The sequence below is a fragment of the Streptomyces prunicolor NBRC 13075 genome (assembly GCF_000367365.1).
Classification (GTDB): Bacteria; Actinomycetota; Actinomycetes; order Streptomycetales; family Streptomycetaceae; genus Streptomyces; species Streptomyces prunicolor.
In genome coordinates this window covers 1-94,294 of record NZ_BARF01000107.1, presented here as the reverse complement: position 1 = coordinate 94,294, position 94,294 = coordinate 1, and the positions used below count along the sequence as shown (strand labels likewise).

At 69.8% G+C, this 94,294-nt stretch carries 91 protein-coding genes, 8 pseudogenes and 1 riboswitch; of the genes and pseudogenes, 45 read left to right on the top strand and 54 right to left on the bottom strand.

Features of this window, described 5'->3' with window-relative positions; all coding sequences use genetic code 11:
* Positions 1 to 125 precede the first annotated feature (125 nt).
* Positions 126 to 503 (top strand): hypothetical protein, encoded by a 378-nt coding sequence (locus tag SPR02S_RS59320; RefSeq protein WP_019063701.1) that lies wholly within the window; start codon positions 126 to 128, stop codon positions 501 to 503.
* 4 nt (positions 504 to 507) lie between these two features.
* Here SPR02S_RS59320 and SPR02S_RS45415 read toward each other — a convergent pair whose 3' ends face one another.
* Together SPR02S_RS45415 and SPR02S_RS61130 are read right to left on the bottom strand one after the other, a co-directional pair.
* A complete protein-coding gene (locus tag SPR02S_RS45415) occupies positions 508 to 828 on the bottom strand; it encodes an ArsR/SmtB family transcription factor (protein ID WP_019063700.1) in 321 nt (106 codons plus the stop codon).
* Positions 829 to 901: 73 nt separating this feature from the next.
* Positions 902 to 1,057: pseudogene (locus tag SPR02S_RS61130) on the bottom strand (IS5/IS1182 family transposase); the annotation flags it as partial.
* Positions 1,058 to 1,395: 338 nt separating this feature from the next.
* On the opposite strand from SPR02S_RS61130, the gene SPR02S_RS45405 reads away from it, so the two are divergent.
* Complete coding sequence (locus SPR02S_RS45405; protein ID WP_174447600.1) at positions 1,396 to 2,421, top strand: SMP-30/gluconolactonase/LRE family protein; 1,026 nt, start codon at positions 1,396 to 1,398, stop codon at positions 2,419 to 2,421.
* 46 nt (positions 2,422 to 2,467) lie between these two features.
* Here SPR02S_RS45405 and SPR02S_RS57835 read toward each other — a convergent pair.
* The 10 genes and pseudogenes from SPR02S_RS57835 to SPR02S_RS57820 all read right to left on the bottom strand — a co-directional run.
* Positions 2,468 to 2,864: pseudogene (locus SPR02S_RS57835) on the bottom strand (transposase family protein); the annotation flags it as partial.
* Positions 2,865 to 2,880: 16 nt separating this feature from the next.
* The gene (locus SPR02S_RS57830; RefSeq protein ID WP_043258940.1) at positions 2,881 to 4,005 is read right to left on the bottom strand and encodes an IS110 family RNA-guided transposase; all 1,125 of its coding nucleotides are present in this window, start codon (positions 4,003 to 4,005) and stop codon (positions 2,881 to 2,883) included.
* 238 nt (positions 4,006 to 4,243) lie between these two features.
* Positions 4,244 to 4,594, bottom strand: a pseudogene (locus SPR02S_RS57825) (helix-turn-helix domain-containing protein); the annotation flags it as partial.
* Between the two features lie 113 nt (positions 4,595 to 4,707).
* Entirely contained in the window at positions 4,708 to 5,010 is a 303-nt protein-coding gene (locus SPR02S_RS45385) for a hypothetical protein (RefSeq protein ID WP_019063694.1), read from the bottom strand.
* Between the two features lie 133 nt (positions 5,011 to 5,143).
* On the bottom strand, positions 5,144 to 5,473 hold the full coding sequence (locus tag SPR02S_RS45380; RefSeq protein WP_026151474.1) for an ArsR/SmtB family transcription factor: 330 nt from the start codon (positions 5,471 to 5,473) through the stop codon (positions 5,144 to 5,146).
* 82 nt (positions 5,474 to 5,555) lie between these two features.
* Entirely contained in the window at positions 5,556 to 5,948 is a 393-nt protein-coding gene (locus SPR02S_RS45375; protein ID WP_019063692.1) for a hypothetical protein, read from the bottom strand.
* An 11-nt stretch (positions 5,949 to 5,959) separates the two neighbouring features.
* Complete coding sequence (locus SPR02S_RS45370; RefSeq protein ID WP_019063691.1) at positions 5,960 to 6,985, bottom strand: WD40 repeat domain-containing protein; 1,026 nt, start codon at positions 6,983 to 6,985, stop codon at positions 5,960 to 5,962.
* Positions 6,982 to 7,998, bottom strand: a complete 1,017-nt coding sequence (locus SPR02S_RS45365) for a CobW family GTP-binding protein (RefSeq protein ID WP_026151471.1) — start codon at positions 7,996 to 7,998, stop codon at positions 6,982 to 6,984. Before SPR02S_RS45365 ends, SPR02S_RS45370 begins: the two co-directional genes overlap by 4 nt.
* 9 nt (positions 7,999 to 8,007) lie before the next feature.
* Complete coding sequence (locus tag SPR02S_RS45360) at positions 8,008 to 8,226, bottom strand: hypothetical protein (protein WP_019063689.1); 219 nt, start codon at positions 8,224 to 8,226, stop codon at positions 8,008 to 8,010.
* A gap of 8 nt (positions 8,227 to 8,234) precedes the next feature.
* A complete protein-coding gene (locus SPR02S_RS57820) occupies positions 8,235 to 8,708 on the bottom strand; it encodes a Fur family transcriptional regulator (RefSeq protein WP_043258925.1) in 474 nt (157 codons plus the stop codon).
* Positions 8,709 to 8,959: 251 nt separating this feature from the next.
* Between SPR02S_RS57820 and SPR02S_RS45350 the strand changes: the two genes are divergently transcribed.
* Positions 8,960 to 9,295 carry an ArsR/SmtB family transcription factor gene (locus SPR02S_RS45350; protein ID WP_020684276.1) on the top strand — a complete coding sequence of 112 codons (336 nt, stop codon included), beginning with the start codon at positions 8,960 to 8,962 and terminating at the stop codon, positions 9,293 to 9,295.
* Entirely contained in the window at positions 9,295 to 10,023 is a 729-nt protein-coding gene (locus SPR02S_RS45345; RefSeq protein ID WP_043258938.1) for a cation efflux transmembrane domain-containing protein, read from the top strand. The genes SPR02S_RS45350 and SPR02S_RS45345 overlap by 1 nt, the downstream gene beginning before the upstream one ends.
* Before the next feature lie 92 nt (positions 10,024 to 10,115).
* Here SPR02S_RS45345 and SPR02S_RS45340 read toward each other — a convergent pair whose 3' ends face one another.
* On the bottom strand, positions 10,116 to 12,092 hold the full coding sequence (locus SPR02S_RS45340; RefSeq protein WP_026151469.1) for a heavy metal translocating P-type ATPase: 1,977 nt from the start codon (positions 12,090 to 12,092) through the stop codon (positions 10,116 to 10,118).
* A gap of 94 nt (positions 12,093 to 12,186) precedes the next feature.
* On the opposite strand from SPR02S_RS45340, the gene SPR02S_RS45335 reads away from it, so the two are divergent.
* The 3 genes from SPR02S_RS45335 (at position 12,187) to SPR02S_RS45320 (ending at position 14,251) form a co-directional block, all read left to right on the top strand.
* Positions 12,187 to 12,573: an ArsR/SmtB family transcription factor gene (locus SPR02S_RS45335; RefSeq protein ID WP_019063684.1), complete on the top strand. Its 387-nt coding sequence runs from the start codon at positions 12,187 to 12,189 to the stop codon at positions 12,571 to 12,573.
* Between the two features lie 212 nt (positions 12,574 to 12,785).
* Positions 12,786 to 13,603, top strand: a protein-coding gene (locus tag SPR02S_RS61980; protein WP_086021711.1) for an IS5 family transposase whose coding sequence is annotated in 2 segments (ribosomal slippage) — positions 12,786 to 13,134 and positions 13,134 to 13,603 — 819 coding nt in all. Because the reading frame shifts where the segments join, the coding sequence is not laid out codon by codon here.
* A 141-nt stretch (positions 13,604 to 13,744) separates the two neighbouring features.
* Positions 13,745 to 14,251 (top strand): MarR family winged helix-turn-helix transcriptional regulator, encoded by a 507-nt coding sequence (locus SPR02S_RS45320; RefSeq protein ID WP_019063681.1) that lies wholly within the window; start codon positions 13,745 to 13,747, stop codon positions 14,249 to 14,251.
* Between the two features lie 40 nt (positions 14,252 to 14,291).
* On the opposite strand, the gene metX is transcribed toward SPR02S_RS45320, so the two are convergent.
* Both metX and SPR02S_RS57815 read right to left on the bottom strand, forming a co-directional pair.
* On the bottom strand, positions 14,292 to 15,437 hold the full coding sequence (gene metX, locus SPR02S_RS45315) for a homoserine O-acetyltransferase MetX (RefSeq protein WP_086021712.1): 1,146 nt from the start codon (positions 15,435 to 15,437) through the stop codon (positions 14,292 to 14,294).
* Entirely contained in the window at positions 15,434 to 16,795 is a 1,362-nt protein-coding gene (locus SPR02S_RS57815; protein ID WP_019063679.1) for a bifunctional o-acetylhomoserine/o-acetylserine sulfhydrylase, read from the bottom strand. The genes metX and SPR02S_RS57815 overlap by 4 nt, the downstream gene beginning before the upstream one ends.
* A gap of 204 nt (positions 16,796 to 16,999) precedes the next feature.
* Here SPR02S_RS57815 and SPR02S_RS45305 point away from each other — a divergent pair, with 204 nt between their 5' ends.
* Together SPR02S_RS45305 and SPR02S_RS45300 are read left to right on the top strand one after the other, a co-directional pair.
* Complete coding sequence (locus SPR02S_RS45305) at positions 17,000 to 18,202, top strand: IS110 family RNA-guided transposase (protein WP_019063678.1); 1,203 nt, start codon at positions 17,000 to 17,002, stop codon at positions 18,200 to 18,202.
* Between the two features lie 249 nt (positions 18,203 to 18,451).
* The gene (locus tag SPR02S_RS45300) at positions 18,452 to 19,690 is read left to right on the top strand and encodes an IS110 family RNA-guided transposase (protein ID WP_019063677.1); all 1,239 of its coding nucleotides are present in this window, start codon (positions 18,452 to 18,454) and stop codon (positions 19,688 to 19,690) included.
* A 332-nt stretch (positions 19,691 to 20,022) separates the two neighbouring features.
* Here the strand turns inward: SPR02S_RS45300 and ssuE are convergent, their stop codons facing one another.
* Together ssuE and SPR02S_RS45290 are read right to left on the bottom strand one after the other, a co-directional pair.
* Entirely contained in the window at positions 20,023 to 20,580 is a 558-nt protein-coding gene (gene ssuE / locus SPR02S_RS45295; RefSeq protein WP_019063676.1) for an NADPH-dependent FMN reductase, read from the bottom strand.
* A 55-nt stretch (positions 20,581 to 20,635) separates the two neighbouring features.
* A complete protein-coding gene (locus tag SPR02S_RS45290; protein WP_019063675.1) occupies positions 20,636 to 21,391 on the bottom strand; it encodes an alpha/beta hydrolase in 756 nt (251 codons plus the stop codon).
* 161 nt (positions 21,392 to 21,552) lie between these two features.
* Here SPR02S_RS45290 and SPR02S_RS57810 point away from each other — a divergent pair.
* Positions 21,553 to 22,744 (top strand): annotated as a pseudogene (locus SPR02S_RS57810) (RNA-guided endonuclease InsQ/TnpB family protein).
* Between the two features lie 35 nt (positions 22,745 to 22,779).
* Here SPR02S_RS57810 and SPR02S_RS45270 read toward each other — a convergent pair.
* The 10 genes and pseudogenes from SPR02S_RS45270 to SPR02S_RS57800 form a co-directional block, all read right to left on the bottom strand.
* Positions 22,780 to 23,814: an LLM class flavin-dependent oxidoreductase gene (locus SPR02S_RS45270; protein WP_019063674.1), complete on the bottom strand. Its 1,035-nt coding sequence runs from the start codon at positions 23,812 to 23,814 to the stop codon at positions 22,780 to 22,782.
* A 15-nt stretch (positions 23,815 to 23,829) separates the two neighbouring features.
* Positions 23,830 to 25,170, bottom strand: coding sequence for an LLM class flavin-dependent oxidoreductase (locus tag SPR02S_RS45265; protein WP_019063673.1), 1,341 nt, complete (start codon positions 25,168 to 25,170; stop codon positions 23,830 to 23,832).
* 52 nt (positions 25,171 to 25,222) lie between these two features.
* Positions 25,223 to 25,387, bottom strand: coding sequence for an ABC transporter ATP-binding protein (locus tag SPR02S_RS66495; RefSeq protein WP_444545440.1), 165 nt, complete (start codon positions 25,385 to 25,387; stop codon positions 25,223 to 25,225).
* A 189-nt stretch (positions 25,388 to 25,576) separates the two neighbouring features.
* A pseudogene (locus SPR02S_RS66490) lies at positions 25,577 to 26,032 on the bottom strand (ATP-binding cassette domain-containing protein); the annotation flags it as partial.
* 47 nt (positions 26,033 to 26,079) lie between these two features.
* Positions 26,080 to 27,096, bottom strand: a complete 1,017-nt coding sequence (locus SPR02S_RS57805; protein WP_019063671.1) for an ABC transporter ATP-binding protein — start codon at positions 27,094 to 27,096, stop codon at positions 26,080 to 26,082.
* Positions 27,096 to 28,007, bottom strand: a complete 912-nt coding sequence (locus SPR02S_RS45250) for an ABC transporter permease (protein WP_026151466.1) — start codon at positions 28,005 to 28,007, stop codon at positions 27,096 to 27,098. Before SPR02S_RS45250 ends, SPR02S_RS57805 begins: the two co-directional genes overlap by 1 nt.
* Before the next feature lie 2 nt (positions 28,008 to 28,009).
* Positions 28,010 to 29,038 (bottom strand): ABC transporter permease, encoded by a 1,029-nt coding sequence (locus tag SPR02S_RS45245; RefSeq protein WP_019063669.1) that lies wholly within the window; start codon positions 29,036 to 29,038, stop codon positions 28,010 to 28,012.
* A gap of 60 nt (positions 29,039 to 29,098) precedes the next feature.
* Complete coding sequence (locus SPR02S_RS45240) at positions 29,099 to 30,658, bottom strand: ABC transporter substrate-binding protein (RefSeq protein ID WP_019063668.1); 1,560 nt, start codon at positions 30,656 to 30,658, stop codon at positions 29,099 to 29,101.
* Positions 30,659 to 31,142: 484 nt separating this feature from the next.
* Positions 31,143 to 32,075, bottom strand: coding sequence for a DsbA family oxidoreductase (locus SPR02S_RS45235; RefSeq protein ID WP_019063667.1), 933 nt, complete (start codon positions 32,073 to 32,075; stop codon positions 31,143 to 31,145).
* Complete coding sequence (locus SPR02S_RS57800) at positions 32,072 to 32,557, bottom strand: RrF2 family transcriptional regulator (RefSeq protein ID WP_019063666.1); 486 nt, start codon at positions 32,555 to 32,557, stop codon at positions 32,072 to 32,074. The genes SPR02S_RS45235 and SPR02S_RS57800 overlap by 4 nt, the downstream gene beginning before the upstream one ends.
* Positions 32,558 to 32,722: 165 nt before the next feature.
* Here SPR02S_RS57800 and SPR02S_RS45225 point away from each other — a divergent pair, with 165 nt between their 5' ends.
* The 3 genes from SPR02S_RS45225 to SPR02S_RS45215 all read left to right on the top strand — a co-directional run bounded on the left by SPR02S_RS45225 (position 32,723) and on the right by SPR02S_RS45215 (position 35,424).
* Positions 32,723 to 33,229, top strand: coding sequence for a cupin domain-containing protein (locus SPR02S_RS45225; protein WP_019063665.1), 507 nt, complete (start codon positions 32,723 to 32,725; stop codon positions 33,227 to 33,229).
* Positions 33,230 to 33,315: 86 nt separating this feature from the next.
* Positions 33,316 to 34,677, top strand: a complete 1,362-nt coding sequence (locus SPR02S_RS64580; protein ID WP_019063664.1) for a hypothetical protein — start codon at positions 33,316 to 33,318, stop codon at positions 34,675 to 34,677.
* Positions 34,678 to 34,755: 78 nt separating this feature from the next.
* Entirely contained in the window at positions 34,756 to 35,424 is a 669-nt protein-coding gene (locus SPR02S_RS45215) for a class I SAM-dependent methyltransferase (protein WP_019063663.1), read from the top strand.
* A 35-nt stretch (positions 35,425 to 35,459) separates the two neighbouring features.
* On the opposite strand, the gene SPR02S_RS45210 is transcribed toward SPR02S_RS45215, so the two are convergent.
* A complete protein-coding gene (locus SPR02S_RS45210) occupies positions 35,460 to 36,242 on the bottom strand; it encodes a class I SAM-dependent methyltransferase (protein ID WP_245607735.1) in 783 nt (260 codons plus the stop codon).
* Between the two features lie 200 nt (positions 36,243 to 36,442).
* On the opposite strand from SPR02S_RS45210, the gene SPR02S_RS45205 reads away from it, so the two are divergent.
* On the top strand, positions 36,443 to 36,859 hold the full coding sequence (locus tag SPR02S_RS45205) for an ankyrin repeat domain-containing protein (protein ID WP_026151463.1): 417 nt from the start codon (positions 36,443 to 36,445) through the stop codon (positions 36,857 to 36,859).
* A 187-nt stretch (positions 36,860 to 37,046) separates the two neighbouring features.
* Positions 37,047 to 39,353, top strand: a complete 2,307-nt coding sequence (locus tag SPR02S_RS45200; RefSeq protein WP_019063660.1) for an FUSC family protein — start codon at positions 37,047 to 37,049, stop codon at positions 39,351 to 39,353.
* Here the strand turns inward: SPR02S_RS45200 and SPR02S_RS57795 are convergent.
* Positions 39,341 to 39,930: pseudogene (locus SPR02S_RS57795) on the bottom strand (NADPH-dependent FMN reductase). The gene SPR02S_RS45200 and the pseudogene SPR02S_RS57795 sit on opposite strands and share 13 nt — an antisense overlap.
* 112 nt (positions 39,931 to 40,042) lie before the next feature.
* On the opposite strand from SPR02S_RS57795, the gene SPR02S_RS45190 reads away from it, so the two are divergent.
* From SPR02S_RS45190 to SPR02S_RS45185, 3 genes are all read left to right on the top strand, one after another.
* Positions 40,043 to 40,879, top strand: a complete 837-nt coding sequence (locus SPR02S_RS45190; protein ID WP_019063659.1) for a helix-turn-helix domain-containing protein — start codon at positions 40,043 to 40,045, stop codon at positions 40,877 to 40,879.
* 115 nt (positions 40,880 to 40,994) lie between these two features.
* On the top strand, positions 40,995 to 41,141 hold the full coding sequence (locus SPR02S_RS64205) for a hypothetical protein (protein WP_169389453.1): 147 nt from the start codon (positions 40,995 to 40,997) through the stop codon (positions 41,139 to 41,141).
* A gap of 37 nt (positions 41,142 to 41,178) precedes the next feature.
* Positions 41,179 to 41,634, top strand: a complete 456-nt coding sequence (locus SPR02S_RS45185) for an ATP-binding protein (protein ID WP_019063658.1) — start codon at positions 41,179 to 41,181, stop codon at positions 41,632 to 41,634.
* Here SPR02S_RS45185 and SPR02S_RS65345 read toward each other — a convergent pair.
* The 6 genes from SPR02S_RS65345 to SPR02S_RS66340 form a co-directional block, all read right to left on the bottom strand.
* The gene (locus SPR02S_RS65345; protein ID WP_026151461.1) at positions 41,564 to 42,058 is read right to left on the bottom strand and encodes a hypothetical protein; all 495 of its coding nucleotides are present in this window, start codon (positions 42,056 to 42,058) and stop codon (positions 41,564 to 41,566) included. The genes SPR02S_RS45185 and SPR02S_RS65345 overlap by 71 nt on opposite strands.
* Positions 42,055 to 43,794, bottom strand: a complete 1,740-nt coding sequence (locus SPR02S_RS45175) for a dipeptide ABC transporter ATP-binding protein (protein ID WP_019063657.1) — start codon at positions 43,792 to 43,794, stop codon at positions 42,055 to 42,057. The genes SPR02S_RS65345 and SPR02S_RS45175 overlap by 4 nt, the downstream gene beginning before the upstream one ends.
* Positions 43,776 to 44,702, bottom strand: coding sequence for an ABC transporter permease (locus SPR02S_RS45170; RefSeq protein ID WP_019063656.1), 927 nt, complete (start codon positions 44,700 to 44,702; stop codon positions 43,776 to 43,778). Before SPR02S_RS45170 ends, SPR02S_RS45175 begins: the two co-directional genes overlap by 19 nt.
* Positions 44,699 to 45,658: an ABC transporter permease gene (locus SPR02S_RS45165; protein ID WP_019063655.1), complete on the bottom strand. Its 960-nt coding sequence runs from the start codon at positions 45,656 to 45,658 to the stop codon at positions 44,699 to 44,701. Before SPR02S_RS45165 ends, SPR02S_RS45170 begins: the two co-directional genes overlap by 4 nt.
* A gap of 3 nt (positions 45,659 to 45,661) precedes the next feature.
* The gene (locus tag SPR02S_RS45160; RefSeq protein ID WP_019063654.1) at positions 45,662 to 47,284 is read right to left on the bottom strand and encodes an ABC transporter substrate-binding protein; all 1,623 of its coding nucleotides are present in this window, start codon (positions 47,282 to 47,284) and stop codon (positions 45,662 to 45,664) included.
* Positions 47,285 to 47,520: 236 nt separating this feature from the next.
* Positions 47,521 to 47,661, bottom strand: a complete 141-nt coding sequence (locus SPR02S_RS66340; protein WP_373283427.1) for a putative leader peptide — start codon at positions 47,659 to 47,661, stop codon at positions 47,521 to 47,523.
* Between the two features lie 19 nt (positions 47,662 to 47,680).
* Positions 47,681 to 47,794, bottom strand: a riboswitch (SAM riboswitch).
* 171 nt (positions 47,795 to 47,965) lie between these two features.
* Here SPR02S_RS66340 and SPR02S_RS45155 point away from each other — a divergent pair.
* The 6 genes from SPR02S_RS45155 (at position 47,966) to SPR02S_RS45130 (ending at position 54,134) form a co-directional block, all read left to right on the top strand.
* Entirely contained in the window at positions 47,966 to 48,985 is a 1,020-nt protein-coding gene (locus SPR02S_RS45155; protein WP_019063653.1) for an MDR family NADP-dependent oxidoreductase, read from the top strand.
* A gap of 30 nt (positions 48,986 to 49,015) precedes the next feature.
* A complete protein-coding gene (locus tag SPR02S_RS45150) occupies positions 49,016 to 49,456 on the top strand; it encodes a MerR family transcriptional regulator (RefSeq protein ID WP_019063652.1) in 441 nt (146 codons plus the stop codon).
* Between the two features lie 434 nt (positions 49,457 to 49,890).
* Positions 49,891 to 51,204, top strand: a complete 1,314-nt coding sequence (locus tag SPR02S_RS45145; RefSeq protein ID WP_019063651.1) for an NtaA/DmoA family FMN-dependent monooxygenase — start codon at positions 49,891 to 49,893, stop codon at positions 51,202 to 51,204.
* A gap of 72 nt (positions 51,205 to 51,276) precedes the next feature.
* Positions 51,277 to 51,855 carry a TetR/AcrR family transcriptional regulator gene (locus SPR02S_RS45140; protein WP_019063650.1) on the top strand — a complete coding sequence of 193 codons (579 nt, stop codon included), beginning with the start codon at positions 51,277 to 51,279 and terminating at the stop codon, positions 51,853 to 51,855.
* 111 nt (positions 51,856 to 51,966) lie between these two features.
* A complete protein-coding gene (locus tag SPR02S_RS45135) occupies positions 51,967 to 53,256 on the top strand; it encodes a hypothetical protein (protein WP_019063649.1) in 1,290 nt (429 codons plus the stop codon).
* Complete coding sequence (locus SPR02S_RS45130; RefSeq protein ID WP_026151460.1) at positions 53,253 to 54,134, top strand: alpha/beta fold hydrolase; 882 nt, start codon at positions 53,253 to 53,255, stop codon at positions 54,132 to 54,134. The genes SPR02S_RS45135 and SPR02S_RS45130 overlap by 4 nt, the downstream gene beginning before the upstream one ends.
* Before the next feature lie 13 nt (positions 54,135 to 54,147).
* Here the strand turns inward: SPR02S_RS45130 and SPR02S_RS45125 are convergent, their stop codons facing one another.
* A complete protein-coding gene (locus SPR02S_RS45125; RefSeq protein WP_019063647.1) occupies positions 54,148 to 55,143 on the bottom strand; it encodes a quinone oxidoreductase family protein in 996 nt (331 codons plus the stop codon).
* A gap of 299 nt (positions 55,144 to 55,442) precedes the next feature.
* On the opposite strand from SPR02S_RS45125, the pseudogene SPR02S_RS45120 reads away from it, so the two are divergent.
* Positions 55,443 to 55,901, top strand: a pseudogene (locus tag SPR02S_RS45120) (transposase); the annotation flags it as partial.
* Positions 55,902 to 56,316: 415 nt separating this feature from the next.
* On the opposite strand, the gene SPR02S_RS45115 reads toward SPR02S_RS45120, so the two are convergent.
* A complete protein-coding gene (locus tag SPR02S_RS45115; RefSeq protein ID WP_019063645.1) occupies positions 56,317 to 57,219 on the bottom strand; it encodes a LysR family transcriptional regulator in 903 nt (300 codons plus the stop codon).
* A gap of 185 nt (positions 57,220 to 57,404) precedes the next feature.
* Between SPR02S_RS45115 and SPR02S_RS45110 the strand changes: the two genes are divergently transcribed.
* Together SPR02S_RS45110 and SPR02S_RS57790 are read left to right on the top strand one after the other, a co-directional pair.
* Positions 57,405 to 58,343 (top strand): family 2A encapsulin nanocompartment shell protein, encoded by a 939-nt coding sequence (locus SPR02S_RS45110; RefSeq protein WP_019063644.1) that lies wholly within the window; start codon positions 57,405 to 57,407, stop codon positions 58,341 to 58,343.
* 2 nt (positions 58,344 to 58,345) lie between these two features.
* Complete coding sequence (locus SPR02S_RS57790) at positions 58,346 to 60,349, top strand: family 2A encapsulin nanocompartment cargo protein cysteine desulfurase (protein ID WP_052347157.1); 2,004 nt, start codon at positions 58,346 to 58,348, stop codon at positions 60,347 to 60,349.
* Between the two features lie 90 nt (positions 60,350 to 60,439).
* Here SPR02S_RS57790 and SPR02S_RS45100 read toward each other — a convergent pair whose 3' ends face one another.
* Positions 60,440 to 60,655, bottom strand: coding sequence for a hypothetical protein (locus SPR02S_RS45100; protein ID WP_019063642.1), 216 nt, complete (start codon positions 60,653 to 60,655; stop codon positions 60,440 to 60,442).
* Between SPR02S_RS45100 and SPR02S_RS61115 the strand changes: the two genes are divergently transcribed.
* Positions 60,557 to 60,931: a carboxypeptidase-like regulatory domain-containing protein gene (locus SPR02S_RS61115; RefSeq protein ID WP_158697985.1), complete on the top strand. Its 375-nt coding sequence runs from the start codon at positions 60,557 to 60,559 to the stop codon at positions 60,929 to 60,931. The two genes, SPR02S_RS45100 and SPR02S_RS61115, sit on opposite strands and share 99 nt — an antisense overlap.
* A gap of 323 nt (positions 60,932 to 61,254) precedes the next feature.
* Positions 61,255 to 65,421 carry a beta-galactosidase gene (locus SPR02S_RS45090; RefSeq protein WP_019063640.1) on the top strand — a complete coding sequence of 1,389 codons (4,167 nt, stop codon included), beginning with the start codon at positions 61,255 to 61,257 and terminating at the stop codon, positions 65,419 to 65,421.
* A 116-nt stretch (positions 65,422 to 65,537) separates the two neighbouring features.
* Here SPR02S_RS45090 and SPR02S_RS45085 read toward each other — a convergent pair whose 3' ends face one another.
* Positions 65,538 to 65,858 carry a hypothetical protein gene (locus SPR02S_RS45085; protein WP_019063639.1) on the bottom strand — a complete coding sequence of 107 codons (321 nt, stop codon included), beginning with the start codon at positions 65,856 to 65,858 and terminating at the stop codon, positions 65,538 to 65,540.
* A 277-nt stretch (positions 65,859 to 66,135) separates the two neighbouring features.
* Between SPR02S_RS45085 and SPR02S_RS45080 the strand changes: the two genes are divergently transcribed.
* A complete protein-coding gene (locus SPR02S_RS45080; protein WP_019063638.1) occupies positions 66,136 to 66,927 on the top strand; it encodes a hypothetical protein in 792 nt (263 codons plus the stop codon).
* Here SPR02S_RS45080 and SPR02S_RS45075 read toward each other — a convergent pair.
* Positions 66,920 to 67,204 (bottom strand): hypothetical protein, encoded by a 285-nt coding sequence (locus SPR02S_RS45075; protein ID WP_158697984.1) that lies wholly within the window; start codon positions 67,202 to 67,204, stop codon positions 66,920 to 66,922. The genes SPR02S_RS45080 and SPR02S_RS45075 overlap by 8 nt on opposite strands.
* A gap of 511 nt (positions 67,205 to 67,715) precedes the next feature.
* Between SPR02S_RS45075 and SPR02S_RS45070 the strand changes: the two genes are divergently transcribed.
* Positions 67,716 to 69,278, top strand: a complete 1,563-nt coding sequence (locus SPR02S_RS45070; protein ID WP_019063636.1) for an MFS transporter — start codon at positions 67,716 to 67,718, stop codon at positions 69,276 to 69,278.
* 155 nt (positions 69,279 to 69,433) lie between these two features.
* Here the strand turns inward: SPR02S_RS45070 and SPR02S_RS45065 are convergent, their stop codons facing one another.
* From SPR02S_RS45065 to SPR02S_RS45040, 6 genes are all read right to left on the bottom strand, one after another.
* Complete coding sequence (locus SPR02S_RS45065) at positions 69,434 to 70,663, bottom strand: PP2C family protein-serine/threonine phosphatase (RefSeq protein WP_019063635.1); 1,230 nt, start codon at positions 70,661 to 70,663, stop codon at positions 69,434 to 69,436.
* Positions 70,664 to 70,860: 197 nt separating this feature from the next.
* Entirely contained in the window at positions 70,861 to 71,286 is a 426-nt protein-coding gene (locus SPR02S_RS45060; protein WP_019063634.1) for a hypothetical protein, read from the bottom strand.
* Between the two features lie 204 nt (positions 71,287 to 71,490).
* The gene (locus SPR02S_RS65340) at positions 71,491 to 71,811 is read right to left on the bottom strand and encodes a low temperature requirement protein A (protein WP_245607737.1); all 321 of its coding nucleotides are present in this window, start codon (positions 71,809 to 71,811) and stop codon (positions 71,491 to 71,493) included.
* Position 71,812: 1 nt separating this feature from the next.
* Positions 71,813 to 72,115, bottom strand: a complete 303-nt coding sequence (locus tag SPR02S_RS65335) for a low temperature requirement protein A (protein WP_019063632.1) — start codon at positions 72,113 to 72,115, stop codon at positions 71,813 to 71,815.
* 866 nt (positions 72,116 to 72,981) lie between these two features.
* Positions 72,982 to 74,163: an outer membrane protein assembly factor BamB family protein gene (locus SPR02S_RS57785; protein WP_019063631.1), complete on the bottom strand. Its 1,182-nt coding sequence runs from the start codon at positions 74,161 to 74,163 to the stop codon at positions 72,982 to 72,984.
* 348 nt (positions 74,164 to 74,511) lie between these two features.
* Positions 74,512 to 75,216 carry a ScbR family autoregulator-binding transcription factor gene (locus SPR02S_RS45040; protein WP_019063630.1) on the bottom strand — a complete coding sequence of 235 codons (705 nt, stop codon included), beginning with the start codon at positions 75,214 to 75,216 and terminating at the stop codon, positions 74,512 to 74,514.
* 1,003 nt (positions 75,217 to 76,219) lie between these two features.
* On the opposite strand from SPR02S_RS45040, the gene SPR02S_RS45030 reads away from it, so the two are divergent.
* The 5 genes and pseudogenes from SPR02S_RS45030 (at position 76,220) to SPR02S_RS66325 (ending at position 79,627) form a co-directional block, all read left to right on the top strand.
* Positions 76,220 to 76,498 carry a hypothetical protein gene (locus SPR02S_RS45030; RefSeq protein ID WP_019063628.1) on the top strand — a complete coding sequence of 93 codons (279 nt, stop codon included), beginning with the start codon at positions 76,220 to 76,222 and terminating at the stop codon, positions 76,496 to 76,498.
* Between the two features lie 508 nt (positions 76,499 to 77,006).
* Entirely contained in the window at positions 77,007 to 77,888 is an 882-nt protein-coding gene (locus SPR02S_RS45025; protein ID WP_026151459.1) for an NAD(P)H-binding protein, read from the top strand.
* Positions 77,889 to 78,480: 592 nt separating this feature from the next.
* Positions 78,481 to 78,984, top strand: a pseudogene (locus SPR02S_RS66335) (cation:proton antiporter domain-containing protein); the annotation flags it as partial.
* Positions 78,985 to 79,069: 85 nt separating this feature from the next.
* A complete protein-coding gene (locus tag SPR02S_RS66330) occupies positions 79,070 to 79,417 on the top strand; it encodes a cation:proton antiporter domain-containing protein (RefSeq protein ID WP_019063626.1) in 348 nt (115 codons plus the stop codon).
* A 42-nt stretch (positions 79,418 to 79,459) separates the two neighbouring features.
* A complete protein-coding gene (locus tag SPR02S_RS66325; protein ID WP_373283426.1) occupies positions 79,460 to 79,627 on the top strand; it encodes a hypothetical protein in 168 nt (55 codons plus the stop codon).
* Positions 79,628 to 80,628: 1,001 nt separating this feature from the next.
* Here SPR02S_RS66325 and SPR02S_RS45015 read toward each other — a convergent pair.
* Entirely contained in the window at positions 80,629 to 82,236 is a 1,608-nt protein-coding gene (locus tag SPR02S_RS45015) for a sodium/solute symporter (RefSeq protein ID WP_019063624.1), read from the bottom strand.
* Complete coding sequence (locus tag SPR02S_RS45010; RefSeq protein ID WP_019063623.1) at positions 82,233 to 82,631, bottom strand: DUF485 domain-containing protein; 399 nt, start codon at positions 82,629 to 82,631, stop codon at positions 82,233 to 82,235. Before SPR02S_RS45010 ends, SPR02S_RS45015 begins: the two co-directional genes overlap by 4 nt.
* 466 nt (positions 82,632 to 83,097) lie before the next feature.
* Here SPR02S_RS45010 and SPR02S_RS57775 point away from each other — a divergent pair, with 466 nt between their 5' ends.
* Positions 83,098 to 83,994 carry an aminotransferase class I/II-fold pyridoxal phosphate-dependent enzyme gene (locus tag SPR02S_RS57775; RefSeq protein ID WP_019063621.1) on the top strand — a complete coding sequence of 299 codons (897 nt, stop codon included), beginning with the start codon at positions 83,098 to 83,100 and terminating at the stop codon, positions 83,992 to 83,994.
* Positions 83,995 to 84,048: 54 nt separating this feature from the next.
* On the opposite strand, the gene SPR02S_RS44995 is transcribed toward SPR02S_RS57775, so the two are convergent.
* Complete coding sequence (locus SPR02S_RS44995) at positions 84,049 to 84,501, bottom strand: Lrp/AsnC family transcriptional regulator (RefSeq protein WP_026151457.1); 453 nt, start codon at positions 84,499 to 84,501, stop codon at positions 84,049 to 84,051.
* Between the two features lie 160 nt (positions 84,502 to 84,661).
* Between SPR02S_RS44995 and SPR02S_RS44990 the strand changes: the two genes are divergently transcribed.
* Positions 84,662 to 85,699: a DMT family transporter gene (locus SPR02S_RS44990; RefSeq protein ID WP_052347156.1), complete on the top strand. Its 1,038-nt coding sequence runs from the start codon at positions 84,662 to 84,664 to the stop codon at positions 85,697 to 85,699.
* 32 nt (positions 85,700 to 85,731) lie between these two features.
* On the opposite strand, the gene SPR02S_RS44985 is transcribed toward SPR02S_RS44990, so the two are convergent.
* Complete coding sequence (locus tag SPR02S_RS44985; protein ID WP_043258926.1) at positions 85,732 to 86,814, bottom strand: IS110 family RNA-guided transposase; 1,083 nt, start codon at positions 86,812 to 86,814, stop codon at positions 85,732 to 85,734.
* A 484-nt stretch (positions 86,815 to 87,298) separates the two neighbouring features.
* Between SPR02S_RS44985 and SPR02S_RS57770 the strand changes: the two genes are divergently transcribed.
* From SPR02S_RS57770 to SPR02S_RS44965, 4 genes are all read left to right on the top strand, one after another.
* Positions 87,299 to 87,955, top strand: a complete 657-nt coding sequence (locus SPR02S_RS57770) for an IS110 family transposase (protein WP_019063617.1) — start codon at positions 87,299 to 87,301, stop codon at positions 87,953 to 87,955.
* Between the two features lie 135 nt (positions 87,956 to 88,090).
* Complete coding sequence (locus SPR02S_RS59310; protein WP_019063616.1) at positions 88,091 to 88,750, top strand: major capsid protein; 660 nt, start codon at positions 88,091 to 88,093, stop codon at positions 88,748 to 88,750.
* Between the two features lie 400 nt (positions 88,751 to 89,150).
* Positions 89,151 to 89,477 carry a hypothetical protein gene (locus SPR02S_RS44970; RefSeq protein WP_019063615.1) on the top strand — a complete coding sequence of 109 codons (327 nt, stop codon included), beginning with the start codon at positions 89,151 to 89,153 and terminating at the stop codon, positions 89,475 to 89,477.
* A gap of 6 nt (positions 89,478 to 89,483) precedes the next feature.
* Entirely contained in the window at positions 89,484 to 90,299 is an 816-nt protein-coding gene (locus tag SPR02S_RS44965; protein ID WP_019063614.1) for a hypothetical protein, read from the top strand.
* 12 nt (positions 90,300 to 90,311) lie between these two features.
* Here the strand turns inward: SPR02S_RS44965 and SPR02S_RS44960 are convergent, their stop codons facing one another.
* Both SPR02S_RS44960 and SPR02S_RS44955 read right to left on the bottom strand, forming a co-directional pair.
* Positions 90,312 to 91,262, bottom strand: a complete 951-nt coding sequence (locus SPR02S_RS44960) for a hypothetical protein (protein ID WP_158697983.1) — start codon at positions 91,260 to 91,262, stop codon at positions 90,312 to 90,314.
* Between the two features lie 648 nt (positions 91,263 to 91,910).
* Positions 91,911 to 92,195 carry a DUF6233 domain-containing protein gene (locus SPR02S_RS44955; RefSeq protein ID WP_026151456.1) on the bottom strand — a complete coding sequence of 95 codons (285 nt, stop codon included), beginning with the start codon at positions 92,193 to 92,195 and terminating at the stop codon, positions 91,911 to 91,913.
* Positions 92,196 to 92,286: 91 nt separating this feature from the next.
* Here SPR02S_RS44955 and SPR02S_RS44950 point away from each other — a divergent pair, with 91 nt between their 5' ends.
* Positions 92,287 to 92,718 carry an Rrf2 family transcriptional regulator gene (locus tag SPR02S_RS44950; protein WP_026151455.1) on the top strand — a complete coding sequence of 144 codons (432 nt, stop codon included), beginning with the start codon at positions 92,287 to 92,289 and terminating at the stop codon, positions 92,716 to 92,718.
* 83 nt (positions 92,719 to 92,801) lie between these two features.
* On the top strand, positions 92,802 to 93,218 hold the full coding sequence (locus SPR02S_RS44945) for a nuclear transport factor 2 family protein (protein WP_019063610.1): 417 nt from the start codon (positions 92,802 to 92,804) through the stop codon (positions 93,216 to 93,218).
* 23 nt (positions 93,219 to 93,241) lie between these two features.
* Here SPR02S_RS44945 and SPR02S_RS44940 read toward each other — a convergent pair whose 3' ends face one another.
* Complete coding sequence (locus SPR02S_RS44940; RefSeq protein ID WP_019063609.1) at positions 93,242 to 93,679, bottom strand: hypothetical protein; 438 nt, start codon at positions 93,677 to 93,679, stop codon at positions 93,242 to 93,244.
* A gap of 47 nt (positions 93,680 to 93,726) precedes the next feature.
* Between SPR02S_RS44940 and SPR02S_RS63630 the strand changes: the two genes are divergently transcribed.
* Positions 93,727 to 94,080 (top strand): hypothetical protein, encoded by a 354-nt coding sequence (locus SPR02S_RS63630; protein WP_158697982.1) that lies wholly within the window; start codon positions 93,727 to 93,729, stop codon positions 94,078 to 94,080.
* Here the strand turns inward: SPR02S_RS63630 and SPR02S_RS44925 are convergent.
* Positions 94,064 to 94,261: a hypothetical protein gene (locus SPR02S_RS44925; RefSeq protein ID WP_019063606.1), complete on the bottom strand. Its 198-nt coding sequence runs from the start codon at positions 94,259 to 94,261 to the stop codon at positions 94,064 to 94,066. The genes SPR02S_RS63630 and SPR02S_RS44925 overlap by 17 nt on opposite strands.
* Between the last annotated feature and the right edge of the window lie 33 nt (positions 94,262 to 94,294).

Here is a 94,294-nt window from a genome sequence, read left to right as displayed (position 1 = left end):
ACCGCTGTTGGAAATGGATTTCATGACCATAGAGTGGGGAGGTGGTTGTGCGGTGTCAAATCACCCGCCGCCAAATGGCTTGCTGTCGGAGCGAGTTGAGTCCGAATCCAAAGGAGGGCACGGACATGAGCGACGCGGGTCGCGGCCACCGGAGCCACCCGTTCACCCTTGTCGTCTGCTCGTCCTGCCGGGTCGCGACGGACCAAGTGGTGGACGTGCTGCGGCGGGCCGTTCGAGGCTGCCCGCACGGGGCCATGGTCTCCACCGGGTGCCTGGAGAGAGTTCTGCACTGCTGTCGTGACCGCGGACTGCATGCCGTGGTGCAGCCGTGCACGGTGGACCGCAGGCCCACCGGGGGCGTCGTACGTATCGGCCCGATCGTCACCGTCGCCGACGCCGAAGCGGTCGGGGTGTGGCTGCGAGGCGGGATGCCCGACGACGGCACGCTGCCCGAGCGGCTCCGCGCGGCCCCCGCTCCATGGCAGGTCGCCCGCCTCAACTGAGGGGCTACTCCTGTGCGTGCCGGATGGCGTCCAGCACGATGTGGGCGACGTGGTCGTCGGTGAGGCCGTACTGGATCTCGCGGGCCTGCCGCCGGGCGGTCACGATGCGGGAGTTGCGCAGAACGCGAAGGTGCTGGGAGACCAGCGGCTGGCTCACGCCGAGGGCAGCGACCAATTCGTGGACGTACTTTCCGCCCCCGGACAGCTCCCGCACGATGCCGAGGCGGACGGGCGAGGCCAGTGCCTTGAGGAGGTCACTCGCTGCCTCCAGGGCGCGTATCGGCTCGTCCGCGGGAGCTGTCGGGGAGGGGGGAGTCGTCGTCATATGCATACATTAGCAAGTGACAATGATTTTCGATCTGGGTGAGGGCCGCCGGGGGATTGACCAGTGAGCCTTTTCAGCGGTGCCGCTCCAGGGTGAGGATGGCGGTGGTGATTGACGACATGCAGTTCGGGCTGCACCAGGCCTTGCGGAAGATGCGCCAGGACTTCAGTCGTGCGATGCCGGGCTCGACCGGTGCCCGCGCCGCCGACAGCGCACGGTTGACGGTCTGATTCACGGCCGCCACGTAGGCTTCCAGCACCTGACGTCGGGTGTCGGCGAACACCCGGCCGCACACAAGACTTGTGAGTCTGTTGAGGAGCACGTCCTCGCGCACCCAGATACTGGCCGGATGCCCATTGGTCCGGTACTCGGCCTTCGGCGCGAACCCGACGTCGGTGGTGGCCAAGGGTGCGACGCGTACGTGGCGAGCGGTACGTACTTCACGCCCACGGACCCAGATCTGCTGCTCGCGCACATCAGTTGAATCCGCCGGCCCGAGCGGGCGGCGCGGTTGGCAGGGCGATAAGAGGGTTTCTCATGCGAATCCTGGGCTGTTCTCAGACAAGGTTGCGAGCATCAGGCCCGTCAACTGCTCGCATCGGTCCGCCAACGACCCGGGGAGCCCTCATTTCCATTCGCCTTCGCCGCTATCACCGCTCCCTCCTGCTGAGCGCGGTCACGCTCGCCGGACTGGCCGTCGGCACACAAACCACAGGCACCGCTTTCGGTGCCACCGCGCCGCTGAGCGGTGCGCGCGAGGTCGTCCATTTCGACATCGCCACCCTGCAGCAGCCGGAGAACATCACGCTGGAGCCGGGCGGGGCCGCCGATGTGACGTTCCAGAAGTCCCGGCAGGTGGCCCAGGTGGCCTTGAGCGGGACGATCACCGTACTGGCGACCCTTCCCGCGCCGCCCACCGGCAGCGCGACGGCGACGGCGTCCGGCATCGTACGTACCGCCGACGGCACGCTCTACGTCAACTACAACGCGGGCGCCAATTCCGGCATCTATCGGATCCCGGCGGGCGGTGGCACTCCCGTGCTGGTGGTGGCGATGCCCGAAGTGAAGGTGCTGAACGGCCTGGCGATCGACGCGAGCCGTGACACCTTGTACGCGACCGACTCCTCGTCCGGCACCGTGTGGAAGGTGTCGCTGAGGACGAGGGTCGCCTCCCTGTGGACACAGGGAGGCGACTTCCAGCCCGGTTCGACCTCGACGTCCTCGTTGGGGGCCAACGGTGTCAAGGTGCACAACGGCGCCGTGTGGGTGACCAACACCGGCAACGGTACGTTGCTTCGGGTACCGATCAACAAGGACGGCACGGCAGGTACGGACACCGTCAAGGCGACCGGCCTGTCCGGGATCGACGACTTCACCTTCACCGGCCGCGGCGACCAGGTGCTGGCCGCCCAGAACGGCACCAACCAGGCCAGCATCGTCAGCTCGGACGGCATGGTTCAGACGGTACTGACGGCGGCGGACGGGATCGAGAACCCGACCTCGGTGGCGGTCAAGGGCTCGACCGTGTACGTGGCGAGCGGGGCGTACCTCACGCGCACGGATCCGAATCTGCTGCTCGCGCGGCTGCGCTGAATGCGGGCGCGCCGCGGACGGGGAGCTCTTTCACCACTGAGGTTCTTCAGCGTTGCCGCTCCAGAGTGAGGACAGCCTTGGCGATTCGCGTCATGCGGTTCGGGCTGCATCGGGATCTGCGGAAGATCTGCCAGGACTTCAGGCGTGCGACGCCGCGTTCAACGGGTGCCCGTGCCGCGGCCAGGGCCCGGTTGAGGGTCTTCTCGGTGAGGGTGAGTTCCTGCAGGGGCCTGCGTTTGATGCCGGTGCTCACCCACGGGCCGCCGCCCTGGTAGGCGAGGTCGGCCAGGATGGGGACGCCCTGGCGCTCGCAGATGCGGATGATCCGGTGGGTGCGGGCAGCGGTCAGGTCGTGAGTGCGGCCCGGCAGTGCGGGTGAGCGACAGCAGCCGGCCGTCCGGGTCGGTGACCACCTGCACGTTCACTCCGTGCCGGCGGTGTTTGATGCCCCTATGTTCGTCAAGCTGCGATCATTAGGGTTGCTGAAGTATGAGGCTGCTGGTGACGCGTGATCATGTCGGCGTGGATCAGGTGGTATACCTCGCGGGCTGCGTAGCGTTTCAGGCAGCGCATGACCTCGCGTTTTCCCTTTCCTTCGGCGGTGCGTCGCTCCAGGTAGAGGCGAGTGCGCTCGTCTTGTCGCATGCGGGTGACCACGATGCGGTGCAGAGCGGCGTTGGCCTGCCTGTCTCCGCCGCGGTTGAGCCGACGGCGTTGGCTCTTCCCCGAGGACTTCTCAACAGGGCTGACACCGCACAGGGCGGCGAATGATGCCTCGCTGGCCAGCCGTTCCGGGTTGTCGCCTGCGGTGATCAGCAGGGCCGCCGCACTGTCGGGTCCGATCCCGAGCTGCTCCGGCAGGCTGGGCGCAGTAGCCCGGACCGCTATGGTCATCCGTCTTCCGAGCTCGTTGGCTTCCTGCCGCAGCTGCATAACGCGCTGCGCTAGCAGCCGCAGCGTGAAGACCGCCGTGTCGGCTGCCGGGTTGTCCTCGCGGGTGTCGGCCAGTCCTGCGCATCGGCGGAGCAGTAGCGAAGTCGAGAGCGGCTCCAGCTCCTCGCGTAGGGCGGACGGAGCGTTGACCAGCACGGACTTGAGCTGGTTGAGCGCTTGAGTACGGGCTTTGACCGCGGAGTTCTTCGCCAACCGGAGCATACGCAGTGCTTCCACGTGCCCGTCGCCGCTCTTCGGTAGCGCCCGTGCCATGCCCGACAGCGCGCCCCGGGCGGCGGCCTCGGCGTCGACGGCGTCGGTCTTGCCGCGGCGGCGCCGGGTGGATCGGTCGGGCTGGTTGACCTCCACCACCGAAACCTGCTGGGTCGCGAGGAAGCGGGCCAGGCCCGCGCCGTAGGAGCCGGTGCATTCCACCCCGGCGCGCAGCACCGTCCCGCACTGGCGTGCCCAGTCGAGAAGGTGGCGGTAGCCGGCCGCGGTGGCCGGGAACTCCCCGCTGCTCAGCAGCCTGCCAAGGTGGTCAAGGACGGCGGCGACGTGCACGTCCTTGTGAGTGTCGACGCCGAGCACCACCATGCGCGGCTCGGCCGCAGCCTCGACATCGTGGATGGCAGGAAGGGCAGCAGGCATGCCGAGGGTGGTCACTGTGCTCCTGTTCGACGACGTACCGATAGTCAGCGCCGGTCGGTGGAGCGGTCAGAACTGTGACGGTGCCTTCGAGGCCAAGGCCCCTATCGGGACACGCTCCGCCGGCCCGGTGCCGGTGCGTGTCGTTCCGGCCCGGCTGACAGATCAAACACAAGGCACAAGTGGCCAGTGAGAGTACGAGTCAAGCCGTGGCCAGAACGACACGACCACCATCCTCACAGTGGGAGTAGTCGGCCCGGCCGTCGCCGACCCGGTCGCACTCGGCGGGCGTGCCGTCCAGCAGGACGAAGTCCTCCTCGGCCTCGCGCAGGACCTTCAGCAGCCCCGGCGCGCGTTCGGCGAGCAGGCCGATGACCGTGCTGGTGTAGGCGTGGGCGGTGGACTCGCTGATCCCGAACCCGGCAGCGATCTTCGCGAGGGTGGTGTGTTCGCGCAGGTACACCAGTGCCACCATCGCGCGCTGGGACGGGCGGAGCTTGCAGCGCCGGTCACCCTCACGGGTGACGATGAGCATCGTGACCCACTCCACGAGCGCATGCGGCAGGTCGAGTGCGGCAGGATAGATGACCAACGAGGCCCCCGAGCAACGTGGTTGAGACGTCAGACATCTCGATCAACAGCCCGGGGGCCTCGCTCGTTGCGGTTCGTAGGCCGTCACCTGATCGGTGGCCAACTCGAAGAAGCTCAGTGATCGTCCCAGTGGCCCTCGTGGGCGGCGTGGCGGTGGCCGTCGTGCACGTAGTCGACGTGGTCCTCGTGCGGTACGGCGACGTGGCCGCAGCCCTGGCCGTGCTGGTGGTCGTGCCCCTCATGGGTGCCGTGGCCGGTGCTCGCACATTCGTCGACGTGGGCCTCGTGGGCCTTGTGGAGGTGGCCGTCGTGCGCGTAGTCGACGTGGTCCTCGTGCGGGATGGCGACGTGGCCGCAGCCCTCGCCGTGGGTGTGCGTGTGGCTGTCGTGCGTGCGGTGCCCGGTGGCGGTGGTCATGTCGTACTCCTGCTTCCGCTTCTGCTTTCAGGGTGCCTGCGGCTGTGCCCCGCAGGCGATGCATGGCGACATTAACATATAGCAATCTACGCATGTATTGGTCGACGCGCGGCGCCCGGTGCCCGCTTCGATGTCAGTCGAGTGTGCGTGCGCCGAGCCGCAGGTGCTCGATGTGGTGGACGGCCTGGTCGAGGAGCTGGGCGACGTGGTCGTCGTAGAGGCGGTAGACGATACGACGGCCGTCGCGTTGCCCGGTGACGAGGCCAAGGGCGCGCAGGAGGCGGAGTTGGTGGGAGACGGCGGACTGTTCCATGCCGACGGCGGCGGCGAGTTCGGTGACCGAGTGCGCGGAGTGGCGCAGGGTGGTGAGGATCAGCAGTCGGGAGGGGGTGGCCAGTGCCTGGAGGGTGGCGGCTACCGACGTGGCGGTGGCTTCGTCGAGCGGAGCGTAGTCGGAGCGAATGGGGGCACCTCCCGTGCCCGAAGGGCTACGGGGGAGGGCGGCCACGATGATGTCGCGGCCGCCCTCTGCCTCGTCGGGATGCTCACCGGCGTGCACGGAGCCGGGCCTCGCGTGGCGGGCGGACGAACTGGAGCTCCAGCGTGGCCGGGGGCTGCGCGACGCCCGGTCCGCCGGCCGCCGCCCAGTTCACGACCTCCTCCGTGCAGTCGTCGTCCATCGCGAAACCGATCCAGACGGCCCGGCCGCCGGCCCGGCGTCCGTCGGCGGAGGGCTGGACGACGATGACGTTGGCCTGGTCGCAGGGGCCGAGGCACTCCGTCGTACGGACGTGGAAGCCGTGCTCGGCTGCGCCGGAGCGCAGCCGGTCCAGCTGCCAGGCGTGGTCGGTACCGGGGTGTTTGCGCGGGTCGCCGCAACAGCAGCCCCGGCAGACGACGATCGTGCAGGGCTGCGAGCGGGTGGCGTCGATCGTCACCGTACGAGGGTTCACAGGGCGGCCCTGGAGGGGACGCCGTAGGCCCGGACGCGGCCGTTCCGGTACGCGGCGATCAGCAGGTGCGGTCCGGCCCAGGCGAGCGCCGCGACGGCCGTGCCGTCACCGGTCAACTCCCGTGCCGGGCGCAGGCGTTGCTGTGCCCGTCCGGCCGTGGCGTACCACAGCGCCACCGTGCCGTCGTCCCCGCCGCTGGCCAGCTGGCCGCCGGCGCCCGGCCGCCACGCCAGTGCCGTGATCGTCTCGTGGCAGCGCAGAGAGCGCGGCGCTGTGCCTTCCGGCCCCTTGCCGGAGAAGTCCCAGACGGTGATGTCCGGTGCTCCGTCGGCGGCGAGCCAGAATCCGCTGTCGTCGAAGGCGAGGCGGGAGATCTTCTCCGGGTAGCCGGACATGGTCAGGTCGCCGGCGTCCCGGATGCGCCAGATGTGGATGGACGCGTCCTGGTTGCCGCTGCAGATCCACCGGCCTGTGGGCGCGACGGCGAGGGCGAGGTGCGAGCCGACGTACGGGTAGGTCACCACCGGCTTCGGCGTGTGCCGCTCGTGCCCGTGCACCGCCCCGTACGCGGCCACCGCGAGCCGCCGCCCCTGCCGCATCCAGGCGAGGTCGGTGACGGTGGACGCGGCGGGGTCCGTACGCCACAACTCCTCGCCGTCCGTGTCGAGTACGAGGGCACGGCGTCCGGAGGCGATGGCGACCCGCTCGGGGTCGGCCCAGGCGGCGGCCGCGGACCAGGCACCGGACTCCCGGACGGTCGTCCTTCCATCCGTGCGCCGCCAGAGCGCGTAGCCCATCGGCCCGGTGGCAGCCAAGTGGCCGGCATCCGGCGCGAGTTGGACGGACAGCGACCCACCCGGCAGCTCAAGGGAACCCGTCTCGGCTCCCATGGCCGCATCCAGCACCCGGACTGTGCCCTCGGCCCCGGCGACGGCGACCAGGTCGCCGCGTGCGCTGAGGGAGACGGGTGCGTCGTCGACGGCGATGTCCCACACCGTCGGAGCTTCGACGGCGGTGCTCACGCGACCGCTCCCGCCGTGGCCAGGCACGCCGCGAAGCCGCGCTCCAGTTCCTTGCGGTCGAGGTTGCGGCCGATGAAGACGAGCCGGTTGCGCCGTTCCTCGCCGTCCCGCCAGTCCCGGCCGAACTCCCCGTCCAGGAGCATGTGTACGCCCTGGAAGACGTACTGCTTCGGTGCCCCGGCGATGGCGAGGATGCCCTTGGAGCGGAAGATGTCGACGCCCTTGGTGCGGAGCAGTGTGCCGAGCCAGGGGTTGAGCTTGTCCTCGTCGAGTTCGCCGGGCAGGTCGATGCCGACCGAGGTGACGGTGGCGTCGTGCTGGTGCTCGGTGTCGGTGAGGAAGGACGGGTCGTCGGCGAGCACCCGCTCCAGGTCGAACGCACCTACGTCCAGTACCTGTTGGAGGTCGATGCGGGCGTGCTGGGCGGGGATGACGCGCACGCCGGAGTTGATCGCGCGGACGCGGCGGATCACGTGCCCGATGGTCTCCTCGTCGGCGAGGTCGGTCTTGTTGAGGACGACCCGGTCGGCGAAGGCGATCTGCTCGACAGCCTCGTTCTCCACACCCTCGGGCTTGACCTCGTCGAGGTGCTGGAGCACGTGGGCGGTGTCGACGAGGGTGACGATGGCGTCCAGGCGCAGCTGGGCGGCGATCTCGTCGTCCATGAAGAAGGTCTGGGCGACGGGCGCCGGATCGGCGAGTCCGGTGGTCTCGATGAGGATGTGGTCGAACTTCTCGCGGCGGCGCATCAGCGCGCCCAGGATGCGGATGAGGTCTCCGCGCACGGTGCAGCAGATGCAGCCGTTGTTCATCTCGAAGATCTCTTCCTCGGCGTCGAGGACGAGCGCGTCGTCGATGCCGACCTCGCCGAACTCGTTCTCGATCACGGCGATCCGCATGCCGTGGTGCTCGGTGAGAATGCGGTTGAGCAGGGTGGTCTTGCCCGAGCCGAGGAAGCCGGTCAGGACGGTGACGGGCACTCGCGTGTCACGAGATTCCGCTGTGGTGGTCAATTCGGGCTCCTAGTGGTTCTGTTGGTCCTGGTCGGTGGCGAGCAGGACGCGGCGCAGGTCGGCCTCGGTGATCCGGTCGGCGAGCACGTGCAGGGTCCAGCGGCGGGCCGCTCCGTCCATGGGGAGTACGGCGACGACCGTCTCCACGGGCGGACAGCCCGGCTCGGTGCAGGCGAGCTGGCGGACCATGACGGCGGTGTCCTCGTCGAGGCCGAGCAGCCGGCGCACGGTCTCCTTCAACTCGCGCAGCTGCGGGCTCGGCCCCGGCTGCCTCGGTGATCGGGCTCCCAGCGGCACGACGGCCCCTCTCCTCGTTCGTCTGCGGTGGTGTCGCAGTCGGCGCACAGGCCGGTGAGTTCGACGGTGTGCTGTACCGCGGCAAACCCGGTGTCGACGGCAATCCGGTCGACCCACTCCTCGACGACCTCGGCCTCCACCGGACGGCTGCGGCCGCAACAGCGGCAGACCAGGTAGTGACGATGACCGTCGGCGGACCGCCGGCGGTAGAGCCGCTCGCCCGCCTCGTCGCGTACGACGTCGACCCCACCGTGAGCCTCCAGCTCACGCAGTGCGCGATAGACGGTGGTCAGGCCGATCGGCAGGGTCTCGGCGACCAGCAGGGCGTGCAACTCCTGGGCCGACACGAAGTCCTGACGCCCCGCGAGCAAACGCCGAACCGCCCTCCGTTGCCGGGTTGTCCGCCCACCCACAGCGGATCACCTCCATCAGCGTTCGCCGCTTCGGTACAGTCAAACACCGTAGATGAAAATGAAATCCATGTCCATGTAAGTGTCAACTCGGGTGTGAGGCGACGGTGAACGGTCGATGGCGGCGAAGGGGCCGTCGGCGGCGCGGGGCCGTCGGCGGCGCGGGGCCGTGCGGGGGTCCGCGGCGGGCGCGGTGGCCGACCGGCCGACAATTCATGATTGTCTGAATTCAGGAATCTGTGTACTGTCGGGTCGTGCTGACTGTTGCCTCTGACATCGACGTACTGGCCCGGTTCGGCCGCGCGCTCGCCGACCCGATCCGCTGCCGCATCCTGCTCGCCCTGCGCGAGGCCCCGGCCTACCCCGCCGATCTCGCCGACGCCCTCGGCGTCTCCCGCACCCGGCTGTCCAACCACCTCGCGTGTCTGCGCGACTGCGGCCTGGTCGTCACCGTGCCCGACGGCCGCCGTACCCGCTATGAGCTGGCCGACGAACGCCTCGGGCACGCACTGGACGACCTGCGTACCGCCGTGGTGGCTGTCGAGTCCGGCCGCACGTGCGTCGACGCCGACGGCAAGGGGTGCTGCTGATGGCCGCGATATCCCTGGGCCCGTCCCCGGTCCGCCGCGATCTGCTGGCCCGCCGGATACGCCTGCTGGTCGCCGCGACGATCACCTACAACGTCGTCGAGGCGGTCGTCGCCCTGACCGCCGGCACCCTCGCCTCGTCCACCGCCCTGATCGGCTTCGGGCTGGACTCCGTCATCGAGGTCTCCTCGGCCGCCGCGGTCGCCTGGCAGTTCTCCGCCCGTGAGCACGCTGTACGCGATGCCCGCGAGAAGACCACCCTGCGCATCATCGCCGTCTCGTTCTTCGCGCTCGCCGCCTATGTCACCGCAGACGCCGTGCGCGCCCTCACTGGCTCCGGCGAGGCCGAACGCTCGGTCCCCGGCATCGTGTTGGCCGCCCTCTCCCTTGCCGTGATGCCGTTCCTGTCCGCCGCCCAGCGCCGCGCGGGCCGTGAACTCGGCTCCGCCAGCGCGGTCGCCGACTCCAAACAGACCCTGCTGTGCACCTACCTCTCCGGTGTGCTCCTGACCGGTCTGATCCTCAACGTCACCCTCGGCTGGTCCTGGGCCGACCCCGTCTCCGCGCTCGTCATCGCCGCTGTCGCCGTCAAGGAGGGCCGCGATGCCTGGCAGGGCAAAGGCTGTTGCGCGACTTCCGGCGCTGCGGCGGTTCCGGCCGCCGAAGCCGATGTCTATGTCGAGGTGGGCGATGCGTGCGGCTGCGGTCCCGGGTGCGAATGCTGCAACTGACCCTCCACTGACACGGGAGTGGGGAGCAAGAACAACAACACGCACCTGCCGTGCCACCCCCCGCAGGGGGTCGGCACGGCAGGTGCGTCTGCTCACGCAGTGTCCTTGGCGAGGTTCGTCCAGGCGGTCTCGCGCAGCAGACGGAGGCCGTTGAGGCCGACGATGACGGTGGAGCCCTCATGCCCGGCGACGCCCAGGGGCAGCGGGAGACTGCCGATCAGATCCCAGGCGACCAACGCGGTAATGAACACACAGGCGATGGCCAGGTTCTGGATGACCAGGCGGCGCGCGGCGCGTGAGAGCTTCACGACGGTGGGGATGGTGGCCAGCTCGTCGCGGACGACGACGGCGTCGGCGGTCTCCAGGGCGAGGTCGGAGCCGGCCTTGCCCATGGCGATGCCGGTGTGGGCGGTGGCCAGCGCGGGTGCGTCATTGACGCCGTCACCAACGACGAGCACCCTGCGACCTTGCTCCTCCCACTCCCGCACGGCTGCCACCTTGTCCTGCGGCAGCAGGCCGGCGCGTACCTCGGTGATGCCGACCTCGGCGGCCAGGTGCCGCGCGGCGCGCTCGTTGTCGCCGGTCAGCAGGACCGGGGTGTGGCCGGTCAGGCGGGTGAGCGCGGCGACGGTGGCGATGGCGTCCGGCCGCAGCCGGTCGGCGATCCCCAGTACCCCCACCGGCGCACCGTCGAGCAGCACGACAACCGCTGTACGCCCGGCCTCCTCCAACTTCCCCACCACTTTCTCGTAGGTCTGGTCGGCGCCGGCGGTCGGCAACCGGGTGGGAGAGCCGACCTGGACGGTGTGTCCGTCGATCGTGGCGGTGACGCCCTGGCCGGGGACGGAGGCGAAGTCGGAGGCGGCGGCCAGGGGCAGGCCGCGTTCGAGGGCGGCCGCCACGACGGCGCGGGCCAGGGGATGTTCGCTGGGGTGCTCGGCCGAGGCGGCGAGCCGGTGCAGGGCGTCCTCGTCCAGGCCGCTGCCGGGCAGGGGGCGGATGTCGGTGACGCGGGGGGTGCCCTCGGTCAGGGTGCCTGTCTTGTCGAGAGCTACGGCGTCGATCTGCCCGAGGCGTTCCATCACGACGGCGGACTTCGCGAGCACGCCATGCCGTCCCGCGTTGGCGATCGCGGACAGCAGCGGCGGCATGGTGGAGAGCACCACCGCGCACGGCGAGGCGACGATCATGAAGGTCATCGCCCGCAGCAGGGCCGACCGCAGTTCCTCGCCGAAGGCGAGCGGCACGGCGAAGACGGCGAGGGTCGCGAGGACCATGCCCACCGAGTAGCGCTGCTCGATCTTCTCGATGAACAGCTGCGTGGGGGCCTTGGTCTCGGAGGCTTCCTCGACCATCCTCACGATCCGGGCGATCACCGAGTCCGCCGGGTCGCGTTCGACGCGTACGCGCAGGGCGCCGGTGCCGTTGACGGTCCCGGCGAACACCTCGTCCCCGACCTGCTTGGCCACCGGCAGCGGCTCGCCGGTGATGGTGGCCTGGTCGACGTCACTGGCCCCGTTGAGGACCTGGCCGTCGGCGCCGACGCGCTCGCCGGGCCGGACCAGGAGGATGTCTCCCACCGTGAGGCGTTCGGCCTCGACGCTCTCCTCGGTGCCGTCGGGCAGGAGCCGGGTCGCCGTGGTGGGGGCGAGGTCGAGCAGGCCGCGCACGGAGTCCGCGGTCCGCGCGGTGGCGATGGCCTCCAGGGCGCCGGAGGTGGCGAAGATGACGATCAGCAGCGCGCCGTCGAGGACCTGGCCGATCGCGGCAGCGCCGAGAGCCGCGACGACCATCAGCAGGTCCACGTCCAACGTCTTGTCCTTGAGGGCCTTCAGCCCCTCCCAGCCCGGCTCCCAGCCGCCGGTGACGTAGGTGGCGGCGAACAGCGGACCCCACGACCAGGCCGGGGCACCCGGCAGGTACAGCGGAAGGGCGAGCAGGAACAGCAGCAGCGCCGCGAGTGCCCAACGGGCCTCCGGCAGCACCAGAATGCGGGTGCGGCGCCGCGGAAGGGTCGGTCGCGGACCTGCGACGGCCGGCGCGGGCCGCCGATCCAGGACAGAAGACATGACAAAACAACCCTTCACGGGCGGACGGGGCAACAGCTCCCACCATACAGGAACATCTGAACAGGTCTTCATGTGTCATGGCTATGATGGGCACATGGGCCACGGAACCGACGCCACCAGCAGTGCCACCACGCGCGAGCGCCTCGACGCCGTCGGCACCGCTGACGTCGCCGCCACCCTCCAGGCCCTCGCCACCCCCTCCCGGCTGCACATCCTGGCCCGGCTCCAGGAGGGCCCCTGTTCGGTCGGCGACCTCGCCGACGCCGTCGGCATGGAAGCCTCGGCCTGCTCCCACCAACTGCGCCTGCTGCGCAACCTCGGCCTGGTCACCGGCGAGCGGCACGGGCGCTCGATCATCTACGCCCTCTACGACAACCACGTCGCGGAACTCCTCGACCAGGCCCTTTATCACGTCGAGCACCTGCGCCTGGGCGTTCGCGACCTGCCGGCCGAACTGCCCGAGCCCGTCGCCGCGGACTGAGCGGCGCGCTGGCTGCCGGGGGCACTTGGCGGCGCGTTCGGGGCGGTGGGCGGTGGCGCAGTGGATGGCGGTCTTCCCGGGCGATGCCGAACAGCCGCAGCCGCATCAGTTTGAGGGGATCGGCGCTCGGGACGCCTCATCGAGGTAGGACTCGAACCTGCGGCCAAGCGCTTGGACCGTGTCCTATGTGGTGATCATTCGTTGGGCTGGTCATGGGGCGGGGTACGTGGAGTTGGATTGTTCCGGATGGTCTGTGGGAGATCGCGAAGCCGCTGATCCCGCCGCCGAGAGTGCGGCCGCAGGGCGGCGGAACGCAGGACACGCCTGATGAAACGCTGTTCGCGGCCATCGTCTACGTCCTGGTCAGCGGCTGCGCCTGGCGAGCCTTGCCGCCCTGCTTCGGGATATCGAAGTCGACCGCCCACCGCCGGTTCCTGATCTGGTCGAGAGCCGGCGTCTGGGGCCGCCTGCACGAAGCCGTGCTGCACCGCCTCGACGACGCCGGGCTCATCGACGTCACCCGCGTCGTCCTCGACACCGCCCACGTCCGGGCTAAAAATGGGGCGAACACACAGGCCCGAGCCCCGTGGACCGGGGTAGGCCGGGTTCCAAGATGCACGTCCTGTCGGACGCGAACGGACTGCCCCTCCTCGTCGGTATCTCAGCTGGTAACACCCACGACAGCGAAGGGCTGAAGCCCATGATCGAGGGTCACCAAACGAGACACGACCCTCACCGCGGCCGGTACTTCAAACCCCAGCGCCTCCACGCAGACAAAGCCTACGACCACGCCAGCCTGCGGAAATGGCTGCGCGGCAAGCGCATCGGAGTCCGGATCGCGCGCAAAGGCATCGAGTCCAGCGAACGGTTGGGGCGCCGCAGGTGGGTGATCGAGCGCACGATGTCGTGGCTGTCCGGCTACCGCAGACTCAGCCCCCGCTACGAGCGCCATCCCCGCAACTACCTGGCCTTCCTCGGTCTCGCCGCCGCCCTCTGCTGCTACAAACGGTTCGTCCGCCTCACCACGTAGGACACGGTCTAATTGTCTGGTCCGTAGTTGTCTAGTCCATTTTTCAGGCCGTCGGATCGGTCCGGCCCGGATGGCACGAGAGGCGGAAAAGGGGAGTTTCATTGGTTTGAATGTTCAAACGGGTCCGGTTAAAGTGCCGCCATGACCACGACGCCACGCTGGCTGGATGCCGAGGAGCGGCGAGCCTGGCTCGCCTACGTCGAGTTCTCCACTCTCCTCTCCGACCACCTCAACCGCCAGCTGCGGCGCGACGCGGGGATGACACACTCCGACTACATCCTGCTCGCCCACCTCTCCTCGATCCCGCAGGGCACCCTGACCATGTCGGAGCTGGCCGAGCGCCTCAAGATCACCCGCAGTCGGCTGACCCACGCCGTGACCCGGCTCCAGGAAGCCGGTTACCTCGACCGCTACGAGGACCCCGAGAACCGGCGCAGCCAACTCGCCGTGCTCACCGCGCAAGGCCGCGAGTTCCTGGAGCGCGCGGCCCCTGGCCACGTCGAGGCCGTACGCCGCGGGGTCTTCGACGCGCTGACGCCCGAGCAGGTACGCCAGTTCGCGGAGATCGGCGAGGCGATCAATGCGGCGCTCCATCGCGAGGAGGACGTGCAGGGCGATCAGGAGGCGTTGCCCTGGCGCCGCCGGTAGCCGCCGACGGCAGGACTGGGGCAGCCGTGAACTCGGGCCGCTAGCCGAGGAGTTCGCGGACGAGCGCGGCCACCTGCTCCGTCTCGATCAGGAACCCGTCATGGCCGTATGGCGACTCGATCAGCCGGACACGGTCCGCGGCGGGGATCCCGGCCGCCAACTCGGCCTGCTGGTACGGCGGATAGAGCCGGTCGGAGTCGACTCCGGCGACCAGGGTCCTCGCGGTCACCCGGCGCAGCGCGGCACGCGTGCCACCGCGATCGCGGCCGACGTCATGGCTGTTCATGGCCTCGGAGAGGGTGACGTAACTGCCCGCGTCGAAACGGCGCACCAACTTGGCGGCGTGATGGTCGAGATACGACTCGACCTGGTACCGGCCGCCGTTCCACGGATCCTCCGCACCCTGCGCCGCGCGGCCGAAGCGGGCCGCCAACTCCGGTTCGCTGCGGTAGGTGACGTGGGCCAGGCGCCGGGCCAGGCCGAGTCCCGCATGGGGACCCCCGCCGGTGTCGTGGTAGTCGCCGCCGTGCCAGTGCGGGTCCGAACGGATGGCGTGGAGCTGGATGTTGGCCCACGCGATCTGCTCGGCGCTGGCCGCAGCGGTGGTGGCGAGCAGCAGGAGCGCGTCCGTCCGCTCCGGATACGTCACGGCCCACTCCAGCGCCCGCATCCCACCCATGGACCCGCCGACCACCAACGCCCAACGCTCGACGCCCAGTTCATCCGCGAGACCGGCCTCTACGGCGACCTGGTCGCGCTGTGTCACGAATGGGAAGCCGCCTCCCCATGCCCGCCCGTCGGACCGGAGCGAGGACGGCCCGGTGCTGCCCTGACAACCGCCGAGCACATTCGGCGCGACGACGAACCACCGCTCCGTGTCGAGGACTTGACCGGGTCCGACGAGCGCGTCCCACCAGCCGGAGGTGGGATGCCCCGGCCCGGCGGGACCGGCGACATGACTGTCACCGGTGAGCGCGTGCAACACCAGCACGGCGTTCGAGCGGTCCGGTGCGAGCCGCCCCCAGGTCTCGAACGCCAGCCGCACACCCGGGAGTTCACCGCCCGCCTCCAGAGCGAGGGGCTTCTCCCGGGCGTGCCACTGACGGCGCCCGGGCGGGTCCCCCTCTCGCCAGGCCCCGGAGGCCGGCGGAAGGGGGACCGCCGACGGAGTCGGTACGGTGCTCAGGACGCGCCCTTGGCCGCCCGGAACCCGGCCTCCAGGTCGGCCTTCAGATCCGCGAGGTTCTCGATCCCGACCGACAGCCGCACCAGCCCCGGCGAGGTGCCGGTCGCCGCCAACTGCGCCTCGTCCAGCTGACTGTGGGTGGTAGAGGCGGGGTGGATGATGAGACTGCGTACGTCTCCGATGTTGGCGAGATGACTGAAGAGCTCGACCGCGTCCACGAACCGCTTCCCGGCCTCGACCCCGTCCCGCAGCTCGAAGGCCAGCACCGCCCCGGCACCGCGCGGTAGATATCGTTGCCCCGCTTCGTACCACCGGTTGGACTCAAGTCCCGGGTAGTGGACGGCGGCCACCTCGTCGCGCTGCTCCAGCCACTCCGCCAGAGCCTGGGCGTTGGCGGAGTGCCGCTCGATGCGCAGGCTGAGTGTCTCCAAGCCCTGGAGGAGCAGGAACGCCGAGTGCGGTGCGATCGCCGGGCCGAGGTCGCGCAGCAACTGCACGCGCAGCTTGATGGCGAAGGCGCCCGGGCCGAGCGCCGGCCAGTAGCGCAGGCCGTGGTAACTGGGGTCCGGCTCGCTGAAGTCGGGGAAGCGCTCCACGTGCGCGCCGAAGTCGAAAGTGCCGCCGTCGACCACGACACCGCCGATCGTGGTGCCGTGCCCGCCGAGGAACTTCGTTGCCGAGTGGACGACGATGTCGGCGCCGTGCTCGATCGGCCGGAGGAGATACGGGGTCGGCACTGTGTTGTCGACAATCAGTGGCACCCCCGCCGCGTGCGCGACCTCGGCCACCCCTCGCACGTCGAGGACGTTGCCGCGCGGATTGCCGAGCGTTTCGGCGAACAGGGCCTTCGTGTTCGGCCGGATCGCGGCTCGCCACGCCTCCAGGTCGTCGGGGTCGTCGACGAACGACACCTCGATGCCGAACTTCGGCAGCGTGTGCCGGAACAGGTTGTACGTGCCGCCGTACAGGGACGTACTGGAGACGAGGTGGTCGCCCGCGGACGCCAGCGTCAGGATGGCGAGGGTCTCCGCGGCCTGCCCGGAGGCGAGGGCGACGGCGGCGACCCCGCCTTCGAGGGCGGCGACGCGCTGCTCGAAGACGTCCTGGGTGGGGTTGTGGATCCGGGTGTAGATGTTGCCGGGCTCGGCCAGCGAGAACAGGTCCGCGGCGTGCTGGGTGTCACGGAACACGAACGAGCTGGTCTGGTAGATCGGTGTCGCCCGCGCCCCGGTCGTCGGGTCCGGTACGGCACCGGCGTGGACCTGCTTGGTCTCGAACGACCAGGCCGAGGTGTCGGGACCTGCGGGCTCGTCCTCGGGGGTGTGACCCGCGGCGACGGCGTCGATGGGCTGGCTCATGGTTCTCCGTAAGTTGTTAGGCGGCCCGGGGGGCCGGGTGTGGCTTATGGTTCTCTGCCTTCAGTGGCTTCGAAGGAGTGGCCGCCCGGCTCTCCGGGACGCCCTGGCTGCTGATTGAGACGTGCGCTTCGGTCGCTGATTACGGAGATGACAGCGGGGTGTTCCTCGGGCCGACGGCATGCCGAACGGTGCGAGGAGGGGCGAGTGAGCGAGCGACGGGCCCGGGTATGGGCCGGAATCGATGCGGGCAAGGGGCATCACTGGGCGGCGGCGGTCGACGAGACCGGTGCGACGCTGTGGTCGAAGAAGGTCGATAACGACGAGTCGGCGATCCTGACCGCCATGGGCGAGATCCTGGACCTCGCCGACAAGGTCCACTGGGCGGTGGACATCTCCGGCACGTCCTCCGCTCTGTTGCTGGCCCTGCTCGCGGCCCACGGCCAGCAGGCCGTCTACGTGCCCGGCGGCACGGTCAACCGCATGTCGGGGGCCCACCGAGGTGAGGCGAAGACCGACGCCCGCGACGCCTACGTCATCGCTGAAACCGCGCGCACCCGCCGGGACTTTGCGGCAATCGACGTGCCCGCCCAGCTGGCTGCCGACCTCGCACTGCTGACCGCTCACCGCTCCGACCTGGTGGCCGATCGAGTCCGGATGATCAACCGTCTCCGCGACACGCTGACCGGCGTCTTCCCCGCACTGGAACGGGCCTTCGACTACAGCTCGCAGAAGGGCGCACTGGTGCTGCTGACGGGCTACCAGACGCCCGCCGCGATCCGCCGCCGCGGCCGGGCAAGGTTGACAGCCTGGTTGGCCAACCGCAGCGTGCGCGGCGCCGACGCGGTCGCCGCGACCGCCTTGGAGGCGGCCCAGGCCCAGCAGACCGCATTGCCCGGTGAGGACGTTGCCGCCCAGATCGTGGCCGACCTGGCCGAGCAGATTCTGGCCCTGGACGACCGCCTGAAGCGGATCGACCAGCAGATCCGCGAGACGTTCCGAAGCCATCCGCAGGCGGAGATCATCGAGTCCCTGCCCGGCATGGGCCCGATCCTCGGCGCCGAGTTCGTCGTCGCCGCCGGCGACCTCACGGCCTACGCCGACGCCGGTCACCTGGCCTCGGCGGCCGGGCTGGTGCCCGTCCCGCGCGACTCCGGCCGCCGGACCGGCAACATGCACCGGCCCAAGCGCTACAGCCGCCGCCTGCGCCGGGTGTTCTACATGTCGGCCCAGACCGGCATGATGCGCGAGGGGCCGAACCGGGACTTCTACCTCAAGAAGCGTGGTGAGGGCTGCAAGCACGTCCAGGCCGTCATCGCCCTGGCCCGGCGGCGGGCCAGCGTCCTGTGGGCTCTCCTGCGCGACAACCGGGTCGTCACCCCCGAGCCGCCGGTCGCGCAAGCGGCTTGACTTCATCATTGAGTAATCCGATCTCCGGACGGCGATACCCCAAAGGGGAGAAAATCGGGTTACGGCCGTCCGGCTGACGTCGCGGAGTCTTGGCGCCACCGGAGCCCGGCATTGAGTAGGACGCTGGGGACCCTTCGTCAGGCACCCGGAAGTGTTGCTTCGAGCATGTGAATCAGATTCTTTTGCCTGCTTGGTCCCCGTCGGACGGCTGCTGCTCAACAGCACACCGCACGAGGGGAGGACCGGGGCATGGACGTGGTCCACGAGCGATGCGCCGGAATCGACATCGGCAAGGCGGACGTGAAGGTCTGCGTCCGCGTCCCGGGACCGGGCAAACGCCGCCGCAAGGAGATCCGTACGTTTTCCACCATGACCCGTGATCTGCTGGCCATGCGGGACTGGCTGCTCGCCGAACAGGTCACCGTGGTCGGCATGGAAGCCACCGGGGCGTACTGGAAACCCGTGTTCTATCTGCTGGAGAACGACATCGAGTGCTGGCTGCTGAACGCCCGGCACATGAAGAACGTGCCTGGCCGCAAGACCGACGTCGCGGACTCCGAGTGGATCTGCAAGATGGTCGAACACGGCCTGGTGCGGCCCTCGTTCGTGCCGCCGCCCGAGATCCGGCAGCTGCGGGACCTGACCCGCTACCGCACCGAGGTGATCCGCGAACGGACCCGTGAGGCCCAGCGACTGGAAAAGCTCCTGGAGGACTCGGGGATCAAGCTGTCCGCGGTCGTCTCGGACCTGCTGGGCAAGTCGGCCCGCGCGATGCTGGAATCGCTGATCGCCGGGGAGCGCAACCCGGAGATCCTCGCCGAGATGGCCCGCGCCAGCATGCGCGCCAAACGTCAGATCCTCGCCCAGGCCCTGACCGGCCAGTTCACCGACCACCATGCCTTCCTCGCGCGCACCATGCCCGACCGGATCGACGCGATCAGCGCGACCGAGGCCCGCCTCAGCGAGGAGATCGCCCGCCAACTCGCACCGTTTCGCCGCCAGATCGAGCTGCTGATCACCATCCCTGGCGTCAGCACCCGCTCGGCGGAGATGATCCTGGCCGAGATCGGCGCGGATATGACCCGCTTCCCCTCGGCCGCCCACCTGGCCTCGTGGGCCGGGATGTGTCCGGGCAACCACGAGTCCGCCGGCAAGCACACCTCCGGCAAGTCCCGGCCCGGCGACCCGTGGTTGAAGAACGCGCTCGGTCTCGCCGCGACGGCTGCAGCCCGGAGCAAGAACACCTACCTCGCGTCCCGCTACAAACGGATCGCGATCCGCCGCGGCAAGAAGCGCGCCCTGGTCGCCGTCGGCCACACCATCCTGACCTCGATCTGGCACATGCTCACCAACGACGCCGAGTACGCCGACCTCGGAGCGGACTACTTCCTCCAGCGAACCGGCCGGACGCGGCAGACACGGCGCCTGGTCAGCCAGCTCAACATGCTCGGCTATCAAGTGTCCCTCCAATCAGCGGACGCGGGGTGACCTGCGGGAAGGTTGGATTTTCGAATCAGACTCCCTTGTGCGGAGCGTGCGGGGTGCGGGCGTGCGTGAAGAGACCGCGGGGCCGCCGTCCGGACCGGAGAAGGGCAGGACGGAGCATGGCGCGGCGCGCTGGTGAAGAGAGGGATCGGATGCCGGAGCGGAGCGTCAGCTCACGGCGGAACACCCCGTGCTGGTGACACGCACGTAGTCGACGTGGCGGCGGGTCACGAGCACGGTCATGCACTGAGAGAACCACAGCCGGTGCCGGAGAACCAGCGTGACGTGGGGAGTTGACACACGACTGCCATATGCACGTCGGCCCCCGACGCCGTTCACGCGGTGGACGCGAGCACCGCCGTACGGCCGCCCAACGCACGGGAGAAGTGATCCGTGACCTGCTCCAGTGCTGTGGCCGAGGCGGATGCGACGGTCAGGGTGCCGTCCTCGCCGACGGTGATGTCCCTGTCCAGCGTGAACCAGCCCGGCGCGATGTGCGAGGGCCCCATGGAACTCAGCACCGGACGCAACGCGTAGTCGATCGCCAGCACATGGGCAGTACTGCCGCCCGTGGCCAGCGGCAGCACCGTCTTGCCGGTCAGCGCGTACTGCGGGAGCAGATCGAGCAGCGACTTCAACAGGCCCGAGTACGCGGCCTTGTAGACCGGAGTACCGATCACCACCCCGTCCGCCTGCTCGAACAGCGCCGTGGCGGCGGCGATCGCCGGATGCCCGAAGTCGGCGCCCAGCAACGCCTGCGCGGGCAGGGTGCGCACGTCCAGCGGGGTCACGTCATGGCCCTGGAGCCGGAGCCGGTCGTCCAGATGACGCAGGAGTCGGGTGGTGCGGGAAGTGGGGGAGGGGCTGCCGGAGACGGACAGGATCGAGGCCATGACGGGACCTTCCGGGGTCGGGTTCAGACGGTGTTCCGAGCGGGTGGAGAGGCGCTCACCAAGCGCTCGACCGCACGGTGATCAGCGGGCGCAGTTCGTTGCGCAGGTTCTCCAGGAAGGTGACGACCTCGGCGGCCACCGAACGGTGCTGGAGGTCGTTGAGGACATCGTGGTGAGCACCGTGCACGACCGAAAGTCGGGCGCTGGCAAGGGACTTGGCCGTGCGCGCGAGCGCCTCGTGGTCCGCGAGCGGATCGGCGTCACCGACGAGAAGCAGAGTCGGTACGACGGTCTCGTTGTCGTAGGCGGCGCTGAGCACCGCCTGCGGCACCGCCTCGTCGAGCGAGCCGCGCCGCACCTCGGAGTCCTGGGTGAGGGCACCCCGGTGGGCGGGGCAGGAGGTGCGGACGTCGAGTTCCTCGTCCCAGGTGCCGGCGGTCGCAGCGGTACCGGGGGCCAGGCCGGGCAGGCCCGCCAGGACCACGGCGTCGGGCTCACTGCCGGCCGCCTGCCCGAGCAGCGCGGCGATCGCGGCGGCACCCGAGTCGGCACCGACGAGGACGAGCGGTCGTACGACACCGTCGTCCACGGCCGTGCCCTCGGCGGCCTCGGAGAGCCGGGCGGCGAGGCTGGTCAGGTCCTCGGTGGCGAGGTCGGGGGCGTCGATCACCCGGACGCGGTAGGCGTCGGCGGCGAGGCGCCTGCCGAAGCGGGCGTAGGTCGCCCGGGTCTCGCCGCGGCCGGGGACGACGAGGACCGTGCCCCGGACGCGCAGGTCCTCGGGGCCGAAGTAGTCGCTGTATTGGGTCATCGGAAGTCCTTTGGTCGAAACTGTCGGCTTTAGCCGGTGAGGAGACCAACCCTGCTGAGCAGGGCAGGGAGTTGGGGTTCTGCGTCGGGCAGATCGCAGTGCCGTGACCGGCAGGTTTGGTGTCGACGCGGAGGTCTCACTAGTTTGTGGGGGTGACCGCGATGCAGGTGAAGCGGGCGTTCAAGTACCGCTTCTATCCCACCGATGCGCAGGCAACCGAGTTGTCGCGCACGTTCGGGTGCGTGCGGAAGGTCTACAACTTGGCGCTCGCTGCCCGGAGCGAGGCGTGGACGCTGCGGCAGGAACAGGTCACCTACAACCAGACCTCGGCCATGCTGACCGGATGGAAGAAGACCGAGGAACTCGCCTTCCTGAGCGACGTGTCGTCCGTTCCGCTTCAACAGACACTGCGGCATGTGCAGACGGCGTTCACCCACTTCTTCGCCAAGCGGGCCAAGTACCCGCGCTTCAAGACGCGGAAGAAGTCGCGGAAGTCCGCCGAATACACCCGCAGCGGTTTTCGTTTCCGGGACGGCCAGCTGACGTTGGCGAAGATGACGGAGCCATTGGACATCGCCTGGTCGCGGCCGTTGCCCGAGGGCATTCAGCCGTCCACCGTGAACGTGTCGCAGGACACGGCCGGTCGCTGGTTCGTCTCGATGCTGTGCGACGACCCCACCATCAGGCCACTTCCCGCCACTGATAAGGCTGTCGGGATCGATGTCGGTCTTACTCATCTGCTGACCTTCTCCACGGGGGAGAAGGTCGCCAATCCGCGGCACGAGCGTAGAGACCGCGTTCGTCTCGCCAGGGCCCAGCGGCAACTGTCCCGCAAGGCTAGAGGCGAGGGAACCAACCGTCACAAGGCGCGACGGAAGGTCGCGAAGATCCACGCCCGAATCGCCGACCGGCGCCGTGACCTGCTCCATCAGCTCACCACTCAGCTCGTGCGTGAAAACCCATACGCTCGTGATCGAGGACCTGACCGTGCGCAACATGGTCAAAAACCACACGCTCGCCCGGGCCATCTCCGACGCGAGCTGGAGCGCGTTCCGTTCCATGCTGGAATACAAGGCTTCCTGGTACGGGCGCGAAGTCATCGTGGTCGACCGGTTCTTTCCCTCTTCTAAACTGTGCTCGAACTGCGGCAGTTTGCGACAGGAGATGTCGCTCAGTGTCCGTACCTGGAAATGCGTCTGCGGGACGACTCATGACCGGGACGTGAACGCGGCGCGCAACCTTTTGGCCGCCGGGCTGGCGGCGTCTGTCTGTGGAGCTGGTGTAAGACCTCAACGGAGTTCTCCGGGCGGGCAGTCGGCGACGAAGCAGAAAACCCCACGGCGCGAGCCGTAGGACTCGCCCTCATTCACGAGGGAGAGAAATCCAATTCACACTCCTGCGGATACGGCCGCGGCCGTCGGTGCGGGCTTCCAGCCCAGCGCGGGTGCCACCTCGGTCGCGATGAGTTCGAGGGCGCGGACGGCGGCGTCGTGGTCGGGGACGGCGGGGTTGAACTGGGTGATCAGGTCTGTCGCGACGGGCAGTACCTTCTCCTGCCCGAGCGCGGCGACGATCTCGTCGGGATGGCCGTAGAAGGAGTGGAAGCGGCGCAGCGCCTCGTCCCGGTCGAGGCCCTTGGGGAACGCGCCGTGTTCCGCCATGCGCAGTGCCGCCCGGTGGACGTCGTCGCCGATCGACTGCAGTGCCGTGCGCCGGTCCTTGGCCGGGAACACGAACCGGGAGAGGCCGATGCGCGGGCGGTGCGGCTGGTCCCAGGTAGCCAAGTAGGCGTCCGCCCACGGGCGTTGGACCTCGTCGGTGGGGGCGTCGAAGCCGTAGGCCGCCCGGTTGAGCAGTAGATTCGCACCGCCCTGTGCGGCGTACTCGGCTCCCGGTCCGCTGAACACCCCTTGCCAGACACGGTCGTTGAAGTCGCCGGGCCGGGGTTGGATGCGGAAGCCGGGTGTGCCCACCTCGCGGTGGTCGAGGGCCTGGCGGACGATGTCGAGGTGCTCGCTGGTGAGTTCGCGCTTGCGGGCGACGTCCTTGCCGAACGCGGCGTACTCCACCTCGCTCGATCCGCTGCCCACGCCGAGTTCCACGCGGCCCCCGCTGAGCGTGTCGACGGTGGCGATGTCCTCGGCGAGCCGTACCGGATCCTCCAGGGGGAGGATGGTGATGGCGGTGCCGAGCCGGATGCGGGTCGTGCGCGCCGCCGCGTGGGCCAGGAAGGTCCACGGCGAGGACAGTCCGCCGCCTCCGAGGGGGACGTGGTGCTGGGCGACCCAGCCGACGTCGAAGCCCAACTCGTCGGCCACGACGAAGAGTTCCTGGGCGTTGCGGTAGGTGCGGGCGATGTCGTCGTCGCGGCCCTGGACGTGGGTGAGGAAACCGAGCCGGAAGCGTGGTCTCTCGCTCGTCATGGAGTGCCGGCCCTCTCAGTCGTTCACGAGCTGGCGCTCGCGGGAGTGGCGGTTGGCCGGGATCGGCAGGCCGAGGTTGCCGCGCAGGGTGTCGGACGTGTACTCGGTGCGGAACAGGCCGCGCTTCTGGAGGATCGGGACGACGCCGTCGACGAAGTAGTTCAGCTCCTCCTCGGTGCGGAAGGCCAGGTTGATGCCGTCGAAGGCGCGGGCGTCGAACCACTGCTGGATGGTGTCGGCCACGGTCGTCGGGTCCCCGACGAACGGCGACTGACGGAACTGGTTGATGGACTCCACCACTTGACGCAGCGTCAGGCCCTCCGCCTTGGCCCGCTCGATGAGCTGCGTGGCTCCCGTGCGCCCGCCCTTCTCGGCGAGGTGGGCGACATCCGGGAAGGGTGCGTCCAGGTCGTGCACGCTGAAGTCGTAGGCCCCGAAGGAACGGCCCAGCAGCGCCAGGTTGCGGGCGAAGTCGTCGTCCTCCTCGAAGATCTCCCGCTCGCGACGGCGGGCCGCTTCGTCGGTGGCGGCGACGACCGGGCCGCCGTGGATGAGGATCTTGACGTGCTCGGGGTTCCGGCCGTAGGCGGCCGCGCGCTTCTTGACGTCGGCGTAGTAGTCCCGCGCCGACTCCAGGGTGCCCCCGGGCGCGAAGATGCCCTCGGCGACCTGCGCGGCGAGATCACGCCCCTCCTCGGACACCCCGGCCTGGAAGATCACCGGCTGGCCCTGCGGGGAGCGGGAGAGGTTCAGCGGGCCCGCGATCTTGAAGTGCTCGCCCGCGTGGTCGAGTTCGTGCAGCTTGGCCGGGTCGAGGAACACGCCCCGCTCGACGTCGGCCGGGAACGCGTCGTCCTCGTAGGAGTCCCACAGCCCCCGGGCCACCTGCACGAACTCCAGGGCGCGGCCGTAGCGGGTGGCGTAGTCGAGGTGCTCGTCGAGCCCGAAGTTCCGCGCGGTGCCGGTGTCGAAGCTGGTGACGACGTTCCAGCCGGCCCGGCCGCCGCTGATGTGGTCGAGCGAGGCGAAGCGGCGGGCGAGGTTGAACGGCGAGTTGTACGTCGAACTCGCCGTGCCCACCAGGCCGAGGTGCTTGGTGTGGGTGGCGACGGCCGACAACAGGGTCAGCGGTTCGAGGCGGTTGAGATAGTGCGCGGGGTAGGTGGAGTTGATGAACTGGCTGTCGACGATGAACAGGGCGTCGAACAGTGCGTGTTCGGCCGCCTGTGCCAGCCGGATGTAGTAGTTGATGTCGATGCTGGCGTTCTTCGCGACGCGCGGGTCCTTCCACAGTCCGTGCTGGCCGGGACCGCCCACGCCGTAGGGGTGCAGGGCGAGGTGGAGCGTGCGGGACATGGCTGTTCCTTTTCTGTCAGGGGAGTTTCAGTCAGCGGGAGTTGAGGGTGTGTCAGGCGTGGAGGAGGGCGCGCAGGGCCTCGCGTTCGGCCCGGTCCGCCGCCGCGCTGTGCAGGGTGGGCGCGGAGCGGACGAGCAGGCGCGTGTAAGGGTGCTGGGGCTGGTTGATGACGTCGCCGGTGGCGCCGACCTCGACCAACTCACCCTGGTACAGCACCGCGATGCGGTCGGCGACTCCGGCGACGGACCCGAGGTCGTGGGAGATGAAGACCAGGGCAACTCCGTCGGCACGGAGTTCCTTGAGGATCTGCAGGATCTGCACGCGGTTCGCGGAGTCGAGCGCGCTGACCGGCTCGTCCAGGATGACGAGACGCGGTTCGGTCACCAACGCCCGTGCCACCGCGACCCGTTGACGCTGGCCGCCGGACAACTCGCCGGGCAGCCGGTCGAGCAGCTCGGGGGAGAGCCGTACCCGGTCGAGGAACGCGCGCACCCGTGCCGCCGCCTCCTGCCGGGAAACGCCCTGGATCAGCAGTGGTTCGGCCAGTGACGCCTCGACCGTCACGTCCGGGTCGAGACTGCGCAGCGGATCCTGGAAGACGTACTGGATGACACCGCGCCGACGCAGCGCGCGCCACTGCCGGTGGCCGTACGAACCGACCTCCTCGCCGTCGATCACGATCGACCCGGCCGAGGCACGCACCAGACCGAGCACGGCCCGCGCGAGCGTCGACTTGCCGGAGCCGGTCTCGCCGATGATGCCGACGGTCTCACCCGGGGCGATGCTCAGGGAGACCCGGTTCAGGACCTGACGGCGGCGCCGGCGGTGGCCGTAGTGCACCTCCAAGTCGGCGACGTTCAGGACGGGTTGGGTGGGTTCGGCGGGCTGCGACGCCGGGCGGTCGGTGCTCACGCGTCCTCCTTTACGGCGTCTGCGGTGTCCAGGGCGTCGGTCTTCGCGGGCTCCACGGCGTCTGTGCCGAGGAACTTGTCCAGGCCGTACTGCTCGTGCTCGGCGATCAGCAGCCGGGTGTATTCGTGCTGAGGGTTGTGCAACACCTCGTGCGTCGGGCCCTGTTCGACGACCTCGCCCTGTCGCATGACGAGGACCTCGTCGCAGAGTTGGGCGACGACGGCCAGGTCGTGGGAGACCAGGACGAGGGCGAGGCCGGTGCGCTCGCGCAGGTCGGCCAGCAGGTCGAGGATCTCTGCCTGGACGGTGACGTCGAGCGCGGTCGTGGCCTCGTCGGCGATGAGGATGCGCGGGTCGGCGGCGATCGCGGCGGCGATGAGGACGCGTTGGAGCATGCCGCCGGAGAGTTCGTAGGTGTACTGGCCGTAGACCAGGTCCGGGTCGCGCAGATGCACCGCGTGGAGCAGGTCGATCGCCTGCCGGCGTGCCTCGCCCCGCTTGAGTCCCTTCTTGACCTTGAGGACCTCGGCGATCTGCGCGCCCACCCGGATCGAGGGGTTGAGATACGACGCCGGGTCCTGGAAGACCGCGCTGATCGTGGCGCCGCGCAAGGCCGTCCACTGGGCCGACGAGAGCCCGGAGATGTCCTGGCCGTCGATCTCGATCGAGCCGCCGGTGACCTCGAAGTGGGCGGGCAGGATGCCCAGCGTGGCTCGGCAGGTGAGGGTCTTGCCGCTGCCGGACTCGCCGACGATGCCGACGGAACGGCCGGGCGTGAGCGTGAAGTTGACGCCGTGGACGATCTCCTGACCGGCGGCCTGGTCGCTGATATGTACGTCGCGCACGGACAGGACGGGCGTCGACGGGGCGGCGGGGCGGACGGGCCGGGTTGCCCCCGTCGTGCTGGTCGTGCTGGTCGCGCCGGTGTCCTCGACCTCGGCCCCGCTGCCGTTCTGCTCGGTCTTGCTGTTCCGCGCGGACTTGGTCAGGACTTTCTCGGAGAGGGTTGCCATCACGCACCTCCGGCGTGAACGTGAGCGGGGTCGCCGTGGGCGGCGGAGTCGGTGTCGGCGAGTCGATTGGCGCGGGCCTTGCGGTTGTTGACGAGGGCGCGGCCCGCCTCGCCGGAGACGTCACGGATCGCGTCGGCGAACAGGTTGCAGGCCCAGACGGTGACCATGATCAGCAGGGCGGGGACCAGCGGCGCCCACGGCTTCTGGGTGAGATAGCCGAGGTCCGAGGCGAGCAGCCCGCCCCAGGTGGGCGCGGGCGGCTGGACGCCGATGCCCAGGAAGGTCAGCGTCGAGACGATGACGAAGCCGACACCGATGGTCTGCGCGAGCGCGACCGCGATCGGCGGCAGCACCTTGACCCAGACGTGCCGGCGGACGACCCACCCGATGGACGCCCCGGAGATCAACGCGGCCTCCACGTACGGCGATTGAGCCACCGCCAGCGTCGCGGCGCGGGACACCCGGTAGAACAGGGGGGACACCAGCACCCCCGTGACCAGCATCGCCTGCGTGATGCCGTTGCCGAGCAGCGCGACGACCGCGACGGCGAACAGCAGGAAGGGCAGGGCGACCAGTGTGTCGGTCAGCCGGAGGGTGACCCACTCGAAGACCCGGCCGAAGTAGACGGACAGGATGCCGGGGATGGCGCCGACTCCCAGTGCGGTGAGGGCGACTTCGAGCGAGCCGAGCACGCTGACCCGGGAACCGTCGAGGAGACGGCTGAGCACATCGCGGCCGAGGTAGTCGGTGCCGAGCCAGTGCGCGCCCGACGCCTCGGCGAGGGTGTCGGAACTGGTGGCCAGGGGGTTGTCGGGCGCGATGAGCGGCCCGAGGACGGCGAGCAGGGCGATCACGGTCAGGATCACCAGGGCGATCCGGCCGGACGTCAGGGAGAGCACGCGGCGCACCATGGTCACACCCCCCGCTGGGACGCCGGCGTCACACGCGCCAGCACCAGGTTGACGATCAGGTTGAAGGCGACGACCAGGACGATCGACACCACGAGGACCCCTTGTACGGCTGGTACGTCCCCGGCCTGTGCGGAGTCGTTGGCGAACCGGCCGAAGCCCTGGAGTCCGAAGATCCACTCGGTGACGACGGAGGCGCCGACGAGGGTGGGGAACTTCAGGCCGAGCGTCGCGAGCGTCGGGCCGAGGCCGTTGCGCAGCACATGCCCGAAGAAGATCCGCCGTGGGCCGAGTCCCCGTACGACCGCGCCCGTCACGTAGTTCTCGCGGTAGGCCGCGATGAGGCTGGTGCGCAGTTGCCGGGCGACGTCGGCGATGACGTCGAAGCTCAACGCGACGGCGGGCAGGGTGATATGGGCGAGCCACGGCCCGAGCCCCTGCGCCGCCGGGACGTATCCGGCCGACGGGAACACGTGCAGCCCGACCGCGAACGCCGCGACGAGCACGATGCCGACGACGAACGCGGGCATCACCGAGATCACCGTGACGAAGCCCGTGATCGCGCGGTCGACCCAGGTCGTACGGCGCAGCGCGGCGACCGTTCCGAGGGCGAAGCCCGCGACCACGCCGATGAGCAGCGCGAAGAAGGCCACCGACAGGCTCACGCCCAGGCCGAGGCCGATCAGGGTGGAGATGTCGGCGCCGTTGGTCCAGCTGGTGCCGAGTTGTCCGTGCAGGACCCCGCCCAGCCAGTCCACGTACTGGACGAGGAAGGGTCGGTTGAGGCCCCATTGCGCTTCAACTCTGGCTACCGCCTCGGGAGTTGCTTCCTCGCCCAGCTGGATCCGCGCCGGGCTGAGCCCGCTCAGTGACCGCAGCGCGAACGTCACGAACGTCGCGACCAGGAACACGGGCACGAAGATCGCGATCGACCGGGCGAGGGTGACCAGGACGCGGCCCAGTGTGTTCCGCGTCCTGGCCGTGGCGGGCCGGTGACGGACGTCGGGTGTGCTCGGTGCCTCCGTCGTCGTCATGGCTTGCCCCCTCTCTGTAGTGGCTGTACGGGTGGTGGACGTAAGGGATGTGACGGAGCGTCAGTTGGAATCGATGGTCACGCCGGTCCAGTCGATGTGGGCCGGGTTCCTGGGCAGGGCGGAGATGGACTTGCTCTTGGCGATGAGGTTGGGCGAGGAGTACGTGAAGACCAGCGCCTTGCTCTGCAGTCCGGCCCGGGTCGCCGCCTGGAGGACCTTCGTGTAGTCGGGCGAGTCCAGCGGGGTCTGGCGGACCTTGGCGATGGCCGCCTCGAAGCCCGAAGGCTCGTACGGCGAGCTGAGGTTGAGCGGGCCGTTCGGACCGAAGTGCGCGGTGAGGGTCTGCGCGGCGGAGTCACGCCCCGTCGTCCCGTACAGCGAGAACGTCAGGTCCTTGGCGAAGAACGGGGTGGCCCAGTTCTTGTCCACCTTGATGCTGACGGTGATGCCGACCTTCGCCAACTGCGCCTGGACGATCTCCGCTTGGGGATCCTCGGCCGGGATGACGAGGCTGAGCTTGATCTGCCCGGCCTTGTAACCGGCCTCCGAGAGCAGCTGCTTGGCCTTGGCCGGGTCGTAGGCGTAGTCGTTCGCGGACTGCGGGTCGTAGGCCACATAGCCCTTGGGGAACGGCTGGTTGGTGGCCGAGCCGTAGCCGAAGGTCAGCTTGTCCACGAACTCCTGGCGGTTGATCCCGTAGCGGACCGCGTCGACGACCTTGTCGTTGTTGAACGGTGCCTTGTTGACGTTGAGGCTGAGGTTGGCGGCGTTGAAACCGGGCTGGACGAAGACGTCGAGGCCTGCCTTCTTCGCGGCCTCGGCCTGGCTGGGGGCGATGTCGGCGAAGTTGTAGACGCCGGTCTGGAGTCCGGAGACGACGGTCGCCGCGTCGGGGGCCGAGGTCAGTTCGACGTTGTCGATGTGGATGTCCTTGGCGTCCCAGTAGTCGGGGTTCTTCTTCAGGAGGACCTTGGTGCCCGGGACGATCTGGGTGACGGTGAACGGGCCCGCGCCGACCGGGTTCTGGTCGAGTTTGGTGGGGGACTGGGCCGCCTTCGGACTGGCGATCTGGAGCACGCGCTCGCCGAGGAGTTGGGGGATCTGGTAGTCGACCTGGCTGAGGTGGAGCACCGCGTCCAGTCCGCTGGCGTCCACCGACTTGATGGAGGTGAGGTCGCCGAAGAGCGCCGAGTTCTTCTGCTTCTGGGCGCGCACGATGGCGGCCTTCACGGCGGCGCCGTCGACCGGTTCGCCGTCGCTGAACTTCAGGTTCGGGCGCAGATGGAACGTGATCTGATCGCCCTTGGCGTTGTACTCCCAGCTCTTGGCCAGGTCGGGCACGGCCTTGCCGGTCGCGTCCGTACGGGTCAACGAGGCGTAGACCAGGGCGAGTTCGCGGAACTGGGCGCCACTGCCGCTGACCACCGGGTCCCAGTGGGCTGGGAAGTAGGAGGAGGCCCACTTCAGCGTGGAGCTGCCGCCGGCCGTCGAGGCGTCGCCGCCGCAGGCGCTGAGGGCGGGGACGAGCACGGTGGCGAGGGCGGTCCCCAGGGCGGCGGCGCGCAGTCTGCCGGGGCGGAAGGGCGTCCGAGGGCTGCGGGACGTGAGTCGTCCGGACATCTTGATTTCTTTCTTCGAAGGCTCCCGGCCGCGCCGGGGCAGCGGAAGGAGAGCGAGGGCGGCCGACCCGAGGGCCGGACAGCGCACAGACCGGGACGACGGACATGCCGATGCGGCTTCGAGGCGCACGGGGGCATGCCGCGCCCAGGACATGAGGCGTCGGCGGATCACGGGAGAGAACCGGGATACGGAGGCGGAGAGACGGCGACGAAGCGCGAAGGGAGCGGCGCGGGAGAGACGGGCGCCGGTCGGCGAGGCGGTGGGGCGCCGATGCCTACGGGAGCGGGGTCAGGCGCCTGTGGGCCGGGGGCGGCGGGTCAGCGACAGAGAGCGCTACAGGTGCGCCGCAGGTCCACGTAGCGGCACACCACACCGGGGTGCGTCGTGAGCATGCTGCACATCCTGGGGCCAGCCGTCGGCGGCTGTCAATGGACACCAAATGGTGTCTCATTCGGCGGACGGTCCCTGACCGCTGATCAGAGGCCTAGCGGGGCACGGCGGGAGGGCGTGGGACGACGGCGGGGTGCACCGTGGCCTCCTCCGGGTGCAGCCACAGCGGGCCGTTGCCGGTGTCGACGCGGACGGCCCCGGCCGGGGGCCAGGGGCCGCCGTCGGTCAGCAGTACGCGCTCCGGTTCGGTCAGGGTGCGGTAGCGGGTGAGCGCCTCGGCCGGCGGCAGTGTCGCGGGGGAGGGCAGGAGCCCGGGGGCGAGTTCCGTGATGGCCGAGACGTACTCCTCGTACGGTCGCCAGCCGGGTACGACGCGGTGTCCGGCGGCGCCGCGCACGAGCAACGTCGGTAGCGCGTACCGGTGTTGGCCGTCGGGGGTCTCCTTCGCTGCGCCGGGATGGGGCGAGGCGGAGCCGTGCACCGACAGCACCTCGGGTACGGGGCGACGAGCCTCGGCGTGGTCGGCGCGTACCTTCGCCAGCACCTCGGGCGACGCCGCGTCGGTCGCGAGCCGGCCGACGTCGAGGCCGGGCACACCCGACACCGCGGACAGCGCCGACTCGGGCGTGTCCGCGGGCTCCCCGAGCACGAACACGCTCTCCCGCAGCCGCCGTAGCACCCGGTCGGCGACCTGGGCGCCCTGTGCTTCGGCGGCCTTGGCGACCAGTGCGGCCGGCCAGGAACTCGCGGCGACGCGGCTCAGGCGAAGCGCTCGCGGAGCGTGGGTGTGCGCGCTGATGTCCTCGACGTAGCGCGCGTACCAGGCGGTCTCCGCTGCCGGGTCGGGCGCGGGGTCGTCGTCGTGGTCGAAGAGGATGCAGTGGACCCGGCGCCAACGGACCCGGCCCTCGCCGGTCAGCGCCGCGCGGAGGCGGCGGAACACGGGCTCGGATCCCCAGGCCCAGGGACAGAGGGGGTCGGTGTACTCGACGATTTCCAGGGGGAGTTGCTCCGTGGCGGCGGTCATGCGGCTCCCTGGCGGGTGAGGTGCTCGCCCGCGGCGTGCTTGTTCGAAGGCTGCTTGCCCGGCGCGTGTTCGTCCTCGTCCGTCGTGGCGGGCAGCAGGGTGGCCAGGGTCGTGCCGCCCAGGACGGCGGCGGCCTCGGCCTCGATCCGGCGCCACACTCCGGGCAGACCGGAAGCGGGGCCGGGGTAGTCGAGTCCGGCCAGGACTTCGCCACGCAGGGTGATCAACTCGCCGTCCACGGCACGGGAGACGTCCAGGAGCGTGATCTCGTCGGCGGGCCGACCGAGCCAGTACCCGCCCTCGCAGCCACGCTGGCTGCGCACCAGACCGGCTCTGCGCAACTCGCCCACCACGGACTTCAAAAACCGGAACGGGATCTGCTGCGAGGAGGCGATCGCCTCGCACGTGAGCGGACGGGCAGGTTCGCGGGCGAGCTCCAGGAGGGCCCGCGTGGCGTAGTCCGCCTTCGCGGAAATATGCATACGCACATGATGCCCGACGCGGGCCCGGTCACGAGGGCTTCGGCGGGTTCCCCTCACACGTTCTTCTCGTACGTCCCCGTCCAACATTGCGGGAACATTGCCGCAGGTGAAGGACAATGGACACCTCTTGACATCCTTTTCGGAGCGGCTCTAGCGTCGCCCACCATGAGCAAGCCGTTGACAACCCCCGGCGAAGGTTTCCACCCCCATCTCCACGACGCCGCAGGGCAGTCGGCAGCCCCCCTGCGCACCCGCCTGCACCATGTCCGCGCCGACGCCCTCGACGGCGACACCGCACAGAGCGGTGGCATGCGCAGATTCGCCGCGGTGAGCGGCCGGACGGTCGGCTCCGAGAAACTGTGGATGGGCCAGACCCATGTGGCCCCCTCGACCGCGTCCTCCGACCATCACCACGGCGAGTCCGAGACCGCCATCTACGTGGTGAGCGGGCACCCCGAGTTCGTCTTCCTCGACGACGCGGGCCCGCGGCCGGAGGAGATCCGCCTGCGCACGTCTCCGGGGGACTACATCTTCGTCCCGCCGTTCGTGCCGCACCGCGAGGAGAACCCGGACCCTGCGGAAGAGGCCGTGGTGGTGATCGCGCGCAGCACGCAGGAGGCGATCGTGGTGAACCTTCCGGGGCTGTATGTGCTGGGGGCCGGGGACGCGTGAGGTGTTGACGTTTCTGAGGAGTCGAGGCCGAGGTCGGCCTGTCAGGAGCCGACGAGCCGTCGGCGGGCGCCGACTAGGTTGACCGCATGACCTCCCTCGCGCATCCGCGGCTCTCCGGGCTGGCGCGCAACCCGGCCGCTCCCCAGGACGTCCTGGTCCGCCTGACCGCACACCCGGCCGGACGGCACGGTCTGCCCCTGCGCGGCGGGCAGTTGGCGGACGCCGTGGTGGAGGCTCTGTTGACACATGACGGCGCGGACGTGGCGATGAAGCTGCGCGAGGACTGGATCTCCCCGCAGATGCGCCGCAGGATCGCCGAGCATCCGGATCCGGCGATCCGTGACGGACGCGCGGACTTCGTCCGTCTCATGGTGGACCTTGAGGAAGCGGTCGGCATCGCGTTGCTGGAGGAGGTCTACGGCAGGCCTCGAACGGAGCTTGCCGACGCGCGGGATCCGCGGCTCCGAGCCGCGGTCGCGCGAGCCTGGCACGACCGCCCGATGACGGTCCAGGCGGAACTGCTCGCCGACCCGGACCCGCAGGTCCGGACAGCCGCCACCGTACGGCCGCACCCGGGCGTCCCACCGGAATGGACGGCCCGATGTCTCGCCGACCCGGCCGTGCGAGCCAACGTGGCACGCTACGTCCCGCTCACACCGGACCAGTTCGCGGAGTTGATGCGGACCGAGGACGAGCGCATCCGTCAGGCCGTAGCCGGGAACCCGCACCTGTCCGCAGAGATGGTCGCCCGTCTCCTGGACGTCGACGACCCGAGCGTGCGCGTGGCGGTCGCGCAGAGCCGTCACGTGGACACCGAGACCCGGGACCGGCTGTACGCGCTCGTGGAAGCCGAACGCGAGGCCGGAAGCATCGCGGCCCAAGTGGCACTGGACTGGAGCTTCACCGAACCGAGTTGGCTGCGTACTGCACCCCTCGACGAGCGGCTGACCTATCTGGACTGCCGCCAGCCGGTGTTCCGACGCGTCCTGGCGTCCTGCCGCGACCTGCCCGAGGAGGCATGGCGCCGGTTGGACGACGACTCGGACCTCGGCGTCCGCCGCACCGCGGCACGCCGCCCGGACACACCACCGGAAGTCCTGGAGCGTCTCGTACGCGCCCACGGCGACGCGTTCCACGTCAGGCCACCGCTCGTCGAACACCCCAACTTCCCGCGCCACACGCTCCGTTCATTCGCCACCGAGCCGGACCCGCACGTCCGCTACGTCGCCCTGCGGGACCCCGAGCTACCGGTGGCAGTCCTCCACCAACTCGCCGCCGCGCCAGAGCCGTTCCTCCGCCGCGGCGTCGCCCGCCACCCCCGGGCGACGGACGCCCTGCTGAACCAACTCCTCGCCGACCCGACCCCTGATGTCGCCGACGACGCCGCCGCGAACTCCGTACTGTCGCGCACTCGGATGTACGGAATTCTGAGCGAGGGCGACGTCTGACGCAGGGGGTGTACGGCACGAGAGCCTTGGGGACGCTCCCAACCAGCACGCTTCTCAGGGTGATTGAAGGGAGCGGTCGTGCGGCCACGGTCACATGGGTATCTGTCCGATCCGAACAGCCAGATCCCCTACTGGGATGCCGCCGCGGCGACAAAGACGTTCACCCACCCACTCCACCTGCCCTGGCTGCGCGGGATCAGCAGACACGCCGCGATTCTCGACTACGGATGCGGCTACGGGCGCACCATGGCGGAACTCGAACGGCACGGTTTCACCAACCTGACGGGCGCCGACACCTCACCGGAAATGATCAGGCGGGCCCAACACCTGCACCCCACAAGGCACTTCACCACACTCGACACACCGCCGACCTGGCCCACCCCGCACGCCGAATTCGACGCGATACTGCTCTTCGCCGTGCTGACCTGCATCCCCGGCGACGAGTCCCAACGCCGCCTGATCGCCGAACTGAACCGCATCCTCAAGCCGGGCGGCTTCCTCTACATCAGCGACTTTCTCCTGCAGGACGACGAGCGCAACCGCGACCGCTACGACAACTACGCCGCCCTCTACGACAGTTATGGCGTGTTCGAGACCGACGACGGCGCCGTCTGCCGCCACCACTCCCGGGAATGGCTCACCACGCTGCTCGCCGGCTTCGAAACCATCAGCACCCGAACCATCCCAGTGACCACGATGAACGGCAATGAGTCACTGGGGATCCAAATCCTCCTTGAGGCTTCTTGAGGTCCTTGAGGAGCCTTGATCAACTGCCGTGAGAATCAGGCTTCGGCGTCCGCCTGGACCTGTCCCACGAGCATGGTCACCCGCACGGTCTCGGTGAACGGTTCGCCGGTGGGGAGTGCCTGCCGGATACGCTCGGCAAGGGCGTCGCGCTCGTCCCGCCCGGGCAACCGATCGGCGGAAATCGCCGAGCAGACCCCGCCGAACAGCTGGTCGAAGCTGAGCTCACCGCGGTACTCGACGACCATTTCCCGCACACCGTCGAAGCCCGCCGACCGAAGCGCCTCGGCATACCTCAGCCGATCACGGCTGCTGGTGCCGCAGGTCATTGTGAGCGGGGTGCCCATCCAGTCTTCGAGGCAACCGCGCAGAGCCCGGGACCAGGGACTGTCCTGCAACCACAACGGCGTGCCGTTCGAGATCACCGCGATGCCCCCGCCCGTACGCAGGAGCGGCGCCGCGGCGCGGAACAGCTCATCGTGCCGCATCCAGTGGAGCGCCTGGCCGACGACCATCAGCGCCGACGACCGCTCTCCCAACAGCCCGCCCAGCGCCGGGAGATCGGCATCGGCACCGAGCACCCAGGTCACGTTCCGAACCCCCTGGGCCTCCGCCGCGTGCCGGGCCAGCCGCAACATGTCCGGCTCCGGATCCACCCCGATCACCGCGCGAACCCGTGAAGCGAAGGGAAGAGCGAGCTGACCGGTGCCACACCCCACGTCGAGCACGACATCGGCGTGAGAGAGCCCGAAGGCGTCTTCCAAGACATCGAAGACCTGAGGAGGGTACCCACGCCGGAACTCCGCGTAGTACTCGGCCACAGCACCGCTGAATCCCACTGTCATGGACCCACTGTGCCCGGCGCTCGCCGTACCGGACACCTCGCGCACAGGGCGATCGCTCTCCGCGGAATCCGAGTTGGACGGCACACGGTCCGATCGGGCTCCCCTTACCGGCGTACGAGTTGAAGTGCGGCGGATATGGCTGGCTCCGCCTCGCGGCTCAACCCTAATCTCGGCCCATGAACCAGCGGCGGCAGAAGAAGCTCTCCAGACGTCTCTTCGGAGCAATACAGGGAGGTGACACGGTCGCTGTAACGTCGGTACTGAGGGCCGGAGTTGACCCCGAACGAGCCGACAGCGAGGGCACCACACCTCTCTACGCGGCTGCGGTGAACGGAGAGGCCGTGATCGCCGGGCTGCTCCTGGCGGCCGGTGCCGCCCCCGACACCGAGAGCAGCGGAGTCGGCGCGGAGGGAACGCCGTTGTGCGCGGCCGCGTGTTGGGGGCACACCGGGACGGTGCGCGAACTGCTGGCCCACGGCGCCGATCCGGACGTACGGGAAGACCACGGCACGGGCTGGTCGCCCTTGGACTGGGCGAGCAACGGTCCGCATCCCGAGACAGCCGCCCTGCTCACCGCGGCGGGGGCTTGTTGACCGTGGGGCTGCCCGCGAGCTGTCGTCGAGCCGTGACCCACCTGCGGCAGCCCATGATCCGGCGCCGGACCCGGCCCCGCTCCCGTCGGTCCCCGGCGCCCGGCGCAGTGTGGGGGCACCGTGTATGTCGGATACTCGGGGACAGCGGGGCATGTGGGTGCTGTGCCGACAGGAGGTGCGCGAGCGTATGGCCGTACCTTGGCGCGACCTGCCCGGGCGGATCCCCGCCTGGTTGCGCGCCCATGATCCGGGACTCGTGGCGACCCGCCGGGCCGCGCGCACCGCGCTGGTGATGCCCGCGCTGTTCGCCCTGTGCAGCCAGGTGCTGCATTCCGCGACGATGGCGACCTACGCGGCGTTCGGGTCGTTCTCGATGCTTCTGCTGGTGGAGTTCACGGGGCCCATGGTCCAGCGGCTGCGGGCGCACGTGGGGCTGGCCGTGGCCTGGGCGGTGCTCATCTGCCTCGGCACGCTGGTGGCCCGGACGACCTGGCTCGCGGTCGCCGTCATGGTCGTGGTGGGCTTCCTGGTGCTGTTCTCGGGTGTCGTCAGCTCCGTCCTCGCGGGCGCGACGACCGCACTGCTGCTGGCCTTCATCCTCCCGGTGACCTCGCCCGCCCCGCTGTCCCAGCTGCCCGAACGGCTCGCCGGCGCGGGCCTCGCGGCGGCCGCCGCCATGCTCGCGATCTCGCTGCTGTGGCCCCGGCCCGCCGCGGACCCGCTCAGCGCACCCGCCGCCCGGGTCTGCCGCGCGGCCGCGGAGCAACTGCGTACCGACGCCTCGTGGCTGGCCGGCGGACCGGACGCGGCCACCACCCGGCAGTGCGCGGTCACCGCAGGTCAGGCCGCCGCCGCGGCCGCGGACCTCCGCGCCGCCTTCGACGCCACGCTCTACCGGCCCACAGGCCTGTCCGCCGGTTCCCGCGCCCTGGTCCGGCTGGTCGACGAACTGACCTGGCTGAGCGCCATCGTGGCCGACAGCGGCCCGCCGCTGGAGGACCGCGGGGCCTGCGACGCCGACGCGCACGCCGTACGGCGCGCGGCGGCCACGGCCCTGGACGAGGCCGCCGCCATGCTCGACGCGCCGCGCAACGCGCCCGACGCCCTCCGCGCCGCCCTCGTGAACCTGCGTACGGCCATGGACGGCATGGAGGTCCGCGCCACCCACCGACTGCCCGTGCACCGGCCGAAACCCGGCACGGAATCGGAGGTCCGCGCCTTCATCGAGACCCTCGATCTGTCGTTCCGCGCCCAGGAGTTGGGGTACGCCACCCTCCAGATCGCCGGCAACGTGGACCTGGCCGCGGCCGCCGAGCGCCGCAGCTGGCCCGAGCGGTTGCTGGGCACGGAACCCGGTGCGCTGACCCAGCCGCTGGCCTCCGCCGTAGAGCGTGCCGCCGCACACCTGGAGCCGCGCTCGGTCTGGCTGCACAACAGTCTCCGGGGTGCGCTCGGCCTCGGCATCGCGGTGGCCCTGGCGAACGTGACCAGTGTCCAGCACTCGTTCTGGATCCTGCTGGGAACCCTGTCGGTGCTGCGGTCCAACGCGCTCAACACCGGGCAGAACGCGCTCCGGGCCCTGGGCGGCACACTGGTCGGTTCGCTGATCGGGACCGGGCTGCTCCAGCTCATCGGGCACCACAGCACCGTGCTCTGGTTCCTGCTGCCCGTCGCCGTGCTCATCGCGGGCATCGCGCCCGCCGCCATCTCGTTCGCGGCGGGCCAGGCGGCCTTCACCGTCACCCTGGTCATTCTGTTCAACATCGGCCAGGACCCCGACTGGCACATCGTGCTGCTGCGGATCGAGGACATCGCCCTCGGCTGCGGTGTGAGCGTCCTGGTGGGCCTGTTCTTCTGGCCGCGCGGCGCGGCGGCCGCCGTGGAGCAGGCACTGTCGGCGGCGTACACCGAGAGTGCCCGCTACCTGGCCGACGCGGTGGAGTACGCGGCCAGTCGCTGCAGCATCGGCTGCATCCCGACCGACGCCCCGGTGGAAGCGGGCCGGCAAGCGGCCGCCGCGGCCCGCAGGCTCGACGACGCCTTCCGCAGCTACCTCGCCGAACGCGGCGCCAAGCCGGTACGGCTGTCCGACATGACCACCCTGGTCACCGGGATCGTAGGACTGCGCCTCGCCTCGGACGCCGTACTGGAACTGTGGCAGCGCAACGGCGGTGAGGAACCGATGGAACCCGACCGTTCCGAGGCCCGGCTCACCCTGCTCGACACCGTCGGCCGACTCGCCGACTGGTACCGCGAACTGGCCGTAGGCCTCGGCCGGCACACGGCCGTGCCCGCGCCGCTCGCACGCGACTCCGACGAGGAGGCACGCCTGGTCCACTCCCTCCGCCGTGACCTGCGCGGCGACGACGGCCACGCCACGGCGACAGCCGTCCGGATCATCTGGACCGCAGACCACCTCAACGCGGCCCGCCGCCTCCAACCCGGCCTGGCCGCCGCGGCGAAGCCGAGCGAACCGGCCGCTCACCCCGGGTAGGGAACGGCGTCCCGCGCCGACCGCAGCGCGACCGCCCACCAGGCCAGCTGGTCGAGCACTGTGCGGGCGTAGACAGGGGCCTGGGGATCGAGCGGACGGCCGTCCTGGCACGCCGTGAAGTAGTTCGGGAAGGAGAGGCCGTCGCGGATCGTCACCGCGTGCAGTTCGGTCAGCACGTTCTCCAGGTGCAGCACCGCGTGTCGGCCGCCCGCGGTACCGCCGTAGCTGACGAAGGCGACGGGCTTGGCCGCCCACTGGGTGAAGTGCCAGTCGATGGCGGCCTTCAACGACGCGGGATAGCTGTGGTTGTACTCCGGCGTGACCACGATGAAGGCGTCGGCGCGCGTCAGGGCCGACGTCAGCGCGGCCATCCCGGCCGGGGATAGTCGTCGCCGGCGTACTTCGGCGAAGCCGCGGGCAGCGCCAACGGGATGTCGACGGCGGCCAGATCGACGACCTCGACGTCGAAAACACCGTGCGGGCCGACCTGTTGCTCGACCCACGAGGCCACCACCGGGCCGAACCGCCCTTCACGCGTGCTTCCGACGATGATCACCAGCTGAGGTCTGTTCTCCATGCCGACCACGATCGGACCGCACGGGACCAGCAGCCAGACCGTGCTCAGGCTGGCCCCCGCAGGGCCACGCTGAGCACTCCGCGGCCGGCGGGCGGCGTCGTAAGCTCACGGCATGGGTTCGCCGTTGGGGGATTTCATCCGGACCACGCGGGACAGCATCCAGCCGCAGTCGCTGGGACTGCCCGATCACGGCCGCCGCCGGTCACCGGGGCTGCGGCGCTCGGACCTCGCCGCGCGGGCCGGCATCAGCGTCGAGTACCTGACCCGTATCGAGCAGGGCCGCGACCGCAATCCCTCGGTGGCGGTGGTGAACGCGCTCGCCGACGCGCTCAGCCTCAACTCCTCGGAGCGCGACCACCTGCGCTACCTCACGAAGATCACCGGCGGTGCATGCCCCACGCACACGCGCCCCGCGCCGCCGAGCCGTGAGGTCCGCCCGTCGGTCCTGGAGACGATCCGCCTGCTGGAACCGGGCATCGCCATGGTCACCAACCGGCTGGGCGACGTCCTCGCCCACACCAGCGGCTACGAGTCGGTGACGCGCGGCACCGGACTGCTCGACACGGACACACCGAACCTCACGCGCTACGTCTTCACCGACCCCCGCGCGCGGACGTTCTTCACGGACTGGGACGACGTCGCGGACGAGCAGGCCTTCGACCTGTGGCTCGGACCGTCCGTGGCGAACTCCGAGTGGTTCACGACGGAACTCGCCCGCGCCGCAGGCCCCGACTTCACCCGCCGGCTGAACCGGCACGTGGTTCCCCGACGCGGGGCACTCCGCCTCAGCCACCCGTCGGGGTACGAACTCCGACTGCTCCGCGAGACCCTCGAACTCCCCTCGGACGCACAGCAGTTGATCGTCCTCCTCCCTGCCGACGACAGCACGGCGCAGGCCGTCGACCGACTCCGCCGCGGGTCCCACGGGCGGCTCCGGGTCATCTCCTGACACCCCTCCGCGCCCAGCAAGTACCAGGTGACAGGGCTGAGTCGGCGGGAGCGGGGTAGTCGGGACAGTGATGAACGCGGTGCGATGAACGCGGTGCTTCGAGGAGAGGAACGTCATGTCGGGCGTAATGGAGCGCATCAAGCGGTTCGTCAGGAGCCCCCAGGGGCGACGCACAGTGGAACAGGTACGCCGAGCCGCTGCCGACCCGCGCCGCCAGGCCCAGGCCCGGCGCCTGTTGGGCAAACTCCGCGGCCGCCGCTGAGTACACCTGGTGAGCGGCACCCGTCACCCAAGGAGGAATGATCGCTGTGGAAGGTTCGTCGCTCCGGGCAGTCGGCTGGGCCCGCACGCTTCCGTTGAACAGCGAAATGAAATCGGCCCGGGACTGGGCGCGCAGGCATCTTGAGGGGCTGCACTGGACCACCACCGCTCCGGAAACGGTGGACGCCGTACTGCTCACCGTCTCCGAGCTGGTGACCAACGCGCACCGGCATGCCCACAGCAGCGCCCAGTTGGTGATGACGTGCGACGACCACTGTCTGCATGTCACCGTGCACGACAAGTCCGGCGACCTGCCCACACCCCGCGAGGCCAGTACGGATCGTCTCGGCGGACGGGGCATGCTCCTCGTGGACGCGGTGGCGGATACCTGGGAGTCGCACCCCTGCCGTCACGGCAAGTCGGTCAGCGCCTGTTTCCACGCCCCCGACGCGGGGTCGCGGGCGGCCGACCCGTCGGTGCCGCCGCAGGACTGACGAGCCTTCGCCGTTGAAGCGATGCCCGGCGGCGAACGGCTCCCGGGTCGTGGACCTCCAGTCGTACGGAACTCATCGCGAGGCCTCCAACTGCGCGGGCCGCCAGCCCAGTTCGGGCGCAAAGCAGGTTGAGTCCGTGCTCGCCGGCCCAACGGGCCGAGCGAAGGCTGCCGCCGCCGTACCAAATGCGGTCCACCAGACCGGGGTTGCGCGGCTGCGGCTGTGGCCGCTGAGAGCCGGCCGCGGCGAGGAACACCGCGGCCGAACCCACACCGTGTTCGAGGTGCCGCTGCCGGATCCAGGCCCCGTCGTAGCCCAACTCCTCGCCGTACCCGAAGAGTTGGAGGGTCTCCTCCAGACCGGTGTACGGGGCGTCGTCGGCGAAGTTGCCCGGGGCGAGGAAGGCGAGGGAGGTGATGGTCATGCGGTCCGCGTCCTCAGGTCGTGGTCGTCCCGGCGGCCGGGGATCGCCGCGAGCAGCTCGCGGGTGTACTCGTGGCGGGGGTGCGTGAAGAGGTCCTCGGGGGCACCCGTCTCGACGATGCGGCCCGCCCGCATGACGGCCACCTGGTGCGCGATCTGGCGTACGACGGCCAGGTCGTGCGAGATGAACAGGTACGCCACTCCGGTGTCGGCCTGCAACTCGGCCAGCAGGTCCAGGACTTGGGCCTGGACGGAGACGTCGAGCGCGGACACCGGCTCGTCGCAGACGACCAGATCCGGAGAGAGTGCGAGGGCCCTGGCGATCGCGACGCGCTGGCGCTGCCCGCCCGAGAGTTCCGCCGGACGGCGCTCCAGCGTCGACGCGGGCAGCGCGACCCGGTCGAGCAGGTCACGGGCGCGTGCGAGGCGGGAGGCGCGGTCGCCGACCTTGAAGGCGCGCAGCGGTTCGGTGATCACCTCGCCGATGGAGAAGCGGGGGTCGAGCGAGGCGTACGGGTTCTGGTAGACGAGTTGCGCGCGTCGGCGCAGATGTCTGGCCTGCGCGCCGCGGGCGGTCGTGACGTCTTCGCCGTCGAAGAGGATGTGTCCGTCGGTCGCGTCGGTCAGGCGGAGCACCAGGCGGGCGGTGGTGGACTTGCCCGAGCCGGACTCGCCGACCAGCGCGAGGGTCTGCCCCCGGTGGAGGGTGAAGCTGACGTCGTCGACCGCGCGCAGTGTCCGGGATCCGCCGCCCGCACGGGGGAGCCGGAACTCCTTGACCGCGCCCCGTACTTCGACCAGCGGTGTCGACCCGGTCTGTGCGGGCGGGGCGACCGGGGTGCGCGGTCGCGCGGTGGCCAGGCTCGGTGCGCTCGCCAACAGCCTTCGTGTGTAGGCGTGTTGGGGGTCGGCGAGGACGTCCCGGGTCGGACCTGCCTCGACGACCTGGCCCTGCGACATGACGACCAGGCGCTGGGCCCGGTCGGCGGCGACGCCGAGATCGTGGGTCACCAGCAGGATCGCCGTCCCCAACTCCTCGGTGAGGCGCTGGAGATGGTCGAGGATGACGCGTTGCACGGTGACGTCGAGCGCACTGGTCGGCTCATCGGCGATGATCAGCTCCGGGCCGGCGGCCAGGGCGATGGCGATCAGGGCCCGTTGCCGCATTCCGCCGGAGAGTTCGTGCGGATACTGGCGTGCGCGGGTGGCCGCGTCGGGCAGCCCGGCCCGGTTCAGGATGTCGATCGCCTCCGCCGGTGCGGAACGCCGGGTCGCGAGACCGTGGATGCGCAGCACCTCGGCGACCTGTTCGCCGACGCGTTTGACCGGGTTGAGCGACACGGACGGGTCCTGGGGCACCAGGCCGATCCGCGCACCGCGTACGGTGCGCAGTTCCGCCTCGGTCAGTGTGGTGAGGTCGTGGCGTCCGAAGCGGATCGTGCCGGCGTCGATATGGGCGTTCGGTGCCAGGAGCCGGGTGACGGCATGCGCGGTGGTGCTCTTGCCGGACCCGGACTCGCCGACCACGGCGGTCACTTCGCCCGGCCGCACGTCGAGGTCGACGTCCCGCACCGCCCGCACGATGCCGCCGCGCGTGCGGTACGACACCGACAGGCCGCGTATCTCCAGCGCGGCGCCCTGCTCGGGGTGGACCGGCTCGGTGCTCGGTGTCGTACTCAAGTCGTCGTCCGTTCCAGGCGTGTTCGTCGGGGTGCCGGTCATCGCTGCCTGGACCATTCGCCGTCCAGTGCCCGTGCGATGCGGTTGGTGGCCAGCACGGTCGCGGCGATCGCCAGCCCGGGCAGTGCGGTCAACCACCATGCGTTCGCGAGGTAGTTGCGGCCGTCGGAGATCAGCGTGCCCCACTCCGGTGCCGGTGGCGGGGCGCCGTAGCCGAGGAAGCTCAGGGCCGAGACGGCCAGGATCGCGGAGCCGAAGTCGAGGGTGGCCAGGACGATCACCGGGCCCGCGGCGTTGGGCAGTACGTGCCGGCCCAGCACCGCGTACCAGCGGGTCCCGCACGCGCGTGATGCCTCGACGAAGACCGCTTGGCGCACCCGCAGCACCTCGGCCCGGGTGACCCGGGCGAAGCTCGCGACGCTGGCGATGCCGACCGCGACCGCCACCTTCACCGTGCCGTAGCCCAGCGCGGTGACCAGGGCCAGGGACAGGAACAGCGCGGGGATCGACAGCAGGACGTCGACGAAGCGCATCAGCACGTCGTCGACCCAGCGGCCGACGAACCCGGCGACCAGACCGATCAGACTGCCGACCACGAACGCGACCGCCACCGCGATCAGCGTTGCCTTCAGGGACAGTTGGGCGCCGTGGACCACGCGGGAGAACACGTCACGGCCCAGTTCGTCCGTGCCGAACCAGTGCGCGCCGCTCGGGCCGCGGAAGTTCTGCGACGGCACTCCCGTCAGCGGATCGCGCGAGGTGAACAGCCCCGGCCAGAAGGAGGCCAGCACCACCAGCACGACGAGGAGGACCGACAGCAGCAGGCCCGGGCGGCGCACCAGGAACCGCAGGATGCGCCGCACGTCGACGCGGTGTGCCGGCCCGGGGTCGGAGCCGGGCTCGACCGGCCGGGCGAAACCGAGCGCGGCATCGGCGGCGGTGTCGTCGACCAGATCCCGGCTCATACGGCAACCGCCTTCCGGCCCGGGGCCACCACGATCCGCGGGTCCAGCAGCGGATAGACGAGATCGACGACCAGGTTCGTCACCACGAAGATCAGCGCTCCGAACACCACCACGCCCTGGACGAGCGGGATGTCCTGGGCCGTGACCGCGGCGGCCGTCACCCGGCCGAGACCGTCACGCGAGAACACTGTCTCGACGACCACCGAACCGGCGATCAACTGCCCGACCAGCAGGCCTACGACCGTCAGCGCCGGCAGCGACGCGTTGCGCAGCGCGTGCCGCAGATGGATTCGCCAACGGCCGGCGCCCTTGGCGCGGGCGGTCTCCACATAGGCCTGATCCAGCGCGGTGAGCAGGCTCTTGGCGAGAACCTGAGCGACCTGCGCACCGGTGGGGACCGCCAGTGTCACCGCCGGCAGGATCAGCCCGCGCAGCCCGTCGTTGCCGAAGGCCGCGAACCAGTGCAGGCGGAACGAGAACGACTCGACGAGCAGCAGCCCCACCCAGAACGTCGGCACCGACACCCCCAACGGCGGCAACGACAGCAGCAGTTGGCGCAGCCAGCGCCGCGAGGTGTAGGTCGCCAGCACCGCAAGACCGCCGCCGAGAAACACCGCGAGCAACAGCGCGGCACCGGTCAACTGCAGTGTCTGCGGCAGCGCGTCGGCCAGCGTCGAGGACACCGGCCGGCCGGTCGAGACCGAGTCGCCGAAGTCCCCGCGCACCGCCTTGCCGAGGTAGTCGGCGTACTGCACCAGGACCGGTTTGTCGAAGCCGTACTCGTGGCGCAGCGCGGTCAGTTGTGCCGGATCGACCTGACCGGAGTCCATTCCGGCACCGGCCATGGCCGTGACCGGATCACCGGGCAGGAAGTCGAGCACCAGGAAGGACACCGTGTAGGCCGCCCACAGCACCCCGACCGCCTGGGCGAGCCGTTTGATCACATAGCGGCGCATGCGTCAGCCGATCCAGGTGTCGTGCAGCTGGATCCGGCTGGAGGCGTCGAAGTTCAGGCCGTGCACCTTGTTCGACACGCCGATCTGGGTCTGGAGCTCCACCACGGGTGCGTAGTAGGCGTTCCGCACGATCAACTGCTGTGCCTGCTGGACGAGTTGCTTGCGCTTCGTGGCGTCCGTGGTCGCCGCCTGTCCGGTCAGCGCGCTGTCCAGCTCGGTCACGGGAACGCGGTAGAAGTTGGCGAGCTTGGTGGAGAAGGAGTTGCGCAGGATGTCCGGGTCGGCCCGGGTGATGTTCCCCCACGCCGCGTCGTAGTCGCCCGACTGCAGTGTCGGGGCGAGCTGGGTGACCTGGAGCTGCTTGAGCGTCAGGGCGACGCCGACCGCCTTGAGTTGCTGCTGGATCAGCTCCAACGCGGGCTGGTTGGTGGCCGAGTTGGGTATCCAGTCGACGGTCAGGGTCAGCTTCCTGCCGTCCTTGGTGCGGATGCCGTCGCCGCCGGTCTTCCAACCGGCCGCCTCCAGCAGGGACTTGGCCTTTGCCGCGTCGGTCGTCAGGTCCGAGGAGAGGTCCGCGTAGTCGGGTGTGGTGTGCGCCAGGACGCTGGTCGCGGGCTGGGTTCCGGTCGGGAACACGGTGTCGGCGATCTGCCCCCGGTCGATGGCGAACCCGATGGCCTGGCGTACCAGCGCGTCCTTCAGAGCCGGCCGCGCGTTGTTGAAGGCCAGGCCGAACACCACGCCGGGGTTGGCCCGCCGCTGAAGGGTGACCTGGCCGCCCTTGAGAGCCGCCTCGTTGGCCTTGCCGACGCTGCTGATCGCGTTCACCTGCCCGGACTGGAGACTGCCGGCCCGCACGCCCGCCTCGGGCACGACCTTGAAGACGACCTTGTCCAGGTAGGCCTCGCCACTCTTGTGCCACAGCGAGGAACCCCAGGCGTACCCGGTGCGCCTGCCCAGGGTGATCGACTGGTTCTGCACGTACTGCTTCAGCGTGAAGGGACCGGAGCCGACCACTCCCTGGCTGCACTTCCGCTGCGGGCTCTGCTTCACGCTCGCCGACGACTCGATGCCCAGCGAGTGTGTCGAAGTGGCCTGCAGGAACTGGGCGTTGGGCTGCTTGAAGGTCACCTTGACGGTGAGCGGGTCGACCACGGTCGTGCTCGTGACGCCGCTGAGATAGCCCTCGGCGAGGGTGCCCAGCGCACCCAGCTTCGGCACCGCGTCGAAGTTGTCCTTGACCACCTGGGCGGTCAGCTTCGATCCGTCGCTGAAGGTGACACCCGATCTGAGATGGAAGGTGAACGCCGTCGCGTCGGAGCTGATGTCCCAGCTCTTCGCGAGCCACGGCACGATCTCGCCGGTCTCGGGATCCTGGTCGGTGAGGGAGTCCACGAGCTGCCGCACCGAGTAGATGGTGTCGTTGCTGGCCACCTGCTGCGGGTCCACACACCCGGCGTCGGAGCCCACCGCGAAGGTCAGGGTGCCACCGGACTTCGCCGGGCCACCGCCGCTGCCCGAGCCGCCACTGCTGCCGGATCCGCAGGCGGTGAGCAGGACGCTGGTGGTCAGAAGGGCGGCCAGCGCCGCCCATCGGGTGGGCCGGATGTCCGGATGTGCTCTCACGGAGGGTGCTCCTACTCGTGTCACTACGCATGGGGTGCCCCGCGGATCACGGCTGCGCGCGCGGGCGTGCCGCTCCGGTCGGCGCAACGCCGATGGCGGGCAGTGCAGTTGGGGGTGTCGGGCGGGAAGGACGCGGCGGTTGCGGCACCCGTCCGTGAACTTGGACAGGACCGCGAGAGGTTGCGGGAAAGCGCCTACAGGCCGCGACGGACGTCAGACGGACGTGGTCAAGGCGGTCAGGCGCGACACAGACAGCTGGTGAAGCGCTGCAGGTCGATGTGACGGCGGCGCGAGAACCGGGAGAACACTGTCGCGGCCGTCAGGGAGGCGATGGAGACACTCGGGGCACTGTTGTGTCGCACGACCGTCCTCCACATCTCCGACCCCGGCCACAGGGTCTCGCGCTTGCAGAGATCCTCGGTGATCCTGCCGGGCTTTCACCTGGAGCACCCCACCGCGTCGGAGGGTTGCCGGTCAGCAAGCCAGGGCTTGACGCTGACACTCGATGCCGATCGTGATCGTACGGAGCGACATCGTCGTACGTCAATGGCAGGTGCGGACAGGCGAGCGGCATCGGCCGGACCGTCCGCTCGGGCTTGACCTTGACGTGCGCGTCAACTTTTAACGTCGGGGACGCCGCACGTGGTGTGCGGCCGTCAACACCCCTTCAGGAGCCTGTAGATGTCTCCGTCGAACATCCCCGCCGAACATCGCGAGGTCCGTCTCGCCTCCCGTCCCGAACGTGCCCTGGAATCAGGCCACTTCACCGTGGCGGAGGTTCCCGTCCCGCAACCGGGACCCGGGCAGGCGCTGGTGCGCAACCGCCTGATGAGCGTCGCCGCCTCCCTGCGCACCCTGATGAGGGGAGACACGGGGATGCCGATGCCGTCGTTCGAGGTCGGTCGGCCCTTGTCGGCTCCGGCCGTCGGTGAGGTGGTGACGGCCCCCGAGGGCGGGACGCTGCGCCCCGGTGATCTGGTGTCGCACTGGGCGGGGTTCCGCGAGTACGCCGTGGTGGAGGCCGACGCGGTGCAACCAGTCGACCTGACGGTCCTGCCGGACCCGGTGGCGTACCTCTCGCAGGGGCCGTCGGCCTGGATCGGCGTCGTCCGGGGAGCCGAAGTGCGCGAGGGGGACACGGTGTTCGTCTCCGGCGCGGCGGGCGGACTCGGCACCATGGCCGGGCAGTTCGCCCGCCTGCGCGGGGCGGACCGGGTCATCGGGAGCACCAGCTCACAGCGCAAGGCCGACTACCTGGTCGGGACACTGGGGTACGACGCGGTCGTGCTGCGCGGAGCGGGACCGATCGAGGAACAGCTGCGCAAGGCGGCCCCCGAAGGCATCGACGCGGTAGTCGACACCGTCGGCGGGGAGCAGCTGCGAGCCGCGCTGGCCCTGGCCCGGCCCGGTGCCCGGGTGGGGCTGATCGGAGCGCTCTCCGTACAGGTGCCGGGCGAGAACACGGCGCCCGTCGAGATCGACACCTACTCGCTCATCGTGCGGGGGATCCAGCTCCGCGGCGTCAGCGGCGCGCGCCACCGGGACGCGCTGGCGGAATACCAGGAGACGTTCGGCCGTTGGTTCCGCGAGGGCTCGGTCACCGTCCCGCACACCCGCCTGTCCGGAATCGACCAGGCACCCCGCGCCCTGATGGAACTGCTCGAAGGACACCACATCGGCACGGTGGTCGTGGAGTTGTAGTCGCCGGCCACCCGACTCCCGGAGGACGGAATGCGCATCGGCGACGTGGCGGCAGCCCTGGGTGTCACCACCCGCACCCTGCGCTACTACGAGCAGCGCGGCCTGGTCACGGCACGGCGTACGTCGTCGGGACAGCGGGAGTACGGCGAGGACGACGTACGCCGACTGCACGCCGTCCGCGAGCTGCTGGACTCCGGCCTCACCATCGGCGACGTGCGTCTCCTCATCGACATCCTCGACGCGCTGCCCGGCCGCCCGAAGGTGCCACCGGTCCGCACGGGGCCCTACCCGGACACGTGCGTCGTCCCGCAGGTGGCCATCCGGCGACTGGCCGAACTCGACGCCCGTATCCGCCGGTTGACGGAGTTGCGCGACCGCCTTGCCGACCGCCTCGACCTACGGTTCGGCGTCCTGGTCGGCCAACTCATCGGCCTCGACGTCCCCATGAGCGATGCCCGGACCGGTTCCTGACACCGCCGTCGCCGAAGGTCCGCGCGCGGACGGGCTTGCAGCTCCGTGCGGCGACGGGAGATCATGCGCTTGCCCGACAGGCGCCGGACACGAGCCCGGAGCGCCTGCGCACCGCGCACCGCGGCACCGTCCGGTGCCGACGTCAGGGCCGAGGGGAGCCGCAGTGAGGACAACTCCCCTCAGGCCGGTCCGCACCGCGGCTCTGCTCCCGGTCCGCACGAAGCGTCGGCACGTCGACCTGTGCCGGACTCACACCGCGCTCTGTCGCTGACCGGTCCCTCCGGCTCTCTCCCGGCAGGCCCGCGTCTCTCGCGTGCCTGGCCGCTACCGACCTCGCGTGTCCGGGCGTTGACCCGCACCCGTGGCACTCCGTCACCCCAAAACCCCACCGGCCGCGACGACACCGGCATCGGTGAGACGAGAATGGACGAGTCATGAGCGCGATGCAGCCCCGCACGCTGAAAACCGTCACCGGAGCCGGCGGTACATCGGAGACCTACGACCTGGCGGTCGATCCGACCCGGTCCACCCTGGACACCGCAGTCCGGGTGGCGAAGCTCGCCGAGGAAGCGAAGATCGACGCACTGTTCACCGCCGATCTGCTCAGCTTCGACGCCCAGGGCGCGATCGGCTCGCAGGAGCCGCTGGTCTTCGTGTCCGCCCTGAGCCAGGTGACCTCGCGGATCGGTTTGATCGCCACGGTCTCCACGACCTTCCACCACCCGTTCAACCTGGCCAGGCTGTTCGGCACCCTCGACCACGTCAGCAACGGGCGGGCCGCCTGGAACCTGGTGACTTCCTCGATCGGTGAGGAGAACTTCGGCCCCGGCGACCTGCCCAGCCCCGAGGAGCGCTACGCGCGTGCCGCCGAGACGCTGGAGGTGGTCAACGCGCTGTGGGACAGCTGGGAACCCGGTGCGCTGACCGTCGGCGCGGACGGCAAGGCGGTGCTGCACCGGGACCGGGTCCACCCGATCCACCACTCCGGAAAGTTCTTCGACGTGGCCGGCCCGCTGAACATCCCGCCGCTCCCGCAGCGGCGCCCGGTGCAGATCCAGGCCGGGCAGTCCGAAGCGGGCACGGCACTGGGCGGCCGCTACGCCGAGATCGTCTTCACCTCGCTCCCGACCCTCGACCACGCGCTGGACTTCACCCGGAAGATCCGCGGCCAGGCCGAGGAGTTGGGAAGGGCCGACGGACTGCCGCTGATCTTCAGCTCGTTCCACGCCACCTACGGCGCCACCGAGGAGGAGGCACAGCGACTCGTCCGCGAGAGGCGGGAGTCGATCGACTTCGAAGGCGGCCGGGCCAGGGTGGCCGACATGCTCGGCGGCGGAGTCGACCTCTCCGAGGTCCCCCTCGACTCGACGCTGCCGGAGAGTCTGCTGCCCGACGTCACGTCGGTGAACCGCCGCCGCGGCCGGGTCGACATCTTCACCGGCTACGCGCGCCAGGGCTACACACTGCGGGAACTAATCGTCGCGGCCCAGGACACCGGACACTGGGCCGCCGCGGGCACCCCCGAGCAACTCGCCGACGCGGTCGAGGAACGCTTCAGGGCGGGCGTGCTGGACGTGATCTCCCTGAGCGGTCTCGCCGATCCGCGACAGCACGACTTCGTCGTCAACGGTCTGCTGCACGAACTGCGCAAGCGGAAGATCGTCGCCGCCGACTACACCGGCCTCACGCTGCGCGAGAACCTCGGCCTCGAACTGCCCGCCCGCGACGTCTCGACCGTCCGGTCCTGACCCGGGAGCGGATCGGGATCCGGCTCGCGGCGCTTTCTTGAGCGTGCGATCCAGATAGGTTACAGTCGGCACATGGCAAGGACCCGGGAATTCGACACCGAGGCGGCGGTGAGCCGCGCGATGGAACTGTTCTGGACGCGCGGCTACGAGGCCACCTCGGTGCGCGACCTGACCGGGCACCTCGGTATCGGACAGGGGTCCCTGTACGCGGCGTTCGGCGACAAGGACGGCCTGTACCGGGCCGCGTTGGAGCACTACCGCACCACTCTCGCGGCGGACGCCCTGCGGAGCCTCGACGAGGGGGCGGACGCCCGCTCCGCGATCCGTACGATGCTCGTCGAACGGGTCCGCATCGCTGTCGAGCACGGCGGCCGGGGCTGCCTCGCGGTCAACGCCGTCTGTGAGCGTCTGCCGAAGGACCCGGCGACCCGGCGCACGGTGCGCGACATGCAGGAGGCCAGCCGGGAGGCGCTCGCAGAGGTGCTGCGCGCGGCGGCGGAACGGGGCGAGATCTCGACGGGTCGCGACCCGCGGACCCTGGCCACTTTCCTCGTCACCTTCCTCAACGGGCTGCTCGTCTCCGCGAAGATCACGCAGGACGTCCGTGCCCTCGAACCCCTCGTGGAGGTCGCCCTGGCGGTCCTCGACTGATTTTTTCATGCCCTCAATCCGTATCGATCGATCCAGAAAGCTGCCGCTCTTCCTGCCGTCCCAGGCGTAGGCACCACCACACGCCATTTCCTCGACCACACCGGAGGATCCATGCCCCCCTCACAGACCTCGACCGCACCCGCTCTCGGCGGCGCCCGATGGAACACCTTCCCCGAGGTCGGCACCATGACGGCCCGTCAGTTCTTCACCGGCACCGAGCCGTTGCTGCAAGGGGTCGTCGATGCCCTGCAGAGCGTCGACAGGGAGGTGCTGGATGCCCAAATCCACGCGACGCTCGGCCTCGGCACCCGCGAGACCTCCTTGCCGCTGCCCGGCGGCGCGGACCCCGCCCCGGCAATCCGGGAACTGGCCCCGCAGGCCGAGGCGTTGGGCCGGGAGATCGCCACATGGGCGACCATGACGCTGGACCGGCTGCTCACCCACCGGATACCGATGCCCGCCGGTCCCCTGGTCGTCCGCAGCCACTGCTACGGTCACCTGCTCACCCACCCCGCGACCGACCTGCTCATGGGCCGTCGCGGCGGGCCCGTCACGATGCAGCTCTACAACGAGTGGCTGCACCAGATGGTCCTGCTGCGCGACGCCCTGCTGCCCTTCACCAACTGGCAGGGTGTCCCGCTCCTGGTCACCCCGACCGGGCTACGGCACACCGAGCGAGCCCGCGACGCCTTCCTCACCGAACTCCTGGTCCGCCGGATCCGGCACACCGGCATCGTGGACTTCGCCCGACACGTCGTCACCGGCACCTCGGGCCCGGGCGGCTACGGCTTCGACCACGGCGACGGCACCGTCCTGCCCGCCGTGGTCGACGGATCGCCCCTCACCGCCCCCAGGTATCTGCTGACCTGGCGCCCCGCTCCCGGTCCCGCGGCCCATGACACCACCACGTATGTCGTCGAGGCGGAGGACTACTACGCCGCGCCCCGCACGCTCGTCGAGGACCTGCCGCCCGCCACCGGAACATCGGGGCCGACCACGGGCCGTGTCGTGACCGGGTCGGCCGGCGACGGGACACGCACCGCCCACATCGAAGTGACCCGCAACGGCACTCCCGCGCGCGTCGATCTCGGCCAGGCCCTGCGCGGTCACCGCTTCGCCCGACACACCCCGACCACCGGGACCGCACCGGCCGGCGAAGCCCGGACCGCCGACCTGTGGGACGTGCTGCGCGCACCCGGGCTGGTGTGGACGGAGGCAGGCGAGGTCACCGTGGACGCCACCGCTCAGGACGACCTGGTGGCGCTGGCACTGCTCGGTCGCCTCTACCCGGAGAACGTCGCCCTGCGCCACACCGGACACGCCGGTCCGGCAACCGCCGACAGCGACCGACCGGGCCGCGTCGTCATCGACCTGCCCGACCCCGAGACCGCGAGGAACTGATGTTCGACCATCACGGAGACCCCGTCCGTACAGGGCGTGCCACCGTCAACGGAACGAGCCTGCACTACCGCACCGCCGGGTCCGGCCCGGCGGTCGTACTGCTGCACGGCGTACCCAAGACGAGCTATCACTGGCGGCACCTCGTCCCCAGGCTGACGGCGCGGTACACGGTGGTCGTGCCCGACCTCCGTGGCCTCGGCGACTCCGCCCGTCCCGCGGACGGATACGACTCCGCGACGATGAGCGACGACATCGCCGCGCTGATGAGCAACCTCGGGCATGAGTCCTACAGCGTGATGGGCGAGGACTGGGGAGCCGTGATCGGCTACCAACTCGCCGCCCGACACCGCGACCACGTCAACGCCCTGGTGTTCGCCGAGGCGTTGTTCCCGGGATTCGGCTTCGAGGACTACACGGCGCTCACACCGGAGAACGTCTCCGGCGGCATGCACCTGTGGCATCTGGGTTTCTACTTCCAGCCGGACGTACCCGAGATGCTGATCGCCGGGCACGAACGTGAACTCATCACGTACATGCTGAAGTTCGAACGCAGCCACCCCGACACCGCCACCCCCGAAGCCGTCGACGAATACGTGCGCTGCTACTCGATGCCCGGCGGCATCCGCGCGATGCTGGCGATCTACCGCGCGATGCTCGTCGACGCCGAGCAGAACCGGCAGGCCGCACGGAAGAAGCTGGACATCCCGGTCCTGGCGCTCGGCGGCGACGCGTTCATCGGTGACCGGAACGAGGCCCAGATGCGGCTCTTCGCCCACGACGTCACCGGTCATGTCTTCAGCGCGGGCCACGACCTCGCCGAAGAGGTGCCGGACGAGGTGGCCGAGGTGGTGCTGCCGTTCCTGGCCGGGCGTCCGTAGCGTCTACGGCCGATCACTCCTCCGCTCGCACCGTCAGCAGGGTCTTCCCCACGTTGAGCCCCGCCTGCATCCGCTCGTGCGCCCGGGCGGCGGCAGCCAGCGGAAGGACATCGGCGACATCGATGTGCACGCTTGCGGAGGCGACGAGTTCCAGGGCCGCCAGAGCATGGGCTCGCAGGAGGACGGGGGCACGTCGGGAGACGTCACCGATGTTGTAGCCGGTCAGCGCGCGGTTGTTCTTCCAGAGGGGAAGGAGCGGCAGGTTCAGGTCGGGGTGGCGAGCGGCCTCGCCGTAGAAGGCGACACGGCCGAAGGGGGCCAGCACGTCCAGACTGGCGACACGGGTGGGGCCGCCCACCGGGTCGAGGACCACGTCCACGCCTTGCCCGTCGGTCGCGTCACGCACCGCGTCGGGGAAGTCCTCCCGCAGGAAGACCGCGTCGTATCCGAAACGCTTGGCGTACTCGGCCTTGTCGGCGCTGCCGACGGTGCCGTACACGGCGTCCGCGCCGAGTGCCCGGGCGATCTGGGCGGCCACGGAGCCCACGCCGCCGGCCGCCGCGTGGATCAGCACGCTGTCGCCGGGGCGGAGCCGGGCCGCTCCGGCGAGGAAGCCGTAGGCCGTGGGCAGGACGAGTGCGGACCCGCCGGCGGTGCGCAGGTCGATCTCGCCGCATGGGGTGCGCAGCGGGAACGTGAAGCGGGCCGGGGCGACCACGTACTCGGCGTAGCCGCCGCCGTCGGGCAGGTACACGGCGACGGGATCCCCGACGGCGAGCCCGCCGACGTCCTCGCCGAGCGCGGCGACATGCCCAGAGGCCTCCGTACCGGGGATGTCGAGTGGGCTCGGCGGGCCGAAGTCGCCCAGGCGGTGCTGGACTTCGGCGTAGTTCACTCCCGCGTAGGCCACCCGGACCAGGACCTCTCCGGGACCGGCCTGCGGGGTCGGCACCTCCACGGTGCGCAGCACCTCGGGCCCGCCGTTCTCGTCGAATCCGATCGCGCGCATGACGTGTCCTTCTGTGGTCGTTCGACGGCTGCCGGGTGCGGGCATGTTCGGCGGCGCACACCCGTGGTGGAGAGGTGGGGAACTCGGCCTGAGGCGCGTGCCGTTCAGCGGGCGGCGGCGCGACAGAGCGCGGCTGCGACACGTACGAGATCGACGCAGCGACGGCGGATCAAAGAGTGGCGCGGCATGCGGCGATGCCAGCATGGGTGACTCACGCACGTCAACGGCGGGACAGCGGTCCCCTCCTGGAGCCCGGAGGGAGCAACTCCCCGACACGCGGAGCATGTTCGTCCGCTGCGATGGCCTGTCACGCGGACGCGAACGCCTCGTTGTACGACGCACTCAACCACGGCCGTATCGACGCCACCCGGCTGCGGCAGACACTGGCCGCGCTCCCTCAGCCCAAGGCCGCCGACAACCGGCTGGTCCTGGCGGTCGACGTGAGCAATTGGCTGCGGCCGGAGGCCGAGTGCGGCGCGGAGAGGCTGTTCTGTCACGCCTACGGCCGCGGCCGGGACCAGCATCTGATGATCCCCGTCTGGCCCTACTCGTTCCTCGCCGCCCTGGAGACCGGGCGGACATTGTGGTGCCAGCTGCTGGACGCCATCCGCCTCGGTCCCGAGGGCGACGTCGCCGAGGCCACCGCCGCCCAGGTCCGCCGCGTCGTCACCGACCTCATCAACGGCGGCCAGTGGGAAGACGGCGATGCGGACATCCTGGTCGTCTTGGATGCCGGCTACGACGCCCCGCGCATGGCCCTGGGGTCGGGCTGGGGGTCTGCACGGTGCCCTGCGCGCGGCTGGTGGCGACGAACTGGGCGCCGGAGGCGTTCGCACTCGTAGGTCTCCAGCAGGGCTTCGGTCATACGACCCGTTGGGTGGGGTCCTCGCCGGTGCCGGAGTACGCGATCCGGTAAAACCGCGGCTCGCTGATCGGTACGACGCTGGCGAAGCTTCCGTCGGGTCTGGCCCATCCCGGTCACCGCGGCTGGCGGCGCCGCCGTGCCCGCGCCGAGCGCGACATCGGTGACGGTGTCTCCCGTGACGTCAAGAGACGTTCGACGTCTCAACTCACGCACGCACGCAGCTGCCTTGTTCGTGACCGAGCCCTTTACTCTGCCCCTGACCGTCGGCGGCTACCGACGCATCAATCGGGCCGCACCAGCGTGTGTCGTCAGGACGGCCACTCCGGTTCGGTGAGGGTCGCGGCGAGGGCGTCGAGGAGCACCTGGGCGGGCTGGGACGCGGGCGGCTTGCCGTAGACGGCGGCAGCGACCTGTCTGCGCATGCCGTCGATGCGGTGGAGCCTGACCCCGGGGTGCCTGTTGGCGAGGAGGGTGAGTCCGGGCAGCAGGCTCACGCCGAGTCCGGCCGCGACGAGCGCCTGTACGGCGACGTAGTCGTCGGTCTCGAACTCGACGATCGGCGAGAACCCGGCCCGCCCGCAGGCCGCGACGAGATGCTCGCGGCAGCGTTCGCACCCGGCGATCCAGCGCGTGTCGGCATAGGTGGCCAGGTCGGTCCGGGACCCGTCCCAGGAGCGGTCGGCCGGCGTGACCACGTACAACGGTTCGTCGAGGAGCGGTGTCATCGTGGTGTCGCGGCGATCGCGCTGGGGCGGGTCGCCGTGCTCGAAGATCAGCGCCACGTCGACGTCGTTCTCGCGCAGGGCGTTGAGCGCGTCCGGTGGCTCCGCCTCCCGCAAGGTCAGCTCGATGCCGGGGTACCGGTCCAGGACGCGGGCGGCGGCGAGCGGCACCAGGGTGGCCAACGCCGAGGGAAAGGCGGCCAGTCGGAACCGGCCGGTGCGCAGCCCGGCCAGCTCGTCCAGTTCGGCGTGCACCGACTCCACCTGCGCGAGGATCGACTCGGCGCGGTCCACCAGCAGCCGGCCGGCCTCCGTGAGCCGGATACCGCGCCCCATCCGCTGCAACAGCGGCATGCCGACCTCGGCCTCGAGCTTGGCGAGTTGATGGCTCACCGACGGCTGCGCGTAGTGCAGTGCCTCGGCGGCTGCCGTGATCGAACCCTCGCGGGCGACGGCGACCAATACGCGCAACCGACTCAAGTCGATCATTTGCGAATCATAGACCGCGTCGATGACAGCCTCGAAAACACGCATTGGACCATTACCGGACCTACTGCGACGGTGAATCGATAGTGGGTGCGAGAGATCGCGGCCGCACACCTTCCCGTCGGTGACCGTCGGCGATCTCACCCCGTCACGCGTGCCCGGCCCCGGGCGCGGAAAGGAGATGCCGCATGACCACGGTTGTGAATCCACCGTCGCGATCGATGTCGGTGAGCGACAGCGCGGCGCGGACCCTCGCGAACGCCACCAAGACCGTTCCCCAGATGAGCTCCATCACGCCTCGCTGGCTGGTGCATCTGATGTCCTGGGTCCCGGTCGAAGCCGGCATCTACCGGGTGAACAAGGTCGTTCACCCCGAGTCGGTGCGCATCGAATGCGACAACTATGACGAGTCGCCGCTGCCGGACACCTTCGTCGACTACGCGCGGGAACCCCGGGAGTACCGGCTCAAGGCCGTCCAGACGGTCCTGGACCTCCACACCCGGATCTCCGACCTGTACTCCAGCCCGCACAACCAGACCGCGCAGCAACTGCGGCTGACCATCGAGGCGGTGAAGGAGCATCAGGAGGGCGAGCTGATCAACAGCCCGGAGTACGGGATGCTGGCCAGCACGGCGGACACGCAGCGGATCTCCACGATGACCGGGCCGCCGACGCCGGACGACCTGGACGCCCTCATCACCAAGGTGTGGAAGCAGCCGGCCTTCTTCCTCACCCACCCCGAGGGGATCGCCGCGTTCGGCCGGGAATGCACCCGGCGAGGTGTACCGCCGGCCACGGTGAGCATGTTCGGCTCGCAGTTCCTGACCTGGCGCGGCCTGCCGATCGTCCCGTCGGACAAGGTCCCGCTGGAGAACGGGAAGACGAAGTTCATCCTGCTGCGCACCGGCGAGTCGCGCCAGGGCGTGGTGGGGCTGTTCCAGCCCGGGCTCTCGGGGGAGCAGGGGATGGGGTTGTCGGTGCGCTTCATGCAGATCGACCGCAGCGCCATCGCCTCCTACCTGATCTCCCTGTACTGCTCGCTCGCGGTACTCACGGAGGACGCCCTCGCCGTGCTGGACGACGTCGAGGTGGACAAGTTCCATGACTACGCGCCGAGTTACCGGTAGCCATGACCACGCCCCCGACCACCGGTAACGAAGCCGCCCCCGCGTGGCTGCCGGACGAGGAGACGCTGAGCCGAATGGCCGGGGAGTTCTTCCGAGCACTCCCCGGGCAGCCGGCGGACACGGAGGCCGCCCCGGTCCTCGACGGCCCGTCGCAGTGGCCGACGCCGACGGGTCTGCCGATGGCGGCATCCTCGTCTTCGGCGCCGGCGGGCACACCTGCCGCGGACCCGTCGGCCCTGGTTCCGGCGGCTGTGCCGACCGCGGAGACCAGTCCGCCGGTCTCCGCAGGCATGCCGACGGCAGCACCCTTTGCGCCGGTGCCGACAGCCACGCCCGCCGCGAACCCGTCCCCTCCGGCGCCGACCGGTCTGCCGTCCATGGATCCGCCGCCTCCGGCGCCGACCGCGGGGATGAGCCCGCCGTCCGGGCCGCCACCGACCAGCGCCGCGGCAACCCATATGGCGAGCCCTCCTACGGTGGGTCAGCCCGGCGGCGCCGGCTCCGTCCCGGAGTCACCGACCCCGACCGTGCCCCCGGGACCGCCGCCCGCCTCATCGCCGGCCGTACCGGCCCGACTCCCGGACCCGGGGCCGTACTACTTCCTCACCGAGGCACCCGGCTACCCCGCTCAGGCGCCGGAACTCCCCGGCTTCGGGCACCTGGGGCTGCCGCCCCTCTCCGAGCCGGTGTCACCGACAGCGACGACCGGGCCGTACTACTTCGTCCAGGAACCCGACACGTCCGGCGCGCCGTCGGGACTACAGCTCGACCACCACCCGGCCTTCGACGTGCACGTGGTTCGCCGGGATTTCCCGATCCTGTCCGAGCTGGTCAACGGCCGTCCGCTGATCTGGCTGGACAACGCCGCGACCACGCAGAAGCCGCAGGCGGTGATCGACCGGCTGGTCGAGTTCTACACACGGGAGAACTCCAACATCCACCGGGCGGCGCACGAGTTGGCCGCCCGGGCGACGGACGCCTACGAGGGCGCCAGGAAGACCGTCGCGCGGTTCGTCGGGGCGGGTTCCGCCGAGGAGATCGTGTTCGTCCGGGGCACCACCGAGGCGATCAACCTGGTCGCCAAGGCGTGGGGCCCCGCGCACATCCGCGCGGGCGACGAGATCGTGCTCTCCCATCTGGAGCACCACGCCAACATCGTGCCCTGGCAGATGCTGGCGGAACAGACCGGTGCGGTGATCAAGGTGATCCCGGTCGACGACAGCGGCCAGTTGCTGCTCGACGAGTACATCGCGCTCCTGTCGGACCGGACGAAGCTGGTCGCGGTCACCCAGATGTCCAACGCGCTCGGCACCGTCGTACCGGTCGAGCAGATCATCGCGATCGGACACCGGGCAGGGGCACGCGTCCTGGTCGACGCCGCGCAGTCGGTCCCGCACCTGCCGATCGATGTCAGGGCGCTGGACGCGGACTTCCTGGTCTTCTCCGGGCACAAGCTGTTCGGGCCGACCGGGATCGGGGTGCTCTACGCCAAACGGGAGGTTCTCGAGGACATGCCTCCGTGGGAGGGCGGCGGCAACATGATCACCGACGTCACCTTCGAGAAGTCCAGCTTCCAGCCGCCGCCGGGCCGCTTCGAGGCCGGCACCGGCAACATCGCCGACGCGGTGGGCCTGGCCGCCGCCATCGACTACGTCGAGCGCATCGGCCTGCCGAACATCGCCGCCTACGAGCACACCCTGGTCGAACACGCCACGGAAGGCCTGCGCGGCGTGCCCGGGCTCCGGTTGGTCGGCACGGCCCCGAACAAGGCGAGCATCGTGTCGTTCGTCCTGGACGGCTACGAGCCGGCCGAGGTGGGCACCGCGCTCAACGAGGAGGGCATCGCGGTACGTTCGGGCCACCACTGCGCACAGCCGATCCTGCGCCGGTACGGGCTGGAGGCCACCGTCCGTCCGTCGTTCGCCTTCTACAACACGCACGGGGAAGTGGACGCGCTGATCGCGGCGGTGCACCGGCTCGCGGACCGCCGAGGCGGGCGCCGCTAGCCGTGCGTTGCCTCTGAAGCGGTACGGCGGAGACCTGTCCGAGGTCTCCGCCGTACCGGCACGAAGCCGGCCGATCCGTCCTCCGGCGGGTCACTTCTTCAGCCGGCCGACCTTCGTGCAGTCGACGTGCGCGAGGCCGCTCGCACCGTAGTCGGCGAGGGTCGAGCGGACCGCGAGGACCTGGGGTCGCTGGTAGACCGGGATGGAGTGGCCCAGTGCCCAGATCTTGGCGTCGGCCTCGTTGTAGAGCTTGTTCGCCTCGGTGGTGTCAGCCTCAAGGTCACGAACCCGCGGACCTGGGGTCATCTCTCCGGAACGGTCACCGACAAGCGCACGGGGGCACCGCTCGCGGCGGCCACGGTCCTGATCTGCTCGGTGGCGCACGCCGGAACGACCGGCTGCGGCCACCTCGTACACACCGTACGCACGGACTCCGACGGCCACTACAACCTCTGGCTCGACGCCCGCCCGAGCCCGCTGCGGATCACGGCCTCGGCCGCCGGCCGCCCCTTTGCATCCAAGGAGTTGATCCTGCTGCCGGGCCGCGCCACGACGGCCGACCTGTCGCTGACCGCGACCTGACCCCACCGCCACCCGTTCCCGTCGCGCCCGCCCGGACGCTCTGTCCGAGCGGGCGCGGCTTCGCCTTCCGGACCAGACCCTCAACAGCGGGTCCAGCAAGCCGCCTCCGGGTGACACGACGGCCGACCGGAGCACCGGGAGCGGGGGCCAACGGGCGTTGGCTGTCCTGACGATGCCGGGTCGGGTCCCGGATGTGAGCCCGGGACCCGACGACCTCTCGACTGTGTTCTTCCGACCCATTGTGGTTGGGCCCACGCCCCCTTACTGTTCGGCTTTGCCTGAGTCTGTTTGATGCTGTTCGCCCAGTCGGTCTGGAGGCCGCCGTGCGGGATGGTCGGAACGGTTCAGAGAGTGCGAGACCCGGTCGCCGTCGCTGGTGGAGAGCGATCCTCGCGACAGCCGCGACCATCGCCCTGGCGGCCGGCCTGACCGCGCCGGCCACGGCGGCGGCGCAGGACGTCGGCGAGCAGCCGCCCGCCGTCGGTCCGCAGGCGCACACCGTGACTCTCGACGGCTACTCCTTCCTCGTCGACGGCAAACGCACCTATCTGTGGTCCGGTGAGTTCCACTACTTCCGGCTCCCCAGCCAGGACCTGTGGCGCGACATCTTTCAGAAGATGAAGGCCGCCGGCTTCAACTCGACCTCCCTGTACTTCGATTGGGGCTACCACTCGCCAAAGCCGGGGGTGTACGACTTCACCGGGGTGCGGGACGTCGACAAGCTGCTCGACATGGCCCAGGAGGCCGGCCTCTACGTCATCGCCCGCCCGGCGCCGTACATCAACGCGGAGGTCGACAGCGGCGGCCTGCCCGGCTGGCTGACCACCAAGGCGGAGAACAACCGCAGCGACGACCCGCGGTTCCTGAAGTACGCCGACGAGTGGCTGACCCAGATCGACCGGATCATCGCCCGGCACCAACTCACCAACGGCACCGGGTCAGTTATCGCCTACCAGGTCGAGAACGAGTACTACAACGGCTCGACCGCAGGCCGTTCCTACATGCAGCACCTGGAGGACAAGGCCCGCGCCGACGGCATCACGGTCCCGCTCACCGGCAACAACAACGGCACCTTCAACTCCGGTACCGGCGCCCTGGACGTCGACGGCCCGGACTCCTACCCGCAGGGCTTCGACTGCTCCAACCCCGCGAAGTGGAACGGCGTCCCGGACATCAGCTACGACCACCCGGCCGGAAAACCGCTGTACTCACCGGAGTTCCAGGGCGGCGCCTTCGACCCCTGGGGCGGACCGGGCTACGACAAGTGTGCGCAGCTCATCAACGACCAGTTCGCCAACGTCTTCTACAAGCAGAACATCGCCGTCGGCGCGACCGCGCAGAGCTTCTACATGACGTACGGCGGCACCAACTGGGGCTGGCTGGGCATGCCCGAGAACTACACGTCGTACGACTACGGGGCCGCGATCCGCGAGACGCGTCAGCTCGATCCGAAGTACGACGAGGACAAACTCATCGGCTACTTCACGCAGTCGGTCGCCCCGCTGACCAAGACCGAGGCGATCCGGGCAACACCGCCGGACGACTCCGCGGTCGTGGACACCGCCCGGATGAACCCCGACACCAAGACGCAGTTCCACGTGCTGCGGCACGGCAACTCCACGTCCACGGCAGTCGACAGGACCCACATCTCCCTGGACTTCAACGCCCAGCCGACCAATGACACCACCTACACCTGGGACGACCCCGACTCCGCGCTCCAGTACGCCGGTTCGTGGTCGCACGTGGCCAACACGAGCTACACCGGCGGCGATTACAAGCACACGGAGTCGTTCTCGAACAAGGCCGGCGACTCGCTCACCGTCCCCTTCGACGGCACCGCGATCCGCTGGATCGGCTCGAAGACCAACAACCACGGCAACGCCGACGTCTACCTCGACGACACGAAGGTGGCGACGGTCGACGACTCCGGCAGCGAGAGCCAGGCCGTGCTCTTCCAGAAGACCGGGCTGACACCCGGCGCACACACGCTGAAGATCGTCGTCGCCGGGAACCACAGCTCGGGATCCACGGACAACTACGTGGCCGTCGACGCCATCGACGTACCGACAGCCGCCACCGCCGAGCCGACCTACCCGGTCGTGCCGCAGCAGCCCGGCACCGCGATCACCCTCGACGGACGCGACTCCCACGTAATCGTGGCCAACTACCGCCTCGGCGAAGCGCAGTTGCAGTACTCGACCTCCGAGATCATGACCAGCGCGACCATCGGGGACCGGGACATCGCCGTGCTCTACGGCGACCAGGGCAGCGACGGCGAAACCGTCCTGCGCTATGGCTCCAGACCCACCGTGACCGCCAACGGCGGTACGGTCGCGACCAGTTGGGACCAGGCCACCGGAGACCTGCGGCTCAACTACACGCACAAGGGCCTGATCCGCGTCAGCATCACCGGCGACGGACAGCGCCCCCTGCTCCTGCTCCTCGGTGACAAGGCCACGGCGAAGACCTTCTGGCGTCAGGACACGGCGAGCGGCCCGGTGCTCGTGCGCGGCACCCACCTGCTGCGCACGGCGACCAGCCTGCACGGCGGCCACACCGTGGCACTCACCGGCGACAACGCCGACGACAAGAACATCGAGGTGTTCACCTCCGCCGCCCAAGTCACCTGGAACGGCAGGACGTTGGGCACCCACTCCACCGACACGGGGAGCCGCACCGGGAAGATCGCGGTCGCCGCCCCGATGCACCTGCCGACGCTCACCGACTGGAAGCACGCCGAGGAATCCCCCGAAGCGTCCCCCGGTTTCGACGACACCAGCTGGCAGGTGGCCGACAAGTCGACCACCAACAGCGTCTCCGGCGCCAACTCACTGCCGGTGCTCTACGCGGACGACTACGGCTTCCACACCGGCAACACCTGGTACCGCGGCCGCTTCCGCGCCACCGGCAAGGAGACCGGCATCCACCTGGTGTCGGACTCCGGGGGAGGAGCGCAGGCGTTCTCCGCCTGGCTGAACGGCACCTTCCTGGGCAGCTCCACCACGGGCAGCGGCGACTTCGCCTTCCCGGCCGGCTCCGTGAAGTCCACCGGCGACAACGTCCTCTCCGTGCTCACCGTCAACATGGGGCACGAGGAGGACTACAACTCCTCCAACGGCAACAAGACCGCGCGCGGCCTGACCAGCGCCTCCCTCGTCGGCGCGCCACTGACGTCCGTCACCTGGCGCCTCCAGGGCGTCCGGGGCGGCGAGGACCTCCAGGACACGGTCCGCGGCCCGCTCTCGACGGGCGGCCTCTACGGCGAGCGGGCGGGCTGGTCCCTGCCGGGCTACCCGGACGGCGACTGGAACCGGGTGTCCCTCCCGACGACCGACACGACACCCGGTGTCTCCTGGTACCGCACCGACGCCAAGCTGGACCTGCCGCGCGGCCAGGACACGTCGCTCGGGCTGACATTCACCGACGACCCGTCACGCAAGTACCGCGCCACGATCTTCGTGAACGGCTGGCAGGTCGGCAACTACGTCAACTACCTCGGCCCGCAGCACACCTTCCCGGTCCCCAACGGCATCCTGAACCCGAACGGCCACAACAGCATCGCCATCGCCGTGTGGAACCTCGACGGCACCACCGGCGGCCTCGGCAAGGTCGCACTGACCGACTACGGCAGTTACGCCTCGTCCCTGCGCGTCGCGCAGAACGACAGTCCTCGCTACGACGCCCGGACCTATGCCATGCCCAAGCGTCCGGGAGCGGACGTCACCCTGGACGTGCCGGACACCGCCAAGCCGGGACAGGCCTTCACCGCCCGGGCGGCGGTGCGGGTGCCGAAGGACCGTCAGTCCGCTTCCGGACTGACGGCGTCGCTCTCCGCCCCCGACGGCTGGAGCGTGAGCGCCTCGAGCCCCACCTCGGTCAAGCGTCTGGAGCCCGGGGCATCGGCCACCTTCACCTGGCAGGTCGAGCCGCCGACCGGAACGTTGTCATCCGCCTCGGCACTCACCGCCACGGTGCACTACCGGCAGAACGGACGGCAGCTCGTCGGCGATGACGAACGGATCGTCGGCGGAATACCGCCCGCTCCGCCTGCCGGGAAGAGCGACGTGAGCGCCCTGCCGTTCCTCTCCTCCACGAACGGATGGGGCCCGGTGGAGCGGGACACCAGCGTCGGCGAACAGGCGGCCGGTGACGGCCGCCCGATCACCATCGCCGGCGCCGGCTACGCCAAGGGCCTGGGCACCAACTCCGTCAGCGACGTCGAGCTCTACCTCGCCGGACAGTGCTCGCGGTTGACGGCGGACGTCGGCGTCGACGACGAGACGGGAGACGCGGGCACGGTGACGTTCTCCGTGGTCGCCGACGGCAAGACCCTGGTCACCACGCCGACGATCCGCGGTGGGCAGGCCGCGGTGCCGATCGACGTCGACGTCAGCGGTGCCCAGGTGATCGACCTCAAGGTCGGTGACGCGGGCGACGGCAACGGCAACGACCACGGGGACTGGGGGATGCCGACGCTGACGTGTGGGTGATCGAGCGTCGGTTCGTTCGCGAGGTGGGGTCGACGGCTGAGGACTGGGGCTCCGGGGAATTCCTCCGACGCCGGGGAGTCGCCGTCGGCTCCCCGGCGGGTGAGCGAAGCCGGTTCCTACGCGGGGCTCGAATCATCGAGGAAGCGAAGCAACACAGCGGCCTCGGCACGGAGTCGTGCGGTTCGGATCGCGTGCGCGGGCGCGGTCAACTGGGCCGCGGCCTCCAGACGCTCGGCGGCTTCGGCTTTCACGATCTCGACCACCCTGTGCTCACTCAGCTCACGCCGAGCCGCCTCCGTGACGCCGACACCGAGCGGCGACTGCTCAAGGGCCGAGCCACGAAGCTCGGTTTCCGGCACGGCCACCGCCTCGGCGTTGTCCAGCGCGCCAAGGGTTGCCCGAAGGGCGCTCACCGCGGCCTTGTCACCTGCGCGCATCGCTTCCGGGAGCGCTCGACGCATACGAAGACGTAGAGACATGCCGGTGACCCTATGGCGGCGCCCTTCGGCCCACAACGCGAATTCCGTGCTGCGCCGGACCTGTCGCGGCGATGGGCTGCACCGGGGGCATCGTCTCCCTGCCCGGTGAATGCGGGCGTTGGTTCGAAGAACAGGGCAACCGGGACCGTCCCTCACGGGTCTAGCCACCGATGACACACCATCAGGTTTCGTCGTGCGGGGAGGCGGCGAACCCAGTGTCCCGAGGGGGGACTTCATGCGTATACGCCCGGCCGTGGCGGTCATCTTCCTGACTGCCACCCTTTCAGCATCGGTGCTTCCGGCAACCGCCCAAGCGGCGGGCACGGCCGCTGCCGACGACACCACGTTCTCGAACGTCGTGGTCAACGGAGGCAAGGACATCGTGCTCGGCCCGACCACCAGAAAGACCGTCACGATCACGTGGACGGCCCACGACCCGGAGGGCGTTGCCGCGTCCTGGGCCTACCTGTGGCACGGTCCCAACACCGACGACGCCGACGGCATCCTGCCGCTGTACCCGCCGGCGGGAACATGCGTGGTGTCGTCGGCCGACCCGACCACCGCCGCCTGCAAGGTGAGCATCGCTGTGAGCGCCGCGCGGGACTTCGACCACAACGGCCTCGCCGGCGCCTGGAAGGTGCTCGCCGGGGCGCAGGACACCGACGACAACTGGACGGAGACCGACGTCGCCGGTACGGCGAACTTCAAGCGGTACGCCAGGGTGACGGTCAACGCCTCGCCCGAGCCGGTGAAGAAGGGCAGGACGATCACGGTCACCGGGAAGCTGACCCGCGCCAACTGGGAGAGCGGCACCTACACCGGCTACCAGGGGCGGCCGGTCCAACTGCAGTTCCGTAAGAAGGGCAGTTCCGTCTACACCGCGCTGAAGACCGTCACCACCGGCGTCGGAGGCAAGCTGAGGACCACTACCAAGGCCAAGGCCGACGGCTACTACCGCTTCGTCTTCACCGGCACCCCCACCACCGGCCCGTCCACGGCGAAAGGCGACTTCGTCGACGTCAGGTGACGAACCGCGCCGACTCCCGCCTGTCGGTGCGGTGTCGCGGTCGCTCGGGGATGGCGGGCGTCCATCGGAGGAAGCGTCGGGTGAACGTCTGGACCACCGCCTTCGTGCAGGTCCCGGCGGAGCGGAAGACACGGGTCGCCGGCCCGTCCGAACGGCCGGTGATCGTGGCGTGGTCGCCCGAGTACTCGATCCGGTTGCCTGCCGACGGGCGCACGAGCAGGCGTCGTGAGGCGGCCCGGTCGCTGCCCGGCGGCTGCGTCGCGGTCGACCTCTGCACCAGGCCGACGGATGCGGAAGTCGCAGATGGAGGCGACCATGAGCCTCATCGAGGCGAGTGGAGATTCCCGTATGACGTGTTCCGCTGAACTTCTTCGGTATGGCCTGTGCCGCCTCGCGCCGACCACTATGCGCGCGGACCTGCCCGACGCCGCAGTGGGACCGTCGGCCCTGCTCGCCGGCACCGTCGTGAGGCTTCTGTCCGGCAGGCGCCGGCAGTCTGCGCGGAGACCGCTGCCAATGTCCTGGGCAGGGCTTCCGCCCCACTTCACCCCGTCCGGCCGCTGCGGGCGGTCCGATGGCCTGCGCGAGCGCCGGTGCCGGGACCGGGACCGGGACCGGCCAGATCATGTCTGGCATCAGGGTCGATCCGTCGGCCCGTCTTCGGCTCCGCCACGGCAGCCCCTGATCGGGCCTGCCCGCGACGAGCTCCTTCCACGGGCCGCCCGGCCGACGGGTTCGGAGCAGGGGACTGCTCACCCGTAAGCGCGCACGGCTCGGAAAGGACACCGATGTCCGGAACTGGAACCTCCTCCTCGTCCCGACGGCTGACACTGGCCGCGATGATCTTCGCGGTGGCGATGACGTTCATCGACCAGACGATCGTGTCCATCGCCGCACCGAACATCCAGGCGGAGTTGGGGCTGTCGAACACCGGCGTGCAGTGGGCCATCAACTCCTACCTGCTGGCGATGGCCGCCCTGTTCGCCTTCGGGGGACGGCTGGCCGACACCGTCGGGCACCGGCGCATGGTCGTCCTCGGGGTGGTCGTCTTCGCCGTCGCGTCCGCGCTGTGCGGGCTGACGCCCAAGGGCGGCGCCGCCGAGGGGTGGCTGATCGCGTTCCGGGCGCTCCAGGGGGCGGGCGGAGCGCTGATGTATCCCGCAGCCCTGGCCATCGTGGTCAACTCCTACGCGTTGCAGGAGCGTGGCAAGGCACTCGCCCTGTTCTTCGGCATCGCGGGCGGTCTCACCGCGGTCGGTCCGATCCTCGGCGGCTGGCTGACGCAATGGACCTGGCGGGCCATCTTCTGGGTCAACATTCCCGTCGCCGTCGTGGCACTGGTGCTCATCGCGATGGCGCGTCCGCACAGCCCGCACCGGCCGGCGCCCATGGACTACCGCGGACTGGCCCTCATCGTGGCCGGCGTGGGCCTGAGCATCTTCGGCTTCCAGCAGTCCTATCTGTGGGGCTGGCACTCCGTGGCGACCTGGCTGTGCATCGTCGTGGGCCTGCTGCTGCTCGTGGTCTTCGTCCTCGTCGAGAGGCGAACGGCCCATCCGCTGCTGGACGTCGAACTCTTCCGCGACCGGGCCTTCTCCGTACAGAACGTCGTCCTGGGCGTGGCGATGGCAGCCTTCGTGCCGGTGTTCTTCTTCACGAGCGTGTACGCGGAGGTCGCCCTTGGGAAGAAGCCCTCCGAGGCCAGCCTCGACCTGCTCTACTTCTTCCTCGGCTTCGTGGTGGCCGCGCAGGTCGGCGGACGGATGCTCGACCGCATCGGCGCCAAGCGGCCCGTGGTGCTGGGCTGCGCGCTGTCCTGCGTCGGCTACTTCCTGTGGGCGGGCCGGGTGACCGGGCTGAGCGAGAGCCGCATCGTGTGGTGCATCGTGCTCGCGGGAGCAGGAATGGGACTGATGCTGGGACAGGCCAACACCGACGCGGTCAACCGGGTACCCCAGCTGTCCTACGGCGAAGCGACCGGAGTCACGCAGACCGTGCGCAACTACGGCTCCAGCCTGGGCCTGGCCGTCCTCGGCACGATCTTCGCCTCGGTGCTCCAGTCACGGATCACCCAGTCTCTGATCGCACAGGGTATGGGCCACGATGCGGCGAGCCGGGAGGCCAAATCGATCTCCCAGCTGAGCTCAGGACAAGGCAGTGGTGGCACCGCGTCCCTTCCGCACTTCGTCCGGCTGGGCGTGGCCGAGGCCACCCGCTCGGTGCTGCTCGGCATGAGCGTGATCATGGCCGTCGCCTTCGTCGTCGCCCTGTTCGGCCTGCGACGCGGAGTCCAACAGGAACTGCCCGCCGACAAGAGGGAATCGAGGCCGGCACCGGAAACCGGAGACTGACGGGACGTCACGGCAAGCAGAACGAAAGAGGACCGGAGCTGTCGGTCAGGCCGGGGCGCCGGCTGCGTTCCCCTTTCCCTGCTGAGACTCGGGGGGCGGCGCCCACACCTTGAGCCCGCGGCAGGTCGACGGTTCGGTGCCGGGCGAAGCCGCCGTCACAGCCGTAGGACGATCAGGGCCGTGTCGTCGGTGTTGCCCTCGGGCGGGAGCAGGTCGGCGAGGAGGGCGTCGGCCAGGGGCTCGGGTTCCGCGTGTCGATGCTGGGCGAGGGAGTCGGCGAGGCGGGCCAGACCGCGGTCGATGTCCTCCGTACGACGCTCGATCAGTCCGTCGGTGTACAGCACGAGGGTGGCGCCCTCGGCGAAGCGGATGCTCGTCTGCGGCCGGCCGACATGCTCGGGTCTGGCGCCCAGGGGCGGGTCCGTGGCCTGGTCGAGGAAGGTCACCGTGCCGTCGGGGTCGAGCAGCGCCGGGGGAGGATGGCCCGCGCAGCTGTAGGTGATGGTGTGGTCGTCCCAGTCGATGAACGTCGTCACCGCGGTGGCGGACTCGGCGCCCTCGACGAAACGGGCGTAGAGACCGAGGGCCTCAAGGGCGGAGCCCGGCCCGTCGGCGACCCGGCAGGCCGCGCTCAGGGCGCTGCGCAATTGGCCCATGGCGCAGGCGGCCGACAGACCGTGCCCGACGACGTCACCGACGGCGACCGCCATTCCGCCGTCGGGCAGGTCGACGAGGTCGTACCAGTCACCGCAGACGTTCAGGGCGTCCACGGCGGGCCGGTAGCGGACGGCCGCCCGGTGGTGGCCGACCGGTCGCGGTGGGGGCAGCATCGCCGCCTGCAGGGTCAGGGCCACCTCGCGCTCATGGGCGTGTGCCCTGCGCAGCCGCTCGTTGACCTCCTGCAGCTCACGTGCCCGGGTGTACAGTTCGGCTTCCAGTACCCGAGCCCGTCTGCCGTCGGCCCGGCCGCCGAAGGCCCTGACGAACTCGGTGACCTCCTCCACCCGGTGGACGATCAGCGTCACCTCGCCGTCCTTGCCCCGGATGGGCGCGTTGACGGGGCTCCAGAAGTGCTCCACCCATCGGCCGGGCCGCAGCGGGTCCTCGATGTCGTAGCGGAGCAGGGCCATCGTGTCGCGCTCGCCGGTGGTCGCCGCGCGCAGCATCGACTCCCGGGTCTCGCGCATGCCGGCCGCCGCCGGGTCCTTGGGGTTCTCGGGGAAGACGTCGAAGATGTAGCGGCCGACCAGCTCCTCGCGCTTGCGTCCCGACAGGCGCTCGAAGTCCTGGTTGGCGTCGACGTAGACCAGCTCGGGGGTGAGCAGCGCCACCATGCCGGGCAGGTCGCGGAAGACCGCCTCATAGTCGATCTCCGGATCCTGCATGGCCTGCCCGCTTCGACGCCGAGGGTCACTGTGTCGTTCCACGATAGGAGGGATCTGGCCATGAAGCCCGGAAACGGCTCTTTTCGGTTCGGTGAGCAGGGACGATGGCGTCGGCCGTCACCCGACCGAGTGGCCTGCTCCGGGAGGGCACCCTGGGAGGCCGCGCGATGGTATGGCTCGGCGAGCGGCCACGCCGTTCATGATCCGGGCCGTGTCGAGCCACCGATGTCCGTGGTGAGACGGCGGTAGGCGGCTCGGGCGTGGAGAAGTCGGGCCAGGGTCGTACCCACCAGAGCGGCGGTGAACAGGCAGGCGAGCCAGAGCGCGTCACGGTGTCCGGCCCAGGTGAGGGTGCCGGCGGGCGGGACGGCGAAGCCGTTGAGGAAGAGCCAGCACAGCACCGCGGTGCCGGGGGCCGCCGTGAAGCGGGCGCACAGGCCGAGCAGTACCGAGAACAAGGACAGCGCGGCCAGTGCCGGAGAGGGCCGATCGGTACCTATCAGCGCATTGAGCAGTGCCACCAGCACCAACGCGCCGCCGGATGCCGCGGCCCAGACCAGTGGCGTGGCCAAGGGCGAGGGGACAGGCCGTGCTCCGGTACGAAGAGGCACCCAGTCGATCATGCCTGAGACTCCTTCTGGTCATCCCGCTCCTCCTGGCGACGGGGAAGCCAGCCTGCCCGAGGCCGCGCCACCGGTACAACCTGGTCCCGTGGCTCAAACCCCGGTCCGCACGGCCCTCTTGGACGGCCTCGTCGCCCGCCGCTCGTAGAGGATCGGCCACAGCACATGTCCGCACCGTGACGGTGGTCTGGCTGCTCGTCCTGATCACCGGTGCGGCACCCCCGCGCAGCCGTGTCCGAAGGACAACGCCCACAGTGTGGCCATCAGGAAGAACGCCGCGACGGCGAGCATGTACAGCTTCTTGTCCCGCTCCGCGTCCGAAGTGGCTTCGACCACCTGGGCGACGCCCTCGCCCAGCACGATGATGACGAAGAGGCCGAGCCGCTCGCTCAGGTGCTCCGTCTGCGACCGCGCGAGCGATGTGCCCCTCGCGGAATCGCGTTGGGCGGTTCGGTTGTCGTGGCGCTCCCGTGCCCCCTGGTGCTCGACGATGTCGCGTGCGGAGACCGAGAACGTGACGTACAGATCAAGGGCTATATCGAGGGCCCAGAGCCAGTGGCGCGTCGGATCGTGGGCCCAGACGGACGTGGGTGTTCTCGTAGGCCGCGTTCGCGTACAGGGTGAAGCAGACCCAAGCCGTCCAGAAGGCGAGGAACAGCAACGCGTAGAGGCCCAGGTCGGACACGTCCGGGACGCCGTGCAGCAGGTACGCGATCTGTGCCACACCCGCCACGGCGACGAGGTCGAAGAACAGTTCCAACCAACTGGCGTGCCGGTTCTCCTCCGAGGTCGGTTGCGGGGCCGGTGAGGTCGCGTTGTCGTCGTTCACTGCATCACCATGCCCTGCCGCCGACAACGTACGAGCCGGAAATCGTCTGCGACCGGTCGCCGGGACGGGCTCTTGCCCGTCTGGAGCCCCGCTCGCCGCCGGGTTGGCCGCCCTGCCGTGGCATCTGGAGAAGTGGCCATCACACAACTGCGGTCAGAATCAGGACCGTTATCGGTTCGGGCGGTGCTGAGCACCGCTGTGTACTCCGGGGGCGGTTGGCCGACTGCTGTCGGTGCGGCCCGCGTGGTTTCGGCCGCTGACTCCGTCGTTGCGGCGTCCGGTGCTGCGGCTGCCGTGGTTTCGGAGGCCCGGGTGATCCCGCTCTACAGCGTCGACCGGTTGTCCGACCGTTATCGGGACCTGGCCGCAGGTCTCGGCCGGCATGGCGCCGTGCCGGAACCTCTCTCATGCGGTCCCGAGCAGGAGGCACGCCTGGTCCACTCCCTCCACCGCGGCGCGCGGCGATGGACGGACACGCCACAGCCACGGCCGTCCGCATCGTCTGGACCGCCGACCACCTCGACGACGCCCGTTGCCTCCAGCCGGGTCTGGCAGCCGCGGCGCGCGGTCGAGGGACCACGCTCGCTGTGCGAGGCACAGCGGGGGAAGGGACACACGGCTGCCGTGCAGCATCCCGGCCACCAGGCGACCGGGAGTGCGGCAGCCATCGAGGTTCACCCGTCTCGTGAGGATGCCGGGGTGCGGGCTCCCGGTACTGAGGAGGTCCGTGCCTCGGGCAGGGAGGGGGCATTGCGTGGTGAAGGGGCCCGGTCAGGCCTGTGCGGGCGGGAGAACGACGGAGTAGGTGGCGTGGTGGGTGCGCAGGTGTCCGTTGTGGACCTTGCTGACAGCAGCGCGCTTCCCGGTCAGGCGCGGACGCCCAGCAGACGCCCGTTCTGGAGGCCGAAGTACAGCACGCCGTCGGCCACCGCCGGCGTGGAGAAGACCGGGCTGCCGGTGTCCGCCTGCCAGCGTTCCTCGCCCGAGACCGAGTCCAACGCCCACATACGGCCGTCGTTCGTGCCGACGTACAGCGTGCCGTCCGCTACCACCGGAGCCCAGCGCACCCAGACACCGACCTTGCGACTCCACCGTCTCTCGCCGGACACCGCGTCGACAGCCCACAGGTATCCGTCGCCGGTGCCGAAGTAGACGAGGCCGTGGGCCACCGCCGGTGTGGACTTCACCCAGGTGCCGGCCGGGAGTTTCCACCGGGCACGACCCGATGCCACGTCCACCGCCCAAAGGTGCCGATCGGCGCTGCCGATGTAGAGGATGCCGTCGGCCACCGCCGGCGAGGACCACAGTCCGCTCAGCGTCTTCAGTTGCCACCGCACCTGGCCGGAGGCGGTGTGCAGGGCCCACAGAACGCCGTCGTCGCTACCGACGTAGACCGAGTCGCCCACCACGGTCGGCGAGGAGCGCACGCCCGTGCCGACACGGACCTGCCACCGGCTCTTCCCCGAGACGGCGTCGACCGCGCGTAAGAAGCCGTCGTTGCTGCCGAAGAGGACCATGCCGTCGGTGACCACCGGCGTGGACCGCACCAGGCCGTTCGTCCTGACCCGCCACCGCTCGCGGCCCGAAACGGCGTCCACCGCCCACAGGCATTTGTCCCAACTGCCGATGTAGACAGTGCCGTTGGCGAAGGCGGGCGACGCGGCCACCACACCGCCGACCCTGCACTGCCAGCGTTCTTCGCCGGACAGGGCGTCGACGGCCCACAGGAGATGGTTCCAACTGCCCACATAGACAGTGCCGTCGACCACGACCGGTGACGATTCCTTCACCGCTCCGCCGGTGTCCAGCTGCCAGCGCACGGTGCCGCTCTGCTGTCCTTCCCCTTGCTCGCTGTCTCCGTCGGCGCTGCCGGCGGAGACGAGGACATAGGGCTTGATGACGACCGGCAGGTAGGCGAAGTAGCCGATCACCTCGATGGCGTTGAAAATCCCCAAGGGCACGAGGACCAGTGCCCACCACGGCGTGAGTTGACCGACGAGGATGGTTATCAGCGCGGCGACGCAGCCGAGCCCTGAGCAACTGGCCACGAGAAGCTCAAGGGCTCCTTTGGCGCGAAGACCTCGAAGTGGCATGGCCGACAACATACGATCACTCGGCCGCCGAATCGGTCAAGATTGCGGAAAACGTCAACACCCGGTGATCGGGCGGAACTTCCGTACGGTTCCGGTGCGGTCGAGGGCCGCTATGGCCGGTTCAAGAGTGCCGAGCAGTGAGTGCGCGGTCGAGCCTGGTTCCCGTCGCCTGGAGGCCAGGTTCTCGTCCAGTCGCGGCCATCGCGCAACTGCCGTCAGAACCATGGCCGTTGTCGGTTCGGTCGCTGCCGATGAGTACCGCTGCGGCTTTCGGGCTGCTCGAGTACGAGCGGGTCGGGCGGATCAACTGGGCTCCGTGGGCGGTTGGTTGTCCGCTGCCTCCGTCGTCATCTCGTCCGGCGCTGCGGCTGCCGTGGTCTCGGTGTGAACGGTGTGGCCGCGTTGGGGGGTGAGGTTGAGGTTGGTGAGGGTGGCGGGGTGGGTGATGGTGGGGAGGGTGTGTTGGAGGAGGGTGGTGAGGGTGGCGGGGAGGTTTTGGTAGTTGGTGGTGGCTTGGGACATGGCTTGGATGCCGGTGAAGGCGCCGACGAGGATGTGGGCGGTTTCGGTGGGGTTGACGTGGGGGAGGAGTTCGCCTTGTTTCTGGGCTTGGGTGAGGAGGTCGGTGACGATGGTGATCCAGTGGTGGAAGGGGCCGGTGCGGTCGAGGCCGTCGGCGCGTTGGTCGAGGGTGAGGCGGACGCCGGCGCGGACGAGGGGGTCGGTTTGGAGGCGATGGGCGTGAAGCATCGTGATGTCGATGAGTTCTTGGGTTTTGCAGGGCTGTGGGGGGACGGTGAGGTTTTGGTCGTGTCCGGCGAGGACGCCTTGGGCGAGTTGTTCTTTTGATTTGAAGTGGAAGTAGAGGGCGCCTTTGGTGACGTTGGCGGTGGTGAGGATTTCGCTGATGGTGGCGGCTTGGTAGCCGCGTTCTTCGAAGACGGCGGCTGCGGCCATGAGGATGGTGTGGCGGGTGCGGATGGCGCGGTCTTGTTTGGGTTGCGGCATGGTGTGGCTTCTTTCGTTGCGGGCGGAGCCCGCTGGTTAAAAATACCGTCCAGTTCGTATAGTAATGGGTTTGGTGTGAGGTGAGAGGGGCTGTGTGCGATCGGGATGATCGGGCGCGGGGTCGTGCAGTGGATGTGCTTGTGCCGGGTGTGGGTGGGTCGGTTTTCCCGGACTGGGGTGAGGTTTCGTCAGGCGCTTTAGGCGTATACGCGTGATTGGTGGAGCAGGTCGGGGCTGACCGGTAACCGGATAGGTGTGGATGCCCGGCGGCCGGTGGGGGCCCGGTTGTGCGCGCCGGCCCAGCGCATTGAGGCCGACCTGCGTTTGGGTGGCCATAGCGAGTTGCTGCCGGGGCTGAGGTGCTGAAGGTGCTGGTCAATCGGTACCGGAGGCGCGAGAGTCTGCACGGCCGGTTCATGGTGGCGCTGGACCGCGAGGGCCGGTGCGGTTACGTATCACCCTCGTTGGGGAACCGGGTCTGGAGCTCTCGGCGCCGCTGAGCCGCCTGTGGTGCTCCATCCTTACGGCTCGCCTCGACATCATCCTCGTGACGGCCCTCGTCGGCGGTGCGGCCCGACAGTTCACCGCGTGCCCGGCCTGGCCCGGCCGGGCGCTCCTGGCCTCGGGCACCGGCCGCCGCCCCCGGCCCCGGCCTGCCCCTGGGTACCGCCCTCCGGTCGTTGGCCCGCTGCACGGCGCGTGGGCGTGAGGGGTGTGGGAGTGAGGGGGGCCGACCACCGCCACCGCCACCGCCACCGCGACGTGGGTGGACGCGGGCGTGGGTGTGGGCCGGAGTGGGGGCTGAGGCGGTCGGATGAGGGGGAGTGGGGCGGGGTGTTGTCAGGTGAGGGGTGTCGATCGGCTGTTCCTGGACCCAGACACCCATGGTCTCGGAGAAGGCCACCGTGGCTGGCGTCGGGGGAGCGTGACGGACGGTAACGCGTGCCGCAGCAGGCCGGTGACCTGGTGTGGCAGGTCCTGGTAGCCGCACAGGAACCGGGAGATGGCGTGGACCTCGGCGAAGACTCCCACCCGGAAGCCCGCGGTCTCCGTCAGCACCACGTGCGGCAGCAACTCGTCCCGCTCCCGCGCTTGCTCCAGCAGACCGGCGACCTTGCCCAGCGTCGAAGGGACCCCCGCAGTCGAGCTCCTTGGCCTGCCGGTCGAGCCCGAGCCGCTCTCCGATGCGCATCGCCGGGTTGGTGCGCAGCCGTTGGGCGTGCAGGACGACCAGGGTGTCCACCAGCTGCTGGACCGCGAACTGACTACCCACCGCGAGTAGTTGGCCGACCGGCTCCCGGATCGGTTGCCCCGGCCCAGGCTAGGGTCTCGTTGATCGTCGCGGCCGGGTAGTCGCGTTGCTCGAAGGCCCTGGCCGCTGCGGCGGGAATCGCCTGAGGGGTGAGGATCGCCCCGGTCCTGCGTCGCCGCCCCGGTGCGCTGTTTCCGGTGAGCGCGAAGGGCAGAATAAAAACCGTCCAGTCCGGATCTTTATGGCGTCCGGCCCTCGCTCCGGCAGACCGGACCCGCCGTACCACCCCCGGTACCCCGGTGCCTTGGTTTGCTCGGTTCGTTTTCGGTGGGGGATGCCAGCCGGGCCGGAAAGGGAAGATGCGGGCGAAAGTGCGGATAATTGGCGTAAAGGGATGTCGTAAATGAGGAACGGGGATGCAGGGAGCGGAGGGGGACGTAGGCGCGGAGGAATGGGCGAGGAGGAGCAGAGGAGTGGGTGAGGGACGGATGGTGGCGGGTGGCGGGTGCTGTGGCGTGCCGGGCGTGGGCGGGCGCCGGTGATTCTGGTGACGGGCGGGACGGGGACGGTGGGGCGGGAAGTGGTCCGTGCCCTGCCCGCGGGCCTGTGCGTGCGGGTGATGACCAGGGACCCGGTGAAGGCGGCGGGGGCGTTTCCGGGGGTGGAGGTGGTCGCCGGGGACTACACGGACCCGGTGTCGCTGGCCGGGGCGGTGCGGGGTGTGCGCACGGCGTTTCTGGTCACCACCCGTGTCGACGGCGTTGACGACGCGGCCTTCGTTTCGGCGGCGGTTGCCGCCGGGGTGCGGCGGGTGGTGAAACTCTCCGCGGCGGCCGTGCTGGCCTCGGGGGCCGATGACCTGGTCACCTGTCGGCAGCGTGCGAACGAGGACCTGCTGCGCGGCTGCGGCCTGGAGTGGACGCTGCTGCGTCCGCGCGCGTTCATGTCCAACTGCCTGTCCTGGGCCATGCCCGTGCGCCGCGAACGCACCGTCCGCGCGCTGTACGGGACGTCGCCCAACGCGTGTGTCGATCCTCGTGATGTTGCCGAGGTCGCGGTGCGGGTTCTGACCGAGGAAGGCCATGCCGGTCGTGCTTACACCTTGACGGGACCGCGGGCTGTGACAGCTGTCGGTCAGACCCGTGAGCTGGGCCGGCTGCTCGGCATCCCCCTGCGCTTCGAGGAACTGACCCCGGACCAGGCCCGCGCCGCGCTGAGCGGACGCTACCCGCCCCCGGTCGTCGAGGCCCTCCTGGCGAGCGCGGAACGCCAGCGGGCCGGCGCCAAGGCCCAGGTGGAGGACACCGTTCGCATGGTGACGGGTCACGGGGCCCGTTCTTTCCGGGACTGGGCCCGGGATCACCTCGCGGCCTTCACCCAGGTCCCGGCCGAGCCCGGCCCCCACCGGCAGACGCCGTAACACCTGCCGTGGGCCCGCCACTTGGCAGGCCGCGGAACGGCTGAGGCCGGCATGGCGGACCAACTCCCGTACCACCAGGGCGATTCCGTACCGTCTCGGTATGGCCCGCTGGTGTACGGCGGTTGCTGTTTCACCCGGTCCCGCGCCCTGTTCTGCCTCCGTGCCCCGTCCCGGGCCGGCCGGCCCGGCGGTCCGTTCCGCGGGCTCGGATGGCTGGCGCTGTGTCACCTGATGCCGTGCTTGCCCGGCTGTGTGGATGCAGGGTCGGGCCTTCGTGGTTGGCGAGTCTTTCCGCCGGCTTCGGACTCGGCGTCGCGGGAGGGTTCTTGTTCCTTGTTGCGAGGAGGGTTTCGTCGCTTATGGCGAGGACACCGGTGCCTGCCCCACCCGCCCCACCCGCCCCACCGGCCTGCCGGTGTCCGGCACGGTTGTTGGTGTTGGGTTGGGGAGTCTGGGTGACTGCACGTTGTGGGTACCGGGTTTCGTGTCTCTCCTGTGTCTGTGCCGCCGGCAGCACGGGGACAGGGCGGTGTGATGCCAGCCTTCTTGTTCTGCTCGCGGGCCGGATCCCACTGTCCGGAGACCGATCGCCATGACCACCCATCAGACCTCCTCGCTCCTCCTGGGCCTGGCCGCCATCGTGCTGCTGGCCCGCCTGCTGGGCGGGCTGGCCCGGCGCCTGAACCAGCCCGCGGTGATCGGCGAGGTCCTCGCCGGAATCGCGCTGGGCCCGACCCTCTTCCACGGGGCGCTCTCCGGCGCCCTGTTCCCGGCCGGTGTCCGGCCGTTGCTGGGTGCCCTGGCGGTGGTCGGTGTGGCGGTCTTCATGTTCCTCGTCGGCGTGGAGTGGGACGGCGCGATGATCCGCGGCGGCGGAAGCCTAGTGGCCACGGTGTCCGTCAGCTCCGTTCTGCTGCCGTTCGGCCTGGGCACGCTGTTGGCGCTGTACCTGATGGACGGCTACGGCACCGGTGACCGGACGGCGTTCGTGCTGTTCGTGGGCGTCGCCATGTCCATCACGGCGTTCCCGGTGCTGGCCCGTGTCCTCATCGACCGGGGCATGAGCCGTTCCCCGCTGGGCGTGGTGGCGTTGGCGTGTGCGTGTGTCGACGACGTGCTGGCCTGGTCCCTGCTGGCAGCCGTGATCGCCGTCAGCGGCTCGGCCGGCCCTCACCGAGTGGGTGGGGCTGCACTACATCTTCGGCGCGTTCCTCTTCGGCGTGATCCTGCCGCGCGGCGGGGAGCGGCTGCGCGCCGATGTGCACGAGCGCCTGGGCCGCCTGAGCGGCACGCTGCTGCTGCCGGTGTTCTTCGTGGTCGCCGGTCTCCAGGTCGATCTGTCCCACCTGGACGCCGGCGGGCTGGGCACGTTGGGACTGATCCTGCTGGTGGCCGTCGGCGGCAAGTTCACCGGCGCGTTCGCCGCCGCCCGTCTCTGCCGGATGCCGGTGCGGGAGTCCGCCGCGCTGGCGACGCTGATGAACACCCGCGGCCTGACCGAGCTCATCGTCGTGAACGTGGGCCTGTAACTGGGCTACTCGGGCCGGGATCTGTACTCGCTGATGGTTGTCATGGCCGTGGTCACGACCGTGATGGCGGGCCCTCTGCTGAGCTGGATCATCGGCCACCCCACGGGCGGCGGCCTGCCCCGCCCGCCCGGCCGCCCCGCCCCAGTGACGGCCACCGCGACCGCGCCCGGAACCGGGCATTCGGCGGGAACTGCGGGCACGGCCGCATAGGGGGGCGGTCCGGCTGCTCATGCCGCGGACGTGGGGTGCGGCTTCGCCTTGCAGCCGCACGTACCGCACCGTGTGTCTGTATCACCCCGCGTCCGTGACACCGATCAGTCACCGCCCCGTTGCCGTGACCCGATCTGCCGGACACACCCTGGGTGTCTGCCGTCTCGCAGCCCTGCCCTGCTCAGCCCTGCCCACCGGACCCGCTGGCGCTGGCCATACCCCCGCCGGACCGCCGGAGTCCGCTCACTGGGCCGGCCGCCGCCGTTCTCCAGAGCCCCGGTCGTCCTCCGGTCGTGGGGTTTCTGCGTGGCCCGTGTGCCGCCGCCTGCACGCGGGATGCGCCGGCACGGCGGCGCTCGCCGGCGCCGGTGTCGCGTTCCTTCCCGGTGTGGTCGTAGTCCTCTCGGGTTGAGGGGACGGACCGATGACCATCTGTTCACGACTTCCCCGGCCCTGGCGTCAGTGAGTTCTCCAGTGGTTTCGAGCTGCCCCCGTGCTGGGTTCCTGAAGGCGGCGGAGAGGAGACGGCCCGGCTGGTTGGGACGTCCTTCACCCCGTTCACCGACCTGAAGGAACGGACCAATTCCTTCGGCGTCTGAGGCGGTGCCGTGGCCGACGGCTCGGGCGTGGGCCTGATCCCAACGGCGATGCACTGGCCTGCGGACAGGGCCGGCGCTGGTGCTTGTACGTCAGCCTGCTGCTCGCCGCCGTCGCGTTCTTCGGAGGCATGACGCTGCTTCACGACCGGCCCAGGTCGGGCGCCCGGATGGACAGGGGGGAGTGCTGCTCGCCTCGGTCGGCATGCTCGCCGTGGTGCTGGGCTTCCCCTATGCGCACAACGGCTGGGGCGAGGCCTCCGCCTGGGATTCCTCGCCCTGGGCATCCGCCGCCGCCCCGGATCGTGCTCAGCCGTACCTGCGGCGTCGCCTACGTCGCCGTGCTCCTCGTCGGCAGCGGCTGACCCCCGCCGCGCACCGTGCCGAAACAGCGCACGGCCGGGGTCAGCCGTTGTGGGGGTGTGGTGGTCCGGTGAGGACGACGGTTTCGACGGTTTCGTAGTGGTGGCGTTCGCGTGTGCCGGTCCTCCTGCCCGACAGGACCGTCCCCAGTACGCCGCACAGGAAACCGGCAGGCACCGACACCAGGGCCGTGGTGGTGAACGGGAACCAGTTGAAGTCGGCGCCGGGGAAGGCTGATTGGGGGGTGCCGGAGACGAGGTTGGTGCCGGTCATGAGGATGAGGACGGTGAGGGTGCCGCCGATGAGCGTGCAGAGCAGGCCGGCGCGGGTGTAGCGGCGCCAGAAGAGACTGAGGAGGAGGGCGGGTGCGATGGCGGAGGCGCCGAGGCAGAAGGAGGTGATGGCCAGCGGCTGCAGACTGCGGTGCTGGGCGAGTACGGCGAGTGTGATCACGGGTGTTCCGACGGCGAGTGCGGCCAGGCGTGCCCGTGCCATTTCCCGCAGGGGTGGTGTGCCCGGGCGGGTGAGGACGTCGTGGGCGAGGGAGTTGGCGCAGGCGAGTGTCATGCTGGCGACGGATGCCAGCAGGGTGAGGAAGATAGCTGTGGTGACGGTGGTGAGGAGCAGCCCTTCGGTGCGGGAGAGGTGGGTTCCGAAGGCGGCGCGTGCGCCGAGGAGGTAGGCGGTGTTGCCGCGGGGGTCGGCGGCGGCGATCGCTTTGGCGCCGATGAGGGCGGTGGCGCCGACGGTGATGACGGTCATCACGGCGATGAAGAGGGCGACGGCGCAGACGGCCCAGGACATGGCGCGGCGTACTTGGCGGGTGCTGCCGGCGGTGTACATGCGCATGGTGACGTGGGGCAGGCTGGCGCCGCCCAGGACGATCGCGCACTGGGTGCTGATCATGTCGAGGGCGGGGTGTTGTCCGCCGGTGAACTGCAGGCCGTAGCGCAGGTAGTCGGGTCCGGCGCCGCTGTTGTGTGCGGCGGAGGTGAACAGGGTCTGTGGGCTCCAGCCGAAGCTGTGCAGGACGAGTGCGGCCACGATCAGTCCGGAGCCGAGGAGGATGACGGTTTTGAGGATCTGGATGAGTGCGGTGCCGCGCATGCCGCCGATGGCGGCGTAGGTGATCATGAGGGTGCCGGCGCCGATGATGCAGCCGGTGCGCATGGCGCCGCCGGAGAAGCCCAGGACGAATGCCAGCAGTTGTCCGACGCCGGCGAGTTGTACGACCATCATGGGGGCCAGGGCTGCGAGGGTGACGGCGCAGGTGGTGATCCGTACGGCGCGTCCGGGCATGCGGTGTGCCAGGACGTCGCCCATGGTGAACCGGCCTGTGTGGTGGAGGGGTTCGGCCAGCAGGAACATCAGGAGCAGCAGGGAGAGCAGGGTGCTCAGGGCCAGGACGACGCCGTCGTAGCCGCACAGGGCGATGATCCCGCCGACGGTGAGGACGGTGGCTGCGGAGATGTAGTCGCCGGCGATGGCCAGGCCGTTGCGCAGGGGGGAGAGGGAGCGGTAGCCGGTGTAGAACTCGTCGAGGTCCTCGCGGTCGGGGCCGGTGATCACACACAGCAGGAGGGTGAGGGTCACGACGCTGCAGAACGCCACGAGCGACCAGGACTGTGCAGGGCCCGCGAAGTCGGTCACGGCCGGGCCTGTGCGTCGCGGGTCTGGCGCCGTACCCGGCGGGCGAGCGGGTCGACGAGGCGGTGTGCGGTGAGTTCGTAGAGGATGACCGCGAGCCAGGTCACCGGGAGTTGTGCCAGGGCCAGGAACAGTCCCAGGGGCAGTCCGCCCGGGGCCGGGCGGGCCATGAGGGAGGGTGTCTGGACGGTCAGTGTCAGGAAGACGGCGAAGTAGCCGAGCGCGGTGAGGGCGGCGATCCGCCGCTGCCACCGGCATGCCCGGCGCAGCAGGCGCAGGTCCCGGTGCGGTCCGGTCCAGGGGCGGGCCCGGCCGGTGGCCCATCCGGGTGTGACAGCGGAAGCGTGCCGTGCGGCGCGGTGCGGCAGGGGACGTAACTCGGAGCTGTCGGAGGACATTCCAGGGTCTCCTAGAGGGTCGTGGGCCCCACGAGGCACGGACCGTGGATGCGCGGGGAACGGCCCGGTCATCGCACGCTATGCGTCTGCCGTACCCGGCGCAGCACTTCCGGTGAATTCCCTGTTGAAACCCGTCCCGATGCTCTGACCTTGGGTGTTGCGGATGGGGTGGGGGTGGCGGGGGAGTACGGCAGCGGCCTGTGGGTGATGGGGGTGGCGGACCGGGGGCGGGTTTTCGGGGAGCTCTCGAACCCTCGGCGAGACAACGAACGGTGTCCCCTCGACGAAACGACGGGACGGTGTTTCGTCGCCCCGCGGCGGCAGGGCACGCGGCCCCGCCGGCAGGTCCGGCAGGTCCGGCAGGTCCGGCAGGTCCGGCAGGTCCGGCAGGTCCGGCAGGTCCGGCAGGTCCGGCAGGTCCGGCAGGCATGTGGCTGCCTGTCCGCGTTCGGGGGTTGATGTTCCTGTGGCCGGCACCGGTTCGGCGCGTGGTCTGGAGAAGGGTGCCGTGCTGGCGGGGCGGCTGCCGGCGGCGGTGGCCGGTGACCAGGACGGTGGCGGGTGTACGGCGGGTGTGGTGCCGGCCGGTGTGGGTGCGGCCGTCGGTCTGTTCGAGTCCGTGCGGTACCGGCTGGACCCGATCGTGGCGCGGATGGCGGGGGCCGTCCCGGTGGAGGTGCCGCTCGCCGAGGGCGTGCACGACCTGGACCCCATGGCCGCCGCCATCACCCCCAGGACCAGGGCCGTCTTCCTGTGCGAGCCCAACAACCCCACCGGTACCGCCGTTGGCACCGCCGAACTCGAGCGGTTCCTGGACCGGGTGCCCGGTGATGTCCTGGTCGTCCTGGACGAGGCGTACTTCGAGTTCTACCGCTCGCCGGGCGCTCCCGACGGGGTCGCGCTGCACCACGAGCGGCCCAACCTGCTGGTGCTGCGCACCTTTTCGAAGGCCTACGGGCTGGCCGGGCTGCGCGTCGGCTACGGCGTCGCGCAGCCCGTGATCGCCGAGGCGCTGCGCAAGTGCGCCGTGCCGTGCGGGGTCGGCCGCATCGCCGAGGAGGCCGCGCTGACCGCGCTGAGCGTGGAGAGGGAGCCCTTCGAACGGGTGGAACGGATCGTGGCGGAGCGGGAGCGGACCCGTGCGGCGCTCCTGGGGCTGGGCTGGGAGGTGCTGCCCAGCGAGACCAACTTCCTGTGGCTGGCGACGGGCGAGGCCTCGCAGGCGGTGGCGGAGCAGTGGGAGCGGCGCGGTCTGCTGGTCCGGGCCTTCCCGGGCAGCGGTCTGCGGGTGACCCTGGGCAGCCCCGATGCCAACGACCTGCTGATCACGGCGGCGAAGGAGACCGCACCACCGGCCCGGTGACCGCCCACGAGGCCACCGGCCCGGTGACCCGCCCGCGAGGGGTCCCCGCGGGCGTCAGGCCGGCCCGATGACCTTCTTGCGCATGTGCCCGTAGACCACCGAGGTCCGTACGTCGGCGAGTTCCGGACGCTTCGTCAGCTTGTCCAGGACCACCGCGTGCAGATGGTCGGTGTCGCGGACGGCGACGTGCACCAGGAAGTCGTCGTTCCCGGTGAGGACGAAGAGCGATATCACCTCGGGCATCTGCTCCAGGAAGGTCTGGAAGGCCTCGATCACCGCACGCGTCGGCGGGCGGACCCGTACGGCGATCACGGCCTGCAGGCCACGGCCGATCGCCGTGAGGTCGGCCTCCGCGTGAAACCCCGTCAGGATGCCGCGCTCGCGCAGCGACCGGATCCGCTCCAGACAGGTGGACGGGGCGATACGGAGCGCCTGGGCCATGTCCCGGTTGGTGCGCCGTCCGTCCTCCTGGAGCATCCGTACCAACGCCGAATCTAGTTCGTCCACACGTGCCTCACTCTGCAAAATCCGAAGGTAATTCGGATTGTACGCAGCTTCTTTGTGAATCTTGTTAGCCTCCTCGGAAAACTGCTGATTTTTGTTCGGCCGCCGGCTGTATGTCTGCATGTCCGGCAGCGGTAGCGGTGGTAGAGGGAGGCGACTTCGGATGCGTGAGCGAGGGCCCAGCGCGAGGGCGGTCTGTGCGGTGGTGGCGGCCGCCCTGTTCTGGAGCAGTTCCTACGCGGTGACCAAACAACTGCTGGACGAGGTCGGCCCGCTCAGCATCGGCGCCATCAGGTTCACCCTGGCGGCCCTGCTCCTGGGCCTGCTCATACGCCTGAACCGGCACCGCCCCGCCAGGCCGGACGCCCGCCAGCGCCGGCAGCTCTACCTGAGCGGATTCCTCGGCATCACCGTGTACTTCATCCTGGAGAACATCGGCGTCGATCTGTCAACGGCCTCCGACGCGTCCCTGATCGTGGCCACCTACCCCATGATGACGATGCTCCTGGAACTGGCCCTCCTGCGCACCAGAATGCCGCTGCTGCGGGTGACGGGCGTACTGCTGGCCACCGCCGGCGCCTTCCTCGTCGTACGCAACGGAGCCGAGGTCGGCGGAAGTTCACGGTGGGCGGGAGACATCCTGCTGTTGCTCGGCGGACTGGCCTGGGCCGGGTACAACGTGCTCACCAAACGCGTGAGCGCCGGCCAGAACGCCGTGAGCGTCACGTACTACCAGACCCTGGCGGGTGCGGCGGGATTCCTCCTCGCCTCGCTGCTGGAGGCCGGCGACTGGCGGATGCCGGGCGCGACCGCCTCGACACTGCTCGTCTACCTGGCCCTGGCGTGCTCGGTCGGCGGCTTCCTGCTCTACAACTACGGCCTGCGCCGGATGCCGCCGAGCGTCGCCGTGAACATCCTCAACCTGGTTCCGGTCATCGGCGTCATCGGCGCCGTCGTGATCAACGGGGAGACGATCCGGCTGGCCCAGGCGACAGGCGGCGTCATCATCATCACCGGGGTGGCACTGGGACTGATCGAGCGAGGGGAGAGGGCCCCGGCACCGGACGCGGACGACGACGACGGCGAGACGCCCGCGACCGCAACCGCGCCCGCCCGGGCCCGGACAGCGGCCGGGTCTTCGCCCAGCGACCCCGAAACCACCGTACCGGCCACCGAGTGCGCGATCGACGCAGCCCGATAGCCCCCCTGCCTGCCCGAGGCTGCTATATCGCGTCAAGCTGCTTGAGGAAGATCCTTAGGCTTCGTCCCGGTGTTCTGGCCGGAGCGTTCGAGGATCTTGAAGAGCTGTCGGCAGATGGTTCGTTTGAGGCAGCGTTGTGCGTCGCGGGAGGTCTTGCCCTCGCCGATTCGCCGCGCGACGTAGGTCTTCGTGGCAGGGTCGAGCCGCATCCGGATGAGCGTGATGGTGTGCAGGGCCCGGTTGAGTTGCCGATCACCGCTGCGGTTGATCCGGTGCCGGTTGGTCAGTCCCGACGACGCGGGGATCGGCGAGACTCCGGCGAAAGAGGCGAAAGCCGCCTCGGAGCGAAACCGGCCCGGATGCGACCAGCTCACCAAAATTTGAGCCGAAGTGATCGGGCCAACGCCGAGCAAATCGAGAAGATCGGGCGCCAACTGCCGTACCAGCACAAGGATCTCGTTCTCGAGGTCCTTGGCCTCGGCCTGCAGGGCCTGGATGCGCCGGGCGGTGGATCGCAAGGCCCGGGCGGTCATCCGGTGCTCGACGTCGTGCGTCGGGCGATCCCGCAGTTGAGCGCAACGGACGACTTGAGCCGGACCCTTGAGCTTTCGCAGCTCGGAGCGCAGATCGTCCGGTGCGGACACGATCAAGCCCTTGAGCTGATTGATCGCGGCGGTGGCAGCGAGGACCGCGCCGTGACGGGTCACGAGCAGGACGCGCAGGGCCTCGCGTTCACCTCTGAGCCGGGGCTGGATGAGGTGCTCAGTGGACAGGGCTTCCTTGGCCGCCCGGATGGCATCGATCATGTCGGTCTTGCGGCCGTCGCGAACGGTGGGCCGCTTGGGTCGCAGTACCTCGACGACCTGTTCGCCGGCCTGGCCGAGGAAAGCGGCCAGGCCGGCGCCGAAGCTGCCGACACCTTCCAGTGCCCAGCAGCGGCGGCCGGGGATCTGCCGGCGGGCGAAGTCGAGCAGGCGGCGGTATCCGCGGGCGCTCGCCGGGGAATCAGTGGTGGCCAGGACGGCTCCGATGGGGCTGACGGCTGCGGCGGCGAGGGTATCGCGGTGCGTGTCGACGCCAATGACGCCGTCGACCTGTTCTGCGAGCATGGTCACGCGGTTGTTCTCCTTGCTGGCTGGACGACCGTGGTCGGCGTCGGCCTGGGTGGAGTCACCGCGTGGCATAACTGTGATGAGTCACGTCGAGATGGCGGACAAGCTGCTGATCAAGCCAACGGGGTGGGCCAGGCCGACGCCGACGTCCGGCAGACAACTCGGGCGCACGGCAGGCTGCAACGAGCCGCCAATTACCTTGTGGGTCATGCCGGAACGTCGGCGCCAAGCCTGGCAGCAGCCCAACCCGGGCCGCAGTTCGACTATCACATTCTTCGTAGCGCCCGGTTCGGGCTCGTGGCCTCCAGGTCCGGTAGGACTCTTTGCCCCTGTTGTTGATGATCCGGGGGGTGCTGTCGCTGGTTCTGGTGGCACCGGCTGATCGCTGATGAGAGCGTGTCCGCCGTCAGGCGGGCTGCGTAATGTGGCTGTCGACTGCCGGTGCCCTGGCAGGCCACCCGGCATGAACTCCGGGGAGGGAAGGCCGGTGACCAGCAACTTCACGCCGATCGCAGTGTTCTGTGCTCTGGACGTGGGTAAGTCCGAACACCACGGCACGGCTCTGCTGGCGGACGGCCGGATGACCTTCGACAAGCCGCTGCCCAACAACGAACCGCAGCTGCGGGACCTGTTCGCCCGTCTGCAACGCAAGGGCAGGGTGCTGGTCGTGGTCGATCAGCCTGCCTCGATCGGCGCGCTGCCGGTGGCGGTGGCCCGCGCCAGCGGCTGCGAGGTGGCCTATCTGCCGGGCCTGTCGATGCGACGGCTGGCTGATCTCCACCCGGGCTCCGGCAAGACCGACGCCCGCGATGCCTTGGTCATCTTCGATGCCGCCCGCACCATGCCCCACCTGCTGCGAAGCATCACACCGGACGAGAGTGTCCGGGCCGAACTGGCCATGGTGCTGGGCCATGACGACGACCTGGCCGGTGATGCCACCCGCATCTCCAACCGGCTGCGCGGACTGCTGACCTCGATCTACCCGGCCCTCGAACGGGTCCTGGGCCCCCGCCTGCGTCACCCGGCGGTGCTGGCGCTGCTGCAGGCCATCGGCTCCCCGGCCGCGCTGGCCCAGGCCGGCCCCGAAGAGATCACCCGCACTCTCCTCGGGGCAGCCCCCGGATGCGGACCGCGCAGAAGATGACCGAGCAGGTCGTGGCCGCTCTCGCCGAGCAGACCGTGACCGTCCCCGGCACCGCGGCGGCCGGCGACATCGTCCCTGGCCTGGCCGAGGCACTCGCGGTCATCCTGCACCGCCGCGAGGTCCACGAAGGCCGCCATGGAGATCGCCGCCGGACAGATGCTGTCCACCGGCGTGGTGTCCCTGCCCGGAGTCGCCCTCGACGTCGACTGGAAGGTGCCGGCCGCCAACCGGCCGACGGTCGCGGTGCCGTGGTCCCAGTCGGATGCAGCCACCCCGATCGCCGACGAACTGGCGTGGATCCAGTACCTGAAGAGCATCGGCGTACCGCGCTCCGAGCGGGTCATCAGCTCGGAGAAGGCGCTGTCGCTGCTCGGGTCCACGGCGGAGTACCGGGCCGCGTTCCACAACTCGCCGTCCACCGACCAGATCCCGAGCGGCATGCTGGCTCCGGAGGAGGTCAACCGGGTCCGCGCCAAGTACAACCTGCCGCCCGTGACGACCTATGACGTGCAGGCGTACGACAGCAGCGACACCCTGGTGCGCACGACCCCGGAGTCGCTGTGGGCGATGATCCCGCCGCGCCGCGAACAGTGGGGCGAGACCCAGTACGGTCTGACCGCCGAGGCGATCGAGCTGCGCGGCAAGGGAGTCATCACCGCCGAGGAGGCCCCCGGCATCGTGATCACCACCCACGTGCAGACGCGTACCCCTGTCCAACTGTCCACGATCTCCGCTGCTGCTGCGATGCCCGTGCTGTACGTGCCGGACATCCACATCGCCGCGACGGTTTTCTAACGGGAGCTGGTCATGGCGAAGTTGGCGCGCACGGTATTCCTGCGAGACCCCGAGCAGGGCCCGGTCCGGCTGGAAGCGGGGGAGGAGGTTCCCGAGCGGCTCGCCCCGCTCATCCCGAACCCGGTCGCGTGGCCGGGGGAGGCTCCCTCTCCGGATGAGGCCACCCCGAACCCGGTCGGCGCGGACGGCGATGTGGGAGAGACGCCGACCGTGGCGGATCCTGCCCCGGAGCCGGATCCTGCCCCGGAGCCGGATCCTGCCCCGGAGCCGGAGCCCGTCAGGGTTCCGAGGCGACGGACCGCGAAGGTAGCCGGTGCGGGTGCGTAGGTAGCGGCACATCACCAGTGAGGCTCGGCACTGTCATGGTGCCGAGCCTCACCTCGTACGACAGGAGCATCGGATGGACATCGCTGTACGAGCCTGGTTGCTGGCTCAGCTCGGCCCGACCACGGACACCGCTGACCTGGATGCACGCTACACGCGGCTGACCTCCGCTCGTGCTGTCGCAAACGAGGTCCTGGCCGAGCGGCGCGCGAAGCTGCTCGCTGACCCGCTCCGCATGACCGTGGACCGCGTGGTCACCATCGACCAGAGCAACAACCTCGCGGGGCTCGAACGCCAGATCACTGCGCTCGTGGACCTGGTTGCACCGGACGAACTGGTCGATGGAGAGGAAAGTACTGACCTCGTGACCGCGCCGCTGCTGCGCGCTCGCCGGGGACGGTAGACCGGCATGCCGTACGAGTGGCCACCGCCGGTGCCCGGAGACCCGGACGAGATCGCACGTCGCGTCGCGGCCGTCCTCGAAGATGCCTGGCAGCGACTCGCCGCTCAACAGCGCGCCGTCCTCACCCAGTTCGCCGACAACCCGAGGGCGCCGCACACCGTGGCGACGTTGGAGGAGTTCAAGCAGGCGATCCGCGCCTTCCGCCAACGCGTCGACCAGGAGGCCCGGCAGTTCGTCCAACGGCAACTACCGCACCTGTACGCCGCCGGCGCTCAAGCCGCCGCCGAAGCCCTCGACGTGGCCTTCACCTGGACCACCTTCCACCGCGACGCCCTACAGTCCCTCGCGGCCGACTCCTACGCCGACTTCCTGTGCCGCTCGCAGGAAGCCGAGCGCATGGCGAACCAGCTCTATCGGGCGGCACGAGAGGCAGCCCGCCGAGAGGTCCCGCTGCTTGCTGCGGGCAACATGACGGCGAAGCAGGCCGCGAAGAATATGGCGGGCAGACTCGCGACCGAGCACAAGCTGACCCACGTCGTCTACCGCAACGGTGCTCGCGTCCCGGTCCGCGCCTGGGCCGAAGCTGCCACCCTCGCCAAGTCGGCCGTCGCCTACAACGCCGGCACCCTCAACCGCACCCGCCAGGCAGGCGTCACGATGGTTGAGGTCTTCGACGGCCTCGACTGCGGCTGGACCACCCATCAGGACTCCGACAAGGCCAACCGCACAGTGCGAACCGTCGAGGACGCCGCAGAGTGGCCGATTTCCCATCCGCGCTGCCGGAGGGCGTTCGGTCCACGGCCGGACCTGACGGCGGCCTGACGTATCCGGAGGTCAGGGCCGCCGGTGCGGCGCTTGGTTCAGTTTCCCGTCCACGGCGGCCTCGATCAGTCGATGCGCCTGTCGCTGTACTGCGGCAGGCTGACTTTCGAGGTTGCGTTCCACCTCGTTCGACGGCATATCGAGGACACGCCGGATCTCGGCCGTCAGCGCAGGAAACGGTTCCAAGGCGGTCGCGATGGTGTCCAAGTTCTCCTGGCATCCGGCACGGATCATCGCGACGACCATGGGTACGAGCAGCATCACGAACTCCGGATGGTCGTCGAGGTGCCCCACCCTTTCCATACCGGCGTAGTTGTCGTTGCCGAACACGGCGCCGATCATCCTGGCAACGAGAGGCAGGAACCGGAACAGCATCGCTACGAGCTGCCGAGCCGACTCCAGCTCCGCATCCGTTGCGTCCACGAGGGTCTCCGCCATCCTCGGCACGGAGATGACCTGCGCCGCATCGAACAGATCCTGCGCCGGACCGACCAGCCACGGCCCGTCCCCGTCCACGCGCTGCCGACGCCCCGGAGAGACACCGAGAACCCTTTCGACGGTCTCGGCTTCCTCCTCGGTCGTGTCGAGCGTCTCCCCGAACGCGAACAGCCGAAGCATCAACTCGACCGCCTTGGTGCGCTCTGAAGCCGTCACCCGTACTGTCCGCGGCAGGGCGTTCGGTCCGCGCCGTGCAGCCAGAGTCGAGGCGATGGAGTTCAGCGCGGCCTCGCGGTCCGACGCCGGATCCAGTTTCCGGCGGGAGGCCTCCGCCTCAAGTTCGCGTTCCAGCGTCTGGGTCATCGTGGTGAGGCCGGCACTCACGGATTCACGCACAGCGCTGGTCGCGATAGGGAAACCGTCGAGCCATAGCAGCACCCGCAGCACGTTGCGGTCCTTCGTGTGCTCGCGCCAGCGCATGAGGCTCACCAACTGCCGCTCGGCGCCGGGCGGGTACAGCCACACGGGCTTGCGACCTCGATTCGGCCCGCGCTGAGGGTGCGGGAGCAGGCCTTGTGCACGGGAGCGGAACTCCTCCAGCAGCCGCTCGCTTACGGGGTGCCCGGCTGCGGCTGCGGCCTGGAGCAGATCGTCGCTCTCGATACCTGCGGGGTCGACAGTCATGGAGAGAGCGTAGCCCCGTAAGTACTCCCAGCAGAGCATTCGATATCTCCTTCGTGCTGGGTACTCCCACGGGAGGCTCCGATAACTTGCAAACTGGCTATACCTCCTTGCTACCTGCATATTCACCCTGCTTCGCTGAGAACACAGGCCCCCTCCTGGGGCGAAGTCGACGCACATACAGAGAGGCAATATCGTGCCTAAGAAGATCACTGCGGCGATCGTAGGGTCCTGCGCTCACACGATCGCGAAGAGATGGGCGCTCCAGAACGGGCTGCAGGAATGGGAGGCTGCTGCGCTTGCGTGGGTGGCGGGCGTGGTCGTTTCAGCTGCCGTCATGCGCGCGTGAGGGCTGCCCGACCCGAGATTCCTCGGTCACACGCGAGAGTGGGCCCCGTACTCGATGCCGGTACGGGGCTAACTGTGCGCCCCGCAACGGGGGCGAGGAGGGCTGCGCCGACCTGCGGACGAGTGGCACAAAGGAGGTGCTGGCTAGTCGGTGATGTGCAGTGCGGTGTCTGGGCGGCAGATAGGGCAGGCAGGCTCCCCGTCGACGGTGAGGAGGCGGCGGGCGCCGTCCTGGTCGACCTGCCGTCTTCGGCGGCCGGCCATGCCGCAGTCGCCGACGTGCACGGCCAGCGGGTGCCCTGTGGCGCGGTTGAGTTCGAGGATCCAGTCTGGTATTGGCCGGCGGTGCTCCTCTTCGGCCTGACGCTGTTCCAGTTCGGCGGCCTTGCGGTCGATGCGGGCCAGCCACATGGCATGCCAGGTCCGCATTCTGAGGAATCAGGTTCGTCAAGCGCGGCAGCGGCGTTGTAACTATTACTGTTACGATGAAGTTGAAGGTTCGAGGGAGGTGAGGTTCGAGGTGAGTGCCAACAGCAGGCTGACCATCGCGGCGCATGTGCTCACGTGGATAGGTCTGTATCAGCGTCGCGGTCGCGAGGTAGCCACCTCCGAGCAGATCGCGACGAGCGTCAACACCAATCCGGTGGTGATCCGTCGCCTCCTGGCCGAACTGCGCAAGGCCGGCCTCGCCGACTCGCGGCGAGGTACAGGAGCAGGCTGGATGCTCGCCCGGGACCTGGCATCGATCACCCTGCTCGACGTCCATGAGGCGATCGGCGCCGGGCCGGTTTTCGCTCTGCACCGCTCGCTGCCCGACCCCGAGTGCGTCGTGGGCCACGGCATAGGGCCGGCGCTGGCCTCTGTCTACGACGAGATCGAGGCTGTCCTCCGTGGGGAGTTGGCGAGAACCACACTGGAGGACGTCCTGCGGGACGTGCTCAAAACCGCCTAGCCCACCCCCTGGTCTCGGTGGTGGCACGTTTCCGCGCCCGTCAATGTAACAAAAATGGTTACCTCGAAGATTCGGAGAACCCCATGGCAACAGACACCCAGACCTCACGGGCCGTGGCCGAGCAGTTCGTGGAGCGCCTCGGCAGGCAGGACCAGGACGGCATCCAGGAACTGTTCGCGGCAGACATCGACTGGCACGTCCCCGGCAACGACGAACTGCCCTGGACCGGCCGTCGTGCCCATCGGGAGGAAGTCGCGCCGTACTTCACCACGATGTGGCCGCACTTCGTACCCGGCAAGAGCAAGGTCGTGCTGGAGCGGGTCATCGTCGACGGCGGTGACGTGATGCTGCTGGGGGTCTTCACGCACACCGTCGCGTCCACCGGCAAGGAGTTCACCACCCCGTCGGCCATGCACCTGGTGGTCGAAGACGGCGAGATCGTCCGCATGCACCTCTACGAGGACACGCTGAGCGTCGACCAGGCGTTCAACACCGACTGAGAGCGAAACAAGCTGGCGGAAGGTCAGGGGCGGGATACGACGTCGCGGACCTTGTGCAGCCGCCGCACTCCTTCCGCCGGTTCGTAGAGGGCGGCCAGGCGGGCGGCGGCGGAGAGGGCCAGGGCCATGACCCGCTCTTCCTGGGACAGGAAGGAGAACCGGCCGCCGCCGTCCCCTGCGAGCGCGCGGACCGCAGTGGCGACCGGCTCGGTCATGGACACGCTCTCCAGCCACACGAGTCCGGCGGGCGGCATCACGGCCCGCCGGTGCGGGGAGAAGCCGGGGTCGAGCATGACCGCGCCGGACAGCAGTCCGGAGGCTTGTTGTTCCATGTAGTCGGCGGCGAGCGGGGAGAGGGCCGGCGCCGCGGGCACCGCCCCTGCGAGGTAGGCGAGGACCAGGTCCACTGCGGCGGTCTCCCCGGCGACATGGTCGGCGTCGGCCGGTCTGTGCGTCGTCATGTCCGGCCAACGACCCGGCGCCCGGCCGCGATTCGGGTTGCAGGGAGTTGCATCCGCTGCTGCGTCAGGCGCTGCCCGCGCGGCGACCGGGCGTCCCGCCATATGCGGCGCTAGCTGCCGAAGCCGCGCTCGATCGCGTGCACCGTATTTTGCGTCAACTGCTCAGTCTGGCCCGCAAGGGTGAGGACAGTGTTGAGGCCGCGGGCGGGACCGGACACCAGTCCGGGCCCCGCTGGCCTTTCATGCTGCGCCGGTCAGCCGCTGACGTGGGCGGTGTTGTCGAGCCAGTGCTGGGCGAGGATCGTGTGCTGCTGACCCTGACCCGGCGACTTCCCCTCACCGACCGCGAAGCCACCGGCATCCGGGTCGACGGCGTGTGCGAGGTCAGACGCGCGTGTTGACGTAGCGCACGAACGTGCCCCACCCCGCCTGCACCGGCGCCATGCACCACTGGCACAGCAGGCTGCCGCCGGACCCGTACTTGTGGGTCTTGCGCTGGCATCCGGAGCAGAGGCCGACCCGGTCCCCGGGGCAGGTCAGTGCGGACGGGTCGGGTTCGGTGCGCGGGGGAGCCGTGGTCATCGGGAGGGTCCTGTTCTAGGCGGTCATCACAAG

Coding starts and splice junctions, on each gene's coding strand:
- SPR02S_RS45040 (WP_019063630.1), bottom strand. CDS start 75,216: ATGCCGCAACCCAAACAAGACCGCGCCATCCGCACCCGCCACACCATC.
- SPR02S_RS45340 (WP_026151469.1), bottom strand. CDS start 12,092: ATGTCTTCTGTCCTGGATCGGCGGCCCGCGCCGGCCGTCGCAGGTCCG.
- SPR02S_RS66340 (WP_373283427.1), bottom strand. CDS start 47,661: ATGTGGAGGACGGTCGTGCGACACAACAGTGCCCCGAGTGTCTCCATC.
- SPR02S_RS44940 (WP_019063609.1), bottom strand. CDS start 93,679: ATGACGACGCACAGACCGGCCGACGCCGACCATGTCGCCGGGGAGACC.
- SPR02S_RS45300 (WP_019063677.1), top strand. CDS start 18,452: ATGGACGTGGTCCACGAGCGATGCGCCGGAATCGACATCGGCAAGGCG.
- SPR02S_RS45060 (WP_019063634.1), bottom strand. CDS start 71,286: ATGATCGACTGGGTGCCTCTTCGTACCGGAGCACGGCCTGTCCCCTCG.
- SPR02S_RS45070 (WP_019063636.1), top strand. CDS start 67,716: ATGTCCGGAACTGGAACCTCCTCCTCGTCCCGACGGCTGACACTGGCC.
- SPR02S_RS44990 (WP_052347156.1), top strand. CDS start 84,662: ATGCGTGAGCGAGGGCCCAGCGCGAGGGCGGTCTGTGCGGTGGTGGCG.
- SPR02S_RS57805 (WP_019063671.1), bottom strand. CDS start 27,096: ATGGCAACCCTCTCCGAGAAAGTCCTGACCAAGTCCGCGCGGAACAGC.
- SPR02S_RS57790 (WP_052347157.1), top strand. CDS start 58,346: ATGACCACGCCCCCGACCACCGGTAACGAAGCCGCCCCCGCGTGGCTG.
- SPR02S_RS45115 (WP_019063645.1), bottom strand. CDS start 57,219: ATGATCGACTTGAGTCGGTTGCGCGTATTGGTCGCCGTCGCCCGCGAG.
- SPR02S_RS45385 (WP_019063694.1), bottom strand. CDS start 5,010: ATGACCACCGCCACCGGGCACCGCACGCACGACAGCCACACGCACACC.
- SPR02S_RS45290 (WP_019063675.1), bottom strand. CDS start 21,391: ATGACCCAATACAGCGACTACTTCGGCCCCGAGGACCTGCGCGTCCGG.
- SPR02S_RS45110 (WP_019063644.1), top strand. CDS start 57,405: ATGACCACGGTTGTGAATCCACCGTCGCGATCGATGTCGGTGAGCGAC.
- SPR02S_RS45065 (WP_019063635.1), bottom strand. CDS start 70,663: ATGCAGGATCCGGAGATCGACTATGAGGCGGTCTTCCGCGACCTGCCC.
- SPR02S_RS45135 (WP_019063649.1), top strand. CDS start 51,967: ATGCCCCCCTCACAGACCTCGACCGCACCCGCTCTCGGCGGCGCCCGA.
- SPR02S_RS45190 (WP_019063659.1), top strand. CDS start 40,043: ATGGGTTCGCCGTTGGGGGATTTCATCCGGACCACGCGGGACAGCATC.
- SPR02S_RS45165 (WP_019063655.1), bottom strand. CDS start 45,658: ATGCGCCGCTATGTGATCAAACGGCTCGCCCAGGCGGTCGGGGTGCTG.
- SPR02S_RS45185 (WP_019063658.1), top strand. CDS start 41,179: ATGATCGCTGTGGAAGGTTCGTCGCTCCGGGCAGTCGGCTGGGCCCGC.
- SPR02S_RS59310 (WP_019063616.1), top strand. CDS start 88,091: ATGGAGATCGCCGCCGGACAGATGCTGTCCACCGGCGTGGTGTCCCTG.
- SPR02S_RS59320 (WP_019063701.1), top strand. CDS start 126: ATGAGCGACGCGGGTCGCGGCCACCGGAGCCACCCGTTCACCCTTGTC.
- SPR02S_RS44925 (WP_019063606.1), bottom strand. CDS start 94,261: ATGACCACGGCTCCCCCGCGCACCGAACCCGACCCGTCCGCACTGACC.
- SPR02S_RS45085 (WP_019063639.1), bottom strand. CDS start 65,858: ATGCGCGCAGGTGACAAGGCCGCGGTGAGCGCCCTTCGGGCAACCCTT.
- SPR02S_RS45100 (WP_019063642.1), bottom strand. CDS start 60,655: ATGACCCCAGGTCCGCGGGTTCGTGACCTTGAGGCTGACACCACCGAG.
- SPR02S_RS45150 (WP_019063652.1), top strand. CDS start 49,016: ATGCGCATCGGCGACGTGGCGGCAGCCCTGGGTGTCACCACCCGCACC.
- SPR02S_RS45235 (WP_019063667.1), bottom strand. CDS start 32,075: ATGACCGCCGCCACGGAGCAACTCCCCCTGGAAATCGTCGAGTACACC.
- SPR02S_RS45145 (WP_019063651.1), top strand. CDS start 49,891: ATGAGCGCGATGCAGCCCCGCACGCTGAAAACCGTCACCGGAGCCGGC.
- SPR02S_RS45030 (WP_019063628.1), top strand. CDS start 76,220: ATGGCGTGGACCTCGGCGAAGACTCCCACCCGGAAGCCCGCGGTCTCC.
- SPR02S_RS45240 (WP_019063668.1), bottom strand. CDS start 30,658: ATGTCCGGACGACTCACGTCCCGCAGCCCTCGGACGCCCTTCCGCCCC.
- SPR02S_RS45345 (WP_043258938.1), top strand. CDS start 9,295: ATGGCCGCGATATCCCTGGGCCCGTCCCCGGTCCGCCGCGATCTGCTG.
- SPR02S_RS45245 (WP_019063669.1), bottom strand. CDS start 29,038: ATGACGACGACGGAGGCACCGAGCACACCCGACGTCCGTCACCGGCCC.
- SPR02S_RS45125 (WP_019063647.1), bottom strand. CDS start 55,143: ATGCGCGCGATCGGATTCGACGAGAACGGCGGGCCCGAGGTGCTGCGC.
- SPR02S_RS44970 (WP_019063615.1), top strand. CDS start 89,151: ATGGACATCGCTGTACGAGCCTGGTTGCTGGCTCAGCTCGGCCCGACC.
- SPR02S_RS45200 (WP_019063660.1), top strand. CDS start 37,047: ATGGCCGTACCTTGGCGCGACCTGCCCGGGCGGATCCCCGCCTGGTTG.
- SPR02S_RS45140 (WP_019063650.1), top strand. CDS start 51,277: ATGGCAAGGACCCGGGAATTCGACACCGAGGCGGCGGTGAGCCGCGCG.
- SPR02S_RS45320 (WP_019063681.1), top strand. CDS start 13,745: ATGACCACGACGCCACGCTGGCTGGATGCCGAGGAGCGGCGAGCCTGG.
- SPR02S_RS44965 (WP_019063614.1), top strand. CDS start 89,484: ATGCCGTACGAGTGGCCACCGCCGGTGCCCGGAGACCCGGACGAGATC.
- SPR02S_RS45010 (WP_019063623.1), bottom strand. CDS start 82,631: ATGTCCTCCGACAGCTCCGAGTTACGTCCCCTGCCGCACCGCGCCGCA.
- SPR02S_RS65345 (WP_026151461.1), bottom strand. CDS start 42,058: ATGACCATCACCTCCCTCGCCTTCCTCGCCCCGGGCAACTTCGCCGAC.
- SPR02S_RS45175 (WP_019063657.1), bottom strand. CDS start 43,794: ATGGTCCAGGCAGCGATGACCGGCACCCCGACGAACACGCCTGGAACG.
- SPR02S_RS45205 (WP_026151463.1), top strand. CDS start 36,443: ATGAACCAGCGGCGGCAGAAGAAGCTCTCCAGACGTCTCTTCGGAGCA.
- SPR02S_RS66325 (WP_373283426.1), top strand. CDS start 79,460: ATGGCCGTGGTCACGACCGTGATGGCGGGCCCTCTGCTGAGCTGGATC.
- SPR02S_RS57800 (WP_019063666.1), bottom strand. CDS start 32,557: ATGCATATTTCCGCGAAGGCGGACTACGCCACGCGGGCCCTCCTGGAG.
- SPR02S_RS57815 (WP_019063679.1), bottom strand. CDS start 16,795: ATGAGCCAGCCCATCGACGCCGTCGCCGCGGGTCACACCCCCGAGGAC.
- SPR02S_RS64580 (WP_019063664.1), top strand. CDS start 33,316: ATGACCTCCCTCGCGCATCCGCGGCTCTCCGGGCTGGCGCGCAACCCG.
- SPR02S_RS45250 (WP_026151466.1), bottom strand. CDS start 28,007: ATGGTGCGCCGCGTGCTCTCCCTGACGTCCGGCCGGATCGCCCTGGTG.
- SPR02S_RS45155 (WP_019063653.1), top strand. CDS start 47,966: ATGTCTCCGTCGAACATCCCCGCCGAACATCGCGAGGTCCGTCTCGCC.
- SPR02S_RS57830 (WP_043258940.1), bottom strand. CDS start 4,005: ATGCCTGCTGCCCTTCCTGCCATCCACGATGTCGAGGCTGCGGCCGAG.
- SPR02S_RS45270 (WP_019063674.1), bottom strand. CDS start 23,814: ATGACGAGCGAGAGACCACGCTTCCGGCTCGGTTTCCTCACCCACGTC.
- SPR02S_RS45265 (WP_019063673.1), bottom strand. CDS start 25,170: ATGTCCCGCACGCTCCACCTCGCCCTGCACCCCTACGGCGTGGGCGGT.
- SPR02S_RS45415 (WP_019063700.1), bottom strand. CDS start 828: ATGACGACGACTCCCCCCTCCCCGACAGCTCCCGCGGACGAGCCGATA.
- SPR02S_RS45170 (WP_019063656.1), bottom strand. CDS start 44,702: ATGAGCCGGGATCTGGTCGACGACACCGCCGCCGATGCCGCGCTCGGT.
- SPR02S_RS64205 (WP_169389453.1), top strand. CDS start 40,995: ATGTCGGGCGTAATGGAGCGCATCAAGCGGTTCGTCAGGAGCCCCCAG.
- SPR02S_RS44955 (WP_026151456.1), bottom strand. CDS start 92,195: ATGCGGACCTGGCATGCCATGTGGCTGGCCCGCATCGACCGCAAGGCC.
- SPR02S_RS44945 (WP_019063610.1), top strand. CDS start 92,802: ATGGCAACAGACACCCAGACCTCACGGGCCGTGGCCGAGCAGTTCGTG.
- SPR02S_RS45225 (WP_019063665.1), top strand. CDS start 32,723: ATGAGCAAGCCGTTGACAACCCCCGGCGAAGGTTTCCACCCCCATCTC.
- SPR02S_RS45335 (WP_019063684.1), top strand. CDS start 12,187: ATGGGCCACGGAACCGACGCCACCAGCAGTGCCACCACGCGCGAGCGC.
- ssuE (WP_019063676.1), bottom strand. CDS start 20,580: ATGGCCTCGATCCTGTCCGTCTCCGGCAGCCCCTCCCCCACTTCCCGC.
- SPR02S_RS45080 (WP_019063638.1), top strand. CDS start 66,136: ATGCGTATACGCCCGGCCGTGGCGGTCATCTTCCTGACTGCCACCCTT.